This window comes from Bradyrhizobium genosp. SA-4 str. CB756 (genome assembly GCF_000473125.1).
Taxonomy (GTDB): Bacteria; Pseudomonadota; Alphaproteobacteria; order Rhizobiales; family Xanthobacteraceae; genus Bradyrhizobium; species Bradyrhizobium arachidis.
In genome coordinates this window covers 6,055,034-6,170,376 of sequence record NZ_KI421499.1, presented here as the reverse complement: position 1 = coordinate 6,170,376, position 115,343 = coordinate 6,055,034, and the positions used below count along the sequence as shown (strand labels likewise).

Below are 115,343 nucleotides of genomic sequence, written 5' to 3'. Positions count from 1 at the left end.
CGCGAAGACGCGTAACCTGCGTCTGACCGCTATCCGATCCTTCTTCAGGTTCGTGTCCTTCGAGGAGCCGGCACACAGTGCGCTGATCCACCGCGTGCTCGCCATACCGAGCAAGCGCCACGATAAGCGACAGGTGCACTTCCTCACGCGCCCCGAGATCGAGGCGGTTCTCGCCGCGCCCGATCGAACGACGTGGCTTGGCCGCCGCGATTACACCTTGCTGCTGGTCGCGGCCCAGACGGGCTTACGCCTCTCAGAGCTGACTGGCCTTGACCGGGATGCCATCCACCTCGGGTCTGGCGCACACGTACGATGCGTCGGTAAAGGGCGGAAGGAGCGGACCACTCCGCTGACCACACTCGCTCGGTGTGCGCTCCAGGCATGGCTCAAGGAGCCGGTACGGAAGGGAGCAACAGCGTTGTTCCCCAACGTGCACGGGGGCCGGCTCAGTGCCGACAGCGTCCAGTCGCTGCTGGGAAGGCATGTTCGTGTCGCTCACAAGAATTGCCCGTCTTTGAAGGCCAAGAGCGTGTCACCGCACGTGCTGAGGCACAGCGCTGCGATGGAACTGCTGCAAGCCGGCGTCGACTGCTCCGTGATCGCGCTGTGGCTCGGTCATGAATCGGTCGAGACGACGCAGACGTACCTGCACGCCCACCTCGCCCTCAAGGAAGCTGCCCTGGCGAAGCTTAAGCCGTACGAGCGCGGCAAGCGAACCCGCTTCCAGCCGAACGACCGCCTGCTCGCCTTCCTAGAGGCGCTCTGAACGTCCAGACTATGCCGAATGGAATGGGGCAACCGTGCACGCGATCGACGGTGCCAGCGTGACAACGACGTGCCATACCGGACCCGTTCGGCATAGTTCGGCGGGCGGCATAAACGGCCCTATGCCGAGCGCGGCATAGGCACGTGACGATCAGGCTGTACATAGCCGCAGCGCGCCGCCCTCCGCGATCAGAGCCGCAGAACAGCCAGGACTTCCGTCCAAGGGCGATGCCTCGCAAGCCCCTTTCGGCGGCATTGTTGGAGAGGCACACGCGGCCGTCCTGAAGGAACAGCGTGAAGCTCGCCCATCGCTTCAGGATATAGTTGAACGCCTTGGCCAGGTCGTGACCGCGCGACAGTTTGGCGAGCTGCTCGCGCATGTAGACCTAAGCTCCTTGACCAGAGGCCGGCTCAGCGCCTGCCGCAGCTGAAGACGCTCGTCGGGGCTCCTGCCATTGATGGAGCGTTCGATCTCGAACAGCGCATCGATCCGCCTCACGACCTCAATCGCGATCGGCGAGAGCGGGATTTCCTTCTTGCCAGCGGCCTTGCGCCGGGCATTCTCTTCGATGTCGGCCATGGCAAAGAACGGGCGCCGTCCGTGTGACCAGCAGGCAGCCTCCCGGATTGGGCCTGGCTGGCGCCCCGCCAGATAGAGCTGGTTGTACCCATCATAGGCGTCGGCCTGCAGGATGCCGGCATATCGGGCCAGATGCACCTGGGGATGCTCGCCCTTGCGGTCGCGGGAGTAATAGAACATCGCCGCCGGCGGCCCCGCGCCCCCAAAGGGCCGGTCGTCCCGGACGTAGATCCAGCACCGTGCCATATCGGTCTTGCCCTTGGCCAGCACCGGCACGGTCGGGTGAGTAGGCCGGAGGGATTTCACCTCCAGCCTCTCGCAGAACCGGGCGTGAGACTCTCGCCTCACCCGGCTCCCATCAGGCAAGCTTGCCGCCATCGCCGAGTTGCCAATGCACAAACAGCCTGCGGTTCTCACGCGCGATCTTCTCCAGGAAGAGACGCGCGCGTCCCAAGCGGTGATGGAAGCGCTTGTACTTTCGCTTCAACCAGATAGCCAACGTCTGGTTGATGTAGCGCGCCAAAGGATAGAGCGCTGAACGCGTATATTGCCCATAATAAGCGATCCACCCCCTAACCATCGGGTTTAGCTCGCGGGCAATATCGTCCAAAGTCACCTCGGTTCGCTTGCGAAGTTTCAAGCCTCGGATCGTCGCTCGCATGGCATTCAGCGCTGGTTTGCTGACCGCCGGAGTGAACCCGCAGAACATCCTCTGCGAACGCGGCCCCAGGACCGATCGCGGCCGGAAGCAATAACCGAGAAAGTCAAACATAACCGTCTCAGTCTTGCCCCGGCGTCGGTCGTCCTTGCAGTAGACGATCCTCGTCTTCGTAGGATGCAGTTCCAGGTAGCACTCCGCCAGCCGAGCCTGGAGCGCTTCGCGAACGCTTTGCGCCTCCATCTCATTCCGACAATGTACCAACCCGTCATCTGCATATCGACACCACCTGAGATCGGGGAACATCCGTGCCATCCAGAGATCAAATGCATAGTGCATGAAGAGGTTGGCGAGGATCGGGCTCACCACGCCCCCTTGTGGGGTACCGCGGCTTCGCTCGATTATCGTTCCATCCTCTTGCACCATCGGCGCTGTCAGCCATCTTTCAATGTAGAGCAGCGCCCATGCGCACGTCACATGTTTCCGGACGGCCCGCAGCAGAAGCTCGTGGTCGATATTGTCGAACAGTCCCTTGATGTCGAACTCCAGAACCCAATCGTACTTCCAGCACCCTGTCGCGTTACACCTACGGCATCGAGAGCCGATTTACCGGGTCTGTAGCCGTAAGAATCCGCCAGAAAGATTGCGTCGAGAGCCGGCTCAATTAGTTGTTTGACAACCGTCTGTGCCACGCGGTCTGCCACAGTGGGCACCCCGAGGATCCTTTGGCCCCCACTCTTCTTTGGAATGGAGACGGCGCGAACAGGCGGCGGGAAGTAAGCGCCTGAGCTCATTCGATTCCAAATCTTGTAGAGATTGCTCTTCAAGTCGGACTCGAACTGCTCAATCGTCACTCCGTCGACACCGGCTGCGCCACCATTGGATCGCACCTGCAGATATGCTTCGTACACCTCTCTCTTGTCGATGTTGAACGGTTTGCTCGGCTGGTTCACCGTCGTCCTCCTGTTGTCAGTTGCGACGGTGGCCAGCCCTCCTGATCCGATCCCTTTGCTCCGGCCCCATTACGAGCCTTCGTCGCTAATACGGATCGGTCCGTCCCAGTGCTCCGCGTCGGTAATCTCGCCTCGCGGTCTTCTCCGCTTGTGCTTCTCCCTTTCCATCGGAGCGACTGGTTCCTGCAGTTCCGCGGCAGCGCCTGCATCCGATTCACGCCCCCTCAACGCCGGTCGCCGCCCGCCCGGTCATCAGGCTTCCGGCGGGCTCATCCCAGAGGGACGACACACCTCTGGTTTTGACGACGATTTCCACGTTACGACGGTTCATCGGCGGGTTCATTTTCATTCGTCTCTCGGACGCCTATCCGTTCGGGTATTCCCGACCGTTGGCTTCAACGCTCACGACCGCGCCTCTTAAGCGAAGCCGCTTGAAGTGATTTGGGACCCACTCCTGAAAGTCGATCCCGAGGGGCCTACCCTCATCGCTGCCACAGCTTGTGCACACAGATTTTCAGATCATCTCGATCATCCTTTCCGTGTGCTTCTGCAGCAAACTGTCGTCGGCATGAAGCCGCTCGGCAGCCATGACATGGGCTTCCACCAGGCGCAGGAGTGGGTCGAGCGAGGTGCAGACTGATCCCACGGCATCCGCCATGGTCGACAGTGCGATCGGCACGCCTTCTAGGGCATAGCGCTCTGCCTGGCGGTTCAGCGGCTGGTGTTGGCCGAACTTCTCGAACATGATCATGGCCAACAGACTCGGGCCGGCCCATCCGCGGGCGACGGCATGGAACGGCGCTGGCGGTTGGCTGATCTTCTCGCAATCACGGCAGGAGAACTTCTCCCGCACCGTCTCGATCACCTTCCACTGGCGCGGTGCCACTTCCAGTGTCCTCGTCACGTTCTCGCCGAACTTGCGCAGACGATTGCCACCACAGCACTCGCAAGCCGTCGGCGGCTCGATCACCACTCGTTCGCGCGGCAAATGCTCAGGGAACGTCTGGCGTTCGCCGCGCTTGCGTGTAAATCCGCGCACCGTCGTCGCCTTGGCCACAGCGCGCTCTGCCGCCAGCTCGTCTTCAGTGGCGTCACTTTCCAGCTCTTCGAACGTCAAGGCCAACTGCTCGATCAGGCGCGACGAACGCTCCGACCGCTGGCCGTAGATCTGATGCTTTAGCTTGGCGATCTTCAGCTTCTGCTGGGCGATCAGCGCTTCGTCCTCAGACGCTTTCGCACGGGCGACCGCGAGTTCAGCGGCGATCTCCAAACCCCTCGTGCGTTCGGCGGCCAACGCCTCTTTCAGGGCGGCAATGTTATCCGGAACAGCGTCGCGCTCGGCATCCATGCGACACAGTGAATCACAGATTGGAAGCGTTGTGACTCCCCCAAAATGCAAAATCTGCTGGATTTTGTGCTCAGCCCGCGCTTCTCGGTCGCCAGCTCAGCTGTGGATTCCGCCAGTCGATCCCTTCCAGCATATAGGCCATCTGCGCCGCTGAGATCGATACCGCGCCGTCCGACGCCGAAGGCCAGATGAACTTGCCTCGGTCCAGGCGCTTGGCGTAGAGCGACATGCCCAGCCCGTCATGCCAGAGGATCTTGACCAGATCGCCGCGACGACCCCGGAAGATGTAGAGATCGCCAGCATGAGGATCGCGCTTCAGGCTCTCCTGGACCGCAAGCGCCAGGCTTTGCATCCCGCGGCGCATGTCGGTGTGGCCGGTGGCAATCCAGACCCTGACGCCGCTCGGGATCGGGATCATCGCCGTCTCAGAAGCTCAAGAACCCGCTGCAGCGCTTCCGTGTCCACGTCCCGGTCAACGCGCACGCGACAGCCGCCGCCAAGCTCGATCTCAATAATGCCGGCCCTTGCACGTTGCGCAGGCGGTGAAGACACCGGTTGTGGCGCGCTACTCGAGATCGGAGCCGCCGCAGACGTGATCTCAACCGGAACAAGCGCCGGCGCGCCATCCCCGCTCAACTTGCCTTCGCGCGCCAACCGGCGCCACGTGAACAATTGGCTTGTCGACAGCCCGTCGCGTCGTGCCGTCACCGACACCAGACGTGGCCCGCCATAGCTCTCGGTGACGATCCGCTGCTTTTCTTCCAATGTCCAACGGCGTCGAGCGCCCGTCGAGACGACTTCAAGTCGAGAAACCGTAGGCATAGGCATATGGTCAGTCATACGCCTATGTCTTCATCCTCCATCAAACTGCGCAAGGCGGTCCTCGCCGGAGCGATACGTTGAGCGGGATATGCATGCCGAACTTGTCGAACAGGATCGTCGCCAGTAATTGCCGCGCGGCGTGGCATGGAACGGTGCCGGCGGCTGGCTGATCTTCTCGCAAGCAGGTGAGCTTTTCCCGCACAGTTTCGATGACCTTGAACCGGCGCGGGATCTCCTCCAGCGTCTCGGTCACATCCTCGCCCAGCTTCGCTAGCCGCGCCCCACCGCAACAGGCGCACGTCTTTGGCGCCTCAACAACGACGCGCTCGCGTTCGATGTCGTCCGGCCAGGGCTTTCGTACCGGCCGCTTGCGCGCGAAGGCGCGCACGCTCTGGGTTTTCGCCGCGGCGGCGCGCGCGGCAAGCTCATCCTCGCTCGCCGTGGTGGCGAGTTCTTCGAGTTCCAATTCCAATTGTTCGATCAGCCGCGCCGTGCGCTCGGAGCGCTGCCCGTACAGTTCGCGCTTGAGTTTCTCGATCCGCAACTCGAGATGCGCGATGGGTGCCGTGTTATCCGACAGCTCCGCTTGCGCGTTGGCAGCCATCGCCTCGGGGCTCGCAGCCGGGCCTCACGCTCGGCCTGCAGCGCTGCCAGGGCACTGACAAGGTCCGATGGAAGGTCGTCCGGCTTCGATATCATGAAGCCATTGAATCAGATCAAGCAGCAGATTCAAACCCAAAACGGCTATCCGACCCGCGTCGGACGCTGGGTCTCTTGCGGGTTGCGCCAACCGATTCCGGACAACAGGTAGCTCATCTGCGCCGACGAGATCGTTACTGCTTCCCCCGCAACCGAAGGCCAGATGAACCGCCCTCTCTCGAGTCTTTTTGTGAACAGGCATGCTCCCTGGCCATCGTGCCAGATCACTTTTACAAGATCGCTTCGGCGGCCGCGGAAGACAAACAGATGACCGCTGAGCGGGTGCTTGCGCAACACCTCCTGCACCTGGAGTGCCAGCGACGGAAAGCCTCGGCGCACGTCCGTGTAGCCTGTCGCAAGCCACACTCGCGCGCCCGTCGGAGCCGGGGTCATCGGCGTACCAAAGCATCGAGAGCGCGACGTAGCGCGTCTCCATCAACGCCGCCATCGACCCGGATGCGGTGCCTGCTACGAAGATCAATCTCGATGATGCCCTGGCTCTTCCGCCGACGCGCCGCCATCGTCGTCAATGGCGCTTCGGCCACCTCCCGCCGCGGCACAGACGGCCCAATCTCGATAGGCACGAACGGCGAACCAGCCGACAGTTCGAGTTGTCCACTTATGAGCCTGCGCGCTAGTCATGTGAATCTAAAGTTCGCCACATAAAGTCTGCTGGGCTTTGTGGCAGAAGCGTTTGACGGAAGCCAAGATCTGGTCTGCGGACTTGGTCCATTTGAAGGGCTTCGGGTTATTGTTGTGCAGTTCGATGAAGGTACAGCGTCGAGCTGCCTGACGGATGTGTGAACACCTCGCTGGATCTGCTTTCTGGTAAGTCCAGCGAACCAGCGCTCGATCTGATTGATCCATGACGCGGAAGTCGGCGTGAAGTGGACATGATAGTGCGGCCGGCGAGCGAGCCACGCTTTGATTTTGGGTGGCTTGTGGGTGGCGTAGTTATCCATGACGATATGGACAGCGAGCCCCTCAGGGATTTGAGCGTCGTCTCTTTGAGCAACTTCAAGAACTCGACCGCCCGATGGCGCTTGTAGCATTTGCTAATGACAAAGTCAGAAGCGACATCGAGCGCGGCAAACAGCGTGGTCGTACCATGCCGCACATAGCTGTGCGTGCGGCGTTCCGGCACCCCAGGCATCGTCGGCAAGACCGGCTGTTCGCGATCGAGTGCCTGGATCTGGCGTTTCTCATCGACGCTAAGGACAACGGCTCGGTTCGGTGGGGACAGATAAAGCCCGACAATATCGCGCACCTTATCGACGAATAGCGGATCGCTCGACAACTTAAATGTCTCGCTTGGTGCGGCTGTAAGCCGAACGCGGTCCACATTCGGCGGATCGTGGTGTGAGAAAAGCCAGTTTCCGCAGCCATCGAGCGGATCGACCAGTGCGTCGCGTCGGGCGGTGTCGTACGCAATGTCCGCTCGATTACCTCAGCAACCTGATCGTCGTCGATGGTTCGAGGGCGGCCAGGGCGGGCTTCGTCAAGCAGGCCATCACAGCGAGCCTTTAAGAATCGGCGGCGCCACTTGCCAACGGTGTGTTCATGGATGCCAAGTTCGGCGGCCACAGACTTGCTTGGCAGACCATCTGCACACCTCAGGATCGCGCGGCACCGCTCAGATAGCGATCGGGCTACACGATGACGACGAACTTGCCTCTCCAAGTACGCCCGCTCCTGCGGACTCAGCACCAACGGCGCGATCGGCCGGCCTTTCACACCTGCATTCGCCACGAGCGCTCTCCTCTCTAGAGATCCGAGCGATCAACTAATGTCACGAACTCGCGTTCCAGATGACTAGTGCAAGCTGGGACCGGTCAACTCGCGGCAAAGATCGCTCTAGCTGGGACGCTCATTGGATCGGGAGCACCTTAGTCAGGGCAGTGATGCCCATCAGGCTCAATACCGGGCGTCGCCATATCCGTAGCGCTCGTTCACATGTGGAAGATGGTCAGCGCGGTGCGCCGAATCAATTCCAGCGCTGAGACCGACGCCCTCTGTCCTTGCGGCGCCGACCAGTGCTTTCAATCAAAACTTAACTGAAGCAGCTCGGGTATTGTCGAACCCGCGTTGTTGCTCCGAACTTACAGCAAGTCTGACGCGGAAAATGGGAGCGCCAGAACAAGCACCGCATTAACCCGAGCGTTCTTTCCTTGCGTGAAAGTCTCCGGAGAGCACAGAGCCGGCAACACTTCAACGGATCGAATGACTGCGCATTGTTCTTATCGTACGCCTGATGTCGACTATCGTGCGTTACGCACGGTTATGACGCGATTAGAGCACGCCGGCATGATCGGGCGGATCGCTCTGTCCGTTTCGTACACAGTTTTCACTCCGATCATAAACATAATCTGTCAACGTAACAACGCGGGGGGCGGAATGGTCCGCACCGCGACGTCACTGGTCGAATCTTTCAGCTGGCGTTCGAGGAGGGGCCCCGTAGGTCGAGAATGATTGGGGCGAGGTAGCTGGTCTCGTTGATCGGGCGGCCACCTGCGAGGCAATACAACTTGGAGGACTTTTTATGAAAATGGCGAAGCGCCTTTTGTTGGCATCGGCGGCGAGTCTCATCGCGCTGGGGGGAGCGCAGGCTGCGGATCTGCCGGTCAAGGCTAAGGCCGTCGAGTACGTCAAGGTCTGCTCGCTGTACGGCGCCGGATTCTATTACATCCCAGGCACGGACACGTGTATCAAATTGGGCGGGTATCTGCGCGCCGAAACGACATTCGGTACTAGCGGTCATTACGATGTGCCCAACAACGGTATCGGGGGCGCTCACAACCGCCTGAGCGACTATCTCAACATGCGCGCTCGCGAAGACCTCAACATCGACACGCGCACCGCGACCGAGTACGGCATGCTGCGCACCTACTTCGATGCGACGTTCACTTGGACGGCGGGTACTTATTCCGGTGCGGGCACCACCAACGTGAACGGCGCGACGACCTACACCACATCGACCGCTTCTCAAATCGCTGGCGGTTTTCTAGGCGTCTACTTCAGTTTCATTCAGTTTGCTGGATTCACGATTGGTAAGGCGCAGTCGCAGTTCTCCGCGCCGTGGGCCAACTATCCGGGTAACAGCATCGACGGTCTGCCCGGTGGTGGCGGCTGGATCGTTGGCGTTAACCAGTTCAGCTATACTGCTGACTTTGGCCAGGGCATCACGGCCTCTTTCTCGGCTCAGGATCCGGTCGCCTCAGGTACGACCAATGTCTGGAACGTGAGCGGTGCGACGGCCGCCGGTCTCGCAAACGGTGCGTATGGCGCGAACGACATCGGTGGTGCCCGGGCTCCCGACCTGGTTGCGGCGCTTCGTGTGGACCAGGCCTGGGGTCTGTTCCAAGCCTCGTTTGCTGCGCACGACAACCATGCTGGCTACTACGGCGCGTCGGAGGTGAGTGGCTATCCCGGCGATAAGTGGGGCTGGGCGGGTCAGCTGGCGTTGTCGATCAAGAACCTCCCGACCGGTGCCGGCGACACGATCAACCTGACAGGCGTCTATACAAACGGTGCAAGCCGTTACAACTTTCAGGACCTGATATCGACCACCTATGCGGTATACGGCGGCACAAGTCTGCTGGGCGCCTATCAAAGCCTTGGGATTGGCGGTGTCTCAGACTCTGTGTTCGTAACCGGGTCCGGCCAGGAGCTGACCACGACGTATGGCTTCCGCGGTGGCTACACTCACAACTGGGATCCGAATTGGAATACCGCAATTTATGGCGCTTGGGCTGCTGTGCGTTACAACAATACGGCAAAGGGCTACATCTGCGGTGCGGTTATGGCAAACCTCGCCCTATCGAGCGGTCTGGGCGGCTGCAATCCGGATCTGAACTACGCAGTTGCCGGTGTGATCACTCGCTGGACGCCGGTCAAGAACCTGACATTCTCGGCGGACCTCTCTTACCTGATGCTCGACCAGAAGTACGCTGGTGGAAGCACGGTAACCCTGCCGCTCCAGTCAGGCATCGCCAAACCAGCAGCTGCTTATGAGCTGAAGGACCAAACCGGCGTATCGCTGCTGCTGCGTGCTCAGCGCAACTGGTAAATCTCTGTCAAGAGGAAGGAGAAAGAAAGAAGCTCATCACATCTAAGTTAGACCTCCAAGAAAACCTCCGGCATGCCCGCCGGAGGTTTTTTAATGAACTCAAGTTTGCCAAGGCGCGAAACTGACAATTACGAGATGATTGGTCCGCTGACCGGCGCAAGCGGCGCGGCGGCGACACACGCTGACCGCGCCACTCCCATCAGACCTAGACGATTGGGGGCGAGCGCCAGTTCGCGAACGACGGCTGTCGATATTCCAGCTTCAGCTGGAGTGCACGGACCGGGCGAGATGACAACCGCCCGCGGCCTGAGGTCGGCAAGTTCGTTCACCTCCATCGCGTCGTTCCGGATGACACACGTTGCTGCACCAAGTTTGCGCAAATATCGCGCAATGTTGAAGACAAAGGAAATCGTAGTTATCGATGATGACGATCAAGATGCACCGCATTCATCAGCAACGAATGCGCGAAAGGCTTTCCTCATATTCGGCGGCTGGATCGGACATCGCCGTTATCCCGCCACCTGCATGAAAGACGGCTTGGCCGTCGTCGATCGTTACAGTGCGAATCGCGATATTCCTATCCATATGTCCGTTGAACCCTATGTAGCCGATCGCCCCGCAATACACCTCTGCGCCACACGCTCGACATCTAGGATAACCTCCATCGATCGTACCTTGGGAGCTCCGGTAATGGAGCCGCCGGGAAAACAGGCTCTAAGCAGACTCACGGCATCCTCCTCGCGTGCCAGCTCACCCGTAACGACCGACACGAGATGGTGCACCGAGGCATAGGACTCGAGGCTGCACAGCAACGGGACGTGGACTGATTCAGGGGTGCAAACGCGCAAGAGATCATTGCGTAGGAGATCGACGATCATAATGTTCTCGGCACGGTCTTTTTCCGAACCAACCAGCGTCTCAGCGCGACGCCAGTCTTCCTCGCAGTCAGCAGAACGCGCGACCATGCCCTTGATAGGTCGCGTTTCGACCTGTCGACCGCCAAGCTTTAGGAAACGCTCCGGCCAGCTCGATGCAATGGTGAGCATGCCATAGCGAAGGAGGGCGGCAAAAGGAGCCGGGTTCATTTTCCGCAGCTGACAATAAAAGGCTACCGGATCGAGCGAGGTCGGCAGGCTGGCGCTGAAGCGCTGCGCAATATTGACCTGGAAGACGCTTCCCGCCAGAATGAGGTCAATCACGCGCTGCACCGTCGCGATATATCGCTCGCGACTGAAGTTGGAATGCCATGAGCCGGCTTGGTTCGGTATCAGATCTGGAGGCGGGCCCGAGCCTGCAACCAGCCCAACAAAATCTTCGGCTCTACGCGTGCGCGCTCACGCCGGCGCGCCGGATCCTGCTCCGGCCATCCGGTAGAAACGACCCAGCATCTATCATGGTAGTGATCGAAGCTGATCACGACGTCGTAGAGATGTACGAGTGCCTCAGGCAAGCGCTGCCGTGAGGTGCCTCCGATGCGAGAGGCGTCGCATGGCTGTGACGGGCTCAATCCACTGCAGTTCCTGTACATGCATTAGTCTGTATGTCAGCGATAGATGGCTGATTGTGATCCCGCCCGGCAAAGGCGACGCTCATAGGGCACTCAAAAGCTCCTGCGCGCCCGCCAGCGGCGCGCGCGCCCTAACTATGCCCGTGAACAGGGCCTGCCAAACATGCCGGCTCCGCATCTGTGGACATGCTGTAGTCTGCCGCGAAACGCAGCTCCCGGAGCGGGTCTTACCTGCCGGATCGACTCCTGGTAAAGGTCGTGCGCCTTATAGGCGTTGAGTTCGAGTTCGTCGTCGAATTCTCCGTAGACGATCACGTCAATTTCGTTGCCAAGCTCGTCACTCTTGCGGTTGCGAGCCACCTCGAGTCGGCGGGCATGCGGGATTTTGGCGAGAACGGAAAGGCCGTCGACTATTTTGTCGATATACGCCTTATCTCTCGCGGTGAAAAATACGATGTGTCGAATCATAGCTGACTGCCGGTGATCCCGAACGTTGAGGCTTGAGTTCGTGCAAAGGCGATTTGAACTTCTTCGCTAAATCATGCAAGACAAGCCCCTGCACGATCGCGTTGGCGGGTGTTCAGCTGAATGTTTTTCCCTCGCTACACGCCGAGTAGACAATCCAAGAGACGAATTTCTGTATGTAAGTGGGGGAACTCGCCTAATTTGTGCGATAATAACTGGAAGTCGCCGATTTTCTTCGTCGGAACAAGTTATCGCTGCATCAGCGGGCGTGCGGGCACAGTTGTACGATGGAAAGAAACTTTGATGGCGGCTGCCGTGGGCGGGGACAACAGTGAGAGTGCACCGATCCGAACGGACTGCCAGCATGCTGAGGCAGAAGCTCTCTATGGCCTGCCGCTTTCAGATTTACTGTTTCAGGCGCAGACGGTTCATCGCGAGAACTTCGTTTCGAACCGTGTCGAGTCCGCAAGCCTGCTCAGCATCAAAACTGGAGGGTGTCCCAAAGATTGCGGTTACTGCTCGCAAAGCGCACGTTATGACACGGGCCTGAGACCCACCCGGCTGATGGATCTTGCCGACGTAGTGAGGGCTGCGCAGCGCGCCAAGGATGCCGGCGCGACGCGTTTCTGCATGGCTGCGGCTTGGCGCAATCCAAAAGACCGCGATCTAGATCGGGTCTGCGAAATGGTCAGCACAGTAAAAGGGCTCCGCATGGAGACCTGCGTCACGCTTGGGATGCTGACGACAACGCAGGCTGCGCGGCTCTCCGAGGCCGGGCTCGAGTTCTACAATCATAACGTTGACACCTCGCCGGAGTTCTACAGCAAGATAATCACCAACCGCACCTTGCAAGACCGCATTGACACGCTAGCGTATGTGCGTGAGGCCGGAATCAAGGTCTGCTGCGGTGGCATTATAGGTATGGGCGAAGGCATCGAGGACCGCATTAGCATGCTCGTTCTGCTGACTAATCTTCGCAGCCATCCAGAAAGTGTGCCGATCAACCTGTGGAACGAGGTTGGGGGGGCCGGTCAATAGGACCGCGGACCGGCCCGATCCGATCGCTTTGGTGCGCCTGGTCGCGACGGCCAGGATCATCATGCCGAAGAGTGTCGTGCGGCTGTCTGCCGGACGGCAGTATATGACCGATGAACTGCAGGTGCGCTGTGCTTCTTCGCCGGAGCGAATTCAATCTTCATTGGCGACGTGCTGCTGACAATTAAGAACCCGCAGCGCGAGCGCGACGCGAATTTGCTGACCCGTCTCGGCATTACGTCCAATCTTGCTTGAGGCGGCGGCGCTGCGAGCGCGCTGTGCGCAAAACGTTAGCTTAGGTGAGCAATGCAGATCACATTGATGAAAGGCAAAATCCATCGCGCCTCGGTGACCGAAGCCGATCTGCACTATGAAGGCTCGATTTCGATTGATCGCGCGCTATCGGTTGCGGCAGGATTCCTGACCAACGAACGAGCTGAAATCTACAACATCGACACTGGAGCGCGGTTTGCCACTTACGTGATCGGAGCGCCGCTAGGCTCTGGCGTAATTGGTCTGAATGGTGCGGCCGCGCGACTGGCGATGCCCGGAGATAAGGTAATTATCGTTGCATATGCCTCCTTTGATGAGGCAGAAGCAAAGGCCTTCAGCCCACGCGTTGTACTGGTCGATCGAGAAAAACCGTATCCGGTCAGGCTAAAGACTGCACGGCAGATCCCTCGATTCCATCTTTTGCGGCCGTCAACGTCAGCGTACGACACGCAGCTGGCCCCGGAGCGAGCAATGAAACCAGCCACTATGGGCAAATTTGACGGCTATGTTAGGGCTTTGAACGCCCTGAAAGATGACACCGTTTGCGAAGTCTAAAAGCCCGCGCGGCAATTGATTTTACATCGAACGATTATTTGGCCCTCGCGAGCTCACCGTGCATGAAAAACGCCGTCTTGGCCGCGCTCGAGGCCGGTACGCCGATCGGAGCCGGCGGATCCCGGATTCTCAGGGGAAATTGCGAGGAGCACGAGCGTCTCGAAGCAGAAGCTGCCAGATTCTTTGGTGCGGAGACGGCGCTTTTCTTTGGTGGCGGATATGCCGCAAACTTCTCTGTCCTAACAACCCTGCCGCAGCGGGGCGATTTACTCGTTCTCGATTCTCTTCTGCACGCGAGTATCCATGAAGGCCCGCGAGCTGGCCGCGCCGAGTTTCGGAAAAGTGCCCATAATGATCCTCAATCAGTCGAAAGTACCATCCGTGACTGGCGAGTGCAGGGCGGAAAGGGTCGTGTCTGGATCGTCGTCGAAAGTATTTACAGTATGGATGGCGATTTCGCGCCGCTCAACGAGCTGGTCGCGATCGCGGCTAGGCATGACGCGTTCCTGGTCGTGGATGAGGCGCATGCCACCGGCGTCTACGGTGAGCAGGGACGAGGGCTCACCGCGAGATACGAGGGAAACGAAAATATGGTGGTTATTCATACCTGCGGCAAAGCGCTGGGCGCTGCCGGGGCACTCGTAACTGCCTCCGCCGCGATGCGGGACTTCATGGTCAATCGCTGTCGTCCATTTATCTTCGCAACTGCGCCATCACCTTTAATCGTCGTTGGCGTCCGCGAGGCACTCTTAGTTCTTCAGGAGGAACCCGAACGTCAGCAGCGTCTGGCAAAGTTGGTCGCATTCACACATCGAGAAATGGAGGTGCGTGGGCTGCGATGTCCGTCGGACTCGCAGATTGTGCCCTATATCGTCGGCGACAACGCCCATGCGATGCGGCTCGCCTCGGCAATGCAGGCGCGCGGATTCGATATTCGCGGAATCCGACCGCCAACCGTGCCGGCAGGCACGGCTCGCTTGCGAATATCACTGACGCTCAACGTCGGAGAGGAGTGCGATGCTTGATGTGCTGAATGAGCAGACCAGGGGCTGTTTTCGATGAGCCTGCGGATTGTGGTAACTGGTACGGATACTGGTATAGGGAAAACGGCGTTTTCCGCAGGTCTCGCCGATCTCATCGGAGCCAATTATTGGAAACCGATTCAGGCCGGTCTTGAAGGAGAGACAGATAGCCAAATTGTCGCACGGCTGGGTGGTCTCTCGCCTGACCGCATCGTGCCTGAGATATATCGCCTTCGAACGCCTGCTTCGCCCCATCATGCCGCCAGGCTTGATGGAATTTGTATCGATGTCGATTCGCTCAACGTGCCGGACGTTGAGGGTCGACCGCTCGTAATCGAGGGCGCCGGCGGGCTCATGGTCCCGCTAAGTGACGGCACACTCTTCGTGGACATCTTCGAGCGTTGGCGGCTCCCAGTCGTACTCTGCGCGAGCACGGCATTGGGCACCATCAATCATTCGCTGTTGTCGATAGAAGCGCTGCGAAGACGCCAGATCGACGTCCTTGGGGTTGCATTCATTGGTGAACAAAATGCTGAAACTGAGAACTCAATTTGCGAGATCGGAGGGGTGCGTTGGCTGGGGCGATTGCCGTGGCTTTCTCCCCTCACGTCGAAAACACTAAAAGCTGCGTTCAAATGCGCATTTCCTCCGCGACAATTTCAGTCTACGAAGCAAAGGAAAGCCTCGCCGATCTGGCATCCTTTCACACAGCACGGGCTCGAAGACCGAAAGAGTAAGATCGTGCGCGGCGATGGCGCCTATCTCCACACTGCAGATGGTCGCCGTATCATCGATGCAATCTCATCCTGGTGGGTCGTGACCCACGGGCATTGCCATCCACCTATTGTACGCGCAATTCAGGAGCAGGCAGGCAAGCTTAACCAGATTATTTTCGCCGGCTATACCCATGATGCCGCTGAAGAGGTTGCAGCGCGGCTTCTGAGACTCGCACCGCGCGGCCTTGATTATGTCTTCTTTTCCGACAGCGGCTCAGCTAGCGTGGAAGTGGCCCTAAAAATGGCCCTCGGTTATTGGCATCACAGCAGCAAACAACGAACGCGCATTGTGGTGATGCAACATTCCTATCACGGTGATACTGTTGGAGCGATGTCGGTTGGTGCCCGCGGTGTGTTCAACGCAGCGTACCGTCCCCTGCTGTTCGACGTTACCTCAATCCCGTTCCCCGCGAAAGGTCGAGAGCGAGAAACGCTTAATGCGCTCGCAGCTACATGTCAAAATGAACGTCCGGCGGCCTTCATCGTTGAGCCTCTGATATTGGGGGCGGGTGGAATGCTGATGTACCCCGCTTGGGTGCTCAGAGAGATGAAGCGGATCTGCGAGGTCTCGGACGTCCTTTTCGTCGCTGACGAGATCATGACGGGCTGGGGCCGCACCGGAACCTTGTTCGCTTGCGAGCAGGCTAATGTCACGCCAGATATTGTATGCTATTCCAAGGGAATCACAGGAGGGGCGCTTCCTCTCGCCGTGACACTCTGCCGTGCAGACATTTTTGAAGCTCACTATTCGACAGATCGAACGCGTACGTTCTTTCATTCCAGTTCATATACCGCCAATCCAGTAGCCTGTGCCGCCGCAAAAGCCAACCTGGAGCTCTGGGAGGATCCGGAAACGCGTTGCCGCACGATGTCGATCGCCGCTATGCAAGAGCAGGCAATTGAGCCATTCCGCGCTGACGCGCGCTTTGAAAACGTCCGTCGGACGGGTACTATCACGGCACTCGATTTTAAAGCGAACGATGCTGGCTATCTCGCGGACGTAGGTCCAAAGCTTCAGTCGCTCTTTAAAGACCGAAATCTTCTGTTACGGCCACTCGGTAATACGATCTACGTGATGCCGCCTTATTGTGTAACAGCGGCAGATCTGGATGAAATCTACGCCGGCATCCGTGATGCTGCTGATGCGCTGAGTTGACCGCCGACGATCCCGGAGCTTAGCCGCCGCAGCTCGGCTTTGGTCGTTGGGCGGGATGATTGTCCCGAATTGACCTTGGAGCTCTGCCCGACGATCCGAAGGACGCGCGGGTCCGGTGTTCCAGCTAGGCAGGTTCGGCAAAAGCTCTAGTCTAGATCGAAGAATGCCAGTCCAATAAATGGGTTGCGAGCCGCGGCCCTGGCGAATGCGTCCGCCTCGACTGCTCCAGTCGGAGGGCGCCATCACATCGTAACAGCCACCGCTTACTATGCGATTGAGGCAGTGTATCGCGGGTCCCATCCTGGATATGATGGTATCGCGACGATTTGGCTTATGTTTGCCACGATTCGATTAGCGACGCGGCAGGTGCTTGTTCGAGCCAAGTTTTTTCTGTGATGTGTTACGCGCCGTCTCGGATCCAAAGCGACCAGGAGCTACGTGCACAATCGACATTTGTCGGTGTCGAAGAAAGTTGGCTAGATTCGGAGAGGCCAGTCGCGAACCGGTCTGGTTGGAATTTTGCGTAAGGCATCCAAAATCGTTGAACTTCTGCGCTATGTTTGCCGCCTTCGAAGACAATCAAGCTGATTGTTCAATTACAAAGACGCTCTCTGCGGGGAAATACAAACATCGGATGCGCATTGAGGTAGGTGCCATATGCAAAGTTGTGCATTTGCGGATCGAGCGGCAACTTCAGTTTCGTGAGAGCGAAGTGGATTGATACGAATGTCCGAGCTCGGGCGCGGACGCCGTCATTTTGGATCTGGAGGATGCGGTTCCGCCGGAGGCAAAGCAAGAGGCGCGTCGATGCCTTCACCTTTGCCTCGGTCTTTCGATTTATGCTGTGCTCGTGGGTATCAATGGAATGGACAGCCCGTGGCATACCGACGACGTGGCGCTTGTCTCATCGCTACCGATCGAAGGAGTTGTCCTTCCCAAGGCTGAAATGGGCAGATCCCTCTTGAGGTTGACCGGTGATCTAAGGCGGTGCCTACCCATAGTTGCGCTCATTGAGACAGCTCGTGGGCTCAGGGATACCTTCGAAATTGCTGCGCTCCCCGGAATTATGCGGCTGGCTTTTGGCTCCATCGACTTCTGCGCTGAAGTGGGCTGCGCCCACGCGCGCGAAGCGTTGCTTTCAGCGCGATCCAGTTTGGTCCTTGCCTCTCGACTCGCAGGAAAGGTGCCCCCGCTCGATGGCGTCACGACCTCGATCGATGATGCTGACCTTGTAAGAGATAATGCACGCGATGCCCGCGACCTTGGTTTCGGCGGAAAGCTCGCGATCCACCCTGGCCAGGTTGGCCCGATTTGCGCGGGTTTTCGCGCCGACGAACGCGACATCGCCTGGGCGCACAAAGTGCTCGGAGCGGGTGAGGGCGCAGTTGCAGTCGATGGTGCCATGGTCGATGCCCCGGTCCGAATTCGTGCTCATTCCATTCTTGCCAGAGCGCGGTTGACGCAGCTCCGCTGAAAGCTGTCTGCGTTAATGACGTGCCAATTGATGAGAAAAACGCGGTAACAGAATCGCTCCAGAGTACCGAACGCAATGCGCGCTTCGATTTGGCGGCCCATGCAACGCTACGTCACGCTTCCCAGTTCGGCTGCGATGGAGGGATGGGAGGCGTCGCGACACCTTACCTGCGACCATGACGATGACCCGCCTCCTGTGCGCATCGTGGATGATGGCTTCTATCTAGTCTAGATGGTCAATTGCAAAGATCGGCCACGCGAAACCTGTTTCCTGCCGTCTTATTCATCGCCCTGGACAAGCCAGTTTTCGGCCTTTGTGGTCGCGATTCGACAGGAGCCGGTGAAGCGAGTGCCGGGGCGCCAAATGGGTGCTGCGGACAAGTGAGTTGCAGAAAGGAGAAATGCAGCGGCCGCCCCGACGATCGAAGCAGTATGTACGTCCCGGTCGCTCGGATGAGCTTGGGCAACCCCCGGCGGCGCGAGTGATTTCCTTCGCGGGCTCAGTGAAATGGCGATCAAGAAGCATGCCGTGGATCATTGGCAGCAGTCTGCAGGGTTGGGCACGTCCAAGCATAGGTTACAGCTTTGCTCGATGGTGAGCCGCTGAAGCGGGCGCCTCTCGTGCGACCAGCAATCAATGTCTATGCAACGCGCTTTCGGAATCTGGTGTCAGCGTAGCGCAACCCGGGTTCAACTGCATTTCAAGGTAAAAGGCTCAGAGCCATCCTCGCCGCCGAGGAGCAGTTACCGTGCCAACCAGCCGACCTCACGATTTAATCATGATGATGCGTCTGACGAGAAAGCCCTCATCGCGCGACGACGACAAAGATGGCGATCAATTCGCAGCCAGAGGAGAATTCGAGGTGGCCCTTGCTCAGGCCAGCCTACCGGCAGAAGCGGAATCCGATCGCTAACTCCGAACCGCGCATACAAAGCCGAGTTTCTTGTCTTTTCCTGGTGATGCAGCAAGCGCTGAGGGACGAGATCGCCGATCTCGGTAAATCACGGCCGCACCCGTCCGGCAGTCGTGAAGAGCTGCCGCTGACGGCTCCAGGCAAGCGGGCTTGTCCGGAAGCATTGAGCCAACGAGGAGTGAAATCCGTCGAGAGACGCGACCAGAACGCATGATTTTTGCGTTTACAGGGACATCATTGCACTAATTAGGATCAAAACTTCGGTACTGTTACTAATCAGGATCTGGCTGACGAAGCACGCGGATACCGCGAGCCAAGCAGGCGCACATGAGAGTCAGGCGCGCCCCGGGGTCCGTTCATGCAGCGAGACTTGGCATCCCGGCGCGCACTTGAAGTGCAGGCGAGGTGCTGCGCCAAAAATGGACGGGGGATATCCACGAAATACCGACCGGAGTCGAGAATGTGCAACAACTCCCATACTTCCCGCCACGGCACACCAGAGTGCTGCGCGGTATGCGGCGGAAAGTTCGGGCTGATCCGCCATTACTACTGGCGGACTGCCCTTTGCTCCAAGAAATGCGTCGACCGCTTCACAGTTCGCCGGGAGGCCGACCACAGATGGTTCGCTGGTTGCCAATGGCCTAATGCATCGCTCCGAGCATCATGCAGATCTTGAATGAGACTGCAATATCGTGCGCAAGCGTCATTGGCATGGAACAGCCGATCAATGAAACTTGAGGCTTCCGGCGGCCTCGCAAGTGGAGCGGAAACAGGGATAATCGTGACGGCGGGAATTAATGGTCTGCTCCGCCGCCGAATCGTCCAATCGCTACGAAAGCACAGAAACTATCGACCAAGTGCGCCACGTCCGAATCGTTGAAACACCTCAGGCAGCCACGCGATGCAATTCATACTCGTGAACCATAGGTCCCCAGGCGGCGACGCAAGTTGCAACGAATGTTCTCTGTCCTTAGGACCAGGCTACCTAAAAGATATGGTAACGCGCAGACATTATTGCGATTACGATTGCTATCGACGCTCTCACTTTAGGGACGTCGTGTTTTCCGTACCTTTCGCCGCGTCCCTGTTCTTGGCCTGAATGAAGGACCTCGTTCCTGTTGGACTCGACGCCCTAGGACTCGTAGATGTGCAGGTGTCCAGCCGGGCTGGCCTCGATGTTATGGCTCAATTCGGCACCTCATGCGGGCGAGCCGCTTAGACTGAAAGGTCTCCTTTGGATTCGGCGGAGCGTGCAGGCGCAGTAGAGGACCATGATCTTCCGAGTGCCACAGGGAATAGCTTCCGCAACTAAAACCAAGTAGCCGAGCAAAATAGTCAAATAAGCATCTAGAAGAGGGGCACATCACCGGAAGTATGCGCGCGTATGCATCTTCGGACTTGATTCTAGGCGAGAGCTATGGTGCGGGCGCGCAGTGGCCTGGGCCGTGTTTTGAGCAGAACCTAGCGAGGTTCCGCGCGGGCGACCCGTCTTCAGGCCTGCTATTCCGCGCGACCCGCGGCCGCGCGGGCGCTTTGCGGGCTGCAGTCTGTGGCGAGGGCGCCCTATGTGGATCGATTGCGAGGTCCAAGCCATCCGCCGAAAAGCCAGGCGGTGCGCGCCCGTCCCCGACGGCTCATTGGTAGAAGACATCGCGCGTGACTAGGCGATCCGTGCTGGTCCAGCCCGCGGTCGGCGGTCTGCCCTCTACACCGCCGGGAGGAGTTTTCCCGGGTTGAAGATGTTCTGCGGATCGAGCCCGCGCTTCAGCGCCCGCATTGCGTCGAGCGCCCCGGGTCCGAGCTCGGCTTTGAGGTATTTCTGCTTGCCCTGGCCGATGCCATGCTCGCCTGTGCAGGTGCCGTCCATCGCCTGCGCACGTTCGACCAGCCGATGCATGAACGCCTCGCCGCGCGCCATCTCGTCGGGATCGTTGACGTCGCACAAGAGCGAGCAATGGAAATTGCCGTCACCGACATGGCCGACGATCGGCGACAGCAGATTGAGCCGCTTCAAATCCTCCTCGGTCTCGGTGACGCAGTCGGCGAGCCGCGAGATCGGCACGCAGACGTCGGTCGCGACCACGCCGGCGCCAGGCCGCAGCGCCTTCACCGACCAATAGGCATCGTGCCGCGCCTGCCACAGCTTGGTGCGGTCCTCGGGTTTTGTGGTCCAACTGAAATCGCCACCGCCGCAGTCTTTGGCAATCTCGCCGAACGCCTTGGACTGCTCGCCCACCTCGATCACACTGCCGTGGAATTCGAGCAGCAACAGCGGAGTCTCCGGCAAAGTCAGCTTGGAATAGGCGTTGCAGGCCTTGACCTGCGCGGCGTTGAGCAATTCGATGCGGGCCACGGGAATGCCGGTCTGAATCGCCAGGATCACCGCCTGGCAGGCGCCATGCACGGTCTCGAATGAAACGGCGCCGGCCGCGATCGTCTCAGGGATGCCGCGCAGCCGGATCGTCAACTCCGAGATGATGCCGAGCGTGCCCTCGGCGCCGACGAAGAGATGCGTCAGGTCGTAGCCCGCCGATGACTTCTTCGCGCGCGTGCCGGTCGTGATGATCTCGCCATCGCCGCGCACGACTTTCAGCGCCAGCACGCTGTCGCGCATGGTACCGTAGCGCACCGCATTGGTGCCGGAGGCGCGTGTCGAGGCCATGCCGCCGAGGGAAGCGTCCGCGCCGGGATCGATCGGGAAGAACAGGCCCTGGTCGCGCAGATGCTCGTTCAGCGCCTTGCGGGTGACGCCGGGCTCGATCACGCAATCGAGGTCCTCGGCATGCACGGCGAGCACCTTGTTCATGTCGCGCAGATCGATGCAGATGCCGCCGGCCGGCGCGTTGACCTGGCCCTCCAGCGAGGTGCCGGTGCCGAACGCGATCACGGGCACGCGGTTCCTGGCGCAGATCCGCACCACGTCCTGGATGTCGGCGGTCTCCTGCGCCATCAACACTGCATCCGGCGGCTGATTCTGCAACCAGGTCGTGGTGTGGCCGTGCTGCTCGCGGACGGCCTGCGAGGTGATCAGGCGATTTCCGAAACGGGCGGTGAGCGCCTGCAGCGCGCTTGTCAGCGCCTCGGGTTCTGGCCGCTTCAAATTCTTGGTAATAGTGATACTCAACTTATCCTCCCGACGGGACGATGACCGTGGCACAAGATTCAAAATCGGGTCAAGAACATCATGACCGGCAGATTGCGAGTGAAGGCCAGTTGCTCCGTCCCGCTTCTGTCCTCGGTGATGCAGGTCGAGCCGCGATAGATCAATGGCCATCTCAACCTTGCCTATTACAACGTGATGTTCGATCGCGCCATCGATGAGTTATGGCTCGGGATCGGGTCGGGCTATACGCGGGAGTGGCATGGCTGGACCTTTACCGGCGAATGCCATGTCTGCTACCTCAGGGAAATCAACCAGGGCACGCCGATTACGGCGACCTTGGTCGTCCCGGACGAGAAGCGATGGATCCGCTTGAGGAGATGCACCCACCATGGCGAAGGCTGACTGACCGCGATTTCGGAGAACATGACCATGCATTGCGATAGGACGGCACACAACGTGCGCCGTTCCCGGGACCGCATCAGGGCTGGTGGCCGAGGCACCAAATCCCCGCTCCGAGTGCCTTGAGAAGCTAAAGCGGGACGGCGATCTAATGTAATCCTATATTGCGCTTAGTCCGCTCGACAAATCTTGGCTGCGGGCGATTGCGAGAAGCATTCCACCTACAGCCTGGGCGAGCCGCATTAGTGGGCATAGCCCGAAATTCATTTGCGCCGATGCACCCGGACGTGCCTATCAGATGGCCAAAAGTCCTCGAACAAGTGATTACCACGGCCTCAACGAGAATGTCGGTGGCAGCGCTCTCCGCTTTTCAACGCCAGCGACCGGGCATGACGCTCAACCTTCGAGCTTGATCGATCGCGTGAAGATCGACACACACTTAGCTCAAAGCCGGAATCGTCTTAAATTTGAGACCCGATTACACGCTTACATAGTACGCCTCATCTCGGTCTCTGCGTGTAACGACCACTCAAATGGTACCCCGAAGCGAAGGCTGAGCGCTCGGCAGGTCCTTTGCTAGGCGTTCGGCCGCATAGAAGGCTTGTAGCTCGTTTTCGAATGTCAACCCGCAGGGGTCGTCCACATTCTGCGTTCCCCGGAGATTGAAATAGAAACGAACCATTCGATGCTTGCCTTCTTGTGCGCAACGATGAGAACAGATTCGCTGAGCTGGGTTTTGTCGACCCTTTCCACACGCATCGCGCTAGTTCGAATTACAGCTAACGAAAATCAACAACATGACAAAATACGGCGGGAGAACGATGAAATACTTCGTACACATCGGACGAAGCTAATGCGTTAAGATTGCGCTGCCTGGTTAACTGCGCCTTAGTACGGACTCTGGAAGTTCTCAACATGACTTCCGCGTCTTTGTCGACTACTTGCGCAAGCCAAGGTTTAGTTCGCGGCCGTACGATCGAACCTGTAAATCGATCGCCATGAACATTGGTGAGGACAAACGCACAGGGCGTTCTGGAGCACTGCAAACCTGGCTACGCAGCATGCTGAAATTCTGTGGCGCAATGTCGTAGCGAGCGCCGACGGCGAAACTCGAAACGCCTTGAGTCTTCTCGGGCAGGTAGAGATCCGTCCTCAAGCCGCTTCTCTGAAATAGGCGCTGTCGTCGGTCGGTCTTATGCCAAGCGATCCTACAAGAGCTCAGCGCAGTCGAGATGACCCGGCCGTAAACCGAAATCAAAGGGCATGCCGCGGCGGTTGCGATCAACATCGCAGCGGCGCCCCTGACTGCGACGGGAGGGTACGGCGATCGACCCGTGGGCCGATCGAGACCTTTCGCGCCGCGCGCCGCCCCCTCTTGTGGCTATCATGCGGAAGATAGGGCAAGTACGCGACCCTGAAGAATGGTGGTAGCGCTCCCGCAGTTTTCTTGCCCGCATTTCCTGCGCTAGCCACGATCTCCTGCGGTCGCGTTCACCGTCGCCGCTGGGATCATTCTCATCTATTTTCCTAACTTGACGAGCTCAGCCGTGAGCGCAGGAACCGCCTGGTAGAGGTCCGCCACCAGGCCGTAATCCGCGACCTGGAAGATCGGCGCGTCCTCGTCCTTGTTGATCGCGACGATCACCTTGGAGTCCTTCATGCCGGCCAGATGCTGAATCGCGCCGGAAATGCCGACCGCGACATAGAGCTCGGGAGCCACAACCTTGCCGGTTTGGCCAACCTGCCAGTCGTTCGGGGCATAGCCGGCGTCCACCGCTGCGCGCGAGGCACCGACGCCGGCGCCGAGCTTGTCGGCCAGCGGCTCGATGTACTTGGCGAAGTTCTCGCGGCTCTGCATGGCACGGCCACCGGAGACGATGATCTTGGCCGAGGTCAGCTCCGGACGGTCGCTCTTGGCGACTTCCTCGCCGACGAAGGTCGACAGGCCCGGATCGGCCGCCGCAGCAACGCTCTCGACCGGCGCACTGCCGCCTTCACCGGCAGCGGCGAAGGTGGAGGTGCGGACCGTGATGACCTTCTTGGCGTCCTTCGACTTCACCGTCTGGATGGCGTTGCCGGCATAGATCGGACGCTCATAGGTATCGGGCGCGACCACCTTGATGATCTCCGAGACCTGCATGACGTCGAGCAGGGCTGCGACACGCGGCATCACGTTCTTGAAGCGCGAGGTCGCNGGCGCGACGATCGCNTCATAGGACGGCGCCAGCGAGACGATCAGCGCGGCCAGCGGCTCGGCGAGATCGTGCGCATAGGTCTCGCCGTCGGCGAGCAGCACCTTCTTGACGCCGGCGAGCTTGGCAGCGGCGTCCGCCGCGGCCTTGGCGTTCTGGCCGGCCACCAGCACCTCGACGTCCGCGCCGAGCGCGGCAGCCGCGGTCAGGGCCTTGTTGGTCGCATCCTTCAACGACGCATTGTCGTGTTCGGCAATCAGAAGCGTCGTCATCAGAGCACCCCGGCTTCGTTCTTGAGTTTCGACACCAGCTCGGCGACGTCCTTCACCTTGACGCCCGCCTTGCGGCCCGCCGGTTCAGTCGTCTTGAGAACCTCGAGACGCGCGGTGACGTCGACGCCGTAATCGGCGACGGCCTTCTCCGCGATCGGCTTCTTCTTCGCCTTCATGATGTTGGGCAGCGAGGCATAGCGCGGCTCGTTGAGGCGAAGGTCTGTGGTGACGATCGCCGGTCCCTTCAGTTTCACGGTCTGCAGGCCGCCGTCGACTTCGCGCGTGACCTTGAAGTCCGAACCTTCGACCTCGAGCTTCGAGGCGAAGGTCGCTTGCGACCAGCCGAGCAGCGCGGCCAGCATCTGGCCGGTCTGGTTGCTGTCGTCGTCGATCGCCTGCTTGCCGAGGATGATCAGGCCCGGCTGCTCTTCTTCAGCAACCTTCTTCAGGATCTTGGCGACGGCGAGCGGCTCGACGTTGCCCTCGGCCTTCACCAGGATGCCGCGATCGGCGCCCATGGCAAGACCGGTACGGATCGTCTCCGACGCCTGCGCCGGTCCGATGGAGACCACCACGACCTCGGTCGCCTTGCCGCCTTCCTTCAGGCGCAGCGCTTCCTCGACCGCGATTTCGTCGAACGGGTTCATCGACATCTTGACGTTGGCGAGTTCAACGCCGGATCCATCGCCCTTGACGCGGACCTTGACGTTGTAATCGACCACCCGCTTTACCGGCACTAAGACCTTCATCGATCCTCTTTCACTGGCAACTATGAGTCTGTTTTTGATGGGAGGCGCGGAACGTACAGATCTCGCAAAGCGGGGTCAACCAAAGTCAAATAGATACCCCCTTTGCGGATGATCTCGCCGCAGAAAGTAGATGAGCTGCTTGGTACACTTCGGACGAAAGTGAGGCCTTGCGGCTACGTGAGCCGAATTAAAGGCGCCGTCTGTGGATTGAGTTGGCCGTCGGCGAAATCCGCCAAAAGTGAATTTGTCGAGTGCTTCCTGTCGTGCAGCGAGGCTCGCTAGATGTTTGTAAGTCCTGTCTGACGACATCTGCACAACCCGAGCATCGCTTGAGGAAGACTTGCGTCCAGGGAGGCCCTTCTTCTCCAGCAGCTTCGATTGGGTTGTGATAAGGCGACGGAATGCGAACTCATTCTGTACGTTTCGGACAGACGTATTCCTTCAAAAGCTCGCCGATCGGCTCGCATTCATACTGGTAGCTGCGTTCATTAGGTTGACCATCGAGGCGGTAGGAGAAATGCTCAAGGAAGTTCGGGCGGCGGGCACTTTGCCATAGCAGACCGACGCTGGCCAATTGCAATCGGATCCAGTTCGGAGCGTGAAAATCATCGACCAGCCTTCAATACGACTCTAGCGGCGTTGGAACATCTCATGTGTATGTTTCCTGCGTTGATGCGACCGGCACGATCGCGAGCAGGCATAAGGTGGAACGGTGTATTAGGTCCCAGGATGGACCGATGATATCGTCCAGATGGACGTTAGAGCAGACCCGAAAAAGGCGTTCGTGCACACGCATAATGAATGAGAGAAACCAAATGCGTAAAATCGAAGACTGGCAGGCCGATCTCGGCCTGGATTGCTGCCGCATAGGGCGGCAGCAACGCACATTCCAGGAGGAGAGCTCCTGTATCGGGAGCTTCGTCGACTAGCCGCTTAGCTACCGTAACCACCTCGCTTCTAATGCGAGCGAAATCCAGCGTTGTCTTGTTGTCCCATGCCGTTCCGGCGAACTCGGGGCAACCATCCATCCCTACAACGTGGATCCTCGAAGGTTCGATACCAGCCGCTAGAAGATGACGAGCGGATAGACTGGCTGCATCGGCGGTAATAACACCGACGCGCCGTCCTCTTCTTAGGGTAGCAGCGATGAAGGGCACCAGCATAAGCGATGACGAGAATACGGGGATGCTAACCGCTTCCAGCAAATGGCGCTGAAACAAGACGGCGAAGCCGCACGACGTGGTAATGGCCTGGCAACCCTGATGCTCGAGGTAACGAGCGCCCTCGACCCAAGGCTCTATCGCCTTTCGGAACTCCTTGCTCTCGGGATCGACGACGGCGAGATCGCGTACCGTTCCATTCCCGGAAGACCCCTTCACGACGTGGTGCATTACTGGAAACGCGAACGACGATGCATTGCCTATCGCACCTGGTGGCCGCGGAATGCGGGTTTCTATCATCAGGACTCCAATCCGATGACCGTAAACGTTATGACCTCCTTCAAGTAAGCCGCTTTCCATGACCAGCTCCTCAGATTCTGCACAACAGGTCGCGTGAAATCTGTAACTACATCGGCGACCCGCACCATTACCGCGAACGTCTCTAAGATATCACTCGGCCGGCGTCCGTCCAGATCACCGGAATGTAGGGAAGGTCTGTTCCACCCAAAGCTCGATGCCACCCTGCACATCGCAGTCTTTGCCGGGACGAAACGCTTCGGGCTTGCGGCCTCTCGGCTTTTCAATCTTTCCCACTCAATTGCCTGTCTCCCAGCTCAAACGGCAGCATCCCACTCTTCTGCGAGAAATAGCCAGCTCGCTGAGGCGCAAAACGTGCGAAGCCGCGTAAGCACGGAAATAGGTCAATCGAAACCCACTGCATATCGCTGAACATCATACTTGGCGCTGTCCCGGAGCTGGAATCGCGCTCCCACTCGAACGAACATTGGCGAGAGTCAGCAATTGGTGCATGCAGTTTTTCGGCTCGGACTAGGCGAAATAAGCTCAAGAAAATCATTAGACCGCTCTATCGTGACAATACCTTGGTGAGGTGTGAGCTGAGAGGAGATGTCATGCGCGCGATGTTGAACGCTTTCTCATTGGTCCTCTTGCTAAACTTGGCTGCATACCCCTTTCAGGCGTTTGCCCAAACTGAGAATGCTCTTTCCGCCTCTGTTCGCAAAGCCGGGTCAATCAAGGTGGCGATCGCCTCGTTCCCACCTTACATGACCATGTCGCCGAGTGGAGAGGCGACGGGCATCTGGATTGACCTACAGAACATGATTCTCAAAAGCATGAGTCTGCCAGAGATGACGCCGGTGATCACACAATGGGATTCCATGACGCCCGGACTGCAGGCCCGCCAGTTCGACTATGTTGCCAGCCTCGTTATCTCGGAGGAACGCTGCAAAGCGATGATTTTTTCGGCGCCCCATTACGCCTATCAGATCGGGCTTCATGTCCGAGCCGGAAATCCGAAGCATCTGATGAGCGTCGCCGAAATTGCGCATCGCCCGGATATCAAGGTCGCGATAATTTCGGGAGCGCCTTGGCTGACCTACGCGCTAAAACAGGGAATCAAGTCAGAGCAGATTGTCCGCGTCCCTGACGTTCAGGCTGGTGTCGCGACAGTCAACGGCGGCCGCGCGGACGCGTATATAGAGAGTCAGTTTGCTGTCAGCAATCCGGAGCAGAAAGGCGTCGAGGTGGTCGTCGATAAAGCGTCACCAATATCTGGATCGGCCGCAGTATTTCGCAAGGAAGATGCACGGCTCCGAGATGCATATAATGAGAAGCTGAAAATGCTCGTGAGCGATGGCACGATCCAGAAGCTCTATCAGAAACAAGGGCTTCCCGGTGGTGAGGAACAGGCTAGCCTACTTGCCAATACGGCCAAGGCCGGTGACCTCGTGCCGAGTTGCGAGTGAGGCGAAGATCTAGCAATCTGCTGAAAAGAGCGGATGTCGCGAGCAGCCTGCTCGTATAGTCCCGCTGACTGACGGGTCCTGGATGAGCAGTTCAGCAGTTCGGCCTGCCGTTCCAGATCCGGGCGTGTGGCGTTCCCGTACCCGGCTCTTGCCGACTCGACAACGTCATCCCCCGTGAAGACCTAGACATCCCGATCTCGCACGGCCGATTGAACGGCGAGGAAGGTGAGGGTGCTGTTGCGCTCGCTGTGCCGTCGCAAAGAGTCGAGCATGTCTTCCTCTGTGGTCCGCTCGGCATGAGCGAGGAAAGCGAACCGATCGGTCACAAAGTCGGCATCTCCGACGATCGTATCCACGTCGAGCGTTTCGTCTCTGAATTCGGTGGCAAGCCGCGGAAAGAAGATCGTCGCATTGGAGGCGCCGCCGCTGGCGATTGCTTCCTTAATCATCGATAGTAGATTCACGACGCTCCCATTGGAGGAGGTGTGCGCCGAGGTGCTCGAGGACGAGGCTCCATGGATATCAAGAGGCTCCATGGATATCAATTACTCGCTGAAAACCTGTCGGCTGAAGGCAGTTTCATGCGCACCTGCCAGGCTAAGCCGTCATCCGAGCGGGATCGACCACGACCATGTCTAGATTTCTCAGATTTGGTGCATAGTTGCCGTCCCCTTCAGTGCGGTGGGCGCGCAGACTACCGGCCGATCGCAGCATTGCTATTCGATCCTAACCAGGGACTGGTCTTCAACTCAGCCTTCCCACCAAACGTGCAACCTCGGCCTTGACTTTGGGAATAGCGATCTCCTTCACCGGGCCATAGCCGCTGATTTCCAGCGGCGCGCGCGCGATCGCGAGCGCGTCGCCGAAGTTCTGGGCATTGACTTTGGCGATCATCATTTCGACCTGCCGTTCGTACCACGCAATGAGCTCCCGCTCGGAGCGGCGTTCGGAGGTATAGCCGAACAGATCGAGTGAGGTGCCGCGCAAAATCTTCAGCCTCGCCAACATCCGCAACGGTACCTGAATCCACGGGCCAAAGCTGTGCTTGCGCGGTCGTCCGCGCGCGTCACGCCTAGCGGGCAGGAAGGGCGGGGCAAGGTGATAAGTCACGCGATAGTTGCCTTCAAATTCGCGGCGAAGCTCGTCCAAGAAGCCGGTCTGCAGGTATAGGCGCGCCACCTCATATTCGTCCTTATAGGCCATCAGCTTGAACAGGGAGCGGGCAACCGCGTCGGCTAACGCCTCGCTGTCTAGCGCGGATTCGGCGCGCCGCACCCTTGTTACGATTGCCCGATAGCGCGCAGCATAGGCATCGTCCTGATAGGCGGTGAGGAATTCGGCGCGCCGGGCGATGATCTGGTCCAGCGTCTCGGCTTGCGGCGTCGCGCTCGCCTCCGGCAAGAAGTCCGGATCGGCAGCCGCAATGCGGCCCCAGGCAAAGGCTTGCCTGTTGCGCTCGACCGCGACGCCGTTGAGCTCGATCGCGCGCAGCAGTGCGGATAGCGAGACCGGCACCAGCCCGTGCTGCCAGGCAAAGCCGAGCATGATGATGTTGGCATAGACGGCGTCGCCGAGCAGCCGTTCCGCCAGCGCATTGGCATTGATGGTGTCGAGATTGTTCTCGCCAATGACATGGCCGATCGCGCGCAGGCGGGCGGGAGAAGCGAGATCGGCATCGCGGAAACGAACGACGTCGCCGGTCGGCATCTCCGCGGTGTTGACCACCGCGCGGGTGCCGCGGCGATAGGTGCCGGACGCCTTGGGCGAGGAGCTGACGACGAGATCGCAGCCGATCAGCGCATCGGCCGCGCCCTGGTCGATGCGGACCTGGTGCAGCGCGTCCGGGGACGCGGCAAGCCGGAGATAGCTCAGCACGGGACCGAATTTTTGCGCAAAGCCGGTGAAGTCGAGCACCGAGACGCCGCGTCGTTCCAGATGCGCGGCCATGCCGATCAGCGCGCCGACCGTGATCACGCCGGTGCCGCCGACACCGGTCACGAGCAGATCGTAGGGTCGATCGAGCGTTGTGGTGACGGGCAGGGGAAGCGTGGCGGCCCGGCCCACCGCATCGATCTCGCTTGCACTCTTCTTGCGTCGCGTCGCGCCTTCGACGGTGACGAAGCTCGGGCAGAAGCCGTTGAGGCAGGAGAAATCCTTATTGCAGGCCGACAGGTTGATCCGGCGTTTGCGGCCGAATGGCGTCTCCTTCGGCTCGACGCTGAGGCAGTTGGACTCGACCGAGCAATCGCCGCAGCCTTCGCAGACGAGGTCGTTGATGTAGGCAAAGCGCTTGGGGTCGGCGAGCTGCCCGCGCTTGCGGCGCCGCCGCTTCTCGGTGGCGCAGGTCTGCTGGTAGATCAGCACCGAGACGCCCGGGACATCGCGCAGCTCGCGCTGCACCGCATCCATCGCCTCGCGCGGGTGGATGGTGACGCCGATCGGCAGGTCCGCCGGAGCAAACTGCGCGGGATCGTCGGAGACCAGCGCAATGCGCGCGACGCCCTCGGCGCGGACGCTGTGCGCAATCGCATGCACGCTGATGGGGCCGTCGACCGGCTGGCCGCCGGTCATTGCGACGGCATCATTGAACAGGATCTTGTAGGTGATGTTGGCTTTGGCGGCGATCGCCTGGCGGATCGCCATCGAGCCGGAGTGATAATAGGTGCCTTCGCCGAGATTCTGGAAGACGTGCTTGTTGCCGGTNAATCGCGACGATGCCGCCCAGTTCACGCCCTCGCCGCCCATCTGGATCAGCGACGAGGTCTCGCGGTCCATCCAGCTCGCCATGAAATGGCAGCCGATGCCGGCCAGCGCCTTCGAGCCTTCGGGGACCTTGGTCGAAATGTTGTGCGGACATCCCGAGCAGAAATACGGCGTGCGCGTTGCGCCGGCGACGGTGATCGTGCGCGCGGCCTCCGGCATCAAGGCGGCCGCACGTGCCGCGAGATTGAGGCCGGGAAACATCGGATCGAGCCGGCGCGCGAGCACGCCGGCCAGCGCGCGCGGCGACAATTCGCCGATCCAGGAGATCAGCCGCCCGCCGCGCTCGTCATGCTTGCCGACCATGCGCTCGGGCTTGGTGCCGGGATAGTCGTAGAAGTATTCCTTGAACTGGCTCTCGATGATGCCGCGTTTCTCCTCGACCACCAGGATCTCGCGCTTGCCCTTCACGAACTCCATCGCGTCGTGCAGCGCCAGCGGCCAGACCATGCCGACCTTGTAGATGTCGATGCCGATGCTGCGGCAGGCGGACTCATCGAGGCCCATCAAGCGCAGCGCTTCCATCAGATCCAGGTGCGCCTTCCCCGTCGTGACGATGCCGTAGCTGGCATTGGGAATGTCGTAGATGTGGCGGTCGATCGGATTGGCCTTCGCGAAGGCGTAGACCGCGTGCTTCTTCGCCTCCAGCCGTTCCTCGATCTGCGGCCCCGGCAAATCGGGCCAGCGATAGTGCAGCCCGCCTGGCGGCGGCGTGAAGTCCGGCGTGCGGAAGGCGCGGGGCGGGCGCAACGCGACGGAGGCGCCTGATTCCACGATCTCCGAGATCGCCTTGAAGCCGACCCACATGCCGGAGAAGCGGCTCAGCGCGTAGCCATATTCGCCGAACTCGAGATATTCGCTGACGCTGGCCGGGTGCAGCGTCGGCATGAACCAGCTCATGAAGGCGACGTCGGACTGGTGCGGCATCGACGAGGAGACGCAGCCATGGTCGTCGCCGGCGACCACCAGCACGCCGCCATGCGGCGAGGAGCCGTAGGCATTGCCGTGCTTGAGCGCATCGCCGGAGCGATCGACGCCCGGGCCCTTGCCGTACCAGAGCCCGAACACGCCATCGACCTCGCGGTCTCCTTGCGTCTCGACCTGCTGCGAGCCGAGCACGGCGGTTGCGGCGAGGTCCTCGTTCACGGCGGGCAGGAATTCGATGCGCTCCGTCTTCAACTGATCCTTGATACGCCAGAGCTCGAGGTCGACACCGCCGAGCGGTGAGCCGCGATAACCGGAGATGAAGCCGGCGGTGTTCAGTCCCGCCGCGCGATCGCGTCGCGCCTGATCGAGCGCGACGCGGACGATCGCCTGCGTGCCCGTGAGGAAGACGCGGCCATCCTCACGCTCATAGCGGTCGGAGAGTTCGTAAGTGTCGAGTGACGGAATGACGTCCATGGGGCCTCGCGCGGCATCCTTTTCGCATGGACGAAGGCTAATCGCAGGCGGCTGGTAGGTCTTACCTATCTATTCCGGATGAAGGCACAAATGTGGTAGGAATTTCCAATTAATGGCAATATTCGGTAATATTAGTCGATCCAGGGATCTCCGTGACAAAAGATCAGAGCGCGCGCATTCGCGCCCACCTCCAGAAGGATGGTCGCGCCGCGAACCAGTAGGTTGCGGACAATGTCGGCATGTCGACGTCGACATGCTGGCGACGAGTTCGCGCGTTGGAGGAGACCAGGCGTCATCCGCGGCTACGCCGCGCTGGTCGCGCGCGAGCAAGCGGGCTTTGCGATTTCTGCCATTCTCCATTTCTCGCTGGAGCGGCACGACGCAAAATTAGTCTATGAGTTCGTCTCGCGGGTGACCAGACGGCGCGAGGTGCCGGAGTGCTTCGAGAACTTCATGTTTCGCTTACCCGGTGTCCGCAATGTGGGTACGAACATGATCCTGAAAGAGATCAAGACCGGCGTGACTTGCCGTTCAGGTCGAAACGCGGGCGAGAGTAGATCCGAGAAGCAAGTAAATGGATGGAGTCAGGCGTAGTGCTCAGTCAACAATGATGAAGCCATTCAGCCGAACGGGCCCATTTGGTGGAACCGCGCTATCACACCAATGTGGCGTGTTGACGAGAAGCAAGGTCTGCTCCAACACATAGACGTGCAAGCTATCGTGTACTCGGCGAGACACCAGGACGGCTGCAATACGGGCCGTTTATGCACCCTGCTATTCCCATTTAGCGGCGCCGTCACAGTTTGCGGGCAATTCACGAACAGCCGATGGCGCACGCGCTAGCACCGCGTCCCATCAGCCCTGAACAACGGGCACGCGTGCTTCTCACATAGGCTTTGCCACTCATTGAGAGTCCTCAGATAAAGTTCTGGCTTCTCTTAAATGGCTCGACCTAATTGGGGCCGGCATCTATGGTTGTAGCTGGACGATGTTGAAGCTCAAAGAAAGGAACTGGTACGATGGCGCGCTCCCTTGCCAGCGACCATGATGAGAAGCGCCAGGCAATACTCGGCCGCACGGCGGAGCTGTTTGCGGCGCACGGATATCATCAAGCTTCCATGAACAAGATCGCTGACGCTATCGGGGTCTCAAAGGCTCTCTTATATCACTATTACCGAGACAAAGAGGAGCTGCTTTTCGACGTCCTACGCTTCCACCTTAATGACCTCCTCGGCGTCATTGAGATGGCTGATCGCCCTGGCCTGGGTCCAGCGCGGCGTCTGAATGCTTTGGTTCGCGCCCTGCTCGAGGCGTACCGAGATGCGGACGCCCAACACAATGTGCAAATATCGAGCATGCGTTTCCTGTCGACGGTCAGACAGCAGAAGTTGAAGAGCATGGAGCGCGAATTGGTTGCAGTGTTTTCAGACGCGATCGCAGACGTCGCCCCTCATCTCAAGGGCAGTCCACTCCTGAAGGCGCTGACCATGTCCCTGTTCGGAATGTTGAATTGGCACTATTTGTGGTTTCGTGATGCGGGCCCTATCACTCGACAGGATTACGCCGACCTGGTCACGCGCCTGATCGCAGACGGTTCTCACAGTGTAAATGCCGAAACGCTGTCCTCAAATAAACGTGCGAAATTCGTAAAAGCGTCCATCTCCTCGCAGCGTCGGAAGGCGTCTAGCGAACCCTGATGCCTTCGCTTGCGCGTTATCGCAAGTTCGCGCGCTCGTTAAGTGAGCAGTTTATTGATTTGGACGGATGCCCGTGCTCTTGTGAAATTCGCAATATCGGCCATTATTTCCTTGCCGTACGCCTTGCCTGCCGCATTGAAGTCGTCGCGGGATTCGAAAGTGAGCAGCGCGGCGACCTGGAAGTCTGGCGGACGCCCATCCAGCTTGGCAATTTGCTGGATCACCTGCGCACTTCGGAGACCAAGAGGGGTCCAGCGCTCCTTCACCAGCGGGATGTGCTTTTTGAGATAATAGTCCAAATCGAAATCTGAACCTGCCGCATATTGTACTGTAACAAGGATCATCTTCGTGTTCCTTCGCAGTTGGTCAGGATTGCGACCTGAGGGCGTTCATGGTGAGCAATTCATAAGTCGCTGCGATCTCATTCTTCCCTGTCATTATCTCGACGTCCCATCGCACTTCGCCGTAAGTCTCGTTGCGCGGAGACTTCTCCATGGCCGTGAGCCTCACCCCGATACTCTCGCCTGGTTGCAAGGGTTTGAGGAACCGCAATGAGTCGAGCCCATAATTGGCGAGGACGGGGCCCGGGTCGGGGTCGACGAACAGGCCTGCGGCAAACGACAGAAGCAGGTAGCCGTGCGCCACGCGCCCCGGAAAGAACGGATGCCCTTTTGTGGCTTCTTCGCTCATGTGCGCATAGAACGTGTCCCCAGTAAAATGAGCAAAATGTTCGACGTCGGCGAGGGTCACGTCCCGAAAGCGTGACAAGAAGGTTTGCCCTATGTCCAGATCTTCGAAATAATAGCGGAACGGGTGCTTTTCCGTTTCGAGCGTCGGCGCGCCTTTGATCCAGCGTCCTGTAATCCCGCTGATCATTGCCGGCGAGCCTTGTACTGCCGTGCGTTGCATGTAGTGGTGGATGCTGCGCACGCCACCCAGCTCCTCCCCGCCACCCGCGCGTCCGGGACCACCATGCACCAAATGCGGCATCGGCGAGCCGTGACCAGTCTGTTCTTTGGCGCAGTCGCGATCGATCAGGATGACACGGCCGTGGAAACTGCCAACGCCGAATGCCAGATGTGAACCGATTTGCCGATCATGCGTGTAGACTGATGCAACGAGGCTGCCGCCGCCTTGGTTCGCCAACGCTATGGCATCTTCAAGCTCACCGTAGTCGAGTACCGTACAGACCGGGCCGAAGGCTTCGACGGAATGAACCTTGCTTGCTTTGAAGGGATCGGCACAATGAAGGACGATCGGCGGCATAAACGCTCCCCGGTTCTTGTCCCCTCCGACGACGGTAAAATCGTCGAGGTCGCCGACGACCAATTCAGCTTCAGAGCGAAGCTCCTTGACGAGTGACAGGACGGCATCGCGCTGTTCCACACCCACCAGCGCTCCCATACGTACCGTTTCCACTTCCGGATTGCCGATGACAACCGTGGCTAGTCGCTCGCGGAGCGCCTCGATCACCGCGGTGACTAAACCGGACGGAGCAAAAGCGCGGCGAATCGCAGTGCACTTTTGTCCGGCCTTGACGGTCATCTCCTTTGCCACTTCCTTTACGAAGAGATCAAACTCCGGCGTCCCGGGCTTCGCATCTGGAGCAAGAATTGCGGCATTCAGCGAATCGCGTTCGGCAACGAAGCGAATGGCATTGCGCGTAATGATTGGATGCCGCTGCAGTTTTTCTGATGTGTCAGCGGATCCCGTGAAGGATACGACGTCCTGGCAGGTTAGATGTTCGAACAGATCTCCTGTCGACCCGACGATAAATTGAAACGCGCCATCAGGCAGGATGTTCGAGCTTGCGATCATCTGGGCGAGCGTGTACGCGACATAGGCTGTTACGGTCGCTGGCTTGGTGATGACAGGCACGCCAGCCAGGATCGCCGGCGCCATCTTTTCCAACATGCCCCAACAGGGGAAATTGTACGCGTTGATGTGGATTGCGGCGCCGCGTAGGGACGTGATGATGTGTTGTCCGCCAAAAGTTCCGGCCTTGCTCAGGATTTCGGCCTTGCCGTCAATGAGAAAGGTGCCATTGGGCAGCTCACGGCGGCCCTTGCTGGCATAGACAAAGAGCGTGCCGATGCCGCCATCCACATCGATCATGCTGTCGCCGCGGGTCGCTCCAGTCTGAAAGGAAAGCCTGTAAAGTTCGTCCTTTCGTTGATTAATGAATTCTCCGAGTTTCTTCAGTAGACCCGCGCGCTGATGGAAAGTAAGACGCCGTAAACTAGGAGATCCTACATCGCGCGCGTAGCGAAGGACCTCATTGGCATCGATACCGCTGCTCGAGGCCTCGGCGACAACATCGCCCGTCACGGCGCTACGTATGGCGACGGCATCCGTGCCGAGAGTAACCCACTTTCCGGTGACGAAGCTTTGGAGTCTCATGTGAATGCCTTCAGTTAATACCAATGGACGCTAAAGGAATAGATGAATGCGCCCACTTCCCCGACATCCAATACCTGGATGTCGTCGCGCAAGTCCAACTCAAGCGCATCGAGCTCTTTTTCGGAACCAGTCGATCCAGCTTACGTAGAGCAAGCCGAAGCACCCCTTCCGCCTCCTGCACGCGAATAGTGGGCGTGGGCCCCGTCCGAGGAACGCTCGTCCGTCAAGGGCGGCCGGAGAAGTGGGGAGCCCGCTTTTCAAAGAATGCGCTTACCCCTTCCATGTAGTCCGGTGTGCGACCAGCCTGGGCCTGCAAATCTCGCTCAAGATCAAGCTGTTGGTCGAGATCGTGTGCCCCGGATGCATCAAGCGCTCGCTTAATCAAGGAGATGCCGATCGTCGGTTGAACAGCGAGATAGGCGGCGAGCTTGCGCGCCTCGGTCATTAGATCTTCGTCGTTATAGACTTTCCAGATCATGCCCCATGCTTCGGCTTGCTCCGCGCTTACAGCTTCCGCAAGCATCGAAAGCGCTCGCGCGCGAGCAGTTCCAACAAGACGGGGCAGAAACCACGTACCGCCAGAATCCGGAATAAGGCCAATTTTGGCGAATGCCTGAATAAATTTCGCGGACCGGCCCGCGACGACGATATCACAAGCTAACGCGATGTTCGCGCCAGCGCCCGCCGCCACCCCATTGACAGCGCCGACTATTGGGATCTGCATCCCGCGCAGCTTTCGGATCAAAGGGTTGTAGAGCGTATCCAGTGTGATGGATAGATCCGGTGTCTCGCCCGGTGTGTACACACCCGCCGACAAGTCCTGACCGGCGCAGAAGCCGCGGCCCGCGCCCGTCAACACCAAGGCACGGCAGTGTTTGTCGTTCTCCGCTTCGGCCAATGCCGCCATCAAGGCTGCGTTGAGGTCAGCATCGAAGGAGTTTAGACGATCGGGACGATTGAGCGTAACGACCCGATAGCCCTCATCAATATGCGTCAAGACCAGCTCGGGCTCCATGGGCCGCTCCTCATCGAGGTCTGTGATTGGTCACTGCAATGAACAGTACAATTGACCAACCGGTCGGTCAAACATCTTTTCGAATTGCGTGCGAGCACATTGTGGGAGCGCTGTTCAGGACCGCGGCGATACGCTCGATGTGCCGGACAGCAGGGAGAGCGGCCGCTCGTGATCGAGGGGCGCCGGCGGGCTGATAGTGTCGCTAATGAGGCCCTCTTTACGTAGACATTTTGGTGGCTTCCCGTCGCGCTTTGCGCGAGCACTGCACTGGGTACGATCAATTCTTACTGCTCTCCATCGAGGCGTTACGCCGGAGCGACCTTCTTGGAATTTCATTTACGGGCGAAAGGGGAGTCTTCTGCTACCTCCGACAGCACCCCCGCATGGGTTCGCCGGATGAAGCGGGCGCAGACCATCCAGCATGGGGCATCAGCGGCCACACACGCGATCCGCTCGGGTGATCACGGCGGGGGCGGCGGATCCGTCGACCTTTCGCAAGGGGATCACTGACCTTCTCTCCTTCAATCCCATTCTCAGCCATCTCTTGGGGGCAAACGATGTTCAAACGATCGGCCGTTCACTATGGCCGCACACCACAGCCGGTCACTCCTTATCAACGCGCCGCCCACGTCTGGGACGACCGCATTGGTTCGGCACGCGTTCAGGCCAAGAACTGGCGCTTGATGGCCTTTGGCTCTCTTTTCCTCTCTGCTGGTTTTGCCTCCGCTCTGGTCTGGCAATCAGCGCACGGCACGATCACGCCTTGGGTGGTCGAGGTCGATCAGCTAGGCGAAGCCAAGACCGTGGCGCCGGCAAATGCGTCCTATCAGCCGACCGACCCGCAGGTTTCGTTTCACCTGGCGCGCTTCATCGAGCACGTGCGAGGCTTGCCGATGGACGCCATCGTCTTGCGGGAAAACTGGCTGCGCGCCTACGACTTTACGACAGACCGGGGCGCGGCAGCGCTCAATGATTACGCCCGCAACAATGACCCTTTCGCCCAGCTCGGCAAGACGCAAATTGCAATCGAGGTTTCGAGCGTGATCCGGGCTTCGCCCGAGAGCTTTCGTCTGGCGTGGGTCGAGCGTCGTTACGACAATGGCCAGCTTGCCGCGACCGAGCGCTGGAGCGCCATCCTGAGTGTCGTCGTGGAGATGCCGCGTGATCTCGACCGGCTGCGCAAGAATCCACTCGGGATCTATGTCAACGCCATCAACTGGTCGAAGGAGCTGGGCTAACCATGCTGTCACATCTTGTCCCTGCGCCACCACGAAAATTGCAGCCGCGCCTGCCGCTGCCTCTTTTGGTCTGTATGTCCACCCTTGGCGGCTGCACAACGTTCAAGCCGCCGCAAATCAGCTATGACAGCGAGCTTCCGCCTCCGCCAGATACGCCGGCGCTCACCGACGATCGTCCGCGGCCACTGCATGTGCCGCCTGGCTGGAAGGCTGGCGCACCTACCTCCTTGAGCTCCGCTCCCGCGAGAAGCCTTATATGCCTTCGGTGGCCTGGTTCTACCCAGAGGATCGGAGCGCTCGTGGCCGCGCTCAGCCGCCGGCGCCATTCATCCCGGCTCTGGCGGCGCGCCGCTATCGCTATGCTGTCGAAGGCGACAACCCGCCCTGGCGTCCGGTCAACGTCTACGATGATGGCAGCAAGGTCTATGTCGAGTTCTCGCCCGGGATCGCCCAGGGCGAGATGCCGCCGCTGTTCGTGATCGGGCCTGACGGCAAGACCGAGTTCGTCAACTACCGTGCTTACGGTAACCTCCTGATCGTCGACCGGCTGTTCGCGGCCGCGGAACTGAAGCTCGGCGAGGAACAGCAGCAGGTCAGGATCGTGCGAACCGACGGGAGGTCCCTGTGACCGATATAGGCCAGGCGAATGACACCCCGAACGATGCGCCTCGCATAAAGTCGGCGGAAGAGAACGCGCAAGCCCTGCGGCTTCGGCCAGACCGGCCGCAGGTGGTGCGCCTGTCGCGCAAAGTGCTTGCGGGTGGTAGCGCGCTTGTGCTCGTGCTCATCTCAGGCGCGGTGTTCTGGGCGATGCAGGGGAAGCGATCGCGCAATGCCGCTCCGGAGGACCTCTACGCGACCGATCACCACAATGTCGCCGATCAGCTTGCAAACCTGCCGAAAGACTACACCGAGATGCCGAAGGGCGTGCCACGATTAGGTCCCCCTTTGCCCGGCGACCTCGGCCGGCCAATCGTCGCCGCGCAAGGCTCATTGAGCTCCAGTCCGCTTGGCTTAGATGCGGAACAGCAGCGGGTCAACCAGGAGAGCGAGGCGGCACGCACCAGCAAGGTGTTTGCCAGCACCAACGTCCACCCGCCGGCCGCTGGGACGCCGGCTAATGATGCACGGTCGAATGCCGCGACATCGACGGATGAAGCCTTCGGTCAGAATGGGCAGGACCGAAAACTTGCGTTCGTCAGCGAAACCGTCGATCGCCGGACGACCAGCCTGGATCGTCTGGCCAGGCCAGCTTCGCCCTTCGTGGTCCAGGCGGGAACGGTCATTCCTGCCGCCCTCATCACCGGCATTCGCTCCGATCTGCCCGCCAGATCACAGCACAAGTCACAGAAGCGGTATACGACTCTCCAACCGGGCGAGCTCGCCTTATCCCCCAGGGCGCAAGGCTGATCGGGACCTACGATAGCCAGGTCGCATTTGGGCATTCGCGCCTGCTCCTGATCTGGACGCGTCTTATCATGCCGAATGGGAGGTCGATCGTTCTGGAGCGCCAGCCCGGCGCGGATGCGACAGGCTATTCTGGTCTTGAGGACGAGGCCGACAATCACTGGAAGCAGCTGTTGGGCGCAGCCGCACTTTCAACTTGCTTGCTGTAGGCACGGAGGTGAACTTCGGAGCGGACATCGGCAGCACCAACAGCGACCCGATTGCCGGACTTCGCCGCGGCGCTGGGGATTCGGCCAATCAGACGGGCCAGCAGCTGGTTCGTCGCAATCTCAACATCCAGCCAACCTTGACGATCCGGCCAGGATTTCCGGTGAGGGTGATAGTCAATCGGGACCTGATGCTCGAACCCTACAGAGGATGAGGACAATGGCCAAACTTAAGCTCGGAACAATGGAGGATGATAAGCCGGTCAAGGTCACCCACGAACTACCCGCAAGTATTCACCGGGACCTCGTCGCCTATGCCGATATCCTTGCGCAAGAAACCGGTCAACCGATCGGGGATCCAGCCAAGCTTATCGCGCCGATGTTGGCGCGGTTCATGGCCGCGGACCGGAATTTCCGGAAAGCTCGAAAGGCGCGTCAGCGTCCGACCGGTGGCGAGGAATAGCCCTCAGAGAGCAGCTTCTGGAATTGCTGAAGGGCCGGATTTTTATTGTCGGGGCGCCAATAGACCGAAAACTGGAAACGGCTCGGACCCGTACCATCGCACAGCTCTCGGTAGACCAGACCCGCAAAATTAGCCCCCATATCGGACTCGAGAACCAAGCTAATTCCAGTGTGCATGCTGATCAGGCTCTTGATGATGCCGCGACTGACGTCGTGGCGCTCGAACTTGGGGCGATCCTCGGGCGCGAGGAGCTTGGAAATCAGAAGATCTTCGAGCTCCTTTCCCGGGTCATAATGGCTGAGGAGCACTGTCTCGCCGCGCAGGTCAGTCCAGCACACAGTCTCTCGGACGGCGAGCGGATGATCATGCGGTAAAGCCACCAGAACACACTCGCTCCAAAGCGGCACTTCTTCAGTGTCCAACGACGGGAGGCTCCCTGTCACAATCAGAACATCGAGCGCGCCGTTTCGAAGCGCCGCTGCCAGACGCGTCCGTGATCGTTCGACAGTCACAAGTTCGATCTGCGGGAATCGCTCTTCAAACGCGAGTAACGAGGTTTGCAGATCGCCTGCCGAAAGTGAGGTGCAGAAGCCTACCGTCAGACGGCCGGTTTCGTTGTTATGGACAGATCTCGCCGTGGCGATGAGCGCGTCGAATTCTTCCAGTATGGCCCTCGCCAGCCGAAGCACGTCGCGGCCGGCCTGCGTCGGACGCACGCCTCCACTATAGCGCTCGAAGATAGCGATGCCCAAGTGGTGCTCGATCTCGTCGATTCTTCGGCTGAGGCCCGATTGTTGCGACGTCAGCAGCTCCGCGGCCCCTCGCAAGCTGCCGCAATCGGCCGCAGCAACGGCCGATCGCAGGTGTTTCAGTTCGAGTGCCTTGCTGGCTTGAAGCGAAGGTCTTCGTCTACGGAAATTATGCATTTTAGGGAAGCGAAAAGGGGCGTTCCGATCCGGTGTGCAGCGATGTGAGACTGGTTCTTGGGTCGAGGCTCTACGCGGCAACCCCGATGACTGGGGCCCAGAGCACCGGACCTGAGACGTGTCCCGCCTGGCGGATGCGCTGCAAGGCAGCGATCGACACCTCTAGGCAGCCTGCCACGGCCGTGGTGTTTCCGAGCGGCCGTGGTTTTCATGCGAAGGGGCCAGCCGGCGCGCCGAAGAATTCGTTCCATGCGGGCGTCGGTGACGGTCACGATCTCGCTCAGCCGAATGGATATGCCAAATTCGATCATAGCTGCAAAAGCACTCGTAGGTCGCACCAGCGAGGCCGCCATGACCCTTTGGTGCGTCTGGAGAAACATCGAGAGCAAAGCGGCTGCTTTCCCAGATGTCCTGGCTCCTCGGCGCGGCCTGTCCGTCCAGAAGGATGGGGAAGGTGTCTCGAAGCATGGTTGGGCCGGTCGACGGGAGAAGCCGAACGCAGCCCTGAATCCGTCCGTTCGTCGAGCGGTTCAGTAAATGCACCGGCCGAAGGACATCAAACTCGTCGATCTCCATGTCGGCCGCTGACCTGAACCTCCCAGTCCAGGCGTTTTCTGAATACGCGATATCGCAACCGGTGCATTTCGGCGAGATCGTCTATGAACTCGCCCTAGTGGTCGGGTGTAACAAGCTGCATCATTGCTGCCTCCCTGCTTTGTACAGGCACGGAAAGCAGAGAAACACCGCAAGCGCATCCAGTGCGGGTGCACAGGTGCTCAAGGGCTGCGGTTCAACTATTTTCGAGGTTTTGCTTCAGCTAGGCACGCTATCGCTTGATTAATTGTCCGAACGCCGGGCTTCGCTCGGGCGTTATCTCTAGGGAAGGCAACGGTCCGTTGGGAGATATCAAGGATGGTTCCGATATCCGCCGCAGATTTCCCCTGACATGACCATTCAAGGCATTCGAGCTCGCGAGGAGATAGCAGCACACCATTGACAACATGGTCGGACAGCAACCTTCGCTTGGCGTGCGCATGGAAGTACATCGCGATGACCTGCAGAACCGGAGTGTGCTTCCTTGTCGAATGCTCGAAATTAACCCGGCGCCGGTCAGTGGCGAAGGTCACTGCAGCGATCTCTCCTTTGTCGTGAATCGGGATTGTAAATCCACACCGAATGCCAAACCTGGCCGCTTCCTCAAATAGCTCGCGCTCGGTTTCCGCGCGCAATCGCGTTCCGAATTCAACTCCCCACCGGAAAGGTCGAGTTGGCGAATCGCCTGACCGACCACAGGGTCAAAACGTTCGTAGTGGCGTCGCATATAGTGCGCCGTCCATAACGACGGATACGTTGAGATCAGTTGTGGAGACCCGTTCGGCTTGGGAGCAAGGGCAAGATAATGCAAACCAGGACAAGTCGAGCGCGGCGGTGATGTCCGCCATGCTCTGCTGAAGACCGTCCTGACCAGTGTCCTCGGTCAACCGCTCAACAAATTTCTGAACAGCGTGATACATCGTGGATCTCCACACGGCGTGCTCGATGGTTGGTGGCGCTAAATCTAAATCTACCGCGCAAGTCGTTTACATCCTGGTCTATGCTGCACAAGCTATTTGCAGGCCACGATCACCGCTGCATTCGACAGGTCCGTCGGGTTCATCCGCTAAGTTTTGGGCAGAGGACAAAGCTCACATCGATTATGTCGTCGCTCTCCATCTGTCCTGCATGATGGGTCAAAAGTTCGCTGGATTTCTGCGCTCTCTGACCATCTACGTCGCAGGTTTGTACGTGTTTTCGATGAAAAGATCTTCTCAATCAGGAGGTCGCAAATGAAGGTCGGTGTTCCCAAGGAAATTAAGACGCACGAATATCGCGTGGGCCTTACGCCTGGAGCCGTCCGCGAGTATGTGGCCGCCGGTCATGGCGTGCTGATCGAAGCGAATGCCGGCGCCGGCATTGGCGCAACCGATGAGAGCTATCGCAAAGGCGGGCGCAACGATCGTCGGCTCCGCTCAAGAGGTGTTCGCCTCGAGCGAGATGGTCGTAAAAGTCAAGGAGCCCCAGCCTTCCGAGTGGATCCAGCTGCGAGAGAATCCAGATCCTCTTCACCTATTTGCATTTGGCGCCGGATCCGGAGCAGGCCAAGGGGCTCCTCAATTCTGGGTGCACGGCAATCGCCTACGAAACTGTGACTGACGGACACGGTGGACCTCCTCTGCTTGCGCCGATGAGCGAGGTTGCAGGCCGGCTTGCAATCGAGGCGGCAGGTAGCGCCCTCAGGCGCCATGCAGGCGGTCGGGGACTGTTGATTGGGGCGTGCCCGGCGTCCCCGCGGCTCGGATCGTGGTGGTCGGAGGCGGCGTGGTCGGCACGCATGCAGCACGGATGGCGGCCGGCTTGGGCGCCGAAGTTACAATTCTCGAGAGCTCGATCCTCCGGCTTCGCGAGCTGGATGAACTATTCGAAGGGCGCGTCCGCACGAGATTCCCAACGATGGACGCGGTCGACGAGGAGGTATTTGCGGCGATGCGGTCATCGGTGCGGTCCTTGTGCCCGGCGCGAGCGCACCGAAGCTCGTCAGCCGCGGCATGTTGAGCTCGATGCGCAAGGGATCGGTGATCGTGGATGTCGCCATCGATCAGGGGGCTTCGAGACATCGCGCCCGACAACACACCCAGATCCAACTTACGAGATTGATGGCGTCATCCATTACTGCGTCGCCAACATGCCAGGAGCTGTTCCGCTCACCTCCAGCCAGGCGCTGAATAATACGACGCTTCCATTTGGTTTGGCTCTCGCCGCCAAGGGATTTGAAGCCGTGCTCGAAAATCCGCATCTGCGCGCGGGTCTCAACGTCTATCGAGGCCGGCTGACTTATAAGGCCGTGGCTGAGAGCCTCGGCTTGCCATTCTCACCGATCGAGCAGGCTCCGGCCTGATCCCAGAGGTCCCTCCTTGGGACGTTTCCTCCCTGACTCTGAGGTCACTCTTCAGGGTGGCCTTTTTTTGCAGCAAGGACAAGAGCTCTCAACTCAGTAGTGCTGGAGTTGGCGCGAAGGTTTGGGAGGGCTGGATGTCAGGCCACGATATCTTCGCGCAAAGCGCCTCTGAGGGAACTAACAGGAGCGACCGCCTGATCGTCTCTTGTGCAGTGTCGGGCGGTGGCCGCCCACCAAGTACCTCATGACGCTCTCCGCTCACGATCATGACTGATGCCTTCTACCGTGCTCGCAATCACCGGGCATGAGTTTCGTTAGCTGTGCGGACTGAAGCGTCTTCTCTCGAGCGAACCGATCCGAACGGGCGCTCCAGCATCCGGCGAATTCGGACAGGCTCAGGGCCGATGTTAAAAGCCAGCGCATGCTGACCCAGCTCTCGCTCTGATTGAGTCGAGCGGTTGCGCTGGCGTAGATAATCGAGCCATGTCGGACAGTGATAACGCTCGGTCCACAGTTCGGGATCGGCGATGTCGCGCGCAATCGACCAGCCGTAAGCGCCGTTGCGTTGACGCGAGAGCTGCACTTCCTGCATCACGTTGTGAAAAGCCCGCGCATTCTCTTGCGCCACCCGATATTCAATTTCGACCACGAGTGGCCCACTCCGACCGGTGAGCGCGAGGCGCACCTCTGGATCGGCCAAAGCCTCGGCGTCTTCACCTCGCGCGCTGATGCGCGGCATCCGCAACCAGAGCCCAATGAGCGGCGAGAGCAGCATAAGAGCGGAGGACACCAGTAGCGCGACCTCGACACCAGCTTCGTCGGTCAGGCTTCCCCAACCCCAGCTGCCAATCGCTATGCCGCCCGAGATCGCAGCCTCGTAGGCCGCAAACGAACGGCCCGCCACCCAACGCGGCGCGGAGAGCTGTATAGCGACGTTGAACAACGTCAGCGCCATCATCCATCCAGCGCCGGCCACGACCAGTGCGGCAGCGGTCAGAACGGGCTCATGGCTCAATGCCACCACCGCGGTCGAGCCGGCCATACCGAGCGTGCAGGCACGCACAGCGGCTTCCCCGTTCATGCGCTTGCGCACTTCGGCAAGACAGAGCGCCCCTATTACGGCGCCGAAACCAAAGGCCCCGAGCATGATACCGTAGGTCTGCGCACCACCATGTAACAGATCGCGCGCAACCAGTGGCATGAGTGCCAAAATCGAGCCACCGACGATGCCGGTGACCATGGTGCGGGTCAGCACAATCTTGATCGACGGCGAATTCGTGATGTAACGCACGCCCGAAACAATGGCTCGGCCCAGCCGCTCGCGTGGTAGCCGAGACGGCGCCGCCACACGTTTCCAGACGAATAGCGCCACCTTTAGCGGAAGATACAGCAATGCGTTCAGTGCAAACGCCGCTACTGCGCCCCCCATTGCAACCACAATGCCGCCGATCGCCGGCCCGAAGCTGCGCGCGATGTTGTAGCTGATGCCGTCGAGCGCGACCGCTGCCGGCAGGGTGTCGGGCGGTACTTGTTCCCTGACAGAGGATTGCCAAGCAGGCCCTCTCAATGTGAGACCGCTGCCGACTAAAAAGCAAAGCATTAGCAACAAATTGGGCGTGGTGAGACCTAGCCACTCGAGCACGACCAGCGCGATCGCGCTGCAAAGCTCGATCGCGAGCGCAATTAGCGCGACGAGGCGGCGGTCATGCATGTCGGCAATGGCACCAGCCGGCATCGAAATTAGCATTACGGGCAGCATCAACGCCGTCTGGACCAACGCAACCTTGTCCGCGGACGACGTCATCTGCGTCATTGCCCAAGCTGCCCCGACGCCCTGGATCAGCTTGCCGAGATTGGCGAGCAGGCTCGCAACCCAAATTCGCCGGAATGCCGAGAATCGTAATGGAGCCGTGATTCCATCGCCGCTCAAGGTCTGTGGCCTGGGCTGATCAGTGATATCGGCTCGTGCGTCGCCGCGCCCGGCTTGAGTATGAACCGAATCGGTCATCGTCCAGGTAGCCCGACCGCTAGCAATGGGAAGCGCTCTTTCAACCCGTTGCCGTTGCGTACTTTGCATTCGTAAGCCTAATGAGGCTCGGTAAAATTCCGAGGCATCTTTAGTGATTGGTAATTGTCACGTCGCGCCCGATAACTCACCTCTCGTCTGCAAGCGTCAGTACGAAGCATGCCGCTGCGTTGTCTCTTCTGACCGACACAGCAACATCATTATTCGGATGTAGCGCCATGATGTTTGGTCAGAAAACGGTTTGGCTGTGGTCTCGATTTCAACATCAATGCCGCTCGCGGCACCGCGGTGTGTATTGGCTGCCATCTGAGGGCCTGTAGTGAGGTCGCTATTCGGTGCCGAAGATCCTAAACCGTCGAGCCAAACGCTTTGGATGGTCTCGTCGACGCGATACTCGTTCCTTGAGGCTCCCCTTTCCAAATACCAAATCAGACAAGCTTGTTTTCGGCTCCGCGTTGACATTAGTTAGATGTAGAGGAACGACAGCGCAGGTTTTTCGCGTTCTATGCGAGTGAGCGATGAAAAAGCGCGCAAACGGGTGAATTCATGAAGTGAGAGATTGACACTAGGATTCATCAGTCCTCGGGCGGAGCCTCAATTGGAACGGCAAAGCCGACCTTTACGCGGTCCACTACAACCATCGTCTTAAAGCCCTTGATATTCGGATTCTCATAGAAGAATCGCCGTGTGAATTGCTCGTAATCTTCCATGCTACGGGCGGTAATGTAGAGGACAAAATCAGCGTCGCCGGTGACGTAAAATCCATTGACCACTTCAACGGACGATTTGATTGCCTTCTTGAACCTGTCGATAATATCTGAGCGCTCGCGTTCAAGGCTCACCATCACAAGCATCTGAATGGGCCGCCCGACCGCCTTTGCCGAAACGATTGATACGTCGGCCTCGATAATGCCTTCCGAACGGAGCCTCTTCAGTCGTCGTTGACACGCGGTAGCAGAAAGCCCAGCCATCTCGCCGATCACCTCGGAGGTTAGACGGTTATTCTTTTGCACGAGCTCGAGGATGCGGGCATCTGTTCGATCATACTGCATATTCGGCTCCAGCGTTGAGGTGAATTGCAGCGCGAAATGCCTGTGTCATGCAGAAAATCCTCCGAACGACAGGAGATATGATGCAAATATGTTCGCGACATCAGTATCCTGAATGCATGCGCATTTCAACAAATGGCAGCATGGGATTTCGAAGCGCGGCATCATCGCAATTCTTGAGCCCAAACGTCTGCTTTGCGAATCCTGCAGCTTAAGAGAGTGATGCACAATGACCATCAACATCAAAGAGATTAGCGAAAAGGACAAGAGCAGCGTTCTGCATCCCTTCACCCAGCTCAAGGATTATGCGACTGGCAAGCTTGGTGAGGCGACGATTATCGAAACCGGTAAGGGCATCCGAATCAAGGACGCTCACGGTAATGAGCTCATCGACGGCTTTGCCGGAATGTACTGCGTAAATATTGGTTATGGGCGTACCGAGGTCGCTGAAGCAATCTCGCGCCAGGCCTACCGTCTGGCCTACTATCACTCTTATGCGGCGCACACGACCGACGAGCTGGCGATCCTGTCCGATCGTCTCGTCAAAATGGCGCCCGGAAAGATGAGCAAAGTCTTCTACGGGATGTCGGGCTCGGACGCGAACGAGACGCAGGCAAAGCTAGTCTGGTACTATAACAACCTGCGGGGTAAGCCGAACAAGAAGAAGATCATCTCGCGCGAGCGTGGTTATCACGGTTGCAGCGTCGTTTCCGGTTCGATGACGGGCATGAGCTTCTACCACGACCAGATGGATCTTCCGCTGTCGCAGATTGTACACACCGGTGCCCCTCACCATTACTGGGGTGCGAAGCCGGAGGAGACCGAGCGCGAATTCTCCGCGCGTCGCGCAGCTGAGCTCGACCAGCTTATCGAGCGCCTCGGTGCGGACAATGTCGCCGCCTTCATCGCTGAGCCGGTGCTCGGAACTGGTGGCATTACGCCGCCTCCGGAAGGCTACTGGCAGGCGATTCAGGTCGTTCTCAAAAAGCATGATGTTCTGCTGATCGCCGACGAAGTGGTGACTGGCTTTGGCCGGACCGGGTCTATGTTTGGCTCGCACCACTACGGAATCGAGCCCGACCTGATTACTGCCGCGAAAGGTCTAACTTCCGCTTACTTCCCGTTATCTGCTGCAGTTGTGGGCGAGAAGGTCTACAAGGTGTTGGAAGACGGTGCTGATAAGGTTGGCGCCTTTTCACACGGCTACACTTATTCGGGTCATCCGATCGGCGCCGCTACTGCAAATGCCGTTCTCGACATCGTTGAAAAAGAGAATCTTCCTGGCAATGCCCGCGAAGTCGGCGGGTATTTCCAGACCCGGCTTAAAGAGAAGTTTGCGCAGTTGCCCATCGTAGGGGAGGTGCGCGGAGTCGGTCTGATGGGTGCGATCGAGTTCGTCGCCGACCGCGAAAAGAAGAAGCGGTTTGATCCATCTCTCAAGGTCGGTGCTCGCGTTTCTAAGGCTGCTCGCGACCGGGGTCTGATTGCCCGACCCATGCCACATGGTGACATTCTCGGGTTCGCTCCGCCGCTCGTGACCACTAAAGCTGAAGTCGATGAGATTATTGCAATCACCGAAAGCGCGGTCCGCTCCGTGATGGACGAGCTCGTCCGCAGTGGTGAAAAGATCTAACGAATGGCGGCCGAAGGCGATTCGGCCGTCCAAGAGCCTGAACGCTGAGAGCTGATATTCGCCGCTATCGTCCAGATCTCATTCACGTCGACGTGAGGTGATGGCATTGATCGCTCTCCCGATACATTGAAGGATGGCATCAATGCCTCGGCGACGAAAATCCGGCTGAGCGCATTATGGCGGTGCCCCTGGATCTCGTCGAAGCGGCCAGGCATGGGACTACTCAGCAGCAGAAGATACACAACGGCAGAGCGGCGATTCACGTATGTCCGACAGCATGAACTACAAACTCTTCATCAACGGAGCGTGGCGCTCGGGCGGCGATCGCGCTGATCTGACCCTCATCAATCCCGCTACCGAGCAGGAATTCGGGCGCGTAGCCATTGCCTCCGCGTCGGATCTCAATGATGCTTTGACGTCTGCAGAAGAAGGCCTGCTGCGATGGTCCAACACCCCGGCTGATGCGCGGGGTGACCTTCTCGTTCGTGCCGCGCGAATTCTCAAGGACAAGACCGAGGCGGCTGCTGCGGCTCTTTCCAGAGAACAGGGTAAAACCTTGGCCGAAGCGAAGGGCGAGTATGCGCGGGCAATCGAAATGCTCGAGTGGAATGGTACCCGCGCTCGCGAGTTGTCGGCTCCGTTTCCGATCGACGAGGCAAGGGTGATCGTACCAGAAGCGGTTGGTGTCGTTGCCGCATTCACGCCGTGGAACTACCCAGCCGTCCTCAACGCCCGGAAACTTGCCGCAGCTATCGCGGTCGGTTGTCCGGTAATCCTGAAGGCGGCAGAAGAAACTCCAAGCGCCGGGGTCTATATCGTGGAGGCTTTGCAGAAGGCCGGAATTCCGCCTGGCATCGTAAATCTCGTTTTCGGAAATCCGCCAATGATCTCGGAACACCTGCTCCGTTCGCCCGTTGTCCGGGCCTTGTCCTTCACGGGCTCTACGCCGGTTGGTAAGCAGCTCGCGCAGATTGCGGCAAGCAATCTGCAGCGCTGCGTTCTAGAGCTCGGCGGCCATTCGCCTGTCGTCGTCTTCGAAGATACTGACCTCGACAAGGCCGTTTCTGCAATATCCGAATACAAGTTTGAATGCGCAGGTCAGAGCTGCAACGCACCCAGCCGAATTCTTGTAGCGCGACCAATTTATGAGAGTTTCCTGGCAAAGCTTATTCGGGCGGCCGAAAAGATCAGGGTTGGCAGGCCCGACGATCCTGAGACTGATATGGGACCAATGGCGAATGCGAGGCGCATTGCAGCTATGGAACGCCTGACCAACGATGCTGTCGATCGCGGCGCAAGGGTCGAAACCGGCGGTAAACGTATTGATCGGCCCGGCTTTTATTGGGAGCCTACAATTCTGAGCAATGTCCCTCCTGAATCACAGGTACTTCGCGAAGAACCGTTCGGGCCGATCCTTACGGTTGCGCCCTTCACTTCGATCGAGGAGGCCATTGAGACGGCGAACGCGACAGAATACGGACTTGCTTCGTACTTCTTCACTGAATCCGCCGAGATTCAGAAACGAATGATCCGTAGCCTTTCTGCGGGTGCTATCAGCATTAACCATCTCAAGGGCGTCTCTGCGGATGCGCCGAACGCTGGAATTAAACAAAGTGGTTATGGGTACGAGGGTGGTGTGGAAGGATTGAGAGCCTTTCAAAATCTGAAGCTCGTAAACTCAACGAAAGCTGTCGTTATCGGATCATAGGCCCAACTGCCTGAGTCAAGGTGATCCAATTCAACGTTTTGCCCCTTTGAGGTTGAGGCCAAGACGCGCAATGCGGCGCATAGCGTTTAGCGCTCGCAGAACTGAGATGCTTATCGGATTGCTGACAGTGGAAGCCAGGCTCGTCAAGATGCTGCCGATGGATATTGCATGGCTATCACATTGCGATGGGCTGCGGAATTGCTTAACCAGTTGCAGAACGACCTGAGATTGAGTGTGCTATGCGAATCTCTCCTATAATAAAAGATGTCATTCTGGCTCCGGGGAACGGAAGTTTCTTCTATGATGATCAAGCTGCAATACGAGCAGCCGTTGCTCATGATGGTTTTCGCTATCTAGGGGAACCCCTTACGCCTGGTTTTACGAGTATCCGTATGCCGTCGCGTTCGCTCAGCATCGGTCTCGTCTTGTCGGACGATGTGATCGTGTGGGGCGACATGATGAGCGTGCAGTATTCAGGCGCAGGCGGTCGTGATCCAGTTTTTCAAGTTGACGCAATTCAAGCCCTCACCAGATCTGTGGTGATCCCGCGACTTCTCGCTTCCGACGTGTCCAATTTCCTTCGTGCTTGTGAACGTGTCCTCGCATCTCATGAGGCTCGCCGGCTACCGCTTGCGATCGAATATGGCGTGAGCCAAGCCTTGCTTCGTGCTGTTGCGCATATTGCCCGGACCACGCTCGCCGAAGTGATCTGCTCGGAATATCACCTGCCCCTTCCGGATAAGCGAGTTCCACTTTACGCTCAGAGTGGGGATTCTCGCGAAATCAACGTCGATAAGATGATCCTCAAGTCTGTGGACGTGCTTCCACACGGACTGATCAATTCGCGTGAAAAGTTCGGGGCTTCCGGGGAGACGTTTCGTGACTTCGTCAAATGGGTCGCCAAACGCACAAGGGAAATCGGAGAGCTCGGTTATCACCCCATCCTGCATTTTGACGTTTACGGCTGGATAGGGTTCGAGATCGGCATGGACGCGCAAAAGATTGCCGATTTCATCACGCGGCTTGCGGATGACGTGCCTGGCTACCGGCTTCACATTGAATGCCCTGCTGACTTTGGATCAACTGAAGCTCAGCTCGAGGAGTACGCCAAGATCGTCGCGCTCCTCGACAGGCGCGGCACGGAAGCCCGCGTAGTTGTCGACGAGCAGTGTAATACGCTTGACGACATCCGGCTGTTCGCCAATGCAAAAGCCGCTCATCTCGTTCAGATCAAGATGCCTGACGTTGGCTCAATAGCCGACTCTGCCAAGTCTGTATTGGTGTGCAAGGAAAATGGGGTCGGTGCATATATTGGTGGGAGCTGCACCGAAACTGATTTGTCGGCGCAGGCCGCAGTCAATATTGCGGTGGCTACACAGGCGGACATGATGCTCGCAAAACCAGGGATGGGGGTTGATGAGGCCATCTCGATCGTTGGAAATGAGCAGAGCAGATTACTTTCCATTCTCAACTACCGACGTTCCCAGAACTCTCTTCAGACTGTCAGAGCGGCATCGACATGAGAAAGGCGCTCGAAGGTATTACGGTTGTTGCCGTCGAGCAGGCGGTAGCGGCTCCTTATGCGTCTTCCCGCCTTTCGGATGCTGGAGCGCGTATCATAAAGGTCGAGCGGCCCGAGGGCGACTTCGCACGAAAGTATGATAAGCTCGTTCAGGGCCAAAGCGCGTATTTCGTTTGGCTAAATCGCGGGAAAGAATCGATCTGCCTCGACTTGACGATCGAGGAAGACCGCGTAGTTCTAGATGCGATGGTCGCCGAGGCGGATGTTTTCCTTCAAAATCTGAAGCCCGGCAGCATCGCAAAGCTCGGCTTCGGTTCGGCAGATCTTCGAAAGCGCTTTCCCCGCCTTATAACCTGCGACATCTCGGGATTCGGCGATGGCGGTCCTCTGTCGCATTTGAAGGCTTATGACCTGATCGTGCAAGCCGAGGCCGGGCTTTGCGCTGTCACCGGCACAGCGGATGGCCCGGCGCGGGTCGGTGTCTCGGTATGCGATATTGCAGCTGGGATGACCGCTCTTAACGCCATCTTGCAAGCGTTGCTCCAGCGGGAGCGCACCGGGGAAGGAATGAGTATTCAAATATCGCTTTTCGACGCCATAGCAGACTGGATGAACGTTCCCGTGCTGCAATTCGATTACAGCGGGTATCACACTGCGCGAGCGGGCGTGAACCACCCGTCCCTAGCACCCTATGGCGCATACCGCTGTGCCGACGGCAGAGAGATTATCTTCTCCGTTCAAAACGACCGCGAATGGGTAAACTTCTGCGTCAAATTCCTCCAGCGACCGGAACTCATCCGCCGCCTCGGCTTTGCCGACAACATGGAGCGAATCCACAACAGGGCTAGTTTGGATGAAATCATCGTTGACCATTTCGTGCAAATCTCGAGCGATCAAGCGATGAGTGAGCTGGAAGCTGCCGGACTGGCCTATGGGCGGCTCAACCAGATAGAGGACGTCTCCCAGCATCCCCATATACGACGGATACCCGTTGCGACGCCCGCTGGCGATATTCTCGTGATCGCGCCAGGTGCCATATTTGACGGAGAAAGGGCTCCGGTATTGCGCGGCGTTCCCGCTTGTGGAGCCCATTCAGAGGCCTTGCGCAAGGAGTTTGCGAGCGCCTCGCGGCAGCGGGCGGCCGGTCAGTCAGAATCGCCTTCGGTCGGCTAAATAGCAGGTGGCGCTAACAACTCATGCAAGTGCCGTATGCCCTCCTAATCGGCCTGATGAGTTGGAATTCGTCCAGAAATTAGGGTGGAAGTGCTGAATTTAATCGTCATGCGGGGACTTATCGAATTAATCAAGATCGAAATGGCGTTTATTACCCAATGTCGCCGACGTGGTCTGCCTGATGCCTCATTTGACGTAGGGGCGAGGTGCCACGTTTGAAGTATGCGGGCTATCCAGCTAGCGCTTGCACCTGGAGTGCAGCACACTAACGGACCCAACTATGAAGTTACACTCGTGAATCAAAGGATTCGGCGCGCTGACGGCACCGAACGCTGTCGATCCTAAGCTCTCGATACGTGCGGAACGCAATGTGAACAGGGACATGCCATCGCGGGTTGGGGTTGAGGATTGGTTTCAAGACCTACTTCCACGAACCTCCTCAGGAAATAATCATGAATGCTATCCGTATTGATGGAAAGGCAATCGCCGAGGCCCTTCGGGCTCGGGTCGCGCGCGATGTGGCATTGCTCCAAGCCGAATGGAATGTCACACCAGGCTTGGCCGTGGTGCTAGTCGGCAAGGATCCGGCCAGTTCGGTTTATGTGAGGACGAAGGCCACGCAAGCCCGGGCGGTCGGGTTCAAGTCTCAGCAATTCCTGCTGCCGAGCAATGTCGGCGAAGCCCAGCTGCTGGAATTGATCGAGGAGCTTAACGCCGACGACTCCATTGATGGCATTCTCATTCAACTTCCACTGCCCGGGCATATCGACCGTTGGCGCGTCCTAGAGGCCATCAATCCGACCAAGGATGTGGACGGCTTTCATCCCTACAATGTTGGAAGATTAGGAGCGGGTCGACCAGCTCTCGCGCCTTGCACTCCGCTTGGAGTTGTCCATCTCATCAAGACCGTCGTGAATGACTTGAACGGGCTTGACGTTGTTGTGATTGGTCGCTCCAATATCGTTGGAAAACCTCTTGCGGTTCTGCTCGGTGATGCTGGATGTACCGTGACAGGTGCGCAGCTAAAGACGCGGAACCTGCCGGACCTTTGTCGGAAGGCCGACATTGTCGTAGCTGCCGCCGGATGTGCGGGGTTGGTCCGCGGCGATTGGCTCAAGTCAGGCGCGATTGTTATCGATGTCGGCATCAATCGTGCGGTCGATTCGACTGGCACAGCTAAAATTGTCGGAGATGTAGCTTTCGCGGAAGCCAGCAATCGCGCGAGCTACATAACCCCGGTACCTGGCGGTGTCGGGCCCATGACCGTTGCGTATTTGCTTGCGAACACTGTTGACGCGGCAGTTTCTCGCCGAGGCTTGTCTTTGGTAGCGGTTCCCGAGACCAGCCACATTAGTCATCCCGCCTCCGAGAGCAAGATCGTGCCTGGTTGATCGCAGCAGGCAAACTGAAAAGGATCTTGGGCGGGACGGAGTTTTAGTTGGGCCTCAGGGAATCGCTTTGTTGGCGCGCTTTGAATGAAGGGACTGGTTCTCGGTAACGATATGCCTATAAGCGGCCGACGAAGCTTCTGGTCGAGTATGCAGGGGCCCGGCACGAGCGCTCTATCGGCAAGCGACGAGTTGCACAAAAATCTTCGCTGCTTGGCGCCTCATACTTTTTGCGAGTCACTCCCGATTTAGCTGATTAGCTTGCCCGTTCCTTCCCGGTTACCCGCTCGCTGGAGTCCGAAATCTCGCCGGATCAATCAATCGCAACCGCCACGGCACCGAATTTGTCGATGACCTGCTGGTGACCGACTTTCGAAAAACGTGTTCAGGCAACGCGAGATCGCTGGGCGCTGACCAAGTCATCGCCGGACTTGCGACTACCGGCGTCGATCGAGCCAGGGCTAGAGATAAAGTTGGTGTGACCTTCTAAACCTCAGACTACTTCTTGCGGCTGCCCACGTTAGCGCCAAGCTCGACGAGAGAAAATCTTCGTGTTCCAACGGTCAGTCGCAGAATTCCTGCTCCGCCGACGCTTTTATTGATCAAAAATCAGATCTCAGGCCCGATAATATTTGCGGAGAAACGCGGCTTTTCGATTGAGCAAAGTCAGGGAATCAAAGCTCGCGGGAGGGAGATAGAGTTTTGCGCACTTCCGTAACCCCATGCGCTCTATCGCGCACAACATTGGTAAGCGGTCAATTATCGCGCGCAACTATTGTGCCGAAGTGGTCGATTCCAGACGGTGGCGTATCATGTGCACGGCGGAATTGGCACGAGTATCAAGTGAGGCCCCATGCCGCCAATTTCGAGACGGTCAATGCCTAGTAGCGGAAAGCTCTATCCAGGCGCTGATCCTGGCTGCACTCAATCCTGTCTGTGGTTCTTTTTTTGAGTAGTGGAATGCAAAGCAAGCTGCCCTCCCAAGCGGAATATGTCATCGTCGGCGGTGGTATCATTGGTCTCTCGGTCGCCTATCACCTCACGCGGCTCGGCCATCGCGACGTTCTGCTGCTTGAACGCGACCAGCTCACCTGCGGTACTACATGGCATGCGGCGGGGTTGGTCACCCAGCTTCGAGCCAACGAGAACATGGCGAAGCTAGCCCAGTACACCGCGGGATTGTTCCACGAGCTCGAGAAGCTCACCGGCCAGCCCACGGGGTTTCGGCAATCCGGGTCGATTACCATCGCGGCTACCCCCGCGCGGCTCGAGGAGCTGAAGCGTGGCGCGTCAATGGGGCGCTCTTTTGGCCTTGAGGTTGAGATCATCGATGCCGCCGAAGCGAAGCGACGTGTACCCTTACTCGACGTGGCCGATGTGCTTGGCGCGGCTTGGATTCCCTCCGACGGCATGACGAGCCCGGTGGACACGGCGCGCGCGTTCGCTGCCGGTGCGCGGCAGGGAGGAGCAAGAATTCTGGAACGTACTCCAGTGACTCGCATCCTGGTCGAAAAAGGGCGAATCGCCGGCGTCGAGACCGCAGAGGGCATCGTGCGCACTGAAAAGGCTGTCATTTGCACGGGCATGTGGACTCGGGCGATCGCTGCCGACCTCAATTGGACGGTGCCTCTCCAAGCCGCAGAGCACTTCTACATTGTGACAGAGGCCATTCCGGACTTGCCACCCGATATTCCGACAGTTCGCGATATGGATGCTTGCTTCTACGCAAAGGCAGACGCGGGCAAGTTGCTGGTCGGTTTTTTCGAGCCCAAGGGCAAGCCCTGGGGCATGGATGGTATTCCGCACGATTTCAGCTTCGATTCGCTGCCTGACGATTTCGAACATATCGAGCCATACCTCATTAATGCGATCCGGCGCATGCCGACCTTGGAAAACGTGGGACTGCAGTTAAATTTCAATGGGCCAGAGAGCTTCACGCCCGACAATCGATTTCTGTTGGGCCCCGCCCCCGACATCGGCGGCCTCTATGTCGCCGCGGGGTTCAATTCCTGCGGTATCGAGTCTTCCGGCGGCGCAGGCAAAGTCATGGCCGAATGGATGTCGACGGGTGTCCCCGCCAGTGACTACTGGGAGATGGACGTAAGGCGCGCCATGCCGTTCCAGCGCAATCGTCGATATTTGCGCGATCGAACAGGCGAGGCAGTTGGAAACCTTTGGGCTCTACATTGGCCTCATAAGTCGCCGGCAACAGCGCGCAATGTGCGCGTGTCACCACTGCACGATCGGCTGGCAGCCGCTGGCGCAAAATTCGGCGAAGCTGCCGGGTGGGAGCGAGCGCAATGGTTTGGCGCCCCCGAGGCTTCGACCAATGCCCATGCCACGTTTGGTCGCGACGACTGGTTTAGGGCGAGCGGTGCGGAGCACGATGCGACCCGTTCGGCGGTCACCCTGTTTGACCAGACGTCCTTTGCTCATCTACTGGTTCAGGGCCGCGACGCTCTCGCCTTGCTTCAGCGCCTCTCAACCAACGACATGGACGTTCCGGTGGGCCGTATCGTGTACACGCCGTGGCTCAACGAGCGAGGCGGCATGGAGTCCGACGTTACGATCGCGAGAACGGGCGACGAGCAATTTCTGGTGGTCACGGCTGCCGTGCAGCGCATCCGCGATCTTGCTTGGCTGCGAACGCATGCCAAAGATGCGGGACATGTGTCCGTCATCGACGTGTCGTCGGGGTACACTTGCGTCTCCGTTATGGGGCCGCGTTCGCGGGAGCTTCTCTCCCGAGTGAGCCCGGTAGATTTTTCCGATCTAGCATTTCCCTTCGCGACAGCCCAAGACATCGAGATCGGCTACGCCTTGGCGCTCGCTTTCCGCATGACCTTCGTAGGGGAACTCGGATGGGAGCTGCACATCCCGACCGAACAGGCGCTGGGCGTCTACGATGCGCTGATTGCCGAGGGCCGGGATCTCGGCCTGCGCCACGCGGGCTACGTGGCGCTGAACACTTTGCGTCTTGAGGCGGGTTACCGCGATTGGGGCGCGGACGTAAGTGATGAAGACTCGCCGCTCGAATCAGGATTGGGATTCACCATCGCCTGGAAAAAGGCGGAGGATTTCATCGGGCGGACAGTTCTCGAATCCCAGCGCGGACAAACTCCGCGCCGTCGCCTCGTTCAATTAGCAGCCCCCCGGGCTGTACCGCTCATGTTCGGAACCGAGCCAGTCTGGCGCAATGGATCACTCGTCGGCTACCTGCGCTCGGCGGGCTTCGGCCACACCTTGGGCTGCGGCGTCGGCATGGGATATCTGCACTGCGAGGGCGGGGTGAGCGCCGAGTGGTTGTCTCAAGGGACTTTTGAGATAGAGATTGCAGGAGAAAGGCACGCTGCCATTGCGTCCCTTCGGCCCTTCTACGATTCGAACCGCACTCGAGTGAAGGGCGAATGCCGTAAGGTCGAAGACCTCATCACTCCGGAGCTGCTCATAGCGCGCTCTTCCGCGCAGATTTAAGTGAGGCCGCCACCGGGGGCTGACTACTATGTCCGATCGTTCCATGATTCTCGTCTTGTCCTGCCCTGATCGTCCAGGCATCGTATCCGCGGTCTCAAGTCGACTGTTCGAAGCCAGTTGCAATATCCTCGACGCTCAGCAGTTCGATGACACGGAGACCGGTCAGTTCTTCATGCGCGTCGTGTTTGATCGCCTGGAGCAGGCAAAATCAGAGGCGGAAATCGCTGAATCGATCGCCGAGCTCGCCGAGCGATTCGCCATGAAATTTACTCTGCGGCAGAGTTCCGCAATGAAACGCGTGATGCTGCTGGTTTCCAAATTTGACCATTGTCTGGCCGACTTGCTTTATCGCTGGCGGATCGGCGAGTTGCCGATGGAGCTGACGGCGATCGTTTCCAACCACGGCCGCGAGCATCTGGCTTCCACCGATGTGGCAGAACTGCCGTTCTACCATTTGCCCGTCACCAAACAGACCAAGATGGAGCAAGAGGCACGAGTTTGGGGGCTCGTGCAGGAGACCAGTACGGATCTCGTTGTCCTTGCGCGCTACATGCAGATCCTGTCGGATGGCTTTTCGGCCAAGTTGTCCGGGCGCTGCATCAACATCCACCACTCCTTTTTACCAGGGTTCAAGGGCGCCAAGCCGTATCATCAAGCTCATGAGCGAGGCGTCAAGTTGATCGGAGCGACCGCGCATTATGTTACCTCCGATCTCGACGAGGGGCCGATTATCGAGCAGGATGTCGAACGGATCTCGCATCGAGACACGCCGGACGATCTCGTCCGCAAAGGCCGCGACATCGAACGACGTGTACTTGCGCGCGCCGTGCGCCATCACCTCGAGGATCGCGTGGTGTTGAACGGCAGGAAGACTGTCGTCTTCACCGGCTAACCTGAAGCTTTGAAATTGCAAGATTTGCCCGACAGAAAATGCGACTTTCAAGGGGAAGTATGGTCTCAGAAGGGGCGGAGCGAGACTGCGGCTGTTTTACACTTCTTCTATGCGATGACCGATTGAAAAGGACGCATCCGTGGCTCCTCACATCAATCCCCAGGGGGCGGCTCAATTTGAACGGCGAAGCCCACCTTCACGCGGTCCACAATGACCATGGTCTTGACAGTCTTGATTTCCCGATTCTCATAGAAGAATCGCCTAGTGAACTGCTCATAGTCTTCCATGCTGCGCGCGGTAATGTATAAAACAAAATCAGCCTCGCCGGTCACGTAAAATCCGTTGACGACTTCAACTGACGATTTGATTGCCTTCTTGAATCTATCAATTATGTCCGCGCGCTCCCGCTCCAAGCTGACTAGTACAAGCATTTGAATAGGATTTCCTACCGCTTTTGGCGAAACGATCGAAACATCGGCCTCGATAATGCCTTCCGAACGAAGTCTTTTCAGACGTCGTTGACACGCGGTAGCAGATAGCCCTGCCATTTCGCCGATTACCTCGGAAGTCAGACGATTGTTCTTTTGCACGATCTCAAGGATATGGGCGTCTATTCGATCGTATTGCATGGATCGGCTCCAGATGAAATTCGCTCCAAACTGCCAGACTTGCGCAGGAAATCATCCGAATGGGTGCGATTTGCGAGGCAAATGTCTTTGTGGCACCAGTATCGTGAATGTGAACGTTTTTTCAATGGGGCCGGGAATGGATGACGGCCATGAACTCTTACTCCGCGTTCAATGGCGGGAATCCGCTCTGGCTCGCGGCCCCCGCTAGCATTCGGCCGAATTTCCTCGCCGTGGCCCGATTTGACTTGTCGCGCCCCCGCCTGTCAGCGGTCGGCGCGACACTCGGGATCGCGGCCGGGTCTCTGACCTATGCCGTCCTGATCATGTGCGGTCTCAGCGCACTAATCCAGTGTTCCTCATACAGCCCAGGCGGTGGGCTCGCATGCGCGTCTCCATGTCGCGCCTAGTCCCAGAAAACAAGATCTCGGAAACCCGCCGCCTCGCCGCGGCCGCGTGGGTGAGTGGTCCATCGCAGGTTGAGGCGCAGGAGGAGAGGTCGCGCCTTGCAAATGAAACCGGGCTCCCGATCATCACCGCTTTCCATCCGGACATTCTTGCGGGACAGGGCACGATCGGGGTTGGCACTATCGCGGCTGTCAGGGGGGCGTTGTCGACACTGATGGGCGATGCGAACTTTGCGGTACTCGACGAGATCATCGCCTGGTCGAAAACGGGCCGCGCGACAGTCAAATCGGCATTGGCGATCTCACCGCCATCACCTCACTTTCCTTGGCACGGAGGGGGTGGGTAGGCTCGGCGCGACAATAGAGGGCTAAGCAACCGGCGCGGACCGAAGAGCGAGGTTCGCGGCTTTCAACCAACAAAAACTGATGGAGCTAGGACGATGACAATCAGCAAAGCGCCGCAGGCATTCCCGCGAGAGGAGTACTTGCGCAGACTTATCGCAGTGAAGTTAGAAATGGCTCGGCGCGATATCGATGCGCTCGTCGTCACCAGTTGGGCCAATATTACTTACCTGACGGGCAATTTGACCCGAATGCTCGCGCTGCACGCGCTTGTAGTTTCAGTTCGTGAAGAGGAACCGACGCTCATCGTGCGCAAGATGTGCGCGCCAGGTGCGATCCATCAAACGTTCATGGAGCGCGGCAAGGTGATCAGCTATCCGGAAAATCTCGTGGGAAAACCAGACACAGACGGTTACGATGCGGTGATCGATTTTATCCATCAACTAGGACTTGCAAACCGCGGCGTCGGAATCGAACAAGGCAATCTGATGGCGCCGGCGGTAGAGAAGTTCAAAAGGCGCTTGCCACACGCTCGGATCGTGGATTGCACCAGAGCCGTTGACTGGATCCGCGGGGTTAAATCTGACCTGGAGATAGCGGTCATGCGAGAAGCTGCCGCACTCGCTGATGCGGCGATTATGCGGGCCGCAGAAGTAATCCGGCCTGGTGTACGGGAAGCTGACGCGGCGGTGGAGATTATGGCGGCACAGGTAACCGGTGCCAGAGGCGCACCCGCGGCCACGGGACTGCGGCCGCTCCTTATGTCCTCATCGCCACGCACGGGTACGCCTCACATCCTGTGGAGCGAAGGTGTCTTCCGGGATGGTATGCAGATCAACATGGAATTGAGTGGCAATCGCTATAACTATGACGCTGCCATCATGCGAACTTTCTCCATCGGTACTCCCTCCGACCGACTGCGTCGATTGCACGACGCAGAAATGGCGGGTCTCGAGGCGGCGCTGGATGCGGTCCGGCCAGGGCGCACCTGCAGCGAAGTCGCCATAGCTGTTTATCGTGCGATCGAGAGATACGGTTTCCCAAAGGAGTCGCGCTGTGGCTACTCGATCGGCATCGAGAACCAATTTACGGCATGGGTGGAACCGACAGCAAGCTTCGCAGAGGGCGACACGACAGAGTTAAGGCCGAACATGACCTTCCATTTGATGCTGGGCAACTGGATCGAGGAGGACTTCGGCGTTACCCTCAGCGAGACGATTCGGGTAACAGAGTCCGGGGTGGAATCGTTGGCGCGTGCACCCCGTAAGCTTTTTCAGCTTTAGCCGCTGCGATGCGCAGCTTCGATCCAACGCGGAAATCTCGACGCCCTACACGGGCCTCTCGTGCGCCATAACGGATCGCGGCCGTGACGGTTTTCGATACAGCGTTTTCGGCACTAGCTTGAGCTTATAAGACCCGGAACAGGAGAACCACTGCCGAGATAGTACGAAACAATCCGATGGAGAGTATCGAAGTCCCCCGGAGCGCTGACCCACAGGTCCGCACAAGTGCAGGCCAGCATTCAAAAGGGCCTCCACTGCAGTTGCTCGTGGTCTCAGCTTGGCACAGCGTCACTGGCCGTGATCAACTTTGGCAAGGAGCCGAGCTTCCACGATCATTGGCAAGCTCGTGCTTCACCTGCCAGATCGGCTGGCCTTCGTAGACAGTGTTTCTCAGAAAATCTTGTGGAATGGGGATTGCCAATGCCTGAACTGCCGTGAGGTCGCATGGGCCGTCTCGCACCCAATTTCTCCCTCCAAGCCGAGTTTCCTCTAATATGGGCGCTTGAACTGCAGCAGTCCTGCGCCAAAGCTCAGATAACGCAAATTTTCGGCTGTCGTCAGGTGTACGCTAACTCGTCTGAAGTTTTCACGTTGGAAGCGGAATGTCGAAAACGCGCGCGAATGAAGCTGAATTGTGAATCCAATCAGGCGGTGAGTTGATCGTATCGATGCGCCGTGAGCCGCGATAGATTGAATGCGAAAGAAAACGGGATTGCGGGGGAGGGCGCGACGGGCGCAATGGTGCATCCTCTCCAAATCCCGGAATGTCACTGAGATTACGCGAAGCCATGAATAAATCGCGACAGTCCAAAAAAGGCGCGCGAGCTATCCCAACGATTGTTAGAGGCTCTAAATGAGTGATCTTGCGACTGACCTGACCGGCGCGCTCGCCCGATTTTTTTCGAATCTCGACTTGTGCGACGTGCCCACCAATGTGAAAGCCGAAGGCCGCCGTCTTTTGCTCGATTCGATCGGATGCATGATTGCGGCCACTCACACGCGTATGGCGCCGATTACCCACGGTCTGGCTGATTTTTTGGGAGACGGCAACTTGGCGTCTGTAGTGGGGCGCAAACAGCGCACCAGCCTTGCGGGTGCCCTATATGCGAATGGGCGTCTCGCGAACTGTATGGACTTTGACGACACATTTCCAGTCGCTCATCACTTTGGTGCAGGCGCTGTCGTGGCCGCTCTCGCGCTGGCGGAGGCACGCAAGTCAACCGGTGCACAATTGCTGCAGGCCCTGATAGCGGGATATGAACTTGGAGGGCGCGTTGCGAGCGCCTGCGGGCAGATCATATTCTTTAAGGATGGCCGTGTAGTCGGCTACCCGAAACTATATAGTTGCGCAACGCCAGTGGTGTTCGCGGCAGCGGGAGCGGCGATCCGGCTTGAATGTCAGGACGAAGACCTTGCTCGCGAAACCTTTGGTATTGCGGGTTCGAATGCGCCGCTGCCAGCAGCCAAGAAATGGTCGGGATCAGTGGATCTGCCCGATTGCAAGTACGCGGACGTGGGGTGGGCGACTCTTGTTGGGGTGTTTGCGGCGCGATCAGCCGCTCTTGGTGCGACCGGCTTTGCCGGCATGTTCGACGGCGACCAGAACGTCATTAAGATGTCCGGTACGGATCGTTTTGACCCGGATCTTCTGATTGGCGGTTTGGGCTCACGTTGGATGCTTGCCGATATCACCTACAAGCCATGGCCAACCTGCCGCTGGACGCATCAGGCGCTCACCGCGCTTAGCAAGGCGACTGCCAAAGTTCAGATCGACCCTGAGCAGATCCAGCGGATTACCATCGGTACAAACGGGTACACTAGTACTCCGCGCTTTTGCAATCCCGTTCCCCGCACCTTCTGTTCGCGGCAGTTCAGCATCCCGCATGCTGTGGCGATGCTGTTGCTCGGCGTTGCCGTAGGCCCCGAGTGGCTAGACGAGGCGCAGGATGACAATCCGAAGGTTAGAGCTCTGCGGGATAAGGTGTTCGTCGAAGAATGGGATCATGCAAATACGTTTGGAAGTCATCTCGTGCGGGAACAAACGCGTAATATGCCCGCGCGCGTCGCGATCTTGATGCGCGATGGCACGCGACTTGAAGCTGAGTCGGATTTTGCGCTAGGCGATCCTTGGACAACGGAGACAGCATGGGGGGACGAGCAGGTGATCGAAAAGTTTCGCGTCGCGAGTGGGCTGTCAACTGAGCGCGCGAATGCCGTAATTGAGGCCACATTGAATATCGAAGCTCAGCCAGATGTCGAGTTGATCGTATCGGTGCTGCGTGAGCTTTAGGATGTGCTTCAGATCCTCGGCCACGTCCCTAATGATCGCGGATACAGAAGTAGATGGTTGGCGCTTATACGGAAGCGCACGTCGATGCCGGAATAGCCAAGCGCCATAAGATCTTTATTGGGCGCCTTGCCAAGAGCTCGGAAGTTCGTAACTAAGTCATGTTGGCGATGCCAGCATGACGAAGCTCAATGGAGTTAAGACGTTGGCAATCCCCAAGGGACCCCAAAAATTCCCAAGAACAGAGTACCTCCGCAGGCTAGCCCTGGTGAAAGCTGAAATGGGGCGGCGCGACATCGATGCGCTTGTAATCACGAGCACCGCCAACATCACTTACCTGACGGGAAATCTCACGCGGTTGTTTGCTCTACATGCGCTCGTGGTCTCGATCCGCGACGAGGAACCGACCTTGATCGTGCGCAGCATGGATGCAGCCGCCTGCTTTCATCAGACGTTCCTGAAGCGAGACAAGGTCATTGGATATTCGGAAAGCTTCATCGGCAAAGCGGATAAGAATGGCTACGATGCGGTGATCGACTTCCTCCAAGAAGCCGGCCTTACGAACTGTGGTCTTGGGCTCGAACAAGGTACGCTTTCGGCACAAGCGGTCGTGAAATTCAAGGCGCGACTGCCAGATGCGCGCATAGTCGATTGCAGCAAGCTCGTGGACTGGATCCGCATCGTCAAGTCGGACCTCGAAATCGCCGTAATGCGGGAAGCCGCGGCCATCGCCGATGCGGCAGCGATGCGAGCGGCGGAAGTCATCCGTCCCGGAGTAAGAGAAGCCGATGCTGCAGCTGAGATCATTGCGACGCAGGTGCGAGGTGTCAACGGCAATGCAGCCACATCCGTCCATCCGCTCCTGCTGGCCTCCACTCCGCGAACCGGTACACCCCACATCATGTGGAGCGACGATGTCTTTCGCCAGGGATCGCAGATCAATATCGAAGTGAGCGGCTACCGTTACGGCTACGCGGCGCCAATCATGCGCACCTATTCGATCGGTGCGCCATCCGAGCGGCTGCGCCGAATCCATGAGGCCGAGGTCGCAGGTATGGAAGCCGCAATGGAAGTGGCCCGTCCCGGACGCACCTGCAGCGACGTCGCTAACGCTTTTTACCGCGTGATCGAAAAACAGGGTTTCACGAAGGATTCCCGCTGCGGTTATTCGATTGGGGTTGAGTGGCTGGAACCGACCGCAAGCCTCGCAGACGGCGACTTGACGCAGCTGGAGACAAACATGACATTTCACCTAATGCTGGGCAACTGGGTCGATGAGGATTTCGGTTATGTCATCAGCGAGTCGATCCGTGTAACTGAATCCGGCGCCGAAGCTCTGACCCGAGCTCCACGCATTCTTTTTGAGCTTTGACGGAGGCCTCATTCATGGGAAGTCGAACGCTCGTTCGGAGGCTCACTCTCGAACGAGGGCAGCCGAGCGGCGTCCATTACCATAGCCGATCGGGCCTTCGGCTTTCCGGTCATCGTTGAAGGCCAGGGAGAAAAACACCGCTCTGGAGGATCATTCCTACAGTACATGCCTCAGCGACGACGTGTTGGGCGATGAGGATCCAGCTGACCGGGCGCAAGCCGGGGACATCGAAATCGAAAGCTCAGTGTGCGTCATGCGACTACGATCCACCCGCCCACCCATAGCGCCAACTGTTTTCGAATGCGGGGCGTTCCCAGTGACGACTGCAGCGACCCGGCCCACTGGCGGTCGATGGGGCGACCAGCGTTTGGCGAAGGTTGCTCGATGCGTCGCAAAATCTTATCTCGCGAAGGACCGGCTCGGACGTCCGATAAAGATAGGAAAGCACGATGGTTGAAGTGACAGCGTCCCTGGCAAAGTTCATTTCCGGGCTAACCTTGAATCAGGTGCCAAACGTGATCCTGCACGAGGCGCGCCGAGCAACTGCACGCAACCGGGCGTTTCGACGTGAACGAGATTGAGCAAATTGTAGTCGGCACTAACCTTTCGAGGGCTTTCACGGAGATGGCTGAACCCCGAACCGCCAGATCCCGTGTCGCGGCAATTTAGCTTGCCGCACGCTATCGCGATGTTCCTGCTTGACGTGCCGCCGGGACCCGCGTGGGGATCGGTTCAATGGGCGTCTGATGCGGCTGCGAAAGCGGTGCGGACAAAGGTCAAGTTCGCCGACTACCCAAAAGCCGCTACTTATGCCGGGCACATCGTGCGAGGTCAGTATCGGCAAATGCCTTGCTTCGTCGAAGTCAACTCGAGGAGCACGACAGTGCGGGCGGAGGCAGATTTCGCTTGGGGTGACCCATGGTCCGACGAAACCCGTTTCACCGATGACGACATCATTGCAAAATTCCGTGCCATCTCGAACCTGCCAACTTCTGTGGCTGATGCCGTGATTGAGACCCTGATGGTTGCAAATTTGGGTTCCAGCCTATCGCCAATCTTTCAGGCAATGTCCCAGCGCGGTGCGTGACGTCGGAGCGCTCGGCAAGAGGCAGCCATGTCAGTCCGCTCACGGCAAGTGTTTCGGCGGTATACTGCCATACGAACCTAATCGACGCATTTCGATCGATCAGAATTCGTGACCGACGCCTCTCCGACCGAATCCGGCCGACGGAACATGGCTGCGGAGCGTTTAGTCAGGCGCGCAAAACCGTGCGATACGGCACGATTCGTGCAGACTTTCGGCTTGGCGTGGCCAAACGACGTGGAAAAAACCCGTCGAGCAGACTATCGTGGTGGTCAAGATTGATAATTTTGAACCGGGAGGAGGCGAGATGCGTGTGCGACGAAAGCTGTCGTTGTTGGTCCTGCTGGTCATGCTGACCGGCTATTCGCTTCCGACCTTTTCACAAACCGAGGATCCTCTTTTTGCCTCCATCCGCAAAGCCGGCAAGGTGAGAGTGGCGATAGCCTCGCTGCCCCCTTACATGATGATGTCGCCGAGCGGAGAGGCGACGGGCGCTATAGTTGACCTGCACAACATGGTTCTTAAACGCTTGGGCCTGCCAGCGATCACGCCTGTGATTACGCAATGGGATGCCATGATTCCCGGACTGCAGGCCCACCAGTTCGACTATGTTGCCAGCCTCGCCATCACGGAAGCTCGCTGCAAAGAATTGCTGTTTTCGGCGCCCCATTACGCGTACCAGCTCGGACTGTTTGTCTTGCTCGGAAATCCGAAGCGTCTGACGGGCGTCGCGGACGTTGCACGTAGCCCGGATATCAAGGTGGCGATGATTACATCCGCAGCTTGGATGAGCTATGCGCTGAACCAGGGCGTCAAGCCAGCGCAGCTCGTGCGGGTCCCCGACGTTCAGGCTAGTCTCGCGACCGTCGTTGGCGGGCGCGCGGACGTCTATATCGATAGTCAAGTCTCTATCCCCAGTCCCGAGCAGAAAGGAGTCGAGTTGGTCGTCGATGAGAAGTCGCCTGTATTTGGATCAGGCGCAGTATTTCGCAAGGAAGATGTTCGTTTCCGCGACGCGTTCAGCGAACAGCTGCGGTTGTTGATTCGAAGTGGCGCGATTGAGGAGCTCTCCAACAAGTACGGGATCACCAACGGCGACGCTGAAGCGCAGCTGCTTGCCAAGCTGACCAAGGCCAGTGAGTCTGTGCCGAGCTGCGAATAAGGAGCAACTGCAGTGAGGGCCGTTTTGCAATATTGGCCTGTGCTCGTGCAGGGCCTATGGGTCACCGTTTGGGTGGCGGTGTGTATCATCGTGGGTGCTGTACCCGGAGCTGTGGTCCTCGGAGCGTTGAGACTCTCCGAGACGCAAGTGCTCCGGCTGGGGTCGATGCTCTTCATTGAATTCATTCGAGCTCCCTCGGCTCTGGTTCTCCTGTTCTGGGTGTTCTATGCGCTGCCACTAGTGCCCGGCATGCCGCGTCTGAGCCCGCTCACGGCTGCGATCCTTGTGCTGGCGCTCGATGGGGCCGCATATGGCGCTGAGATTGTCCGTGCTGGGATCGAGGCTGTGCATCGCGGACAAACAGATGCGTGTCATGCACTTGGGCTCAGCAAACTCCAGAGTTTCACAAAGGTCATTTTGCCGCAGGCGCTGTCGCAGATCGTGCCCGGTTTCGGAAGCCTGGCGAGGAGCATGGTCAAGTGGACTGCGATCGTGAGCTTCATTGGCGTGCAGGACGTGCTCTACGTCGCTAACTACATTCGTGGGCAAACGTTCGACACGGTCACCGTCTTTTGCCTGCTTGCGGCTCTTTACTGGATACTGACCGTTCTCTGCGGCGTAGCTTTTCGTGCGCTCGAGCTGGTGCTCCCGCTTAACCGGGCATTGAGAGCCGCGCGCACGTCCTCACAGGTCGCGCCCGCGGCGGACGCTCTTCAGGGAGCTGTTCAATGACGTGGGATTGGAGCTTTGTACTGGAGATCCTGCCTCGCCTTATGGACGGCGTTTGGTACACCGTCCTGGTAACGCTTGCTAGTTCGGCCATTGCATTAGGCGGCGGGTTGCTGCTGGCGATCCTGGAGAGCGTGAGCACCACGTTCGGACGGGCCTTCGTACGCTTCTGGCTTGAACTGTTCCGAGGTGTGCCGACGCTCGTTCTCCTCTATTTCACCTTCTATGTGCTGCCGGAATTTGGAATTATTCTTCCGGCAATGCCTATTGGCATCGGAGTATTGGGGATCGTTTACGCGGCGTACTGCTCAGAAGTGTACCGCGGCAGTCTGATCACCATCCCAGCCGAACTGCGGGATGCGTGTGTGGCGCTCCATTTGAGCCCATATATTACATGGCAGCGCGTACTCGTTCCCTTGATGATTAAGCGGGCTGCCCCTGCCTTGCTCAACTACGTGCTCAGCTTGTTCCGGGAAACCGCGGTGCTCTTTGCGCTCGGAGTGCCGGTGCTTATGGGCGAGGCTAACGAGATCGGCTATGAAAATTTCCGCTATCTAGAGCCGTATACCCTGGCAGGCGTCATCTATCTGGGCATGAATTTGCCGTTCCTGTACCTCCTTTCCAGATTCAAGGACAAGCATGCTTAATATCGCATCTAGCCACCCGGAATCGTTCGAGCCGACGGCGGCCGCAGCCTCTAGCAAGATAGAGGATCATCGATCTGCTCCCAAATCGCAACAGGACGTGTGGGCTATCGAATTCGAAAAGGTTTCGAAATCCTTCGGCGCTTACCGGGTGCTGGTGGATCTCGACCTGCAGGTGCGGCCCGGCGAAAAGGTCACATTGATCGGGCCGAGCGGTTCGGGAAAGACCACCGTCCTACGTCTGGCGATGACGCTTGCGAAACCGACCAGTGGCGACATCAAAATCTTTGGTGAAAGCATCCTCTTTGATGCGGCCGGCAAGCCGCTCTCCGGCTCCCACGAGGCACGTATTCGGCGTCGTTGCGGCATGGTTTTCCAGCAGTTCAATCTCTTTCCGCATTTGACCGTGTTGCAGAACCTGATCTTGGCGCCAAGGACAGTGTTGAAGCAGTCCAAGGAACAGGCCGAGCAGAGTGCTCTCGAATACCTTCGCATGGTAGGCCTTCAAGACAAGGCGCGCGCCTATCCCGCCCAGCTTTCGGGAGGTCAGCAGCAGCGCATCGCGATCGCACGGGCGCTGGTCATGAAGCCCGAGATCCTGCTCTTGGACGAAATCACATCGGCGCTGGACCCCGAACTCGCCGGGGAGGTTCTCGACGTTGTGCGCGGCGTTGCTCATCAGTCCAAGGTGTCCATGTTGATCGTGACTCATGAGATGCGCTTTGCACGCGAGGTTTCCGATCGCATCGCGGTCTTCGATCGCGGCCGCATCATCGAGCAGGGCCCGCCCGAGAAGATCTTCAGCCGTCCCGATTGCGAACGCACCCGTGCGTTTTTGCAATCTGTGCTGAACCATTGAGGCCGAACTTCCGGCTCGCCCACCAGAGACCAAAGCAATGGCGTGATCGGCGCGGTACCGATGCGCGAGGCAGCGGTCCACAATAGGACAAGCGCGATGAACGCACTAGTTGATGACAACCAAGACCTGCTCTACTCGGTCGAGAACGGAATTGCCCGGCTCACGTTTAACCGCCCGCAGGCGCGCAATGCGCTAACCTTCGCGATGTACGATCGGCTCGCCTCGATCTGCGAGAGCATCAACGCCGATCAATCGATCAAGGCGCTAATTCTGACTGGGGCAGGTGACAAGGCGTTCGCATCCGGCACTGACATATCGCAGTTCCGCGCCTTCAAATCTGCGCAGGACGCGCTCGACTATGAAGCGCGGATCGACCGCGTGGTCGGCAAGCTGGAAGAGTGCCGCGTACCAGTCATCGCGGCGATCGCCGGTGCTTGCACCGGCGGCGGCGCAGGCATTGCCGCCTGCTGCGATATCCGTATCGGCACCGAATCGACGCGGATCGGCTTTCCGATTGCGCGCACGCTGGGCAATTGCTTGTCGATGTCCAACATCTCCCGTCTGGTCTCGCTGATCGGCCCCGCACGCACCAAGGACTTGATATTCAGGGCGCGCCTGGTCGAGGCGCCGGAAGCGCTAGCGCTGGGGATTCTCAACGAGGTGGTGCCCGACCTTGAGAGCTTACAACGGCGCGCCAACGAGACGGCAAAGCTCATGGCCTCCCACGCGCCGATCACGCTTGCGGTCACCAAGGAAGCGGTGCGCCGCATCTGCCGCATGCTGTCGCGCGACGAGGGCGAGGATCTGATCTCGCGCGCCTATATGAGCGAGGATTTCCGCGAGGGAATGGACGCGTTTCTCAACAAAAGAGTGCCGAACTTCAAGGGGAAGTGAGCAAAGTCGTCGGACCACAAACTCTTCGGTAGGCCCGGCATCACACCACTTTCAGCCTCCCCAGCTCCGCAATCTCGCCGGCGCTAAAGCCGAACTCAGCCAGTATCTCTTCGGTGTGCTCACCGAACTCCGGCGGACGCGCCATCATCCTACTCGGTGTCCGAGACAACGTAACGGGCTGACCGACAAGACTGATGTGCCGGCCTTCCGCATTCGGCACGTCTTGTGCCATCCGGAGATGCTCCACTTGCGGGTCCGCGAACACCTGGTCGATAGAATAAATGGGCCCACAGGGCACGCCGGCCTCGTTGAAGGCCTTGACCCAGTATCCGGTCGATTTCATCTCCGTGCGCCGGTTGATTTCGGCGTTTAGAGCGTCCCTGTTGCTCGAACGTGCCGGCGCCGTGGCGTAATCCGGATGCCTGACCAGATCAGGCGCGCCGATCACCTGCGTACAGCGCTCCCAAGTCCGGCCGCTGGCGGTTGCGATATTGATATAACCATCGGAGGTCTTGAACACCCCGGTTGGAATGGAGGTCGGATGATTATTGCCGGCCTGCTTTGCAACCTCTTTCTCCATCAGCCAGCGCGCCGCCTGGAAATCAAGCATGAATATCTGAGCCTGCAGGAGGGATGTCTGCACCCACTGACCCTCTCCGGACATCTCGCGCTCGAGCAGCGCCGTCAGGATTCCCATCGCGCAGAAAAGGCCGGCGGTGAGGTCGGCCACGGGAATTCCGACCCGCATCGGTCCACGCCCCGGCTCTCCAGTGATCGACATTAGCCCACCCATGCCCTGCGCGATCTGATCGAAGCCCGGCCGCTTGTCGTAGGGGCCGTCCTGCCCGAAGCCGGAGATGCTGCCATAGACGATGCGCGGATTGACCTTGCGCACGCTCTCATAGTCGATGCCGAGCTTTGTCTTGACGCCAGGCCGGTAGTTCTCCACGACTACGTCGGCCCTTTTCGCCAGCCGCATGAATGCATTGACCCCCTTAGGGTCCTTGAGATTGAGGCTCATAGCTCGTTTATTGCGGTGCAGGTTCTGGAAGTCAGCACCCTGGCGCGGGCCGCCCAGAGCCTCGCCGCTCTCACCGGTCAGCGCATCGATCTTGATTACGTTGGCGCCCCAATCGGCAAGCTGGCGTACGCAAGTGGGACCAGCGCGGACGCGGCTTAGGTCGAGCACAGTAAAGCGGGACAGGGCTTCTGAGGCGCGTGGGAAGGCCATTCGCAAGTCTCCGGGATTGACGACCGTATCGGGTTGGTAGTGGCTTCTCGACAACTAAAGTCCAGCTTGGCGCGCGTTCATACCGCTGGATGGCCGACACGGGCGTGCGTCTCGGCTCAATGTCGCACCAGTTTGCGGCGGGCCTTCGAATATTAGAACTGACGAACACCAGCAATTTGGTGATTCCAGTGACTTTGGGACTGCATGATGATCTCGCCGCGGGAATGATGCGGACTTCTGGACCCCACACTAGAGATTGCCGAACAGCTACCCGGCGGGTTGATATCGCGCATCTGTTTAATGCCGTTGGGCTAAGCACTGCGCGCGGGTAGGTCAGTGCTTCGCAAGGTAGATCGATGAGCGAATCCGCGCCGTGCACGTCCGCCAGCAGCTCGGTACGATATCGCTTAACTCGGCAGGCAGCATGGCCTGCACATCTCCCCAGCAAGCCTGTAGCTTTCATGAAGCCCCTAGATCGTCTTGATTCGGATCAACGCATTCAGCATCACGATAAATGCGTCCCAACAGGATGCGTCGTCCTTAGCAACATACCGTTCCCGCCCCGACTAGGGCTGTTCGCAGACGATTCGCTTTTTTGATCCGGATTGGGGAATGACGTCCTGCGAGACATACGAATCGGCAACGAGAGCTTCGCTGGCTGACGCATAAGTACCCCTTCCGCTTGAGATTTCCAAATCGATAGCACGCTAAAGGTTTCGGCTCGTCGTTTTCGAAGTTATTTCGTCAGCTCTAAGCAGAAATGCTGCAATGTGCGCGCTGCATCTCGAGGTTTGCTGCGCTCGGTGTCGCAATAGTAGCGCGCTCTTACCTCCCCTTAACGATCTTGAGCTTGGCAGTCGACCAACCCTGGCGTCACCTTCGAGCCCGCACAGAGGCGAGTGCATCGCCCAAAGCTGTTCGTTGATAGGTTTCGTGGACTGTTTGTGACGCGATGGACTACCCAATGGCGAAATGTCTTCGCAGTAGTTCGGCTCACGATGGTCAAAGATGCCGCGAAACAGCGCAAACTACAATATTTCGATGTTTTCAGAACGCTGTTTCTTGTTAGCAGTCGAGGCTTGCCGGCCAAATTGACTGAGCGTCTGCTTGAGCCTCGACAGAAATGGTCCGTCGTCGACGGTACGTCAGCCATCGCTTTGGAAGTATTAGGCTTGTGCGACCGCACTCGATAAGACTTACCGAGGCACCCAATCCAGCACGATGACGGCGCATAAAAATCGAGAAGGCCATCGGTCTGTGCCTTTCCACCAGAACGGGATGCAGGCACCGTGACGGCCGCATCTAGAACAAAAGGTTCATTGAAGAACATGCGAGAGAACGTTTATCGACGGCTCCTGCCCGACGAGTTCGATGCCGACATGCCCGTCATCATCGATGAGCTGGATTTCTCCTGGACGCGACCAAAGCTGGATCCTCTTATCGACAATATTGCGGGCGCGTTGCTTGATGTCGGCGTGCAGCCCGGAGATTGTGTAGGCGCGAAGATTACCAAATCAGTTCACTCGTTTTGCCTCTATCTGGCTGCTCTGAAAGTAGGCGCGGTTTGGCTTCCAATGAATACAGCCTGCACCCGAGCGGAAGTGGAGCTCATTCTATCTGACGCGAGCCCTCGGGTGTTGATTTCCTCGGAGCCGATTGAAATGACGAACGTCGCATGCTTCACCATGGCTAGCGATGGTGCAGGTACTTTGATGCACGCCGCCCAAAATAGTCGAGATACTCACATCGTGTATCGGGACCCCGGCGACCTCGCCGCGATTTTGTACACGTCTGGTACGACCGGACGCCCAAAGGGCGCCATGATTACTCATTGCAATCTCGAATTCTGTGCTGAGACATTGAGTGACATCTGGGGCGTAACGAGCCGAGACACTTTGTTCCACGCACTACCGACATTTCATGCGCACGGCCTGTTATCGCCGCCAATACCATGCTGGCCGCCGGGGCCACGCTTCGACCCGGAACAGGTGCTCTCGCTCCTCCCCCGGGCAACTATGTCTATGGGCGTTCCCACCCTCTACGATCGCCTAATTGCCAACGAGCGCCTCAACGAAGCGCTCTGCGAGAACATTCGCCGTTTTACCTCCGGGTCAGCTCCGCTATCAGCCGAGACCTTCGAGGAGTTCAGTACGCGAACCGGTCATGCCATTTTAGAAAGATACGGTATGACAGAGACGACCGTCATCACGTCCAATCCGCTTTTGGGAGAGAGAGTTGCTGGCTCGGTCGGGTATGCGCTACCGGGGGTCTCAGTGGTGGCTCTCCGCAACGATGGTGAGCTCGCTGCTGCTGATGAAGTGGGCGAGCTTGCTGTGAAAGGGCCCAACGTCTTTAAAGGTTACTGGAATTTGCCCGAGAAGACTGCTGCAGAATTCACGCGCGACGGATACTTCAAATCAGGTAATTTGGCACGTATCGACAAGCATGACCGCGTTTGAATCGTCGGCCGCAATAAGGACCTGATCATTACGGGCGGATACAATGTGTATCCGCGCGAGGTGGAAGCTGCTCTCAGCAGCTTCAGCTCAGTTCGAGATTGCGCGGTGATTGGAGTACCTCACCCAGATTGTGGGGAAGGCGTAATTGCGATTGTCGAACTTAAGAAGGCAGCTATCTTCGATGCGAAGTCTACGATCGCCGATCTGAGTGCGCAGCTTGCTAAGTACAAAATTCCGAAGGAAATTTTGTCGTGCCGTCACTTCCAAGAAATGCAATGGGAAAAATTCAAAAGAACGAGCTCAAAGAAGCGTTTGCATCCACCTTCTCCGGCGAGCGCTGTGCATCTCGGAATTAAACGGATACGAGAAAGCTAAGGCAATGAACAAAAGTGGCATAGGAGGTGCGTCTCAGGACCCTGGCGCACCTATTCTGACCCGGCCATCGTGACTTTGAGGCGACCCGCCCAGGCCAATCGCCTACAACCGGAAGACGTGGTTCAGCTGCAGGCGTATTGGGACCTTCTGAAAGAGGACGCGAGTGTCCGCGCTGTTGTTCTCACCTCAAGGGCATGCACTTCAGCGCTGGTTATGATCTGACATCAATCCTTGGAACTGTGGACTTGGCCGCCGGTGCGGGAGCGGTCGTCAGTGCGTTCGCGGTGACCTTGCCCCCAAGTTTTATCCGATCCTGAGTTCGCCCGGTCGTTGGATTTGCCCGGTTGGGCGGTGGGAGCGACGGGAGCTGGCGCGGAGCCTTCGGCATAGCGCAGCGCCAGATCCCGGCGCGGGTGACAGGTGAAGGCGAACTCGGAGGGCGTTTTCCGAGCAGCGAGTGGGGTCGTGCATCGTTGTAATCGGCCCGCCAGCATCCGAGTGCGACGCGAGCCTGGGCCAGTGACGTGAACAGCGTCTCGTTCAGCAATTCATCCCGCAGCCGGCCGTTGAAGCTCTCGATGAAGGCATTTTGCATGGGCTTGCCCGGCGCAATGTGGTGCCATGCGACGCGGCTCTGATCCGCCCATGTCAGGATGGCGTTGCTGGTCAGCTCGCTGCCGTTGTCGTTGACCACCATTTTCGGCTTGCCGCGCTCGATCATCAGCCGGTCCAGTTCCCGCGCCACGCGGATGCCGGAGAGCGAGGTATCGGCCACCAGCGCCAGGCACTCGCGGGTGCAGTCATCGACCACGGTGAGGACGCGGAAGCGGCGGCCGCAGGTGAGCTGATCCGACACGAAGTCGAGCGACCAGCGCTCGTTCGGCGCCATCGGCACCGTCATTGGCGCCCGGGTCCCGATGGCGCGCTTGCGGCGGCGCACTGCAAGCTTCTCTTCCCGGTAAAGCCGGAACAGCTTCTTGTGGTTGACCCTATAGCCCTCCCGCTTGAGCAGGACATGCACGCGCCGATAGCCGAAGCGGCGGCGCTCGTGCGCGATCGCCTTCATGCGCTGGCGAAGGCCGCCATCGTCCGTCCGGATCGTCTTATCTCACAGTCATGCGGCAGCTGCCGATGGTTTTACACGCCCGCCGTTCGCTCATCCCGTGGCCATCCATGAGATGGGCGACAGCTTTCCGCTTCCCCGCGGGCGTCACCATTTCCTTCCCAGCAAGTCCTTCAGCGCGACATTATCGAGCATGGCATCCGCCAGCAACCGCTTCAGCCGCGTGTTCTCATCCTCCAACGCCTTCAGCCGCTTAGCCTCCGACACCTCCATACCGCCGAACTTCGCCTTCCATTTGTAGATGCTGGCGTCGCTGACGCCGTGCTTGCGGCACAGGTCGGCAACCGAAACGCCGGCCTCGTGCTCCTTCAAAATCCCGATGATCTGCTCTTCCGAAAAGCGGCTGCGCTTCATGCTCTGGTCCTTATCGTGGGCCAGAACGAACTTCAAACTGGATTAAGCCCGTGGAGCAAGGTCACTCCGATTGCTAGCCGGCCAATCGCTCATCTGGGACGTTTAATGGAATCCTGCAGGTCGATGGTAATGTCGGCTATGGCAAGCTGGACCGAGCGTGGCGACGTTCAGCTCGCATTCTGGTCGCACATGGGCGCAACTTCTACGAACTCACCGCCTTTAGTCCCGTGCGCCTTCGTGCGGGCCGCTTAAGGATATCGCCGAGTTCCTATGTTATCGAGAAGGACATCCATGGCTGTATCGTGTAAGAGCGCCGTCTCGTCGGGCACGCTGGCGGATTCGTTCGAGTGATGGCTCCGTGCAAAGCTCGCATTTGATCAAGCACACGAATCACAGAAGGCTACCAACCTTAGTAGCTTCATTTTTCACTTTTCACAGGCAAGTAAGCAATACGGATGTCTGGGGTACACGGTCACGCAAATAAGTGCTGCCGAAACCCGCACACCTTGGCCCTGGTATTGTCCGTAGTTTGCGCAGCCTGAGAGAACTCTGCTCGATCAATGAACAACTGACTTGCGAAGGAGCCACCATGAGTGGAGCGATTGCGCGGCCACAGTTTTCTAAACCTCGGAATCCCCAAAATTTAAGGTGTCGCCATTCTCGTGGGGCGCGATCTCCTTGAATATGGCCGATCACATTGGTACCCGCGCGCCGATTCCTGCGCGCTCCTCCCACTCGGAGCCGTTAATAGTTCCGATGAAGAACGAGAATAAATGGGCTTTGGGAATATGGGCACACCCTGTTTCGACGAGATCAGCGGCGCAAAATGACGGTCGTGACCTTGCCGCTGGAGGGCACATCTTTCTCAAACCAAAAATCTTCAAACACTATCTCGCTGAATTAGATCGGTTTCGCAGACGGACTCCTAAAATGAACACGGACGCTTTCGCCGCACATGAATCTAACGTTCGCGGCTATGGCGAGATCGTTTCCCACAGTCTTTGCAAGGGCTCTTGGAGCCACAATCTTGGAAGAGGCCGGTAAGACTCATATTGATTTTCGTGTCGGGTCCGGTGCACTCAACTACGGGCACAACAATCCAAATATTATCGCACCCGCAATTGAACATCTTGCTGGCGATAACATTCTTTGGTCTCTTGATATGTATACAACGGCAAAGCGTGAGTTCGTTGAAGTGTCGTTGACTCGAACTTGAAACCGAGGGCCCTTTCTTAAGGTACAGTTTCCTGGACCCACTGAGACAAGGCGGCGCTGGCATTGGTGCGACAATTTACCGGCAGCTCGAGCGTTATGGCCTTCACAAATGCATTCCATCGCAGGTCGCTCGGGTCCCTGGCGGTGTCGGGGTCGGCGTCGACCAGAGAACTGGGCGGAGTTGCTCGCCACGATATTATCCGCGTCCCCTATGACGGCTATCCGAGCCGAGCTTTTGATTCGGCGAGTTACATCGATTACGTAATGGGTGACCCAGGGAGCGGCATCAAAAGTCCGCCGCAATCATTCTGGAGACGATCCAGGCAGAAGGCCGGTATGAACACCGAATCCGCAGCTTGGTTAACTGAAATTCAGCACATTTGCCGCAAGCACGGAGCTCTTTTATCGTCGACGACATTCAAGCTGCCGGACGAACGGGCGATTTCTTATTTGAGTTCGCAAAAATCGAACCTGACATTGTGTGCCTTTCGAAACCCCTAAGCGGTTCAGGTAATCCGTTGCTCATTGTTTTGATCCGCCCCGACACACATAGCGGTACCTTCAGAGGTAACAATCTTGCTTTGGTAACTGCCGCAGCCATGTGCAAAATGGGGTCAGGTAGACAATTTACTGCAGGTCTCGCGGAGACGACAGTCAAACTACAAGGACACCTTGATCGCCTCGCTGCGAAGTTTCCTGACTTCATCGTACAAAAGCGCGGCCGGGGTCTTCTGGCTGGCCTCAAGTGCTGTTCTCAGGATCTCGTCGCCCGTGTGCACGATCTTGCGTTCGAAGGCGGCCTGTTGATCGAATCGTCAGGGCCAAATCGCGACGTGGTCAAGCTCTTCCCACCAATAACAATCACCGAAAGTGAACTCGATCGTACCATCACCATTCTCAATAGCGCGCTACAGGGGCCAGCAGATGGTCGCTACCAAGAATCTAGATCGCCAGCCGCCTCGCCTCTTGCAGAGAACGCACCGGAAGTATCATTTCTGCGGAAATTCTGCCAGTCCTCAAAGGTGAGGTCACTGGTCCGCGCATCAGTCTGGTTAAAGTATCGAAGTAGCCGACGAGATCGCCGCGGACTTTGTTTGTAATCTCGGTCTCAAAGAACGCAAAGATGGCGTTCCCGAACATATATCGGCACATCGAATTACAGCAAGGATGCAGACACTTCGCAAAGGAGGAAGAGTGCATGACCGTTTCGTCCATTGGCTGATTGGCAATTTGCCTGATCCGGTCGCGCAGCGTTGGATCCCATGGAGCGCGAGCTTTACGATCGGGCATTGAATTGCGGTTGGCCCGTTCGGCGTAAGTTGCTCCGTCGACGAGGCGGCGGCATCGGTGCCGGGGTCGTGCTAGCGACAAGTTAAACGTCACGGGGGCAGCTATAGTGAAGCATTCGATCACACGCGAACGGATTAGATGGTCAATGACGAAGCCGCCGTGGTGAATAAAATGAAGGAAAGGTCTATGCTCAACGCTGAAAAGGCACGCATCAAGCCGGACAAGGTCTTTGATCGCAGCAATGCCCTCTATGTCAAAATGGTGCCGCGAAAGGGCCGCGGGGTATTTGCAAATGTTCGATTCAAGGCTGGAGCTATAATTGATCGCTCTCCATCGTGGGCGTTTGATGATGCTGCGGCCAAGCTAATAGATAGCACGGGAGTTCTGGAGTACTACTTCGTGCGGCAGGATCGTTATCTCCAAGGAGATCCTCGGACAGGCTATGTTGTTTTCGGATGGAGCTCGCTAATGAACCATTCCTCAAATCCAACTGCCAGAAAAGTGTTGACGGATGAAGAGTCAGGCGCGTGGCTCAGCATTATAGCAATAAACGATATCGAGGTGGATGAGGAGATAACGCATTGCTATATCAACATGTCCGCTTATCCTCCTCATATCAACTTCATCGACTGAACTGCAAAGACCGAGGTGGAGGCGGCTGCGCACCAAGGTTCGATATGAGAGCATGCCGGTGTTTTCGTGAGACGAGCTTTGACTGAGGGAGATGAGGTCGTTTGGTTCTCAGCAGGCGACTACTACTCCTACTACTCGCGCTGCCGTACCATGTGATGCCAGCCTGCTCCCGAGATTTTGGTTTCTTAGAAGTTCGAAATTCGGAGTAACGCTGGCAATGCTGGCATAACGAAGCTCATGGAGTTAAGAAAATGACAATCCCCAAGGGACCCCAAAAATTCCCAAGAACAGAGTACCTCCGCAGGCTAGCCCTGGTGAAAGCTGAAATGGGGCGGCGCGACATCGATGCGCTTGTAATCACGAGCACCGCCAACATCACTTACCTGACGGGAAATCTCACGCGGTTGTTTGCTCTACATGCGCTCGTGGTCTCGATCCGCGACGAGGAACCGACCTTGATCGTGCGCAGCATGGATGCAGCCGCCTGCTTTCATCAGACGTTCCTGAAGCGAGACAAGGTCATTGGATATTCGGAAAGCTTCATCGGCAAAGCGGATAAGAATGGCTACGATGCGGTGATCGACTTCCTCCAAGAAGCCGGCCTTACGAACTGTGGTCTTGGGCTCGAACAAGGTACGCTTTCGGCACAAGCGGTCGTGAAATTCAAGGCGCGACTGCCAGATGCGCGCATAGTCGATTGCAGCAAGCTCGTGGACTGGATCCGCATCGTCAAGTCGGACCTCGAAATCGCCGTAATGCGGGAAGCCGCGGCCATCGCCGATGCGGCAGCGATGCGAGCGGCGGAAGTCATCCGTCCCGGAGTAAGAGAAGCCGATGCTGCAGCTGAGATCATTGCGACGCAGGTGCGAGGTGTCAACGGCAATGCAGCCACATCCGTCCATCCGCTCCTGCTGGCCTCCACTCCGCGAACCGGTACACCCCACATCATGTGGAGCGACGATGTCTTTCGCCAGGGATCGCAGATCAATATCGAAGTGAGCGGCTACCGTTACGGCTACGCGGCGCCAATCATGCGCACCTATTCGATCGGTGCGCCATCCGAGCGGCTGCGCCGAATCCATGAGGCCGAGGTCGCAGGTATGGAAGCCGCAATGGAAGTGGCCCGTCCCGGACGCACCTGCAGCGACGTCGCTAACGCTTTTTACCGCGTGATCGAAAAACAGGGTTTCACGAAGGATTCCCGCTGCGGTTATTCGATTGGGGTTGAGTGGCTGGAACCGACCGCAAGCCTCGCAGACGGCGACTTGACGCAGCTGGAGACAAACATGACATTTCACCTAATGCTGGGCAACTGGGTCGATGAGGATTTCGGTTATGTCATCAGCGAGTCGATCCGTGTAACTGAATCCGGCGCCGAAGCTCTGACCCGAGCTCCACGCATTCTTTTTGAGCTTTGACGGAGGCCTCATTCATGGGAAGTCGAACGCTCGTTCGGAGGCTCACTCTCGAACCCGAGTGGCCGAGCGGCGCCCCTTACCCGGTGTTTTCCTGGCACCATACCCAATCTGTGCGTTGTCGTCGTTGAAGATGAGAGACGTCGCGGCGAACGATCCATCCATGAAGCAGGCGTATATTGCCGCCGTGCAGCACCATTATGAACTACGACGGCGCATGGCTCAGCGGCGATCTTTTGGGCTGCGGAGCGGCGATCAAAGTGAGACCGGTCGCCCGAAGTGTTCCTGAATGCTGAGTTGTTGACTCACGGGAGTTATTCCCCAGTGGCAAGGGAACGCAGGGTAACGATGAGGCGATTGTCGACGAGCAAAGCGGACGGCAGCGCCGTCGCTCTGTAGCAAGCGCTCTGCGGCGCAGCGTCCCTGTTCGTACTTCAGCGGTTTGAGCGGATTTGACGCCCGGTTGGTCAAGGCCGATCTTATTGCTCACACCGCTGCGTTGGCGCAGTGCAGTTTGTCCAAACGCTCGTTCTCACGGACATTGCGACCGGCTGGATGCAATGCGCGCCAGTTTTGATGCGCGAACATAGGTCGAGCACGGTCCGTAAGCCTCCGGGGAGAGACGTCTTGCAGCGGACTGGCCTCATAGTTGAGAACTGTACGTATGGACAGTCATACGATCAGTGCGCTGAATCGACCTGAAGTGGTGGAAACGGGCCGCGGCGGCGCTGGTCTGAAGGGGAGAAGGCTCGGATTGTTTTGGAAAGCATGTCCGAGCGACGCCTGGTTGCGGCGACAGTGCGGCGATATGGCTTGTCGCGTTCTCTGCTCGTGACTTGGCGAAGGGCTTTCGCGGCAGACCGGACCAGAATTCGAGGCTGGCGTCCGCCGACTACTGCCGGCCGTGTCTGGCGCGAAATGTGCTTTAGAACTTCTTCTGCAGGCGCCTTTCCCGATCTGAATTTCTGCTTTAGCTTCGCCCCTGGTGGCTACGATAAACCAAAACTCTTCCCGCCGCAAAACCTTTCAATTTCTCCCACAAGACCTGGTGGCGAACACCGCGGGGCAGCATCTTTGACAATACGCTCCCTCGCCGGCTCGAGTATAGAAGATCGTGATCGAATGGGAGTGCAACACGCCGGATCTCCTCTTCAGACCATCGAACTTGACGCCCGCGCAAAGTTCGGTAGTAGGCCGGTGGATTAAGCCTTCCGTTGGTCACATCCGCTTCGCGGCACGATGCTTTACGTCTCACCGACAACTGGGATGCCGGCCGTGCGGGCCATATTGACATCAGTGTAATCGGAGCCACGCGCAACAGGACGACTTCAGCTCCCTGGAGATTATTGCTCCGGAAGGGAGGGACATGAGAGGCCGCCCGTATCCTTCGGTTCAACTTCGCTTTAAATCCGGCGCCGCCTCATTGATCACCTTTCCCAACCAGCAGATTCAAGGCGAATGGACGGCACCGGTGCACGTTTCAGGCGTGGCACGAAACCGTCCTGAGCGCTGTGATGCATGGTGAACTCCAGGGAGAGGCAAGCCAAGTCTTAGCAGTAGAACGAGAAGCAGCGTTAAGTTGCTATTTCATGATTCCTAGCATGAGTGTTCAGCCAAGGCAGAGCGATTTGGCGTTCCCTCCAGAACTGGTAGGAAGACTCCCTTCCTTTTTGCTGTATTCTTTCGCATCCAAGCCACTTCTGGTGCGCGATAAAGCGCTGCAAGACAAGGTGGGTTGCCGCGCTGGCATGTTCGTGGGGGTCGCTACGATGAAAAAAGAGTCCCAGTGGGGGTAGAGGTGACCAATGAAATTCTCCAATTACGCGGCCGGTCAAATAAACGATCAAGTGAACCTGGAGTTATTGGCTGATTCTAAAAAAACTGTCGCCAATTCTGACTCGTGCCGGTTTAAAGATCGAGTTGACGACATCTAGGCGGTCCAGCGGCGACGGATAGAACTGTCGGACGATATTCGAGAGATCGTTCAGAAGGGGAGGACGCAGTTGGATAGGAATGCTCCTCTATAAGGCGGCGCTTTTCTACTTGCGCCCGTTCAGAGAGCTGTCGTTTTGTTTGATCGATCGGCACAAACGAAGATGCAGTCTGGGTGCGATGCGCCGATGTAGAGCTTGAATAGTCGAAGTTGTCGGCAAGCGTCGGTTTGCCCTTTTACAGGGAGGTCACATGCCAGGAAACACTCAACACACAAGCCCCAGCTTCTCAGTGGCGAAAGATGCCCCGGTCACAAAGGAGCTTTACGAGATCGGGGAAATTCCGCCGTTGGGGCATGTGCCGAAACACATGTATGCTTGGGTGATACGGCGGGAGCGGCATGGAGAGCCAGAATCTGCCATGCAGATGGAAATAGTCAACACGCCTGCGATAGGATCGGACGACGCCTTGGTGATGATTATGGCGGCAGGCGTCAACTACAATGGTGTTTGGGCTGCCCTTGGGGAGCCAGTCTCGCCCTTCGAGGTGCATCGGCACTCTCATCACATCGCCGGTTCGGACGCCGCGGGAATTGTTTGGGCGGTAGGCCATCGCGTGAAGAGATGGAAAGTGGGTGACGAGGTGGTTGTTCATGCCCATCAGGACGACGGCGACGACGTCGAGTGCAACGGCGGCGATCCCATGTTGTCACCTTCCCAGCGGGCTTGGGGTTATGACACCCCGGAGGGCTCCTTTGCGCAATTCGCACGCGTTCAATCACGTCAGCTACTGTCCCGGCCAACGCACCTAAGTTGGGAAGAGAGCGCGTGCTATACGGTCACGCTGGCTACTGCATACAGGATGTTATTTTTTCATGGTCCCCACACCCTCCGACCAGGTCAAAACGTCTTGATTTGGGGTGCCGCTGGCGGGCTTGGCTCGATGGCAGTGCAACTCGTAGCCGCGACAGGCGCCAACGCGATCGGCGTCATTTCTGACGAGTCGAAGCGCGACTATGTTATGTCATTGGGAGCGAAAGGCGTGGTAAACCGGACCGAGTTCACCTGTTGGAGTCGACTTCCCGATGTCGGTAATGCCGCGCGATACGGCGAATACATGAAGGAGGTGCGCCGTTTTGGCAGAGCCATTTGGGAGATTACAGGAAAGGGCAACGATGTCGACATAGTGTTCGAGCACCCGGGAGAAATGACATTTCCGGTTAGCTGCTTCGTCGCGAAACGAGGTGGCATGGTTGTCTTCTGTGGTGCGACGTCAGGCTACAACCTCACGATAGATGCGCGGTTTACCTGGACGCGGCAGAAAAGAATCCAGGGCAGCCACTACGCAAACCTATATCAAGTCTGGGAAGCGAATCGACTTGTTATCGAACGGCGTATAGACCCCTGCCTGTCCGAAGTCTTTGCGTGGGCCGAAATTCCGCAGGCTCACACGAAAATGTGGAAAAACAAGCACCAGCCTGGAAACATGGCGGTCCTTGTCCAAGCAAAAGCGGCGCGACCATACTAAATTGACCATGCTGGAACTCGCAAGATCCGAGATAGTGGGGACATCAGACATCATCTATGATGATGCCTCACGAGTTGACTCTCGCCATCTCGTATTGTCGCGTATCATGCGGCGGCGAGTTTGTGCACACTCGGTTCAGGTGAAGCAGTCTCCATCAGCGTAGGAGAAGCTATCGCGCCGCTCTGCATCCTGTACCGAACGGACTCGAGCTCGGCGCAGGTGTTCACGACACGATTGCAGCCCATCAGCAGGCAAGCCAGCTCTCGTACCTGCAGTTTGAGTTCTTAGCCGAACCGTTATCTCTTTGCCCACACGAGATGCTCGGCGGGATCGGAATGAACACCTTTTCAGGCCGTTTCAAAGGCTAGCGGCTCACGGTCGGTCGTGATCTCAGGCTCGATAGGCATGGTGCAACCTGAAATGACGGCGCCAACTCTCGTCTTAGCTGTCGGCAGAAGCTGGGGCATCTAGCTCGATCCAGTGGTGTGTGTCGGCCGGGCTTGCGCCGCTTGGATACCGATCACCGCAATTTTTTCCAGAAGAATACGAAGTCCTGCCATTCACCATGGACGAGGGCCCCTTCATGTAAGACCACGACTCGCTGGTATCCGAAAACACTGTTTATGCTTGGGAGATTTCTTTCAAATGCGTTTGAAACCAGTAGCCGGAATCCCAAATTGGTGGCAGTTTCGATCAAATGTGCAGCCATCCGCCTGCCTATTCCTTTGCCTCGATAATTCTCGTCAATGTAGCGTGACGTTTCAGCGACGTCGGCATATTCCGGGCGAATTGAAAGCCTGCTCAACGAGCACCAGCCGATTACCTTACCGTTTTTGTCCTCGTAGACGAATGCAGGGTAGGGATCTTGATGCGCACTTAGCCAGGCGACGCGTTCGTTACAGGTATCAGGAGTCCTTTGGCTTATAGCAAAGACGCCGGGCTTCATTGCTTGATTGTAGATCTTCGCCATCGCGGCCGCATCGACTTGAGTTGCGCGTCGAAACATTAACTGACTCGTCCCTTTATAGTGCACTCGCCTGCTCGACGCGCTATGCGCTTCAGTTCGCACTGGCGTCACCGAATATCACCACGCGTCTTGTTTGCCACTCATCGTATAACCTGACACGCCGTTGCCGTCCTATTCACCGCCCGGAGGAGATCACAGTCAGGCCCGTTCACACAAGCTATCAGCTCTGGCAGATGCAGGAAACTCCCCGGAATGGCACTGGTAGATGGCTAGTTCTGTTACGCAAAATACGAGGCTCGATGCAACGTGAGATTGGACGTCTGATGTCATACCAAGTGCGCTCGTTGCTAACAAGTGACCTGGCAACAGTGACAGAGATCTACAACAGCGCATGTCGTGCAAGAGAGTCGACACAAGGAATGCGCTCCTGGAGCATCAACGAAATGAAGGATTTTCTGTTCGAATCGCGTTCCTCATTCGAGGCCTACGCGTGCGTGGACAAAGACGCCGTGGTCGGCTGGACAGCTTTCACTCCGCTTCGTGGGGAAGATGCTAAACAAACGGCCGAGATGTCACTCTATGTTCAAGAGTCATGTCGCCGTAAGGGAATTGGGTCCGCTCTTGCTCACGCTCTTCTGAAGCGAGCAAGCATCCTTGAGCTACACTGCGTTTTTGCGATGGCGTTCAAAGATATGCCCCATGTTGCTTATTTCGCGGAAAGGAAGTGTGGATTCTCGATTGCCGGATGCCTTCCAGAGGTCTTTTCGCACAGCGGAAAGCACTACGATATCTTGGTTTTTGAAAAGCTTATAGAACCGGGAACCTAATCCGGCCCCTCCTTGGTGCGGGACTGTGCGCTGGAACCGGCTCATTTCGCGTTGACGACAGTTGCGGTACGATGCGATCGCGCCTGGGATATGCTGAAAGGCGCAGATTGCATTAACACGTACGCGACATCGAGACTCGTAACCTACAGAAGCGGGGCTAGTCCTGATGGCGTAACAAGAGGGCCTTTGAGATGTGTCAAAGGACGCGAGCCGATGTGTGCTTTGGATCCATCGATACGGAATAGGCGCCTGTACGCGGCGCCGACGCATTGGCTATATGTGGAAAACCGCGATTGCCCAGATGTTCTAGTGGGCCACTGGCATATATTGGATAGCGCCACGGACTGCGGCGGACTTAGTGCGAATACTCAAGTAGGTATCGCCAAGCAAATTGGGGGCTTTGGGCATTGGGCCACGCAAAGTGGCGGTGGCGACGCTAACGCGTCCTCGATTTCTTGGCTACCGAAGGCGGCCCAGCGATCGCCAAGCGCGGTAGGATCAGCCGACGCCATAGACCCAGATCAGGCCGTCATCGATCTCCATTTCAATGGCAATGTCGCGCAGCCAGTCTTCGTCTTCACCAAGGTCCTTTGCGACCTGAGTACCTGAGGGATGGTGGTGACGTGATGAACCTTGTTGACGTGGGTAGTCATGCCGCTCGAGCGGAGAACGGCTGATGCCGGCGTCAAATTCCAGGGGAGAAGCTTGTCCAGCCGATGAGTTGGGTGGGCGGCGATGCGGGCCAGGATATCCGTCGGCCAGGCCTCCGGATCGACGCTATTCACTTTGGCCGCGACGCGGTCGTGCCCTTGGTTAGCACCGGCTCCGTCGGGTGAGTAGGCCGAAGGGATTTCACCTCCAGCCTCTCGCAGAACTGGGCGTGAGCCTCTCGCCTCACACCCGGCTCCCATCAGGCAAGCTTGCCCCCATCGCCTGGTTGCCAATGCACAAGGAGCCTGCGGTTCTCACGCGCGATCTTCTCCAGAAAGAGCGCGCATGTCCTAAACGGTGATGGAAGCACTTGTACTTTCGCTTCAACCATATAGCCAACGTCTAGCGGCAATGGGTAAAGCGCTGAACGCGTGTATTGCCCATAGGGAGCGATCCACCCTAACCACCGGTTTAGCTCGCGGGCAATATCGCCTGCGAAGTTTCAAGCCTCGGCCGCCTAGCGTTCAACGCTGGTTTGCTGATCGCTGGGATGAACCCGCAGAACATCTTACGCGAATGCGGGCGAAGGACCGATCGCGGCCGGAAGCTATAACCGAGAAAATCGAACCGAACCTCCGAATTGATGGACACCTGTAATAGGTTCTAAGCGCCACGAGGTGTCGGATGGAAGGACGTCAACTCCGGTCGTTCACGGACGACTACAAGCGGCAAGCGGTTGATCTGGTCGCGTCGAGCGGGCGCTCGATCGGATCTGTTGCCAAGGAGCTTTGCCTACGCGATTCCGTGCTGCGGCGGTGGGTGGAGCAGCGAGGGTCTGGCTGGAGCCGACGGCGGCGATGCGGCGCCCCACACCGCAGGCGGCGCTGCCGTCGGCGGACCACGCGGCAGAGATCGCGCGTTTGCAGCGAGAGAACGAGCGGCTGCGCATGGAGCGGGAACATTTTAAGATGCAAGCGCTGGCCTCTGCTCGCCGCGTTTTTGATGTCCACTGGCAGACTACGATGGGCTGATTCGAAGACGTGGTCAGCGAGCGCTTGGAGCGTGCCCGTCTCGGCTCGCCCTCAAACGCCGTAATTTGTCCTTCGCAGACGCGTCAGTTGCGGCGCGTCCGCTGAGGTACGTCGTGCTGTCGCGCGCACTTGAATCAATGGTCACGGCGGCCCTGGTAGCGGCGTTTGTCGCGTCCGTTCATCTGGAACAATGATTGATATTGTCGAGAAGAGCGCCGGTGCGAAACGGAGTTAGAGTACAGAATGCGCCGCCCGGAGGCCGGAAAACGAGCAAGCACACTGCGACGTCCCAGTCGGACCGACTACCGGAATTAGGGGGGAGCCCAGGGTGGCCTCCCGGTCTTATCCGTCGTAGATCTCTCTCCGTTCGAAGCCTAGTCGAGCAGCCAATTGCGGTGAACCATCTCGAAGGGAAAGGACCGTAACGTCATGAGTGAGCTGTTCGATGCACTAAGCAAGGCCGCCCTCGTCTCCGGAGCCGGTCGGGGCGTCGGACCTGAGATTGCGCTCTTACCGTTCACCGCGCTCGGGCTACGCTCAGATCCTAGAAAATCCGTTTCTCGCTTCGAGCACGGGCAGCCAGAATCCATTTTCCGTCCCTTAATGGATTCGTTGCAGGACCATTCTCACGAGCCCGCGTAGCTGATCTGCAAGGACTCTGCATATTATTCGGCCGATGTTCCTTTCAAAGATGTGCGAGCGACAAATGTGTGCTGCAGAAGTTATATGAGTGTACGTCCGGAACCCAGACGGTGGCATCTTCGCCGCGCCGACGACTTCATCTCTACAAAATCTGGGTCCGTACAGGTGCGTCGAAGCTCGAGTAGGTAGCCAGGATGCAAGAGCGGGAGTGTCACACGATGATGCGAGACACAGCATAAGGAGGTAAGAGAAACGTTCGACAACATGAGTCGACGCGATTGGCAGGCGACAAACGGATTCAAGTCTCAGACTGGAGTTGCTGGAGATGAACATGACCACTAAACCTACCCGTGGGAATAACGATTTTATGGTAGTCGAATCGGCGGCTGCTGCGCGACGACGGCAAACGTCCTTCGTTTTAGATGTTAGTGCAGACGTCAAACTTGACGACATCCATGACGTTGCAGCGCACCATCGCAAAGTCTCCTTGGCACCTGCCGTGCTGGAGCTCCTCCAGAAAGGGCGGGCTCAGCTCGAAAGTCGACTGACCGCAAGAAAAGTTATCTACGGCATCAATACCGGTTTCGGGGGCAACAGCAATCTCGTAATCCCCGACGATCAGTTGGCACTCCACCAAAGCAATCTACTTACGTTTCTATCCGTGGGAACCGGCGAATGCCTTGAGGAGGAATACGTCCGGGCAGCCCAATTCCTGACCTTGTTAGCTCTGGTTCGCGGCTGGTCCGCCGTCCGTCCTGAGATCGTACGGAGCCTTCTTGAACACATTAATCTCGGCATTGCTCCAATTGTACCGCAACATGGATCGGTCGGCGCGAGCGGGGACTTGATTCCATCGAGCTATATAGCGAGTGCGCTCTGCGGGCGCGGTCGCGTTCGCTTTGGTGGACAGGAAATGAGCGCCAGCGAAGCGCTAACGCGCTCTGGCATTGCCCCGGTCGAACTTCAAGCAAAGGAGGGGCTGGCTCTCGTCAATGGTACTCGAGTGATGACGGGCATCGGCGCCGTGACGGTGCTGCGACTATGGATGACGTTTCGAGCCGCGCTCGGTACGCTTGCGCTCGCAGTTGATGCGTTGCACGCCTCGAGAGAACACTACGATGCTCGCATTCATGCCGCGAAAGGGCACCCAGGTCAAATTGCCGTCGCCGCGGCGCTTCGCAAGATGTTGGGTTATACGTCGGCCTCGCATCTTTCTTCAGCCGTTCACAGGCCCAAGGAGCCCGATGGAATTCTCCGTCTCGCGGAAGGCGTCCAAGAGATATATTCAATTCGCTGCGCGCCACAGATACTCGGCATAGTGCCGGAATCCCTGAGTGAAACACGAATTGTCATTGAGCGGGAGGCGGTCTCAGCAAACGATAACCCATTGGTGGACCCGGAGACTGGTGACGTCCTTCACGGCGGAAATTTCATGGGGCAGCATGTTTCCCGCGCAATGGACGTACTCAAGATTGATATTGCAACAGTCGGAAATCACATGCATTCGATCATGGCGCTCTTGATGGACAGCCGCTTCTCGCGGGGCCTCCCGAATTCGCTGAGTCCGCGGCTCGGCCTATATCAGGGCTTCAAGGGAGTGCAAATTTCGCACACCTCTCTAGTCGCACATCTCCGGCGTGAAAGTGCTCCGGCAAGCGTCCATACGTTGCCAACCGAACAGTTTAATCAGGATTTCGTCAGCCTGGGACTGCACGCGGCGCTTGGCGCAGCGGAGATGGAACTTAAGTTAAGGGACGTCGTTGCGATGACCCTCTTAGCGGCTTGTCAGGCCGCTGCTCTACAAGCCAATGGAGCTGAACTGCCGTGTGCATTGAGCGTCTTGTATGAAGCCGTGAAGAAGATCAGCCCTCCATTGGCCGAAGATCGAGCGATGGACCAAGATATTGCCGCCATATCGCTGGCGATTGTGGAGGGTCTGCTGCCGCTTCCGCGATTGGAGCCAGCGTGGGGCACGCACTGACGCGAAAAGTTTAAGTCTAGGAGAGGTTTGACAATTGAGATCGATCTCATTAAGCCGGACGCGTTCCCCCGTCCGGCGGGGTTATCGCAGGCTGTTCAGGTCGTGTGGCCGGCTTCCGTCTGAGATAGCGAGTTCGATCAGCGAGTGAAATTCCCGCTTCCGAGGATCGCGGGCCCGCAGATGACCTGGAGCCACCCGCTTAGCTTTATGGACCAAACCAAGGATGTGCACCGACAGCTTGCGCAATTGCAGGACGTGATTCTCTCGCCTCGATCTTTGTCGCTCGGCGGTTTTCGTCAATCACGGCTAGCTTTATCGCGTCAACCAGAGCCAGCGGTTGAGACGTTTGCCCCACATTTCGTGATCCAATTTGACTGACCTACTGACCTTGCCCCACGGGCTTAATCCAGTTTGAAGTTCGTTCTGGCCCACGATAAGGACCAGAGCATGAAGCGCAGCCGCTTTTCGGAAGAGCAGATCATCGGGATTTTGAAGGAGCACGAGGCCGGCGTTTCGGTTGCCGACCTGTGCCGCAAGCACGGCGTCAGCGACGCCAGCATCTACAAATGGAAGGCGAAGTTCGGCGGTATGGAGGTGTCGGAGGCTAAGCGGCTGAAGGCGCTGGAGGATGAGAACACGCGGCTGAAGCGGTTGCTGGCGGATGCCATGCTCGATAATGTCGCGCTGAAGGACTTGCTGGGAAGGAAATGGTGACGCCCGCGGGGAAGCGGAAAGCTGTCGCCCATCTCATGGATGGCCACGGGATGAGCGAACGGCGGGCGTGTAAAACCATCGGCAGCTGCCGCATGACTGTGAGATAAGACGATCCGGACGGACGATGGCGGCCTTCGCCAGCGCATGAAGGCGATCGCGCACGAGCGCCGCCGCTTCGGCTATCGGCGCGTGCATGTCCTGCTCAAGCGGGAGGGCTATAGGGTCAACCACAAGAAGCTGTTCCGGCTTTACCGGGAAGAGAAGCTTGCAGTGCGCCGCCGCAAGCGCGCCATCGGGACCCGGGCGCCAATGACGGTGCCGATGGCGCCGAACGAGCGCTGGTCGCTCGACTTCGTGTCGGATCAGCTCACCTGCGGCCGCCGCTTCCGCGTCCTCACCGTGGTCGATGACTGCACCCGCGAGTGCCTGGCGCTGGTGGCCGATACCTCGCTCTCCGGCATCCGCGTGGCGCGGGAACTGGACCGGCTGATGATCGAGCGCGGCAAGCCGAAAATGGTGGTCAACGACAACGGCAGCGAGCTGACCAGCAACGCCATCCTGACATGGGCGGATCAGAGCCGCGTCGCATGGCACCACATTGCGCCGGGCAAGCCCATGCANAATGCCTTCATCGAGAGCTTCAACGGCCGGCTGCGGGATGAATTGCTGAACGAGACGCTGTTCACGTCACTGGCCCANGCTCGCGTCGCACTCGGATGCTGGCGGGCCGATTACAACGATGCACGACCCCACTCGCTGCTCGGAAAACGCCCTCCGAGTTCGCCTTCACCTGTCACCCGCGCCGGGATCTGGCGCTGCGCTATGCCGAAGGCTCCGCGCCAGCTCCCGTCGCTCCCACCGCCCAACCGGGCAAATCCAACGACCGGGCGAACTCAGGATCGGCGGGGGCAAGGTCACCGCGACAAATTCAGCGAGCAGCTGCGTGTGTTGATTCAAAACGGCGCCATACAGGAGCTCTATAAAAAGTACGGGCTTGCGAGCGGCGAGGTGGAAGCTCAGTTGCTCGCCAAGATGAGCAAGCCCAGTGACGCCGTACCAAGTTGCGAGTAATTGGCTTCCCGCAAAGCAGTTGGAGGAAGCCAGGCCGGTTGCAGGAAAGACGATATGGCCCGGACCAGAGCTTGAACTTCTTTTGGTCTCAACCTTGCGGACAAATCCTCGGTATGGACTGGCGGTACCGAGACCGACAGAGGGAAACCCTATCTGCTCGGCTCGTCGTCGCTTGCGTACTCCGACGATGTCTGCGCCGTATGGTGCGTGCGGTGATTCTCGTTGCAAGTCCTCTTGGGCATCGAACAACCGCGAGAGGATCACCGACGCGCGTTTCTGGCTCATCGAGACGCCCCAGTTCGAGACAAAAACACTGTGATTGGAACAGAGCTACCGAAACAGTCCTGTAGCTGCTGCAGGTGCAATCTACTTTTTGTTACTCGAGCGCAGCTTTGGCGAAATAAATGAGGTCCAGGACCGGAAGAGAAGTGACAGTACGGATCGTCTCACGGAAGTCGGGGACTAGCATGCATTCGATCACCAGAACGCCGACGTCTTTAAAGACTCCATCGTCTGCAAACGCCTCGGCTAACTGCTCCGCGAACTGCTGCGCCATCCTCTCCTTTGTCCACCCCCCCGGTTTTTGGTAGGCGGATCGGCAGGTCCATGCGTTACTCCATTCCGTCAGATCACCCACGCTCACGAAACGGAACCGCTCCGAACCCGGATGATCTTCCAGCATAGAAACAAGCGACGTGGCGTCCCAGGTGATAATGCCGACTGGCTTGTTGGTCATCCGCAGGGCCAAGCTTAGAAACTCAAGTCCGCTGGTTAGCGCGGCAGTCGATGTTCGCCCGTACAGATGCTTTCGGGATGCCCACATATAGCCGCAGCCGCCAATGATCAGTTGAACTTGCGAATCTAACCGACTGGCCGCGCCGATGATGCCACTAACGGCTTCGGGAGTAGGCACCTTGTTTGCAACCGAGTCAGCACCTCTGGCAATCACGCTCTGGAATGGCAGGTGCCAGAGTGACGGATCTGCGATAAGGAAAGGCATCACGTCGCCCCGGTCCAGGAGCTCCGCCGATGACCCCTCTATCGCGTGAACGGAGTCCAGTTGAATGATTCCAAGCACCGGCTGCTTCCTTTCCATGTCCGTCCTCTCTTTTTTTCGACCGTCAAAACACGCATGTGAGAGCATACCGTGCATCCATAGTCGTATCTAGAACAACTTATTTGTGCGGAGCCAATTACTACGACTCAGTTCGCGATTGTGAATGCAATTGTTTGGACGAACTTAGCTCGGTACCCCTCTCCGGGAAGGGATCTCGGCGAACGTCTACTCAAGTGGAGCGGTGCTCTCATCAAGCCAATCATGCGAGTGCCATTGAATTCCGTTCCATAACCCACTTCTGTGTCAGCGTGGATTTAGCTTCATTCCCTATCTGCTCGCGTTAGATCGCAGTAGGCCAAGCTCATCTTAGTTCGGAGTAGCAATTCTGCGATATTTGGATCATCGGCTGAAGTTGTTGGATGCAAGCGACGACATCTGACTCAAGTTCCTATGTCTCGGGCAGCGGCTGCATTGTGCATTAGCTAGCAGAAACATGAATCAGGCGGAACGACAGCGCGATCTTATTCGCCAATGATTTGCAACGGCTTGGTTCGAATGTGATTACTGCCTCTTCGAGCATCGATGACTGCACCCGCGAGTGCCTGGCGCTGGTGGCCGATGTCTCGCTCTCCGGCATCCGCGTGGCGCGGGAACTAGACCGGCTGATGATCGAGCGCGGCAAGCCGAAAATGGTGTCAGCGACAACGGCAGCGAGCTGAACCAGCAACGCAATCCTGACATGGGCGGATCAGAGCCGCGTCGCATGGCACCACATTGCGCCGGGCAAGCCCATGCAGAATGCCTTCATCGAGAGCTTCAACGGCCGGCTGCGGGATGAATTGCCGAACGAGACGCTGTTCACGTCACTGGCCCAGGCTCGCGTCACACTCGGATGCTGGCGGGCCGATTACAACGATGCACGACCCCACTCGCAGCTCGGATGGAAGACGCTCTCCGAGTTCGCCTTCACCTGCCACCGCCGGGATCTGGCGCTGCGCTATGCCGAAGGCTCCGCGCCAGCTCCCGTCACTCCCACCTCCCACCGCCCAACCGGGCAAATCCAACGACCTGGCGAACTCAGGATTGGATAAAACTCGGGGGCAAGGTCACCTCCTCCGTTGGAAGGACATTCGATCAGAGGGAAGTAGTTGGCCCGGGCATTGGGGTCATTGGAGTCCAGCCCGAGTACTAGACGCATCTGTTTCCGAAAGCCGCTTGCTTGTGACGCTGTTACACTTCGGATCCCGGAGAAAAAAACCACCGGAAGGTTCGAATCCAGCAGTGCTGGCCCTCGCTTCGCGAGCCGGATGGGGACGGCTCGTGAGTTTCGATATCACGCGCAGGCAAGAGCACGTTTGTGGACGTTCTTCAGGAGAGTTAGCTGCGAAGGGCAGTTGGCGCAGCCGTTGATGGCCTGGCATCTCTGGACGGCGGGTGACGTTCGCCAAGCAGTCTCTAGATCGAATCCGGACCGTCGAACGTTACCAACGAAGTACTCCGCGCTGCCGGGATCCCCGATGACATGAGGACATGGATAGAGGTCACCATTTATAGAGAGAAAGACTGAGGCAATGCCACAGTCGCATTCGGCATACTTCACATTGGGCCGCGGCTTCGACGTGTCAACAAGGATAGGTGGCGGCAGTTCGAGGCGCGTTGATGTCTCGGCAGCCATTCTGATCATGGCCTCCTGCAGGACTCTAATGTCGTCGATTGAAACGAGAAGCGCGTCCTCGCTATCGAGCGCGACGGCCGAGGCGAATATCGGCTTGACCCTGAAGGCGTCAATGCCGATGGACGACAATAGCCTGTAAGCGTCCAGCGCCTCACCGATGTTGTGCCGATTAATCGTAATTCTAGCTTGGACCAAAGCCCCGCAATGGACTGCTTCAAACATCTGGCGGAGTGCGGACCTGTAAACGCCTGCCCTACCGCAGAAGTGGTCCACGGTTTCTCTGTTTGCACCATCGAAGCTAAACCGTAAAACAAGCTTCTGTGGATCGTCGAACATTGAGACGACGTCTCGAATTTCGACCTCACCAAGGCCGCCCGTGTTCAATTGCACCTCAAGGCCTCGCCTATTGGCGTGGGCTATGACTGCCGCAGAGCGTGGAAATACGACGTTGAGAAGCGGCTCCCCCCCGCTTAACGAGACCTTCCTCAGAGAATATTTCTCAATAAGATGATCAACGAAATTTGTAATCTCATCAACAGATAGTTGTGATTGCTCCAAAAGTCCTTTGTCTTGATCTCGATAATCTTCGTGCACATAGCAGTGCTTGCAGCGAAGATTACAGTAAGAAGATATGCCGATTCGCAGGTGACCGAAGGCAATGGAAGCTGGCGTGCCAAGTTGCATGGCGTCCTCCTAGCTATACCGAGATAAGAGCGGAGCAGGATCTATGCCAGCGCGAGTGGCGCATAACCAGAACGAGATTTGGCGTGCAATGTCGTGATCCGCACAGCTTACGGAGATTCCAGACACAAGGTGCATTACTCTCAAAAAGAAGGCCTACGCACAGCCTACACCCACGGTGTCAGGCCGGCACGAGAGGCAACCACCAACTATCTGGCTTCGCCGTCACGATCGGGCTTCGCTAATGGCGGAAAACCGCCGAAGGACTTTGTCGGAAGTATCAAGGGAGCCTGCTTAGCGACGTTTAGATCCTGTTAGAGGCGACCGGTGTCATCTTACTCCATTTTCGCCATCGCGATTGAATACTCGGAAAATTAGCAAAGGGACACGAGCTTCCACAGTGGCACTTGCAGAAGAGCATGCCTTTTTTGCCAAGCGCCTATCACATGCCGCTCTGGCCATGGCACGCAAATTGCCCACGGAAGTAAAGGCTATCGCGAACTCTCACAGGGGTAGAGAGGCGGCGCTCGCCCGCATGAGTGGGCCGGCGAGCGCCGTGGGGTGACAAGCAGGCGAAGGAAAAGAGAATGAGCAACCAAGCGTGCCCTCCCAGAATTCGTGTCCCCGAACATCCCGCAGACCCGATATTTGTCAATCGCTGGTCGCCGCGCGGGTTCAACCCCGATCAGATCTCTGAAGAAGTTCTGAACACCTTTTTTGAGGCCGCCCGGTGGGCTCCCTCCGGCTTCAATTCTCAGCCCTGGCGATTTCTTTATGTCTTGCGCGGTCAGACAGAGTTCGAAGCATTTCTTGCCCCTTTGATCGACTTCAACCAGGGTTGGGCGCGACATGCGGCGGCGCTGATCTATCTTCTGTCGAGGAAGAACTTCTCGCCAGCTGGGAAGAGCCAGCAGCAATTTTCGCGCACGCATTCCTTCGATACCGGTGCAGCCTGGGCCAACTTTGCCAATCAGGCAACTGCCCTCGGCTGGGGTGCACATGGCATGAGCGGATTTGACATGGAGAAGGCGCGCGCCCTGCTCAGGGTGCCCGAGGGCTTTGCGGTCGAAATAGCGATCGCCGTTGGGCGCAAGGGGGACGGCGCTCATCTGCCGCTTAGTCTGCTGGAGCGTGAACAGCCGAGCAGCCGTTCACCCGTCGATCACTTTGTCGCCCGCGGCGTGTTTCCTGAACGATTCAGGAACTGATGCATGCGTCGCGTAGAATAGACCTGACAAGTCGGTGCCATCAAAGCTTCCCGAGTCCGATAGAGCAAGGTCCGACTACCCGTATCCCTCGTGAGCAACAATGGGCGTTCATAGGTCCATTGCCTGTCGTCGACTTGACCGTACCCGCCCCCGGCAGCGCTGACCTCGCCTGGAGGTGTCGCGCCATTTTGCTAGAGAGGGGCCCTCCGCGGGACGACACTCACGCGGCGTTTGGGTTCGGAGAAGCTCTATTCCGATTAGCCCGCGCCTTCTACAAAGATGCACAGCTTGAATTGCCCAATTCGAACCGAGAGACATGAACTGATCGCGCCAACTGGTAGCGCTTGCCAGGCGCAGCTTACCCCCCGTCTTTGTACTCCATCGCCCAAATCGTGGCGGATTCATCCTGTGGCGATCAACGTCCGTCTTCGGGGCCACAGCAACCACCGACCGATGGCGGCCCGTTCAGGATTCGGCCTGATAGATGAGCCGTACACCGTGGCCGCGGCCAGAGGACGATCGGTAATTTCCCAGCGCGCCAAATTTAGGAGTCGCCCCCTCAATGAAGGGGATTCGCAGACAGCCTTCCCGCCTCGTCGAAGCTTAGAACCGTAGGATCAGGGTCGAGATCCATTTCGCTATCAAATCCGACTATCTTGCACCTGTAGGTCCGAGCTGAATCTCGCTCCAGCTCGGACGCGTTTCACAAACGTGTGCTTACAGCTGTTTCGTAAAACGATTGACCGGTCGCTTAAGACCGAGGTTGTCTCTCAGGGTTCGCCCGGAATACCCTGATCTGAACTTACCTCGTCGGCGCAGCTCGGGAACAACGAGATCAACGAAGTCCTTGAGTCCGCCAGGACAAGTCGCTGGCAACAAGTTGAATCCGTCCGCCGCACGTTGATCAAATGTGTCCACCATCGCGTTCGTCACTTCGTCCGGTGTGCCAACCACCATGAGATGGCCTTTGCTGTCCGCTACCAAGCGGATCAATTGCCTCCATGTAAGTGCTTGGCGTGCGGCCAAATCGAGCAGCAGCTTCTGACGACTCTGGATGACATTGGTCTGCGGTAGACTCGCGGGAACTAATGAATCAAGATCAATCGAATGCAGCTCAGTGTCCAGCAAACGCTCAGCCGCCCTAATTTGCACGTCGACGTGCGTATACGATTGCAGTCTTTGAAGCTTGTCGTATGCTTCCTCCTTCGTCCTCCCAATGATTGGAACAATGCCCGGCATAATTAGTACCTCGCTGTCCTTGCGCCCCAATGCGCGCGCCTTCTCCTTGAGGGTCTCGTAGTATCTTCTACCGTTCTCCAAAGATGGTTCGGCTGTGAACACCACTTCCGCGACTTCAGCGGCGAATCTTGTTCCAGCATTGGATGCGCCAGCCTGAACCAACACGGGGTACCCTTGCGGCGGCCTTGCGATATTCAGTGGGCCTCTAACTGATAAGTATTCCCCTCGGTGGCAAAGCAAATGCAACTTCGTGGTGTCAGCGAAGATGCCATCCTGCTTATTGCGAATGAAAGCATCATCTTCCCACGAGTCCCAAAGCCCCTTGACGACGTCTACAAATTCTCTCGCTCGAGAATAGCGCGCATCATGATCTGGAAGATCCGTTTCGCCAAAATTTGGCGCTTCGGAGCTAGCCCCCGAGGTGACAATGTTCCAGGCCGCTCGGCCGCGCGATAGATGATCAAGTGACGCGAAATTGCGTGCAAGATGATAGGGCTGGTGATAGGTCGTCGTTGCCGTCCCGACAAGTCCGATGTCTTGGGTCTTCGATGAAAGTGCCGACAATAACGTTATCGGCTCGAATCCGTTGCTTCGGCTTACACGAGCTATTATTGCATCGTCTGGTTCTAATACGCTTAGGAAATCGGGAAGAAATATGAAGTGAAATGCGGCACGTTCAGCGAGAGCTGCCAAATGAGCATAATAGTCCAAATCAACTCCGCCATTCGCTGGAACGTCCGGGTCGCGCCAGGCACTTTCGTGATATCCCACCGAAAAAAGCATCACTCCGAGCTTCATTTCACCATTGCGTTGCATGGCGCATCTCCTTTCAATTGCACTATCGCTCGTGCCTTGTACCAGCTACGTCCTCGTACTCATGGGGCGAACTGCGTCTCTCGAATGCTCGACTTCTCGCGGCTACCAGGGATCGCGGTTGATTTCTGTGACATCTACTAGAACGGCACTCTGCTTTTTCGAAGCACCCTCCCATCATCGGACGCTGCCACTGCAAATTGGCTAGAACAGAGTTGAGGTAGCAAGCTTTCCTGTGCGCGGCGAGCCCGGCGCATTGATCAGAGCCGTTAACGACAACCGATCTTGATTGATGATCCATGCCGCAGCACGTTATAGGTGATGACTGATCCGACGAACATCCGCAAAAATAAGGCATGCTTCTGCACGCACAATCAACAGCTAGCATTAGTAGTTGACCAACAGGCAATTACTGCGTCCCACAATACTCGCGAAAAGCTGGGCTGGAGGCGGAGCCTATGCGTAAGATAGCTGTATCCGGCTACATCTGATCTACTTTTTGATACTCGGTAAGCGTCGTTCTCAGGCCACGGCTTTGAGGGATTGCGCGCGATCGGCCCGGGGAAGTAGCTGATCAATTTCGCTGTTTAGGTGGCCATTGACACCTGCTGAGCGCGCCGGCCAGGCAGGCAAGCGGATCGACCTCGTTCAGCTTACAGGTTTATGCCGCCCGCCGAACTATGCCGAACGGATTTGGTACCCCGGTGTCACGCTGGCACCATCGATCGCGTGCGCGGCAGCCCCATTCCATTCGGCATAGTCTGGTCGTTCAGAGCGCCTCGAGGAAGGCGAGCAGATGGTCGTTCGGCTGGAAGCGGGTTCGCTTGCCGCGCTCGTACGGCTTGAGATTCGCCAGGGCAGCTTCCTTGAGGGCGAGGTGGGCGTGCAGGTACGTCTGCGTCGTCTCGACCGATTCATGATCGAGCCACAGCGGCGATCGTGTTGGCGCTGACATTGCGCTGGCGCATGAGGCGCTCGGTGAAGAAGCGCTCGATCAACGTGGCCACGTTGCAGGCGGGCTTCATGGCGTCACGTCCCATCGCCGATCGAGACGCCGCGCAGCTTCTTCCAACAACTAGGGGCAGGCCGAGAGATACCACTCGTGGCCCTGTACGATCACGTGGGCGCCGCAGCCCGATCTCTCTGGACACAATCGCTAGAAGACACGATGAACGTACTGGTGCAGCAAGCGACCTCCCTGTTCGGCAACAAAGAAGGTCGAGCCGCAGCGTGATCCGAGCAGAGCATCACGCTGGTCGGCGTAGTCGCGCAGCGCGGTTCTCGTCGTGGGATGCAATGGTACGAGCCGCGACTTGCCGAACTTGGTCAGCCGGACCGTCAGCACGCCGGTCGGGGTCGACGTCATCACGCTCCAGGCCCATCGCCTCGTATATGCGCACGCCCGTCAACGCGATCAGCCCGAACAGGGTATGGTAGGTCCATCGGCGCAGCCCGCCCGCTGGCGGCAGAGCCAGCGCTGCCGTCAGCAACGCATCGATCTCCGCGTCGCTGTAGACATAGGGCTTGGCCCGCTTCCATCCGGGCAGCATCCCGACGGGCGGCACCTCCGTTCTCGGATTGTAGTTGGCGACATGGCGCGCGAACCCGCGCACGTCGCTGAATCTCAGCGCCCAGGATGCATGACGATCGGGCGGCAGCGTTGCCCATTCCATTGCCAGCTTCGTCGTGATGATCCTGGCTTTGCGCTTCTCCATGAAGGCGACGAAGTCGGCGAGCCGACGGGGCTGATGCTCGTACGTGTATCCAAACCCCTTGCGCATGCTCAGGTACTTATAGAGTGCGGCGCGCATATGGCTCATTGCACGCCTCCCGGCCAGGGCAGGCTCAATGTTCTCAGCGCATCGATGTCGACCTTCGCGTAAAATCCGGGTGGTGTCGTGGTTCTCGTGTCGCAGCAACTGTCCGATCTCCGAAAAGCTCGCGCCAGATCGGAGAAGCTCGGTAGCGAGACTGGGTCGCAAGATGTGGGCGCCGCGGTGGGCGCAACCTTCGATTCCAACGCGATCGAGAGCGGCCTTGGCGATCATGGTGATCGTGCATGCGGAAGCAAAGCCGACATGTGGCGCGAGTGTGCGGACGAACAGCCGTCGGCACGACGACTTTAGGCGGCCATTGCGCAGATATGCAACGATAGCCGCGCCAATGTCTGGCGGTATCGGCATTCGTGCACGCTGTCGGCCCTTGGCGCGAACGAGTATCTCGCTGGCGCGCCAGCCGATATCGTCGAGGGTGAGCGTCGCAACATCGTCGGCCCGCAGGCCGAGCTTGGCCAGCAACAACAGAATGGCGTAGTCGCGGCGTCCCATCACCGTCTCTCGGTCGCAACCGTCGAGAGCCTTCCGCACCTGAGCGGCAGGCAGATAGGTCGGTAGAGTTGCGAGCTTCCATCGGCGCATCGATGGAACGCAATCCGCCAACAGGCGCGCGTTCAGCCCCCGATGGTAGAGGTAACGGAGAAAGGCACGCAGCGACCAGCACATTGCCTTGCCTGTTCCTGGGCTCCAATCCTGGGCGTGGCGCTCAATGTAGCGGATCACGTCCTCTTGGTCGATCTTGCACAGGGCGGCGGCGCCGCCGGAGTACACCTCGTGCAAAAACCTGCGGATGACCGGGAGATGGCGTACGATGGACCTCGGGGCCAAGCCGCGCTCTGATCGCAGGTAGGCATCGAACTCCTTGAAGATCCGTTCGTGCGGGGTGAGAGGCGGTAGCACCAACGGCGCGATCGCGCCTTCCTCGCGCAGCACCGACAACCATCGCTTGAGCGCTGCCCGGTCACCAGGTTGGATAGACTGCCTCCCGCCTCGATGTCGGAGGTACCGCTCAACGACCTGCTCATCGAGATCGACCAGCTTGTAGCGACGGCCTGATCCAACTCAGCAGCCCGCCAACTACGTTGAGGTAACGCCACGTCCTGTGCCGAACGAGCCTCTGTTCGACGAGACGAGCGGCGTAGCGCTCGACGAGCTGTCCGGCCGCAGATCTGTCAGAGGACGGAGGCGAGAGCCGCAGCCGGCGGCGAGAATGATAGCACTCTCGGGGAGCACGGGTTGCCATTCGTCCTTTCATCGCACGCCGTTGCGTGCCGCTATTTCCAGGCGCTGAAAGCGCCGACGAGTGCCTCAGGCGGTCAGGTATGGTGCTGCAGTAGCGTAAAGTTCAACATATCGAGCCCGGAGACGGTAAGACTACACGTTTGGGCCACGTGAGGGCTGTTGCGCCATTTGAGGATATCTCCAATATGACGGCAGTCGTTACAAGGTTGCAGTCAAACCTGACTGCGAGGGAAGAAGTGCAGCATATCGGTCCGTCAGAAGTGAACGCCGCTGTGTGCATGTAGCCTATTGTCGTCGGTCAAGGGGCTGAGGCAAATATCGCGCTTCTGCGCCGGCGAGTTCGTCGTACCTCAACAATTCGAATAGCTGGTCGAGTGTCGCAATGTTGGGCTCAACACTGGCAGCACTCTCCTCAGCGATGATGCGACCGCAGACCCGCTGCATTGCCGCTATTGCAGCTCGCATGGCATGGTTGGCCCAGATCACCGTGGAGATGCGGGCATTACGATACGCTGAGCCCGGTGTTCGATAGTATTTGGTTGGAACGATCACGATCGGCAACCGTTCTGCCAGGCGTTGACGAACGAAAGTATCTCGTCCGGTGTACTCTTTCGCGAGTGAATGAGTATCCCGTCAGCTCCTGCGTCGGCGTAAGCGTGAGCGCGCAAAATAGCGTCGTCCATTCCATGCCCGCGATCAAAGCCTCGATCCTGGCTACGAGGATCAAGTCGTCCGCGACTGCGTCCTTTACGGCACGCAAGCGACCGGAGAATTCGTCGATATCGGCGAGGGGGTGCCGATCGCCAACAAACGAGTTCATCTTCGGAAAACAGCTGTCCTCCAGCGCGAGGCCGGCAGCGCCGGCGCTTGCGGAGCTCGCGCGCCAGCAGGCGAGCATTGTTGGAATTCCCAAAGACACCGTCGCCGTCAACCAGGACAGGAAGCTGGCTTGAGTCTACGATCCGCTCGACTACTCGACGAGGTGACTCCATGACGCTTCGTTGGCGTCGCGGTATCCAAGAGAGCAGGCGATTGACAGGCGCGACGCCCAGAGACCCTCGAAGCCTGCGCGCTCAGCAATCGCGGCAAAGAGTCCGTCAAGCGCTTCCGTGAGGAAGGAAAGTTCGCTGCTGGAATTGATTTTGAGCGCGCATCAGTTCAACAAGTGAGGAGTCTGCGGATTGATTAAGCCGTTGGGGAGGAGAGACTGCGAGTGGTCCTGCATGCCGATTGCCTCCGTTGACCGAGACCGACGTTCATCACTCGATAGGTGGCATAGCGCTGTCATCTAGATCAATGGCGAGAGTTGATAGTTGACCGAGCCACGGAATTGGTGCGTCTCGGCACAGGTGCGCAGGATCATATCTAATCGCTCCTCAAGCCTCCACTCCGCCGCCGACGAAGCCCCGAGCTCGGGGTGAAAAATCATGAACCTCGTTCTGCTATCGGGGCGAGCGCGGAACGGGGTTCAGCTGCGCTGAAGGCTCCGCGGGCTAATGATTACCCCGGTCTACGCGCCCCCAGAGTCTCTGATGTTGGGTGTGCAACACGTTGTCGCGCCTATGACACGTCCGATTAAGCAAATAGCGTTTACAATCAAGCTATCGGAATTGGCATGAGCCTTGATTGAGGCACGTCAACAGCAGCGCCCGTGCAAGGAGTGGCAGTGGTGGCTTACAACATCATCTGCTCTCAGTTCATTGTCTGGAGCGGGCACGAAATCGACTTTTCCAATGACGCGACCCATCTCAACGCGCGTGTGGTTTTGTCAGCGTGATCGATTATTGGATCGTGGTCCGCGACAACATTGCTATGCGCTCGCGCCACGGTGCTACGCCTGTGCCTGGCCCTCGACCTGCCGGCAACAATATTCGACAGACAGCCGTCTTCAAACGGCTCGAGGCCGAGGTTCGGCTCATGGACCTGGACGGGCCGGCTGCGGTTGACTGGGTCAAGGTCAATGCTCTGTCGCTCAACATCCTGTCGAACCGGTCAAAAGACATTCTGGTCGCCTCCTGGGCTACCTATGGCTTGTTTCGGGTCGAGGGATATGAGGGTCTTGCCGTCGGCCTGGGCGTCCTGCATGGCATGGTGGAAGCGCACTGGGAGGAGTTATTTCCGTCGAAGACGCGGGATGATGCGCGGGCCGCCGCGATCGATTGGCTCCTGCACCTCGGACCGGCGCTGGCAGCGAATGAGCCGACTGAAGCCGAGGCTTCAGGAGTGATTGCCGCTTGTGATGCGCTCGAGGGATTGGGGCGCGAACTCAAGGGGAAGCTGGTCGAGGGGCGGGTCACTCTGGACGTGCTGTTCCGGGCGCTGCAATCGTATAACGAACGAGCCACCACTCGCCTCAATTCCCATGTCCGGTCGCAATGGCGATCGCTCCACCTGCATTCCGGGCTGAGCGGCTCAACCAGCCAGCAACCAACCTAGCGCTATGACTAGCGCCGGTGGAGATTGGCCTGTCTTCATGGACTGCTTGCCCATACCGTGCAGCAAAGGTGCGAGTCTCGCACGTCCGGTTTCTACAGGTCGATATATCGGGGTCGCGTCATCGCGATCTTCACATGGGATCTCGCTTCGTTGCCGGCGTGCCAGAATTCGATCTTTCGCACGCGTCACCCGGATCCCTTGGCTGCGTCATCTGGCCAGCCAGCGCATCGGGGCAGACGCGATCGCCCGCACCGGAGCGGCGAAAGGAAAGAGTGGCGGTATCAAAAGCGGACGTGAGTTCTTGGTCATCGCAAAAGTCGATCATTCCATCGCAGAAGCGCATCAAAAAATGAGTGCAGCCTTAAATCGTCACACCCCTGCCGTTTCCTTTGTGCATTCAGAGCTTGCGGGGAAATAGTGCGATGTCAGGTATCGATTGGAGATCGGGGGCGACGGATCACTTCCGACGCAAGTGTGGGGTGACGTTTCGTAGCTGATCCGAACGAGACGTCGCCCGAGGCGCTGTCCACCGTGCTGCGCATCTGCACGGCGATCGGCTCGATCGCGTCCAATCCGTATAAATTTGATTTCGCCGACCTGCCAGGCAGCGAGCGCGAAGCCTGAGCAGCCGCTGCTCCTCAGACTATCACGAGGCCAAGGTCGGACGACTATCATGACATGAACGATGGGATTCCCACCTGGAGGATCCCCGGCCTACGCTCTCCATGTAGTTCATGAGTTGGTCCGAATATCGAGTTCGATCTCACATGTCACCTCGATGATGCTCTCTGGACGGCCGCCGTTCTCGACAAGAGCATATTTCAAAGCTTGGGCGCGGTTGACAAAAAGGCCGCCAAAGGAGCCCCCTTGTTCGCGGGCAACCCAGTTACCGCGCCGGTCCCTGCCAACAAAAACAATCAGCGGAGCCGAGTCAGGCCAACGAGGCTCCAAAAGCTGAGTCATCATGTCTCATCCGTGACCTGGCGGTTCAAGTTGGCCAGTCGAGTGATCACCGACTTCCAAGTCGTGATCGAAATTGTGACGCTAGCTTACATGACGGCTCTCAACGGATAGGTGGCGTCAAACATCGGTTCGACTGCCCGGACGCCCCTAAGCTGTGGCTCGGGCCGCCCCCCATAGAGTTCGGCTGCAGAATACGTCAAACCTGAACCGAGTCCCCTGCCAGTTCTGGCAGGCAGCACGGACTCCGGAGCATCCGGAGAGTGACTGATGGCTTTGGCTCTGTACTCCGCGCCCGCTGTGTTACAAAACGCACCGGCTCTGCGCATGGCGCCGCACCGACGCGCGCGACTTCTGACGCTTTTCTCTGCGATCGATCTCTAGCGAGGCAGCAGGCCAATGTTAGAAAGTCACACCAGCCTATAGAACGCCGAGCTCAAGCTTTGTCATTCCGTTCTCACAACCAAGCGCTGAAGCTTGGCTGCTTCGGCATTTTTGGGGATGTCAGCTCCCTGCTCATGTCGATTTGGCCTACATCCTCGGTTCAGCGAGGGGCTGCGAGCCGCAAGAAATTTTTGAGCAACAGATACCCGTATTCGGCGAGTATCGATTCCGGATGAAACTGCACGACGGATAACGGACATAGATACTCGGGCCTGCTTGGAGTGCATGGACCAGGAGAGATAACGATCGCGCGGGGATTAAGGTTGATCACGTCGGCGACACGATTGTGGATACCACACACCGATCTCTTTGCCGCCGCGTCTCAGGAGCCGCCTTCCGCAGCGCGATTCTGCGCTTAGGGGAGGGCGCAATTGGTTTGAAGGATCCCGAGGCTTTCATTGCCCGTCTTGAGGCCGGCTTTTCCGTGACGGCGGTAACGACCGGCAAATTTGCGCCAGACGGAGTGCGGCGCCGCGGAATTGGGAGTTGAGAGGCCTTCTTCGTTCGTTGTCGTGAAAACCCGGAATGGGGGCGCTGAGCGAAGGCGCTGGTCGCGAAGAATGCGCTCACCGCAAGGCAGAGTGTCAGCCGGAAGCTTACTCGTACCCATTGCAAGCGCGGTCATTTTCTCGCTGGGTCGAACGTTGGCCATAGGATCGGCTTACAACGAAGCGGCCCGAGCGCTACTGCCGGATTTGTCATCGGTGGCGAGAGACGTTTGCCCCGCCGACAATGATACCTCAGCAAGAGCGCTGCGTCGTAGAAGCGGTTCAGCGCGGCCGGACCCTGTCTCAGAGTACGCGCGGGACAGCGACAACGCCGGCCATCTGCAGCTTCAACACTCTAAAGTTTAGGCGCATCGTCAAGCCGGAGCTCGATAGGTTTATGATTTCCAACGCCCGGCATCCGCTCTCGCGGAGTCATCTGATGCGCTTTCAGATTGTGCCCGCGCCGGCTTTCTTCAGTCTCACGGAGCCGCAGCCAGAAATTCCCCCATTCGAGATGGGGCCGGGAGACTGCGAATGGGTTCTCTCACTCATAAGTCGCAAGTACAATTACGACATGCGGCAGGATATTTGCCCAGGACGCCCTGGAGGCGCTGATCTTGCGAACGATCAGCAGCGACGACGTGCCGAACCGCATACCGGAGTTTATCTCGAAGCATCGAGGCACGGTCGGGAACGTGAACTTCGACTGCACTCTCGACAGCCCGTTGGTTGAAAGGGGGTAAATTGACGGGCGGCGCGACTGAGTGCCTTCACCGGCGGCCTTTAAGTGTGCGGACAAAAGCACTCAGGCGGGGTAGTTGTCGGCATATCCGCCGAAATCACCACTCTTGCTGGAGGCCCACGCTTCACCGGTCCATTCCACGTCATGATTGGTCTGTTTGTCTAAAAACGACTTAAGGGTCGCCCATCGAATCGCCGGGCTCGCGCACGTTGGCGACGACACAGGGGGTATCTTCAACTCTGATCAGTTTGACGCTGGGTCTGTCAGCCATGGCAATCCGCCACACTGGGGAGGGCTAGCGAAGAGTTGGGCCTGACCTAACTGGCTTTCAACCCCGCGCCGATCCCTGTAAAAGTACGGTGTTAGAACGCATCGAGACTCGTTATTCGCAACTATTTGACTTCCTTGACATCTGATACTTGAAAACGCGAACGTGGACCCTCTATGGTCGATTGAGGATATTAAAACGGGAGGGCTTATGGCTGCTGCAGGTCACGGACTTCTTATAAAATATGGCCTCGCAAGTGAACCGAGTGATTTGCAGGGCCGTCGTTGGGCCGATCGCGTTCGAGAACTCATCCGGCAAGGCATGGCGAGGGATGCTGCTGGGGATTCGGCAGCTAAGCAAATTTTCCCAGACTATCGCACGCGGGTCTATGCATCGGAGGGGGACACCATTGACACGTTGTTACGGCTAGCTGAACAAAAGTGATCGATCTCGCTTATTGGTTTGGACTCGCTAAGGATAACTTCTCTCCGGTCCAGTGGATTTTTGGAGGTGCGATCGGCTTTCTAGCGACTCGATGGACGCTGACAAAAAAGGAGCGATTGGACGCAAAACAAAAACTCTTCGAGAATGGCAGAGACTTGATGTTGGCGCAAAACGCGCGCTATCAGGAATTCACGAATGCCCTTCAGAAATATATCAGTAAGAAGAAAGAGCCGACGTTCGATGATTTCCTGTCGATTGCGACGGCGGGCGACAACTATTTCCATCAGCTTACTATAGTTAGCAACGCCATATTAGCCGGCAAGGTGGATTCGCACTCGCGAGACGCAACGTTGGTCCCGCGCATTGAAGAGGCAATAAAAAGAAATCTACCCGGCTACTATTCCACATTGCAAAATATTGCTGCCCGAAAAGGGTATGAGTACAGCGGGAAGCTGCAGCGTTCAAATTATGAGGCGATTTACGCGGTCGTCGAAAGATACGGGAAGATGAGACCACCCCACGAAGATGAGGAGCGTTCTTACCTCTACTCCGGGTGTTCTTAGCAACCGTTGAAGCCGGTTCCCGCGCCTAGAGGCAAGCTACCCTTTCAGCTTCGCGTTCAGTGCCCGCGCGTCCGAATAGCTTCCGGGCCGGGGGCCGTGTCCTGCTCTGCAATCCATTCGTCGACGGCTGAGAGTTCCTCAGGCTGCAGGCGAACGCCGACTAGCGTTCCCTTGCCGGTAGCGGGCGGCCCCCGTTTTTTCCTGCTCTGAGGTCCGGTGATCAAGGAAAACGGTGACGGCTAGGGTGCGCCGCACTGACCTTGCCCCACGGGCTCAATCCAGTTGGAAGTTCGTTCTGCCCCACGACAAGGACCAGGGCATGAAGCGCAGCCACTTTTCGGAAGAGCAGATCATCGGGATTTTGAAAGAGCACGAGGCCGGCGTTTCGGTTGCCGACCTGTGCCGCAAGCACGGCGTCAGCGACGCCAGCATCTACAAATGGAAGGCGAAGTTCGGCGATATGGGGTGTCGGAGGCTAAGCGGCTGAAGGCGCTGGAGGATGAGAACACGCGGCTGAAGCGGCTGCTGGAACTGGACCGGCTGATGACGAGCGCGGCAAGCCGAAAATGGTGGTCAACGACAACGGCAGCGAGCTGACCAGCAACGCCATCCTGACATGGGCGGATCAGAGCCGCGTCGCATGGCACCACATTGCGCCGGGCAAGCCCATGCAGAATGCCTTCATCGAGAGCTTCAACGGCCGGCTGCGGGATGAATTGCTGAACGAGACGCTGTTCACGTCACTGGCCCAAGCTCGCGTCGCACTCGGATGCTGGCGGGCCGATTACAACGATGCACGACCCCACTCGCAGCTCGGAAAACGCCCTCCGAGTTCGCCTTCACCTGTCACCCGCGCCGGGATCTGGCGCTTCGCTATGCCGAAGGCTCCGCGCCAGCTCCCGTCGCTCCCACCGCCCAACCGGGCAAATCCAACGACCGGGCGAACTCAGGATTGGATAAAACTTGGGGGCAAGGTCAAGTGGTTTGTCTTTGGCTCGCATCGTCAAACAATCTCTGAGTGGATTGATCATGAGTCCAAATCAGGCGCGCGGGTAATGCGCAGCAACATCTTCGAAAGAGTGAGGCCATTTGACCATGCGCGAGGTTGTAGGTCAGCTGCGTTCGTGTCCTTCTAGAGTGGCGTCTGGTGAGATCGCTCTACAATCAACAACACGTTTGCTAAACCCGCAGATCGAAAGGCGGTCGCGTGGATCGAGCGCGCGTTCAGAGACGCGCGAGTACTCGTCATGGAACCGTCAGATGTGATTGCTCGGAGTTGGATCGTTAAGGCGCTGGTGGACCTGCCGCCCGAGCTGCTCTACGAAGGCGAAGAATAAGCCGAACCGCAACGGCGGGGGCGTTCGGCCCTGCGCGCGACTGGCTCAGTCTCACGAGCGGGTCCGGAATGCGATTCGTGCTGTTATGGAGTCTGCGCCGCTGCTGCGCAGGCTCAAGATGCGCTCGGACGCCGGATCGAGCGGTAGCAGCGAGAGTTTTCTCCCTGCGTCTGAAGTGCCGAAAACATGATGCACGTTGCTGACGCCGCTCAACGGTCAAATCGGCGAACGATGGCGATTTGTCGACGATCGTTGAGATGCGATCAGAACCGGCAATTGGCCGGCCGACTGCTTCACGCACCAGGAATTCGCGATCTGCATCGTCAACGCTGGACAAGCCTCAACATGACGCACTCACGCTCCGATCATCGGAATGGGAAAAGCTCGCTAACGGTAAGCAAAGCGATACGACGCTTTGTCAGGTTTGTTGGGTTCGCCACACTCGTGTTTCGATTGTGTCGCAGAGCCGAACGGATTGAGAAGAAATAAAGTGGGAGTCCGGCTCATCAGCGAAGTGGCACGAGTTTTGATGGCTCTTGCTCGCGACGCGGCAGGGGTTGCCGAGTAGACATCATGCTTCGGGGCGCCGTCATGGGTGGCGGAGGAGGGAAAGCCGCATAACGGACGTCCGTCAAATCGCATGCTATTAGATGCTGAGCATAGATCGAACCGCCGACGCTATGCGCGGGTCCTTGTCGACCTTCGGAAGAAGGTTGCGAAGACTGCTCCAGCCTCCTTTGCTGAGAGCAGGGGACCAGATCTTGTACGCGCTCGAGCTACTCTTGTTTCCTTGACGTCCGCAGTGCGATCGGCGTCGGCTCTGACCGAAAGTGTTAGAGAGGTGCTTGAATGAGCTTAGATGATTGCGATCATGCGCCGCATGACAGCCCCGCTGCAGGTCAAATGTTCCGGGATCTCGGCGTTGAACCGATCATTAATTGCACCGGCGTACGTACCTCTTACGGCGGATGCAATCCAACGCGGTCTGTGCTCGCCGCAATGGAAGCGTCCAGGCAAGGCTTTGTCGTTCTGGATGAACTGGCGGAAGCGGTTGGACGGAAATTGGCTGCGCTCACAGGTGCCGAATGGGGGCTCGTGACCGCTGGAAGTGCAGCAGCAGTAAGTCAGGCGGTTGCTGCTTGCGTAGCTGGTAACGATCCAGAAAAGATGCTGAAGCTCCCGTTACGAGGCGAGAAAGTGGTGGTTGTCGCTGCTGATCAGCGAATGGCTTACGAGCATGCAATTCGAGCAGTCGGTTGTATGGTGCTTCCTATCGGCCGTGCCGCAGACGTGGATCAGCTTCCAATTGAGACGATCGCAGCAATATGCCTTGTTGCCTCAGATATTCCAAAGTCGGTCTTGTCCTTTGACCAAATCGCTCTGCGCTCCAAACAACTGGGAGTTCCGCTGATTGTGGACGGGGCCGGAGCAGCTCCAAGCTTTCCCAACGTTTGGCTTAAAAATGGAGCCGATCTACTGATTCATTCAGGTGGCAAGTATACCCGCGGACCGCAATCTACGGGCTTCTTACTTGGCTCGGAAAGACTATGTCGAGCAGCGTACCTGAATGGACCTCCTGGCCAATCGTTTGGTCGGTCAATGAAGGTTGGTAAAGACGAGATTATTGGTGCTTACGTCGCGTTGGAGCAATGGGTAAAGGGAGGGTCTGCTCGTGCGATGGAAAGATGGCGCGAGTGTATTTCGATAATGAAGCGCGGGTTTTTGAGCGTGCCTGGCCTGTCCGTCGAAGAGATAGAGCCAGCTCTGCATTCTGCAATCCACGAATAGCGGTTTCCTGGCAGGCTAAGACATTCCCAGTAAACGCGGACGTGATCGCCAGGAGGCTGGCCAGCGGGCGTCCGCGCATTGTGCTGCACGACTGTTGGCAACGCCCACAACGGATCGTAGTCGATCCGACCAATCTGACCAAAGTCGAAGCCGAGATCGTTGGCCGCTCGATCGTTCATGCCATCGCAGAACCGGCTTCAGCGCCAGCAGCACCACAAGTGGGCGTTTTCGGGGAGCTGGCGGGAGCATGGCAGGTCTTTATCGACTTTCTTCACGGCAGCGCAGTCCATTCGTTTCTGCTGGTACAGGATCGCCAAAATATAGCGGGCACGCACATCGGTGCCGAGGTCTCGGGTAATTGCCGAGGCAACATATTTGGATCGAAATTGAAGCTGTTTTCACAATTGCCGGGCGATCCTTTGGCCTTGGACTACGAGTTCGAAGGGACGCTTCGCGACGCCATTTTGACAGGGGTTGTTCACTTGGGTGCGTCCGCAGCCAAGTACAGCGGTCTCACCTTTAGGCGGCAATTCGGACGAGCGAGTTGGCGCGCCACGCGTATCCGAGCAAATCAGGCCGACGGCGTAAAATGTGCAAGTCGTCGCTAAACGGTCCTCTAGAGCCAGTCCGAGCAAATTGGAGATCATGAGGAAGTACCATCTTCGAGAACAATTCAGCCCAGTCCATGCTCGCATACTGTTGATACCCGTGGCCAAGCTGATTGAAGCGTATTTTTCCGGCTCGGACCAAGTGCAGGCCGGCCGCTCAATATGTGTGCAGTGCAGACCACGGTGAGATCGCGACCTACCGCGAAGGCGCATGGCAGAGGCAATACAATTGGTGCGACCACGACGGTCAAAGTCGTCTTTGCCCCGTAGTTCGTGTCATTCACCATCGCCGGAATAAATCTGTTCGGGCGAAATGAGAGGCGAGCGGAGCCGATTACGCGTGATCCGTGGTAGTTGAAGCACTCGATGATATGCGACCCGAATCGAGAAGATCGCCGCCCATCAGGGAGAATGATAGGCTGATCGTTGTGGCACTGGGCGGTGCAGGAATTATCAGCTACGGCACGCTTTATTATTGCGTGACGGCCATTGCAAAAGAGGCTTCCCATGACCTCGCAGTCAGAGGAGTGGCTACTCGCTTGTTTCTCCTTTGCTTTGCTTGCCAGTGCGCTGATGTCGCTGGTTGCCGGTCGCCTGATGGACCGATACGGCGCAGGCAACACAATGAAAGTCGCCTCGTTCGTTGGAGCTGCTAGCTGCGGATTCCGACGTAGTCGCCCGGGTGTACCGATATGAAGTCGCCCGGGGATTCCGAGACGATGTCGCCCACCTTTCCGATTTGATCTCGCCCGGGGACGAGGCGTTCTGGCTGCCTAGGTTCTCTGGCATTAGGCCAGCCGCGCGGTCAACTGGAATCGCGGCTTGAACCTGTTGTGTTTCTGTTGCGGTTGCTGTGGGCATGTGGGCAACGCCTTGGCGTTGTCCAAGCGCAGCGGCATGTCCACAGCGTCACGGTCTCAGGCCTTTCGGGCGGACTGCCGGGTTCGGCGCAGGCTCTCGCCGGTGAGGTCGAGCCGATGGGCGTTGTGGACGAGGCGATCGAGTACGGCGTCGGCATAGGTGGGATCACCGAACACGGCAAGGTGCCCCTATTCTTGACCGGGTCGTGTCTCACGTCACGATTACCGACCCGCATCATTTTCTCTTTGGGCGGCGGCTTGCCGTCTTGAAGGAACGATCGGGGCGCGGTCCCGCCTACATCGTTGTCGCGCTGCCGGATGGACGGCGGCGGGGGATTCGCATCGCGTCGACAGATCTCGCTGAGCCGCCAAACTGCGCCAGCATTGCCGACCTGCTGCGCATCAGCGCGCGCACGCTCATCCCATTGATGCAACATTTGAGCGCGAGTCTGGGCTTTCTCGACGAGAAGGTGATTCGCGATGACCCACCGACCGCTTCCAGGTCGCGTTGCGTATCGACCCCTGCCGACCTTGGCAAATCCACCCGGCCGTCCAACGACCGACATTCCGCGCCTGTGGCCGAATCTGTCGACCGCGACGCAAACCCAGATTGCTCAAATCCTCGCCGAGCTGCTGCGGCGAATGCAAGCGATCCCCGGCACGCCCGGAAGGGGACTGGGTCGTGCTGATCAGCTTGAACGTCGCTGACGAGCGGCTCACAACCGCGCACCGTGCCAAGTTGGCTTATGTCTACGTGCGGCAGTCATCCGTGAACCAGGTGCGCCAGCACCAGGAGAGCACGGAGCTTCAGTACCGCCTCGTTGATCGCGCCATTGGTCTGGGCTGGCCGCCGGAGCGCGTGCAGGTCATTGACGAGGATCTGGGCAAATCCGGTGCTGGCGGCGTGGATCGTCATGGTTTCCAGAAGCTCATTGCCGAGATCGGCCTTGGCAACGCCGGTCTTGTGGTGAGCCTCGATGCTTCGCGCTTGGCCCGCAATAACCGGGACTGGCATCAGCTGCTCGAACTGTGCTCGGTATTCGGCGTGCTCATTGCGGATGGCGAGCGGCTCTACGACCCGCGCGCCTATCATGACCGCTTGCTGTTGGGCTTGTCCGGCATCATGAGCGAGGCGGAGCTGCATCAGCTTCGGATGCGCCTGCACCAAGGGGAACGCCAGAAGGCGGCGCGGGGCGAACTGCGGTTGCCCCTGCCAGCCGGGCTCGCCTACGATCGCACGGGCACAATTATTCTCAATCCGGATGAGGAGGTGCAGGCCCGCCTTCGCCTTGTGTTCGCCAAATTCCAGGAGCTGCAAAGCGCCCGCCGTGTGATGCGTTACTTGGACCGGAACGGATTGTCATTGCCGGTTCGGCCGCTGCTTGGACCAGCTCCACACGAGGTCGTCTGGCGTGCCCCAGATAACGTGCACGTCCTTAGTATCCTTCAAAATCCGGCCTATGCTGGGGCGTATGTTTATGGCCGCCGGCAAAAGGATCCGAGCCGA

71 protein-coding genes and 26 pseudogenes (2 of these 97 running past the window's edge) are annotated in these 115,343 nt (G+C 58.1%); 56 read left to right on the top strand and 41 right to left on the bottom strand.

Annotated features, from left to right (window positions below):
* Positions 1–766 carry the 3' portion of a tyrosine-type recombinase/integrase gene (locus BRAGE_RS0129705; protein ID WP_027564514.1) on the top strand. 236 nt of this gene lie to the left of the window's left edge, so the window shows 766 of its 1,002 coding nt (coding positions 237–1,002); the start codon falls outside the window, past its left edge; the stop codon is at positions 764–766.
* A gap of 142 nt (positions 767–908) precedes the next feature.
* On the opposite strand, the pseudogene tnpC reads toward BRAGE_RS0129705, so the two are convergent.
* From tnpC to BRAGE_RS53310, 9 genes and pseudogenes are all read right to left on the bottom strand, one after another.
* Positions 909–1,627 (bottom strand): annotated as a pseudogene (gene tnpC / locus BRAGE_RS49850) (IS66 family transposase); the annotation flags it as partial.
* Between the two features lie 76 nt (positions 1,628–1,703).
* A pseudogene (gene ltrA, locus BRAGE_RS49845) lies at positions 1,704–2,956 on the bottom strand (group II intron reverse transcriptase/maturase).
* A gap of 214 nt (positions 2,957–3,170) precedes the next feature.
* Positions 3,171–3,305 carry a hypothetical protein gene (locus BRAGE_RS57645; RefSeq protein ID WP_256436599.1) on the bottom strand — a complete coding sequence of 45 codons (135 nt, stop codon included), beginning with the start codon at positions 3,303–3,305 and terminating at the stop codon, positions 3,171–3,173.
* A gap of 207 nt (positions 3,306–3,512) precedes the next feature.
* Positions 3,513–4,304: pseudogene (locus BRAGE_RS49840) on the bottom strand (IS66 family transposase); the annotation flags it as partial.
* A 70-nt stretch (positions 4,305–4,374) separates the two neighbouring features.
* Complete coding sequence (gene tnpB / locus BRAGE_RS0129680) at positions 4,375–4,722, bottom strand: IS66 family insertion sequence element accessory protein TnpB (RefSeq protein WP_027564512.1); 348 nt, start codon at positions 4,720–4,722, stop codon at positions 4,375–4,377.
* The gene (gene tnpA / locus BRAGE_RS49835) at positions 4,719–5,144 is read right to left on the bottom strand and encodes an IS66-like element accessory protein TnpA (protein WP_035730201.1); all 426 of its coding nucleotides are present in this window, start codon (positions 5,142–5,144) and stop codon (positions 4,719–4,721) included. The genes tnpB (BRAGE_RS0129680) and tnpA overlap by 4 nt, the downstream gene beginning before the upstream one ends.
* A 58-nt stretch (positions 5,145–5,202) precedes the next feature.
* Positions 5,203–5,825 (bottom strand): annotated as a pseudogene (locus tag BRAGE_RS49830) (IS66 family transposase zinc-finger binding domain-containing protein); the annotation flags it as partial.
* A gap of 45 nt (positions 5,826–5,870) precedes the next feature.
* Positions 5,871–6,218 (bottom strand): IS66 family insertion sequence element accessory protein TnpB, encoded by a 348-nt coding sequence (gene tnpB, locus BRAGE_RS0129670; RefSeq protein ID WP_027564510.1) that lies wholly within the window; start codon positions 6,216–6,218, stop codon positions 5,871–5,873.
* A 255-nt stretch (positions 6,219–6,473) separates the two neighbouring features.
* Positions 6,474–7,574, bottom strand: a pseudogene (locus BRAGE_RS53310) (IS630 family transposase).
* Positions 7,575–8,364: 790 nt separating this feature from the next.
* Between BRAGE_RS53310 and BRAGE_RS0129655 the strand changes: the two are divergent.
* Positions 8,365–9,891, top strand: coding sequence for a porin (locus tag BRAGE_RS0129655; protein ID WP_027565192.1), 1,527 nt, complete (start codon positions 8,365–8,367; stop codon positions 9,889–9,891).
* Positions 9,892–10,019: 128 nt separating this feature from the next.
* On the opposite strand, the gene BRAGE_RS53305 is transcribed toward BRAGE_RS0129655, so the two are convergent.
* The 3 genes and pseudogenes from BRAGE_RS53305 to BRAGE_RS53300 form a co-directional block, all read right to left on the bottom strand.
* Positions 10,020–10,271, bottom strand: a complete 252-nt coding sequence (locus BRAGE_RS53305; RefSeq protein ID WP_347336551.1) for a glutamine amidotransferase-related protein — start codon at positions 10,269–10,271, stop codon at positions 10,020–10,022.
* 70 nt (positions 10,272–10,341) lie between these two features.
* A pseudogene (locus tag BRAGE_RS49820) lies at positions 10,342–11,090 on the bottom strand (anthranilate synthase component I family protein).
* 439 nt (positions 11,091–11,529) lie between these two features.
* A pseudogene (locus BRAGE_RS53300) lies at positions 11,530–11,866 on the bottom strand (Dabb family protein).
* A gap of 300 nt (positions 11,867–12,166) precedes the next feature.
* On the opposite strand from BRAGE_RS53300, the pseudogene bioB reads away from it, so the two are divergent.
* The 7 genes and pseudogenes from bioB to BRAGE_RS57640 all read left to right on the top strand — a co-directional run bounded on the left by bioB (position 12,167) and on the right by BRAGE_RS57640 (position 19,067).
* Positions 12,167–13,153 (top strand): annotated as a pseudogene (gene bioB / locus BRAGE_RS49810) (biotin synthase BioB).
* A 51-nt stretch (positions 13,154–13,204) separates the two neighbouring features.
* A pseudogene (panD, locus tag BRAGE_RS49805) lies at positions 13,205–13,537 on the top strand (aspartate 1-decarboxylase); the annotation flags it as partial.
* Between the two features lie 105 nt (positions 13,538–13,642).
* Positions 13,643–14,788: pseudogene (locus tag BRAGE_RS49800) on the top strand (8-amino-7-oxononanoate synthase).
* Positions 14,785–15,303: pseudogene (gene bioD / locus BRAGE_RS57060) on the top strand (dethiobiotin synthase); the annotation flags it as partial. The pseudogenes BRAGE_RS49800 and bioD, both read left to right, overlap by 4 nt.
* A 117-nt stretch (positions 15,304–15,420) precedes the next feature.
* Positions 15,421–16,680 (top strand): annotated as a pseudogene (locus tag BRAGE_RS0129625) (adenosylmethionine--8-amino-7-oxononanoate transaminase); the annotation flags it as partial.
* A gap of 757 nt (positions 16,681–17,437) precedes the next feature.
* A complete protein-coding gene (locus BRAGE_RS49795) occupies positions 17,438–18,154 on the top strand; it encodes an HpcH/HpaI aldolase/citrate lyase family protein (protein WP_231164251.1) in 717 nt (238 codons plus the stop codon).
* 778 nt (positions 18,155–18,932) lie between these two features.
* Positions 18,933–19,067 (top strand): hypothetical protein, encoded by a 135-nt coding sequence (locus BRAGE_RS57640; protein ID WP_283808068.1) that lies wholly within the window; start codon positions 18,933–18,935, stop codon positions 19,065–19,067.
* Between the two features lie 1,705 nt (positions 19,068–20,772).
* Here BRAGE_RS57640 and BRAGE_RS0129615 read toward each other — a convergent pair.
* Positions 20,773–22,191 (bottom strand): FAD-binding oxidoreductase, encoded by a 1,419-nt coding sequence (locus BRAGE_RS0129615; protein WP_027565195.1) that lies wholly within the window; start codon positions 22,189–22,191, stop codon positions 20,773–20,775.
* A 138-nt stretch (positions 22,192–22,329) separates the two neighbouring features.
* Between BRAGE_RS0129615 and BRAGE_RS57055 the strand changes: the two genes are divergently transcribed.
* Positions 22,330–22,572, top strand: coding sequence for a thioesterase family protein (locus tag BRAGE_RS57055; RefSeq protein ID WP_283808088.1), 243 nt, complete (start codon positions 22,330–22,332; stop codon positions 22,570–22,572).
* A gap of 1,516 nt (positions 22,573–24,088) precedes the next feature.
* Here BRAGE_RS57055 and BRAGE_RS0129605 read toward each other — a convergent pair.
* The 4 genes from BRAGE_RS0129605 to BRAGE_RS0129595 all read right to left on the bottom strand — a co-directional run bounded on the left by BRAGE_RS0129605 (position 24,089) and on the right by BRAGE_RS0129595 (position 27,302).
* Positions 24,089–25,033 (bottom strand): electron transfer flavoprotein subunit alpha/FixB family protein, encoded by a 945-nt coding sequence (locus BRAGE_RS0129605; protein ID WP_028146410.1) that lies wholly within the window; start codon positions 25,031–25,033, stop codon positions 24,089–24,091.
* Positions 25,033–25,782, bottom strand: coding sequence for an electron transfer flavoprotein subunit beta/FixA family protein (locus BRAGE_RS0129600; protein WP_028146409.1), 750 nt, complete (start codon positions 25,780–25,782; stop codon positions 25,033–25,035). Before BRAGE_RS0129600 ends, BRAGE_RS0129605 begins: the two co-directional genes overlap by 1 nt.
* A 409-nt stretch (positions 25,783–26,191) precedes the next feature.
* Entirely contained in the window at positions 26,192–26,356 is a 165-nt protein-coding gene (locus BRAGE_RS55015; protein ID WP_156950886.1) for a hypothetical protein, read from the bottom strand.
* A 184-nt stretch (positions 26,357–26,540) separates the two neighbouring features.
* The gene (locus tag BRAGE_RS0129595; RefSeq protein WP_063617251.1) at positions 26,541–27,302 is read right to left on the bottom strand and encodes an aspartate/glutamate racemase family protein; all 762 of its coding nucleotides are present in this window, start codon (positions 27,300–27,302) and stop codon (positions 26,541–26,543) included.
* Positions 27,303–27,853: 551 nt separating this feature from the next.
* Here BRAGE_RS0129595 and ehuB point away from each other — a divergent pair.
* Entirely contained in the window at positions 27,854–28,708 is an 855-nt protein-coding gene (ehuB, locus tag BRAGE_RS49785) for an ectoine/hydroxyectoine ABC transporter substrate-binding protein EhuB (RefSeq protein ID WP_051378133.1), read from the top strand.
* A 182-nt stretch (positions 28,709–28,890) separates the two neighbouring features.
* Here the strand turns inward: ehuB and BRAGE_RS0129585 are convergent, their stop codons facing one another.
* Together BRAGE_RS0129585 and BRAGE_RS0129580 are read right to left on the bottom strand one after the other, a co-directional pair.
* Positions 28,891–29,157, bottom strand: coding sequence for a hypothetical protein (locus BRAGE_RS0129585; protein WP_027565174.1), 267 nt, complete (start codon positions 29,155–29,157; stop codon positions 28,891–28,893).
* A 295-nt stretch (positions 29,158–29,452) separates the two neighbouring features.
* Complete coding sequence (locus BRAGE_RS0129580; RefSeq protein WP_028146407.1) at positions 29,453–32,869, bottom strand: indolepyruvate ferredoxin oxidoreductase family protein; 3,417 nt, start codon at positions 32,867–32,869, stop codon at positions 29,453–29,455.
* Positions 32,870–33,021: 152 nt separating this feature from the next.
* Between BRAGE_RS0129580 and BRAGE_RS57765 the strand changes: the two are divergent.
* Positions 33,022–33,463: pseudogene (locus tag BRAGE_RS57765) on the top strand (Lrp/AsnC family transcriptional regulator).
* A 425-nt stretch (positions 33,464–33,888) separates the two neighbouring features.
* Entirely contained in the window at positions 33,889–34,566 is a 678-nt protein-coding gene (locus BRAGE_RS0129570; protein ID WP_027564977.1) for a TetR/AcrR family transcriptional regulator, read from the top strand.
* Positions 34,567–34,604: 38 nt separating this feature from the next.
* Here BRAGE_RS0129570 and BRAGE_RS0129565 read toward each other — a convergent pair whose 3' ends face one another.
* The 3 genes from BRAGE_RS0129565 to paaG form a co-directional block, all read right to left on the bottom strand.
* Complete coding sequence (locus BRAGE_RS0129565; RefSeq protein WP_027564978.1) at positions 34,605–34,910, bottom strand: EthD family reductase; 306 nt, start codon at positions 34,908–34,910, stop codon at positions 34,605–34,607.
* A 22-nt stretch (positions 34,911–34,932) separates the two neighbouring features.
* Positions 34,933–36,966, bottom strand: coding sequence for a phenylacetic acid degradation bifunctional protein PaaZ (gene paaZ / locus BRAGE_RS0129560; protein ID WP_027564979.1), 2,034 nt, complete (start codon positions 36,964–36,966; stop codon positions 34,933–34,935).
* A 223-nt stretch (positions 36,967–37,189) separates the two neighbouring features.
* Positions 37,190–37,981: a 2-(1,2-epoxy-1,2-dihydrophenyl)acetyl-CoA isomerase PaaG gene (gene paaG / locus BRAGE_RS0129555; protein ID WP_027564980.1), complete on the bottom strand. Its 792-nt coding sequence runs from the start codon at positions 37,979–37,981 to the stop codon at positions 37,190–37,192.
* Between the two features lie 363 nt (positions 37,982–38,344).
* Here paaG and BRAGE_RS57045 point away from each other — a divergent pair.
* From BRAGE_RS57045 to BRAGE_RS0129535, 5 genes and pseudogenes are all read left to right on the top strand, one after another.
* Positions 38,345–38,491, top strand: a pseudogene (locus BRAGE_RS57045) (P-type conjugative transfer protein TrbL); the annotation flags it as partial.
* Positions 38,492–38,538: 47 nt separating this feature from the next.
* Complete coding sequence (gene trbF / locus BRAGE_RS0129550; protein ID WP_027564981.1) at positions 38,539–39,219, top strand: conjugal transfer protein TrbF; 681 nt, start codon at positions 38,539–38,541, stop codon at positions 39,217–39,219.
* Positions 39,220–39,433: 214 nt separating this feature from the next.
* Positions 39,434–39,847: pseudogene (locus tag BRAGE_RS49775) on the top strand (TrbG/VirB9 family P-type conjugative transfer protein); the annotation flags it as partial.
* Positions 39,844–41,047 (top strand): annotated as a pseudogene (locus BRAGE_RS49770) (TrbI/VirB10 family protein). The pseudogenes BRAGE_RS49775 and BRAGE_RS49770, both read left to right, overlap by 4 nt.
* A 5-nt stretch (positions 41,048–41,052) precedes the next feature.
* A complete protein-coding gene (locus BRAGE_RS0129535; protein ID WP_027564982.1) occupies positions 41,053–41,295 on the top strand; it encodes a DUF2274 domain-containing protein in 243 nt (80 codons plus the stop codon).
* On the opposite strand, the gene BRAGE_RS0129530 is transcribed toward BRAGE_RS0129535, so the two are convergent.
* From BRAGE_RS0129530 to BRAGE_RS57980, 3 genes and pseudogenes are all read right to left on the bottom strand, one after another.
* On the bottom strand, positions 41,268–42,221 hold the full coding sequence (locus tag BRAGE_RS0129530) for a LysR substrate-binding domain-containing protein (protein ID WP_028146406.1): 954 nt from the start codon (positions 42,219–42,221) through the stop codon (positions 41,268–41,270). The genes BRAGE_RS0129535 and BRAGE_RS0129530 overlap by 28 nt on opposite strands.
* Before the next feature lie 70 nt (positions 42,222–42,291).
* Positions 42,292–42,882 (bottom strand): annotated as a pseudogene (locus BRAGE_RS53285) (acyl-homoserine-lactone synthase).
* Between the two features lie 133 nt (positions 42,883–43,015).
* Positions 43,016–43,735, bottom strand: a pseudogene (locus BRAGE_RS57980) (helix-turn-helix transcriptional regulator).
* A 312-nt stretch (positions 43,736–44,047) separates the two neighbouring features.
* On the opposite strand from BRAGE_RS57980, the pseudogene ald reads away from it, so the two are divergent.
* Positions 44,048–45,156: pseudogene (ald, locus tag BRAGE_RS57635) on the top strand (alanine dehydrogenase).
* 295 nt (positions 45,157–45,451) lie between these two features.
* Here the strand turns inward: ald and BRAGE_RS0129505 are convergent.
* Together BRAGE_RS0129505 and BRAGE_RS0129500 are read right to left on the bottom strand one after the other, a co-directional pair.
* Positions 45,452–47,164 carry an MFS transporter gene (locus BRAGE_RS0129505; RefSeq protein ID WP_084335119.1) on the bottom strand — a complete coding sequence of 571 codons (1,713 nt, stop codon included), beginning with the start codon at positions 47,162–47,164 and terminating at the stop codon, positions 45,452–45,454.
* Between the two features lie 593 nt (positions 47,165–47,757).
* Positions 47,758–48,234: an Lrp/AsnC family transcriptional regulator gene (locus BRAGE_RS0129500; protein WP_027564988.1), complete on the bottom strand. Its 477-nt coding sequence runs from the start codon at positions 48,232–48,234 to the stop codon at positions 47,758–47,760.
* 226 nt (positions 48,235–48,460) lie between these two features.
* Here BRAGE_RS0129500 and BRAGE_RS0129495 point away from each other — a divergent pair, with 226 nt between their 5' ends.
* Positions 48,461–49,864: an aspartate aminotransferase family protein gene (locus tag BRAGE_RS0129495; protein WP_027564989.1), complete on the top strand. Its 1,404-nt coding sequence runs from the start codon at positions 48,461–48,463 to the stop codon at positions 49,862–49,864.
* On the opposite strand, the gene BRAGE_RS55010 is transcribed toward BRAGE_RS0129495, so the two are convergent.
* On the bottom strand, positions 49,861–50,079 hold the full coding sequence (locus tag BRAGE_RS55010) for a hypothetical protein (protein WP_141263462.1): 219 nt from the start codon (positions 50,077–50,079) through the stop codon (positions 49,861–49,863). The genes BRAGE_RS0129495 and BRAGE_RS55010 overlap by 4 nt on opposite strands.
* Before the next feature lie 50 nt (positions 50,080–50,129).
* On the opposite strand from BRAGE_RS55010, the gene BRAGE_RS0129490 reads away from it, so the two are divergent.
* The 6 genes from BRAGE_RS0129490 to purU all read left to right on the top strand — a co-directional run bounded on the left by BRAGE_RS0129490 (position 50,130) and on the right by purU (position 60,021).
* Complete coding sequence (locus BRAGE_RS0129490; protein WP_027564990.1) at positions 50,130–51,572, top strand: NAD-dependent succinate-semialdehyde dehydrogenase; 1,443 nt, start codon at positions 50,130–50,132, stop codon at positions 51,570–51,572.
* Between the two features lie 239 nt (positions 51,573–51,811).
* The gene (locus BRAGE_RS0129485; protein WP_028146405.1) at positions 51,812–53,095 is read left to right on the top strand and encodes a methylaspartate ammonia-lyase; all 1,284 of its coding nucleotides are present in this window, start codon (positions 51,812–51,814) and stop codon (positions 53,093–53,095) included.
* A complete protein-coding gene (locus BRAGE_RS0129480) occupies positions 53,092–54,267 on the top strand; it encodes a CaiB/BaiF CoA transferase family protein (RefSeq protein WP_027564991.1) in 1,176 nt (391 codons plus the stop codon). Before BRAGE_RS0129485 ends, BRAGE_RS0129480 begins: the two co-directional genes overlap by 4 nt.
* A 452-nt stretch (positions 54,268–54,719) precedes the next feature.
* Positions 54,720–55,658: a bifunctional methylenetetrahydrofolate dehydrogenase/methenyltetrahydrofolate cyclohydrolase FolD gene (gene folD, locus BRAGE_RS49755; protein WP_084335129.1), complete on the top strand. Its 939-nt coding sequence runs from the start codon at positions 54,720–54,722 to the stop codon at positions 55,656–55,658.
* 957 nt (positions 55,659–56,615) lie between these two features.
* Positions 56,616–59,129, top strand: coding sequence for a GcvT family protein (locus BRAGE_RS0129470; protein WP_028146404.1), 2,514 nt, complete (start codon positions 56,616–56,618; stop codon positions 59,127–59,129).
* A 28-nt stretch (positions 59,130–59,157) separates the two neighbouring features.
* Entirely contained in the window at positions 59,158–60,021 is an 864-nt protein-coding gene (gene purU / locus BRAGE_RS0129465) for a formyltetrahydrofolate deformylase (protein ID WP_027564992.1), read from the top strand.
* A 152-nt stretch (positions 60,022–60,173) separates the two neighbouring features.
* Here purU and BRAGE_RS0129460 read toward each other — a convergent pair whose 3' ends face one another.
* A complete protein-coding gene (locus BRAGE_RS0129460) occupies positions 60,174–60,650 on the bottom strand; it encodes an Lrp/AsnC family transcriptional regulator (RefSeq protein WP_027564993.1) in 477 nt (158 codons plus the stop codon).
* A gap of 382 nt (positions 60,651–61,032) precedes the next feature.
* Between BRAGE_RS0129460 and BRAGE_RS0129455 the strand changes: the two genes are divergently transcribed.
* The 10 genes from BRAGE_RS0129455 (at position 61,033) to BRAGE_RS0129410 (ending at position 71,710) form a co-directional block, all read left to right on the top strand.
* Entirely contained in the window at positions 61,033–61,401 is a 369-nt protein-coding gene (locus BRAGE_RS0129455) for a hypothetical protein (RefSeq protein ID WP_027564994.1), read from the top strand.
* Between the two features lie 93 nt (positions 61,402–61,494).
* A complete protein-coding gene (locus BRAGE_RS0129450; RefSeq protein WP_027564995.1) occupies positions 61,495–62,679 on the top strand; it encodes a M24 family metallopeptidase in 1,185 nt (394 codons plus the stop codon).
* Between the two features lie 853 nt (positions 62,680–63,532).
* Positions 63,533–64,969 (top strand): MmgE/PrpD family protein, encoded by a 1,437-nt coding sequence (locus BRAGE_RS49750; RefSeq protein ID WP_051378132.1) that lies wholly within the window; start codon positions 63,533–63,535, stop codon positions 64,967–64,969.
* A 202-nt stretch (positions 64,970–65,171) separates the two neighbouring features.
* Positions 65,172–66,338, top strand: a complete 1,167-nt coding sequence (locus BRAGE_RS0129440; RefSeq protein WP_028146403.1) for a M24 family metallopeptidase — start codon at positions 65,172–65,174, stop codon at positions 66,336–66,338.
* Positions 66,339–66,966: 628 nt separating this feature from the next.
* Positions 66,967–67,425, top strand: a complete 459-nt coding sequence (locus BRAGE_RS0129435; protein WP_108914749.1) for an MmgE/PrpD family protein — start codon at positions 66,967–66,969, stop codon at positions 67,423–67,425.
* A 262-nt stretch (positions 67,426–67,687) separates the two neighbouring features.
* Positions 67,688–68,584: a transporter substrate-binding domain-containing protein gene (locus BRAGE_RS0129430; protein WP_028146401.1), complete on the top strand. Its 897-nt coding sequence runs from the start codon at positions 67,688–67,690 to the stop codon at positions 68,582–68,584.
* Between the two features lie 12 nt (positions 68,585–68,596).
* Positions 68,597–69,316 carry an amino acid ABC transporter permease gene (locus tag BRAGE_RS49745; RefSeq protein ID WP_084335123.1) on the top strand — a complete coding sequence of 240 codons (720 nt, stop codon included), beginning with the start codon at positions 68,597–68,599 and terminating at the stop codon, positions 69,314–69,316.
* Positions 69,313–69,960: an amino acid ABC transporter permease gene (locus BRAGE_RS0129420; protein WP_027565001.1), complete on the top strand. Its 648-nt coding sequence runs from the start codon at positions 69,313–69,315 to the stop codon at positions 69,958–69,960. The genes BRAGE_RS49745 and BRAGE_RS0129420 overlap by 4 nt, the downstream gene beginning before the upstream one ends.
* Complete coding sequence (locus BRAGE_RS0129415; RefSeq protein WP_084335125.1) at positions 69,953–70,816, top strand: amino acid ABC transporter ATP-binding protein; 864 nt, start codon at positions 69,953–69,955, stop codon at positions 70,814–70,816. Before BRAGE_RS0129420 ends, BRAGE_RS0129415 begins: the two co-directional genes overlap by 8 nt.
* Positions 70,817–70,912: 96 nt before the next feature.
* Positions 70,913–71,710: an enoyl-CoA hydratase/isomerase family protein gene (locus BRAGE_RS0129410; protein ID WP_027565003.1), complete on the top strand. Its 798-nt coding sequence runs from the start codon at positions 70,913–70,915 to the stop codon at positions 71,708–71,710.
* A 40-nt stretch (positions 71,711–71,750) separates the two neighbouring features.
* Here the strand turns inward: BRAGE_RS0129410 and BRAGE_RS0129405 are convergent, their stop codons facing one another.
* A complete protein-coding gene (locus tag BRAGE_RS0129405; RefSeq protein ID WP_027565004.1) occupies positions 71,751–72,941 on the bottom strand; it encodes a CaiB/BaiF CoA transferase family protein in 1,191 nt (396 codons plus the stop codon).
* A 1,289-nt stretch (positions 72,942–74,230) separates the two neighbouring features.
* Here BRAGE_RS0129405 and BRAGE_RS49740 point away from each other — a divergent pair.
* Positions 74,231–75,400 carry an AMP-binding protein gene (locus BRAGE_RS49740; RefSeq protein ID WP_141263484.1) on the top strand — a complete coding sequence of 390 codons (1,170 nt, stop codon included), beginning with the start codon at positions 74,231–74,233 and terminating at the stop codon, positions 75,398–75,400.
* A gap of 45 nt (positions 75,401–75,445) precedes the next feature.
* Entirely contained in the window at positions 75,446–75,775 is a 330-nt protein-coding gene (locus tag BRAGE_RS53280) for an AMP-binding enzyme (protein WP_159073990.1), read from the top strand.
* A gap of 329 nt (positions 75,776–76,104) precedes the next feature.
* On the opposite strand, the pseudogene BRAGE_RS55005 reads toward BRAGE_RS53280, so the two are convergent.
* Positions 76,105–77,252: pseudogene (locus BRAGE_RS55005) on the bottom strand (IS3 family transposase); the annotation flags it as partial.
* A gap of 1,027 nt (positions 77,253–78,279) precedes the next feature.
* Between BRAGE_RS55005 and BRAGE_RS57015 the strand changes: the two are divergent.
* The 6 genes from BRAGE_RS57015 (at position 78,280) to ccrA (ending at position 85,264) form a co-directional block, all read left to right on the top strand.
* On the top strand, positions 78,280–78,468 hold the full coding sequence (locus BRAGE_RS57015; protein ID WP_231164256.1) for a hypothetical protein: 189 nt from the start codon (positions 78,280–78,282) through the stop codon (positions 78,466–78,468).
* A 379-nt stretch (positions 78,469–78,847) separates the two neighbouring features.
* Positions 78,848–79,567: an aminotransferase class III-fold pyridoxal phosphate-dependent enzyme gene (locus BRAGE_RS57010; RefSeq protein ID WP_231164257.1), complete on the top strand. Its 720-nt coding sequence runs from the start codon at positions 78,848–78,850 to the stop codon at positions 79,565–79,567.
* A gap of 328 nt (positions 79,568–79,895) precedes the next feature.
* On the top strand, positions 79,896–80,390 hold the full coding sequence (locus BRAGE_RS0129375; RefSeq protein WP_027564997.1) for an SET domain-containing protein-lysine N-methyltransferase: 495 nt from the start codon (positions 79,896–79,898) through the stop codon (positions 80,388–80,390).
* A 251-nt stretch (positions 80,391–80,641) separates the two neighbouring features.
* Positions 80,642–81,808 carry a M24 family metallopeptidase gene (locus BRAGE_RS0129370; protein WP_027564998.1) on the top strand — a complete coding sequence of 389 codons (1,167 nt, stop codon included), beginning with the start codon at positions 80,642–80,644 and terminating at the stop codon, positions 81,806–81,808.
* 765 nt (positions 81,809–82,573) lie between these two features.
* On the top strand, positions 82,574–83,011 hold the full coding sequence (locus tag BRAGE_RS57005; RefSeq protein ID WP_231164258.1) for a hypothetical protein: 438 nt from the start codon (positions 82,574–82,576) through the stop codon (positions 83,009–83,011).
* Between the two features lie 978 nt (positions 83,012–83,989).
* Positions 83,990–85,264: a crotonyl-CoA carboxylase/reductase gene (gene ccrA, locus BRAGE_RS0129365; RefSeq protein WP_051378125.1), complete on the top strand. Its 1,275-nt coding sequence runs from the start codon at positions 83,990–83,992 to the stop codon at positions 85,262–85,264.
* Between the two features lie 520 nt (positions 85,265–85,784).
* On the opposite strand, the gene BRAGE_RS53265 is transcribed toward ccrA, so the two are convergent.
* Positions 85,785–86,270 (bottom strand): GNAT family N-acetyltransferase, encoded by a 486-nt coding sequence (locus tag BRAGE_RS53265; protein ID WP_084334789.1) that lies wholly within the window; start codon positions 86,268–86,270, stop codon positions 85,785–85,787.
* A 260-nt stretch (positions 86,271–86,530) separates the two neighbouring features.
* Here BRAGE_RS53265 and BRAGE_RS0129360 point away from each other — a divergent pair, with 260 nt between their 5' ends.
* Positions 86,531–87,058: a GNAT family N-acetyltransferase gene (locus BRAGE_RS0129360; RefSeq protein ID WP_231164259.1), complete on the top strand. Its 528-nt coding sequence runs from the start codon at positions 86,531–86,533 to the stop codon at positions 87,056–87,058.
* 689 nt (positions 87,059–87,747) lie between these two features.
* On the opposite strand, the pseudogene BRAGE_RS57000 reads toward BRAGE_RS0129360, so the two are convergent.
* Positions 87,748–87,855: pseudogene (locus tag BRAGE_RS57000) on the bottom strand (transposase domain-containing protein); the annotation flags it as partial.
* A gap of 538 nt (positions 87,856–88,393) precedes the next feature.
* On the opposite strand from BRAGE_RS57000, the gene BRAGE_RS57975 reads away from it, so the two are divergent.
* The 3 genes and pseudogenes from BRAGE_RS57975 to BRAGE_RS54995 form a co-directional block, all read left to right on the top strand.
* Positions 88,394–88,804: a transposase gene (locus tag BRAGE_RS57975; protein WP_084334785.1), complete on the top strand. Its 411-nt coding sequence runs from the start codon at positions 88,394–88,396 to the stop codon at positions 88,802–88,804.
* A gap of 903 nt (positions 88,805–89,707) precedes the next feature.
* Entirely contained in the window at positions 89,708–91,363 is a 1,656-nt protein-coding gene (locus BRAGE_RS0129350; protein ID WP_199820251.1) for an HAL/PAL/TAL family ammonia-lyase, read from the top strand.
* Positions 91,364–91,810: 447 nt separating this feature from the next.
* Positions 91,811–92,976, top strand: a pseudogene (locus BRAGE_RS54995) (IS3 family transposase); the annotation flags it as partial.
* 548 nt (positions 92,977–93,524) lie between these two features.
* Here BRAGE_RS54995 and BRAGE_RS51810 read toward each other — a convergent pair.
* Positions 93,525–94,244 carry a hypothetical protein gene (locus BRAGE_RS51810; RefSeq protein WP_027562804.1) on the bottom strand — a complete coding sequence of 240 codons (720 nt, stop codon included), beginning with the start codon at positions 94,242–94,244 and terminating at the stop codon, positions 93,525–93,527.
* Positions 94,245–94,783: 539 nt separating this feature from the next.
* Between BRAGE_RS51810 and BRAGE_RS49710 the strand changes: the two are divergent.
* Positions 94,784–95,296 (top strand): annotated as a pseudogene (locus BRAGE_RS49710) (integrase core domain-containing protein); the annotation flags it as partial.
* Between the two features lie 242 nt (positions 95,297–95,538).
* Here the strand turns inward: BRAGE_RS49710 and BRAGE_RS0129325 are convergent.
* On the bottom strand, positions 95,539–96,564 hold the full coding sequence (locus BRAGE_RS0129325; RefSeq protein WP_084334781.1) for a radical SAM protein: 1,026 nt from the start codon (positions 96,562–96,564) through the stop codon (positions 95,539–95,541).
* Positions 96,565–97,148: 584 nt separating this feature from the next.
* Between BRAGE_RS0129325 and BRAGE_RS0129315 the strand changes: the two genes are divergently transcribed.
* The gene (locus tag BRAGE_RS0129315; protein WP_027562802.1) at positions 97,149–97,769 is read left to right on the top strand and encodes a nitroreductase family protein; all 621 of its coding nucleotides are present in this window, start codon (positions 97,149–97,151) and stop codon (positions 97,767–97,769) included.
* A gap of 717 nt (positions 97,770–98,486) precedes the next feature.
* Here BRAGE_RS0129315 and BRAGE_RS0129310 read toward each other — a convergent pair.
* From BRAGE_RS0129310 to BRAGE_RS49695, 4 genes and pseudogenes are all read right to left on the bottom strand, one after another.
* The gene (locus tag BRAGE_RS0129310; protein WP_027562801.1) at positions 98,487–99,824 is read right to left on the bottom strand and encodes an LLM class flavin-dependent oxidoreductase; all 1,338 of its coding nucleotides are present in this window, start codon (positions 99,822–99,824) and stop codon (positions 98,487–98,489) included.
* A gap of 766 nt (positions 99,825–100,590) precedes the next feature.
* The gene (locus BRAGE_RS0129305; protein WP_027562800.1) at positions 100,591–100,776 is read right to left on the bottom strand and encodes a hypothetical protein; all 186 of its coding nucleotides are present in this window, start codon (positions 100,774–100,776) and stop codon (positions 100,591–100,593) included.
* Between the two features lie 292 nt (positions 100,777–101,068).
* Positions 101,069–102,589, bottom strand: coding sequence for a tyrosine-type recombinase/integrase (locus BRAGE_RS56995; protein WP_051378122.1), 1,521 nt, complete (start codon positions 102,587–102,589; stop codon positions 101,069–101,071).
* A 594-nt stretch (positions 102,590–103,183) separates the two neighbouring features.
* Positions 103,184–104,039: pseudogene (locus tag BRAGE_RS49695) on the bottom strand (isocitrate lyase/phosphoenolpyruvate mutase family protein).
* A gap of 632 nt (positions 104,040–104,671) precedes the next feature.
* Here BRAGE_RS49695 and BRAGE_RS49690 point away from each other — a divergent pair.
* Positions 104,672–105,334 (top strand): type VI secretion system ImpA family N-terminal domain-containing protein, encoded by a 663-nt coding sequence (locus BRAGE_RS49690; RefSeq protein WP_027564517.1) that lies wholly within the window; start codon positions 104,672–104,674, stop codon positions 105,332–105,334.
* A 732-nt stretch (positions 105,335–106,066) separates the two neighbouring features.
* On the opposite strand, the gene BRAGE_RS0129265 is transcribed toward BRAGE_RS49690, so the two are convergent.
* Complete coding sequence (locus BRAGE_RS0129265) at positions 106,067–106,300, bottom strand: hypothetical protein (protein ID WP_028146395.1); 234 nt, start codon at positions 106,298–106,300, stop codon at positions 106,067–106,069.
* Positions 106,301–108,676: 2,376 nt separating this feature from the next.
* On the opposite strand from BRAGE_RS0129265, the gene BRAGE_RS0129260 reads away from it, so the two are divergent.
* The 4 genes and pseudogenes from BRAGE_RS0129260 (at position 108,677) to BRAGE_RS54985 (ending at position 112,976) form a co-directional block, all read left to right on the top strand.
* On the top strand, positions 108,677–109,243 hold the full coding sequence (locus tag BRAGE_RS0129260; RefSeq protein ID WP_027564518.1) for a hypothetical protein: 567 nt from the start codon (positions 108,677–108,679) through the stop codon (positions 109,241–109,243).
* A gap of 319 nt (positions 109,244–109,562) precedes the next feature.
* Positions 109,563–110,261 (top strand): annotated as a pseudogene (locus BRAGE_RS53245) (integrase core domain-containing protein).
* A gap of 1,168 nt (positions 110,262–111,429) precedes the next feature.
* Positions 111,430–112,368, top strand: a complete 939-nt coding sequence (locus BRAGE_RS54990; RefSeq protein ID WP_141263240.1) for a hypothetical protein — start codon at positions 111,430–111,432, stop codon at positions 112,366–112,368.
* A 41-nt stretch (positions 112,369–112,409) separates the two neighbouring features.
* Entirely contained in the window at positions 112,410–112,976 is a 567-nt protein-coding gene (locus BRAGE_RS54985) for a hypothetical protein (protein WP_141263242.1), read from the top strand.
* 917 nt (positions 112,977–113,893) lie between these two features.
* Here the strand turns inward: BRAGE_RS54985 and BRAGE_RS53240 are convergent.
* A pseudogene (locus BRAGE_RS53240) lies at positions 113,894–114,013 on the bottom strand (ATP-binding protein); the annotation flags it as partial.
* A gap of 505 nt (positions 114,014–114,518) precedes the next feature.
* On the opposite strand from BRAGE_RS53240, the gene BRAGE_RS56470 reads away from it, so the two are divergent.
* Positions 114,519–115,343, top strand: partial view of a recombinase family protein gene (locus tag BRAGE_RS56470; RefSeq protein ID WP_199820250.1) — the 5' portion only. Its footprint extends 228 nt past the window's final position; the window shows 825 of its 1,053 coding nt (coding positions 1–825); it begins with the start codon at positions 114,519–114,521; its stop codon lies beyond the right edge, outside the window.

Coding starts and splice junctions, on each gene's coding strand:
- BRAGE_RS57645 (WP_256436599.1), bottom strand. CDS start 3,305: ATGAAAATGAACCCGCCGATGAACCGTCGTAACGTGGAAATCGTCGTC.
- tnpB (WP_027564512.1), bottom strand. CDS start 4,722: ATGATCCCGATCCCGAGCGGCGTCAGGGTCTGGATTGCCACCGGCCAC.
- tnpA (WP_035730201.1), bottom strand. CDS start 5,144: ATGACTGACCATATGCCTATGCCTACGGTTTCTCGACTTGAAGTCGTC.
- tnpB (WP_027564510.1), bottom strand. CDS start 6,218: ATGACCCCGGCTCCGACGGGCGCGCGAGTGTGGCTTGCGACAGGCTAC.
- BRAGE_RS0129655 (WP_027565192.1), top strand. CDS start 8,365: ATGAAAATGGCGAAGCGCCTTTTGTTGGCATCGGCGGCGAGTCTCATC.
- BRAGE_RS57640 (WP_283808068.1), top strand. CDS start 18,933: ATGATGATGCGTCTGACGAGAAAGCCCTCATCGCGCGACGACGACAAA.
- BRAGE_RS0129600 (WP_028146409.1), bottom strand. CDS start 25,782: ATGAAGGTCTTAGTGCCGGTAAAGCGGGTGGTCGATTACAACGTCAAG.
- BRAGE_RS0129595 (WP_063617251.1), bottom strand. CDS start 27,302: ATGGAAAGCGGCTTACTTGAAGGAGGTCATAACGTTTACGGTCATCGG.
- ehuB (WP_051378133.1), top strand. CDS start 27,854: ATGCGCGCGATGTTGAACGCTTTCTCATTGGTCCTCTTGCTAAACTTG.
- BRAGE_RS0129585 (WP_027565174.1), bottom strand. CDS start 29,157: ATGATTAAGGAAGCAATCGCCAGCGGCGGCGCCTCCAATGCGACGATC.
- BRAGE_RS0129570 (WP_027564977.1), top strand. CDS start 33,889: ATGGCGCGCTCCCTTGCCAGCGACCATGATGAGAAGCGCCAGGCAATA.
- BRAGE_RS0129565 (WP_027564978.1), bottom strand. CDS start 34,910: ATGATCCTTGTTACAGTACAATATGCGGCAGGTTCAGATTTCGATTTG.
- paaZ (WP_027564979.1), bottom strand. CDS start 36,966: ATGAGACTCCAAAGCTTCGTCACCGGAAAGTGGGTTACTCTCGGCACG.
- paaG (WP_027564980.1), bottom strand. CDS start 37,981: ATGGAGCCCGAGCTGGTCTTGACGCATATTGATGAGGGCTATCGGGTC.
- trbF (WP_027564981.1), top strand. CDS start 38,539: ATGTTCAAACGATCGGCCGTTCACTATGGCCGCACACCACAGCCGGTC.
- BRAGE_RS0129535 (WP_027564982.1), top strand. CDS start 41,053: ATGGCCAAACTTAAGCTCGGAACAATGGAGGATGATAAGCCGGTCAAG.
- BRAGE_RS0129530 (WP_028146406.1), bottom strand. CDS start 42,221: ATGCATAATTTCCGTAGACGAAGACCTTCGCTTCAAGCCAGCAAGGCA.
- BRAGE_RS0129505 (WP_084335119.1), bottom strand. CDS start 47,164: ATGACCGATTCGGTTCATACTCAAGCCGGGCGCGGCGACGCACGAGCC.
- BRAGE_RS0129500 (WP_027564988.1), bottom strand. CDS start 48,234: ATGCAGTATGATCGAACAGATGCCCGCATCCTCGAGCTCGTGCAAAAG.
- BRAGE_RS0129495 (WP_027564989.1), top strand. CDS start 48,461: ATGACCATCAACATCAAAGAGATTAGCGAAAAGGACAAGAGCAGCGTT.
- BRAGE_RS55010 (WP_141263462.1), bottom strand. CDS start 50,079: ATGCCTGGCCGCTTCGACGAGATCCAGGGGCACCGCCATAATGCGCTC.
- BRAGE_RS0129490 (WP_027564990.1), top strand. CDS start 50,130: ATGTCCGACAGCATGAACTACAAACTCTTCATCAACGGAGCGTGGCGC.
- BRAGE_RS0129485 (WP_028146405.1), top strand. CDS start 51,812: ATGCGAATCTCTCCTATAATAAAAGATGTCATTCTGGCTCCGGGGAAC.
- BRAGE_RS0129480 (WP_027564991.1), top strand. CDS start 53,092: ATGAGAAAGGCGCTCGAAGGTATTACGGTTGTTGCCGTCGAGCAGGCG.
- folD (WP_084335129.1), top strand. CDS start 54,720: ATGAATGCTATCCGTATTGATGGAAAGGCAATCGCCGAGGCCCTTCGG.
- BRAGE_RS0129470 (WP_028146404.1), top strand. CDS start 56,616: ATGCAAAGCAAGCTGCCCTCCCAAGCGGAATATGTCATCGTCGGCGGT.
- purU (WP_027564992.1), top strand. CDS start 59,158: ATGTCCGATCGTTCCATGATTCTCGTCTTGTCCTGCCCTGATCGTCCA.
- BRAGE_RS0129460 (WP_027564993.1), bottom strand. CDS start 60,650: ATGCAATACGATCGAATAGACGCCCATATCCTTGAGATCGTGCAAAAG.
- BRAGE_RS0129455 (WP_027564994.1), top strand. CDS start 61,033: ATGCGCGTCTCCATGTCGCGCCTAGTCCCAGAAAACAAGATCTCGGAA.
- BRAGE_RS0129450 (WP_027564995.1), top strand. CDS start 61,495: ATGACAATCAGCAAAGCGCCGCAGGCATTCCCGCGAGAGGAGTACTTG.
- BRAGE_RS49750 (WP_051378132.1), top strand. CDS start 63,533: ATGAGTGATCTTGCGACTGACCTGACCGGCGCGCTCGCCCGATTTTTT.
- BRAGE_RS0129420 (WP_027565001.1), top strand. CDS start 69,313: ATGACGTGGGATTGGAGCTTTGTACTGGAGATCCTGCCTCGCCTTATG.
- BRAGE_RS0129415 (WP_084335125.1), top strand. CDS start 69,953: ATGCTTAATATCGCATCTAGCCACCCGGAATCGTTCGAGCCGACGGCG.
- BRAGE_RS0129410 (WP_027565003.1), top strand. CDS start 70,913: ATGAACGCACTAGTTGATGACAACCAAGACCTGCTCTACTCGGTCGAG.
- BRAGE_RS0129405 (WP_027565004.1), bottom strand. CDS start 72,941: ATGGCCTTCCCACGCGCCTCAGAAGCCCTGTCCCGCTTTACTGTGCTC.
- BRAGE_RS0129375 (WP_027564997.1), top strand. CDS start 79,896: ATGGTCAATGACGAAGCCGCCGTGGTGAATAAAATGAAGGAAAGGTCT.
- BRAGE_RS0129370 (WP_027564998.1), top strand. CDS start 80,642: ATGACAATCCCCAAGGGACCCCAAAAATTCCCAAGAACAGAGTACCTC.
- BRAGE_RS57005 (WP_231164258.1), top strand. CDS start 82,574: ATGTCCGAGCGACGCCTGGTTGCGGCGACAGTGCGGCGATATGGCTTG.
- ccrA (WP_051378125.1), top strand. CDS start 83,990: ATGCCAGGAAACACTCAACACACAAGCCCCAGCTTCTCAGTGGCGAAA.
- BRAGE_RS53265 (WP_084334789.1), bottom strand. CDS start 86,270: ATGTTTCGACGCGCAACTCAAGTCGATGCGGCCGCGATGGCGAAGATC.
- BRAGE_RS0129360 (WP_231164259.1), top strand. CDS start 86,531: ATGCAACGTGAGATTGGACGTCTGATGTCATACCAAGTGCGCTCGTTG.
- BRAGE_RS57975 (WP_084334785.1), top strand. CDS start 88,394: ATGGAAGGACGTCAACTCCGGTCGTTCACGGACGACTACAAGCGGCAA.
- BRAGE_RS0129350 (WP_199820251.1), top strand. CDS start 89,708: ATGAACATGACCACTAAACCTACCCGTGGGAATAACGATTTTATGGTA.
- BRAGE_RS51810 (WP_027562804.1), bottom strand. CDS start 94,244: ATGGAAAGGAAGCAGCCGGTGCTTGGAATCATTCAACTGGACTCCGTT.
- BRAGE_RS0129325 (WP_084334781.1), bottom strand. CDS start 96,564: ATGCAACTTGGCACGCCAGCTTCCATTGCCTTCGGTCACCTGCGAATC.
- BRAGE_RS0129315 (WP_027562802.1), top strand. CDS start 97,149: ATGAGCAACCAAGCGTGCCCTCCCAGAATTCGTGTCCCCGAACATCCC.
- BRAGE_RS0129310 (WP_027562801.1), bottom strand. CDS start 99,824: ATGCAACGCAATGGTGAAATGAAGCTCGGAGTGATGCTTTTTTCGGTG.
- BRAGE_RS0129305 (WP_027562800.1), bottom strand. CDS start 100,776: ATGTCAGCGCCAACACGATCGCCGCTGTGGCTCGATCATGAATCGGTC.
- BRAGE_RS0129265 (WP_028146395.1), bottom strand. CDS start 106,300: ATGATGACTCAGCTTTTGGAGCCTCGTTGGCCTGACTCGGCTCCGCTG.
- BRAGE_RS54990 (WP_141263240.1), top strand. CDS start 111,430: ATGAGCTTAGATGATTGCGATCATGCGCCGCATGACAGCCCCGCTGCA.